Source organism: Marinobacter sp. MMG032 (assembly GCF_040112695.1).
In the GTDB taxonomy this organism is placed as follows: domain Bacteria; phylum Pseudomonadota; class Gammaproteobacteria; order Pseudomonadales; family Oleiphilaceae; genus Marinobacter; species Marinobacter salsuginis.
This window is the reverse complement of sequence record NZ_CP157802.1, coordinates 2,692,353-2,807,309: the sequence shown is the minus strand read 5'-3', so window position 1 is coordinate 2,807,309 and position 114,957 is coordinate 2,692,353. Positions and strand designations below refer to the sequence as shown.

The 114,957-nt window shown below is 59.2% G+C and carries 107 protein-coding genes (2 of these 107 running past the window's edge); 56 read left to right on the top strand and 51 right to left on the bottom strand.

The window, feature by feature from the left end; translation table 11 throughout:
* Positions 1-995, bottom strand: the 5' portion of a protein-coding gene (locus ABNF92_RS12825) for an EAL domain-containing protein (RefSeq protein ID WP_349342349.1). 685 nt of this gene lie to the left of the window's left edge; the window shows 995 of its 1,680 coding nt (coding positions 1-995); the start codon lies at positions 993-995; its stop codon lies beyond the left edge, outside the window.
* A gap of 326 nt (positions 996-1,321) precedes the next feature.
* On the opposite strand from ABNF92_RS12825, the gene ABNF92_RS12820 reads away from it, so the two are divergent.
* The 6 genes from ABNF92_RS12820 (at position 1,322) to ABNF92_RS12795 (ending at position 8,086) form a co-directional block, all read left to right on the top strand.
* The gene (locus ABNF92_RS12820; RefSeq protein WP_349342348.1) at positions 1,322-2,575 is read left to right on the top strand and encodes an ISL3 family transposase; all 1,254 of its coding nucleotides are present in this window, start codon (positions 1,322-1,324) and stop codon (positions 2,573-2,575) included.
* Between the two features lie 36 nt (positions 2,576-2,611).
* Positions 2,612-4,093: a methyl-accepting chemotaxis protein gene (locus ABNF92_RS12815; protein ID WP_349342347.1), complete on the top strand. Its 1,482-nt coding sequence runs from the start codon at positions 2,612-2,614 to the stop codon at positions 4,091-4,093.
* A gap of 50 nt (positions 4,094-4,143) precedes the next feature.
* Complete coding sequence (locus ABNF92_RS12810; protein WP_349342346.1) at positions 4,144-4,458, top strand: DUF3301 domain-containing protein; 315 nt, start codon at positions 4,144-4,146, stop codon at positions 4,456-4,458.
* Between the two features lie 129 nt (positions 4,459-4,587).
* Entirely contained in the window at positions 4,588-5,514 is a 927-nt protein-coding gene (locus ABNF92_RS12805; RefSeq protein WP_349342345.1) for an alpha/beta fold hydrolase, read from the top strand.
* Between the two features lie 7 nt (positions 5,515-5,521).
* Entirely contained in the window at positions 5,522-6,625 is a 1,104-nt protein-coding gene (locus ABNF92_RS12800; protein ID WP_349342344.1) for a lipase secretion chaperone, read from the top strand.
* A gap of 27 nt (positions 6,626-6,652) precedes the next feature.
* Entirely contained in the window at positions 6,653-8,086 is a 1,434-nt protein-coding gene (locus ABNF92_RS12795; protein ID WP_349342343.1) for a HAMP domain-containing sensor histidine kinase, read from the top strand.
* On the opposite strand, the gene ABNF92_RS12790 is transcribed toward ABNF92_RS12795, so the two are convergent.
* Positions 8,019-8,678: a response regulator transcription factor gene (locus tag ABNF92_RS12790; RefSeq protein WP_349342342.1), complete on the bottom strand. Its 660-nt coding sequence runs from the start codon at positions 8,676-8,678 to the stop codon at positions 8,019-8,021. The two genes, ABNF92_RS12795 and ABNF92_RS12790, sit on opposite strands and share 68 nt — an antisense overlap.
* A gap of 228 nt (positions 8,679-8,906) precedes the next feature.
* On the opposite strand from ABNF92_RS12790, the gene ABNF92_RS12785 reads away from it, so the two are divergent.
* From ABNF92_RS12785 to ABNF92_RS12775, 3 genes are all read left to right on the top strand, one after another.
* A complete protein-coding gene (locus tag ABNF92_RS12785) occupies positions 8,907-10,205 on the top strand; it encodes a substrate-binding domain-containing protein (RefSeq protein WP_349342341.1) in 1,299 nt (432 codons plus the stop codon).
* A gap of 113 nt (positions 10,206-10,318) precedes the next feature.
* A complete protein-coding gene (locus ABNF92_RS12780) occupies positions 10,319-11,614 on the top strand; it encodes an aminotransferase class I/II-fold pyridoxal phosphate-dependent enzyme (RefSeq protein WP_209399811.1) in 1,296 nt (431 codons plus the stop codon).
* Between the two features lie 54 nt (positions 11,615-11,668).
* A complete protein-coding gene (locus ABNF92_RS12775; protein ID WP_349342340.1) occupies positions 11,669-12,493 on the top strand; it encodes an inositol monophosphatase family protein in 825 nt (274 codons plus the stop codon).
* Positions 12,494-12,901: 408 nt separating this feature from the next.
* On the opposite strand, the gene slmA is transcribed toward ABNF92_RS12775, so the two are convergent.
* The 9 genes from slmA to ABNF92_RS12730 form a co-directional block, all read right to left on the bottom strand.
* The gene (slmA, locus tag ABNF92_RS12770; protein WP_349342339.1) at positions 12,902-13,489 is read right to left on the bottom strand and encodes a nucleoid occlusion factor SlmA; all 588 of its coding nucleotides are present in this window, start codon (positions 13,487-13,489) and stop codon (positions 12,902-12,904) included.
* 90 nt (positions 13,490-13,579) lie between these two features.
* Positions 13,580-14,389: a thiazole synthase gene (locus tag ABNF92_RS12765; RefSeq protein WP_069182068.1), complete on the bottom strand. Its 810-nt coding sequence runs from the start codon at positions 14,387-14,389 to the stop codon at positions 13,580-13,582.
* 72 nt (positions 14,390-14,461) lie between these two features.
* A complete protein-coding gene (thiS, locus tag ABNF92_RS12760) occupies positions 14,462-14,662 on the bottom strand; it encodes a sulfur carrier protein ThiS (protein WP_069182069.1) in 201 nt (66 codons plus the stop codon).
* 25 nt (positions 14,663-14,687) lie between these two features.
* The gene (locus tag ABNF92_RS12755; protein WP_136630063.1) at positions 14,688-15,014 is read right to left on the bottom strand and encodes a DUF423 domain-containing protein; all 327 of its coding nucleotides are present in this window, start codon (positions 15,012-15,014) and stop codon (positions 14,688-14,690) included.
* 76 nt (positions 15,015-15,090) lie between these two features.
* Positions 15,091-15,891 carry a symmetrical bis(5'-nucleosyl)-tetraphosphatase gene (locus ABNF92_RS12750; RefSeq protein WP_069182071.1) on the bottom strand — a complete coding sequence of 267 codons (801 nt, stop codon included), beginning with the start codon at positions 15,889-15,891 and terminating at the stop codon, positions 15,091-15,093.
* On the bottom strand, positions 15,884-16,714 hold the full coding sequence (gene rsmA / locus ABNF92_RS12745; RefSeq protein ID WP_349342338.1) for a 16S rRNA (adenine(1518)-N(6)/adenine(1519)-N(6))-dimethyltransferase RsmA: 831 nt from the start codon (positions 16,712-16,714) through the stop codon (positions 15,884-15,886). Before rsmA ends, ABNF92_RS12750 begins: the two co-directional genes overlap by 8 nt.
* A complete protein-coding gene (gene pdxA, locus ABNF92_RS12740) occupies positions 16,711-17,721 on the bottom strand; it encodes a 4-hydroxythreonine-4-phosphate dehydrogenase PdxA (protein WP_136630044.1) in 1,011 nt (336 codons plus the stop codon). Before pdxA ends, rsmA begins: the two co-directional genes overlap by 4 nt.
* The gene (locus ABNF92_RS12735; protein ID WP_209399797.1) at positions 17,721-19,061 is read right to left on the bottom strand and encodes a peptidylprolyl isomerase; all 1,341 of its coding nucleotides are present in this window, start codon (positions 19,059-19,061) and stop codon (positions 17,721-17,723) included. The genes pdxA and ABNF92_RS12735 overlap by 1 nt, the downstream gene beginning before the upstream one ends.
* Before the next feature lie 64 nt (positions 19,062-19,125).
* Entirely contained in the window at positions 19,126-21,447 is a 2,322-nt protein-coding gene (locus tag ABNF92_RS12730) for an LPS-assembly protein LptD (RefSeq protein WP_349344088.1), read from the bottom strand.
* Positions 21,448-21,691: 244 nt separating this feature from the next.
* On the opposite strand from ABNF92_RS12730, the gene ABNF92_RS12725 reads away from it, so the two are divergent.
* Genes ABNF92_RS12725 through ABNF92_RS12715 form a run of 3 tightly spaced genes read left to right on the top strand, consistent with a single transcriptional unit; the run spans position 21,692 to position 24,184 of the window.
* Positions 21,692-22,750 carry a phosphotransferase gene (locus ABNF92_RS12725; protein ID WP_349342337.1) on the top strand — a complete coding sequence of 353 codons (1,059 nt, stop codon included), beginning with the start codon at positions 21,692-21,694 and terminating at the stop codon, positions 22,748-22,750.
* Positions 22,747-23,445: an N-acetylmuramate alpha-1-phosphate uridylyltransferase MurU gene (murU, locus tag ABNF92_RS12720; RefSeq protein ID WP_349342336.1), complete on the top strand. Its 699-nt coding sequence runs from the start codon at positions 22,747-22,749 to the stop codon at positions 23,443-23,445. The genes ABNF92_RS12725 and murU overlap by 4 nt, the downstream gene beginning before the upstream one ends.
* Entirely contained in the window at positions 23,432-24,184 is a 753-nt protein-coding gene (locus ABNF92_RS12715) for a DnaJ domain-containing protein (RefSeq protein WP_349342335.1), read from the top strand. The genes murU and ABNF92_RS12715 overlap by 14 nt, the downstream gene beginning before the upstream one ends.
* 7 nt (positions 24,185-24,191) lie before the next feature.
* On the opposite strand, the gene ABNF92_RS12710 is transcribed toward ABNF92_RS12715, so the two are convergent.
* Complete coding sequence (locus tag ABNF92_RS12710; RefSeq protein WP_349342334.1) at positions 24,192-25,145, bottom strand: DUF3530 family protein; 954 nt, start codon at positions 25,143-25,145, stop codon at positions 24,192-24,194.
* A gap of 117 nt (positions 25,146-25,262) precedes the next feature.
* Between ABNF92_RS12710 and rpe the strand changes: the two genes are divergently transcribed.
* The 6 genes from rpe (at position 25,263) to trpC (ending at position 30,981) form a co-directional block, all read left to right on the top strand.
* Positions 25,263-25,949: a ribulose-phosphate 3-epimerase gene (gene rpe / locus ABNF92_RS12705; RefSeq protein WP_153633980.1), complete on the top strand. Its 687-nt coding sequence runs from the start codon at positions 25,263-25,265 to the stop codon at positions 25,947-25,949.
* On the top strand, positions 25,946-26,635 hold the full coding sequence (locus tag ABNF92_RS12700; protein WP_069182080.1) for a phosphoglycolate phosphatase: 690 nt from the start codon (positions 25,946-25,948) through the stop codon (positions 26,633-26,635). Before rpe ends, ABNF92_RS12700 begins: the two co-directional genes overlap by 4 nt.
* A 232-nt stretch (positions 26,636-26,867) precedes the next feature.
* Positions 26,868-28,355: an anthranilate synthase component I gene (gene trpE / locus ABNF92_RS12695; RefSeq protein WP_349342333.1), complete on the top strand. Its 1,488-nt coding sequence runs from the start codon at positions 26,868-26,870 to the stop codon at positions 28,353-28,355.
* Between the two features lie 16 nt (positions 28,356-28,371).
* Positions 28,372-28,953 carry an aminodeoxychorismate/anthranilate synthase component II gene (locus tag ABNF92_RS12690; RefSeq protein WP_136630036.1) on the top strand — a complete coding sequence of 194 codons (582 nt, stop codon included), beginning with the start codon at positions 28,372-28,374 and terminating at the stop codon, positions 28,951-28,953.
* Between the two features lie 11 nt (positions 28,954-28,964).
* A complete protein-coding gene (gene trpD / locus ABNF92_RS12685) occupies positions 28,965-29,993 on the top strand; it encodes an anthranilate phosphoribosyltransferase (RefSeq protein WP_108018454.1) in 1,029 nt (342 codons plus the stop codon).
* Positions 29,994-30,159: 166 nt separating this feature from the next.
* Positions 30,160-30,981 carry an indole-3-glycerol phosphate synthase TrpC gene (gene trpC / locus ABNF92_RS12680; RefSeq protein WP_349342332.1) on the top strand — a complete coding sequence of 274 codons (822 nt, stop codon included), beginning with the start codon at positions 30,160-30,162 and terminating at the stop codon, positions 30,979-30,981.
* A 153-nt stretch (positions 30,982-31,134) separates the two neighbouring features.
* Here the strand turns inward: trpC and ABNF92_RS12675 are convergent, their stop codons facing one another.
* The 4 genes from ABNF92_RS12675 to ABNF92_RS12660 all read right to left on the bottom strand — a co-directional run bounded on the left by ABNF92_RS12675 (position 31,135) and on the right by ABNF92_RS12660 (position 34,357).
* Complete coding sequence (locus tag ABNF92_RS12675; protein WP_349342331.1) at positions 31,135-31,746, bottom strand: DUF4202 domain-containing protein; 612 nt, start codon at positions 31,744-31,746, stop codon at positions 31,135-31,137.
* Positions 31,747-31,771: 25 nt separating this feature from the next.
* Entirely contained in the window at positions 31,772-32,389 is a 618-nt protein-coding gene (locus ABNF92_RS12670) for a glutathione S-transferase family protein (protein ID WP_222465493.1), read from the bottom strand.
* 91 nt (positions 32,390-32,480) lie between these two features.
* Positions 32,481-33,215, bottom strand: coding sequence for an alpha/beta hydrolase (locus tag ABNF92_RS12665; protein WP_349342330.1), 735 nt, complete (start codon positions 33,213-33,215; stop codon positions 32,481-32,483).
* 41 nt (positions 33,216-33,256) lie between these two features.
* Positions 33,257-34,357 (bottom strand): M14 family zinc carboxypeptidase, encoded by a 1,101-nt coding sequence (locus tag ABNF92_RS12660; protein WP_349342329.1) that lies wholly within the window; start codon positions 34,355-34,357, stop codon positions 33,257-33,259.
* A gap of 299 nt (positions 34,358-34,656) precedes the next feature.
* Here ABNF92_RS12660 and ABNF92_RS12655 point away from each other — a divergent pair, with 299 nt between their 5' ends.
* From ABNF92_RS12655 to ABNF92_RS12640, 4 genes are all read left to right on the top strand, one after another.
* Positions 34,657-35,622 (top strand): ABC transporter substrate-binding protein, encoded by a 966-nt coding sequence (locus ABNF92_RS12655; protein WP_136630029.1) that lies wholly within the window; start codon positions 34,657-34,659, stop codon positions 35,620-35,622.
* Between the two features lie 96 nt (positions 35,623-35,718).
* On the top strand, positions 35,719-36,753 hold the full coding sequence (locus tag ABNF92_RS12650) for an ABC transporter permease subunit (protein ID WP_069182102.1): 1,035 nt from the start codon (positions 35,719-35,721) through the stop codon (positions 36,751-36,753).
* Positions 36,754-36,763: 10 nt separating this feature from the next.
* Positions 36,764-37,822, top strand: a complete 1,059-nt coding sequence (locus ABNF92_RS12645; protein WP_349342328.1) for a betaine/proline/choline family ABC transporter ATP-binding protein — start codon at positions 36,764-36,766, stop codon at positions 37,820-37,822.
* Between the two features lie 71 nt (positions 37,823-37,893).
* Positions 37,894-38,736, top strand: coding sequence for a transporter substrate-binding domain-containing protein (locus ABNF92_RS12640; protein ID WP_349342327.1), 843 nt, complete (start codon positions 37,894-37,896; stop codon positions 38,734-38,736).
* Here ABNF92_RS12640 and ABNF92_RS12635 read toward each other — a convergent pair.
* Positions 38,712-39,686 (bottom strand): META domain-containing protein, encoded by a 975-nt coding sequence (locus tag ABNF92_RS12635; protein ID WP_349342326.1) that lies wholly within the window; start codon positions 39,684-39,686, stop codon positions 38,712-38,714. The genes ABNF92_RS12640 and ABNF92_RS12635 overlap by 25 nt on opposite strands.
* A gap of 139 nt (positions 39,687-39,825) precedes the next feature.
* Between ABNF92_RS12635 and ABNF92_RS12630 the strand changes: the two genes are divergently transcribed.
* The 6 genes from ABNF92_RS12630 to modC all read left to right on the top strand — a co-directional run bounded on the left by ABNF92_RS12630 (position 39,826) and on the right by modC (position 45,146).
* A complete protein-coding gene (locus tag ABNF92_RS12630; protein ID WP_349342325.1) occupies positions 39,826-40,572 on the top strand; it encodes a glutathione S-transferase family protein in 747 nt (248 codons plus the stop codon).
* Between the two features lie 108 nt (positions 40,573-40,680).
* Positions 40,681-41,667, top strand: a complete 987-nt coding sequence (locus ABNF92_RS12625) for a sterol desaturase family protein (RefSeq protein ID WP_349342324.1) — start codon at positions 40,681-40,683, stop codon at positions 41,665-41,667.
* Complete coding sequence (locus ABNF92_RS12620) at positions 41,627-42,592, top strand: alpha/beta hydrolase (RefSeq protein WP_324140083.1); 966 nt, start codon at positions 41,627-41,629, stop codon at positions 42,590-42,592. Before ABNF92_RS12625 ends, ABNF92_RS12620 begins: the two co-directional genes overlap by 41 nt.
* 45 nt (positions 42,593-42,637) lie before the next feature.
* Complete coding sequence (gene modA / locus ABNF92_RS12615) at positions 42,638-43,387, top strand: molybdate ABC transporter substrate-binding protein (protein ID WP_349344087.1); 750 nt, start codon at positions 42,638-42,640, stop codon at positions 43,385-43,387.
* Positions 43,387-44,067 carry a molybdate ABC transporter permease subunit gene (modB, locus tag ABNF92_RS12610; RefSeq protein WP_069182108.1) on the top strand — a complete coding sequence of 227 codons (681 nt, stop codon included), beginning with the start codon at positions 43,387-43,389 and terminating at the stop codon, positions 44,065-44,067. The genes modA and modB overlap by 1 nt, the downstream gene beginning before the upstream one ends.
* Positions 44,064-45,146, top strand: a complete 1,083-nt coding sequence (gene modC / locus ABNF92_RS12605) for a molybdenum ABC transporter ATP-binding protein (RefSeq protein ID WP_069182109.1) — start codon at positions 44,064-44,066, stop codon at positions 45,144-45,146. The genes modB and modC overlap by 4 nt, the downstream gene beginning before the upstream one ends.
* 98 nt (positions 45,147-45,244) lie before the next feature.
* Here the strand turns inward: modC and crp are convergent, their stop codons facing one another.
* Positions 45,245-45,886: a cAMP-activated global transcriptional regulator CRP gene (gene crp, locus ABNF92_RS12600; protein WP_007153756.1), complete on the bottom strand. Its 642-nt coding sequence runs from the start codon at positions 45,884-45,886 to the stop codon at positions 45,245-45,247.
* Positions 45,887-46,151: 265 nt separating this feature from the next.
* Between crp and ABNF92_RS12595 the strand changes: the two genes are divergently transcribed.
* The 3 genes from ABNF92_RS12595 to ABNF92_RS12585 all read left to right on the top strand — a co-directional run bounded on the left by ABNF92_RS12595 (position 46,152) and on the right by ABNF92_RS12585 (position 48,601).
* Positions 46,152-46,574 carry an OsmC family protein gene (locus ABNF92_RS12595; protein WP_349342323.1) on the top strand — a complete coding sequence of 141 codons (423 nt, stop codon included), beginning with the start codon at positions 46,152-46,154 and terminating at the stop codon, positions 46,572-46,574.
* Positions 46,575-46,822: 248 nt separating this feature from the next.
* Positions 46,823-47,617 (top strand): adenosylmethionine decarboxylase, encoded by a 795-nt coding sequence (gene speD / locus ABNF92_RS12590; RefSeq protein WP_069182111.1) that lies wholly within the window; start codon positions 46,823-46,825, stop codon positions 47,615-47,617.
* A gap of 135 nt (positions 47,618-47,752) precedes the next feature.
* The gene (locus tag ABNF92_RS12585; protein WP_291904463.1) at positions 47,753-48,601 is read left to right on the top strand and encodes a pirin family protein; all 849 of its coding nucleotides are present in this window, start codon (positions 47,753-47,755) and stop codon (positions 48,599-48,601) included.
* A 4-nt stretch (positions 48,602-48,605) separates the two neighbouring features.
* Here the strand turns inward: ABNF92_RS12585 and ABNF92_RS12580 are convergent, their stop codons facing one another.
* Positions 48,606-49,472, bottom strand: coding sequence for a phosphoribulokinase (locus tag ABNF92_RS12580; protein WP_069182113.1), 867 nt, complete (start codon positions 49,470-49,472; stop codon positions 48,606-48,608).
* Positions 49,473-49,490: 18 nt separating this feature from the next.
* Positions 49,491-53,258 carry a DUF1631 family protein gene (locus tag ABNF92_RS12575; RefSeq protein WP_349342322.1) on the bottom strand — a complete coding sequence of 1,256 codons (3,768 nt, stop codon included), beginning with the start codon at positions 53,256-53,258 and terminating at the stop codon, positions 49,491-49,493.
* Between the two features lie 171 nt (positions 53,259-53,429).
* On the opposite strand from ABNF92_RS12575, the gene ABNF92_RS12570 reads away from it, so the two are divergent.
* Positions 53,430-54,500, top strand: coding sequence for an aminopeptidase (locus ABNF92_RS12570; RefSeq protein ID WP_349342321.1), 1,071 nt, complete (start codon positions 53,430-53,432; stop codon positions 54,498-54,500).
* On the opposite strand, the gene argA is transcribed toward ABNF92_RS12570, so the two are convergent.
* The 7 genes from argA to coaBC all read right to left on the bottom strand — a co-directional run bounded on the left by argA (position 54,474) and on the right by coaBC (position 63,838).
* Entirely contained in the window at positions 54,474-55,781 is a 1,308-nt protein-coding gene (argA, locus tag ABNF92_RS12565) for an amino-acid N-acetyltransferase (protein ID WP_349342320.1), read from the bottom strand. The two genes, ABNF92_RS12570 and argA, sit on opposite strands and share 27 nt — an antisense overlap.
* Positions 55,782-55,969: 188 nt before the next feature.
* Complete coding sequence (gene argE, locus ABNF92_RS12560) at positions 55,970-57,139, bottom strand: acetylornithine deacetylase (protein ID WP_349342319.1); 1,170 nt, start codon at positions 57,137-57,139, stop codon at positions 55,970-55,972.
* A gap of 26 nt (positions 57,140-57,165) precedes the next feature.
* Complete coding sequence (locus ABNF92_RS12555; RefSeq protein ID WP_349342318.1) at positions 57,166-58,416, bottom strand: acetylornithine deacetylase; 1,251 nt, start codon at positions 58,414-58,416, stop codon at positions 57,166-57,168.
* 24 nt (positions 58,417-58,440) lie between these two features.
* Positions 58,441-59,337, bottom strand: a complete 897-nt coding sequence (gene argB / locus ABNF92_RS12550) for an acetylglutamate kinase (RefSeq protein WP_209399722.1) — start codon at positions 59,335-59,337, stop codon at positions 58,441-58,443.
* 60 nt (positions 59,338-59,397) lie between these two features.
* A complete protein-coding gene (locus ABNF92_RS12545) occupies positions 59,398-62,040 on the bottom strand; it encodes a phosphomannomutase/phosphoglucomutase (protein ID WP_349342317.1) in 2,643 nt (880 codons plus the stop codon).
* Positions 62,041-62,135: 95 nt separating this feature from the next.
* A complete protein-coding gene (gene dut, locus ABNF92_RS12540) occupies positions 62,136-62,597 on the bottom strand; it encodes a dUTP diphosphatase (protein WP_069182121.1) in 462 nt (153 codons plus the stop codon).
* Positions 62,598-62,638: 41 nt separating this feature from the next.
* Positions 62,639-63,838: a bifunctional phosphopantothenoylcysteine decarboxylase/phosphopantothenate--cysteine ligase CoaBC gene (coaBC, locus tag ABNF92_RS12535; RefSeq protein ID WP_349342316.1), complete on the bottom strand. Its 1,200-nt coding sequence runs from the start codon at positions 63,836-63,838 to the stop codon at positions 62,639-62,641.
* 187 nt (positions 63,839-64,025) lie between these two features.
* Here coaBC and radC point away from each other — a divergent pair, with 187 nt between their 5' ends.
* The 3 genes from radC (at position 64,026) to rpmG (ending at position 65,332) form a co-directional block, all read left to right on the top strand.
* The gene (gene radC / locus ABNF92_RS12530) at positions 64,026-64,700 is read left to right on the top strand and encodes a DNA repair protein RadC (protein ID WP_349342315.1); all 675 of its coding nucleotides are present in this window, start codon (positions 64,026-64,028) and stop codon (positions 64,698-64,700) included.
* 228 nt (positions 64,701-64,928) lie between these two features.
* Positions 64,929-65,165, top strand: coding sequence for a 50S ribosomal protein L28 (gene rpmB / locus ABNF92_RS12525; protein ID WP_008173462.1), 237 nt, complete (start codon positions 64,929-64,931; stop codon positions 65,163-65,165).
* A gap of 11 nt (positions 65,166-65,176) precedes the next feature.
* A complete protein-coding gene (gene rpmG, locus ABNF92_RS12520; protein WP_008173465.1) occupies positions 65,177-65,332 on the top strand; it encodes a 50S ribosomal protein L33 in 156 nt (51 codons plus the stop codon).
* Positions 65,333-65,398: 66 nt separating this feature from the next.
* Here rpmG and ABNF92_RS12515 read toward each other — a convergent pair whose 3' ends face one another.
* The 3 genes from ABNF92_RS12515 to ABNF92_RS12505 all read right to left on the bottom strand — a co-directional run bounded on the left by ABNF92_RS12515 (position 65,399) and on the right by ABNF92_RS12505 (position 67,707).
* Positions 65,399-66,259 (bottom strand): endonuclease/exonuclease/phosphatase family protein, encoded by an 861-nt coding sequence (locus tag ABNF92_RS12515; protein ID WP_069182124.1) that lies wholly within the window; start codon positions 66,257-66,259, stop codon positions 65,399-65,401.
* 60 nt (positions 66,260-66,319) lie between these two features.
* The gene (locus ABNF92_RS12510) at positions 66,320-66,955 is read right to left on the bottom strand and encodes a thiol:disulfide interchange protein DsbA/DsbL (protein WP_349342314.1); all 636 of its coding nucleotides are present in this window, start codon (positions 66,953-66,955) and stop codon (positions 66,320-66,322) included.
* A gap of 143 nt (positions 66,956-67,098) precedes the next feature.
* A complete protein-coding gene (locus ABNF92_RS12505; protein ID WP_069182126.1) occupies positions 67,099-67,707 on the bottom strand; it encodes a c-type cytochrome in 609 nt (202 codons plus the stop codon).
* A 177-nt stretch (positions 67,708-67,884) separates the two neighbouring features.
* Here ABNF92_RS12505 and yihA point away from each other — a divergent pair, with 177 nt between their 5' ends.
* Entirely contained in the window at positions 67,885-68,508 is a 624-nt protein-coding gene (gene yihA, locus ABNF92_RS12500) for a ribosome biogenesis GTP-binding protein YihA/YsxC (RefSeq protein WP_069182127.1), read from the top strand.
* A 7-nt stretch (positions 68,509-68,515) separates the two neighbouring features.
* Here yihA and gntR read toward each other — a convergent pair whose 3' ends face one another.
* The 6 genes from gntR to ABNF92_RS12470 form a co-directional block, all read right to left on the bottom strand.
* Positions 68,516-69,514 (bottom strand): gluconate operon transcriptional repressor GntR, encoded by a 999-nt coding sequence (gene gntR / locus ABNF92_RS12495; RefSeq protein ID WP_167352682.1) that lies wholly within the window; start codon positions 69,512-69,514, stop codon positions 68,516-68,518.
* Positions 69,515-70,033 (bottom strand): gluconokinase, encoded by a 519-nt coding sequence (locus tag ABNF92_RS12490; RefSeq protein WP_069182128.1) that lies wholly within the window; start codon positions 70,031-70,033, stop codon positions 69,515-69,517.
* Between the two features lies 1 nt (position 70,034).
* Positions 70,035-71,351: a TRAP transporter large permease subunit gene (locus ABNF92_RS12485; RefSeq protein WP_069182129.1), complete on the bottom strand. Its 1,317-nt coding sequence runs from the start codon at positions 71,349-71,351 to the stop codon at positions 70,035-70,037.
* Positions 71,344-71,946 (bottom strand): TRAP transporter small permease subunit, encoded by a 603-nt coding sequence (locus ABNF92_RS12480; protein ID WP_349342313.1) that lies wholly within the window; start codon positions 71,944-71,946, stop codon positions 71,344-71,346. Before ABNF92_RS12480 ends, ABNF92_RS12485 begins: the two co-directional genes overlap by 8 nt.
* A 61-nt stretch (positions 71,947-72,007) precedes the next feature.
* A complete protein-coding gene (locus ABNF92_RS12475) occupies positions 72,008-73,018 on the bottom strand; it encodes a TRAP transporter substrate-binding protein (RefSeq protein WP_069182130.1) in 1,011 nt (336 codons plus the stop codon).
* A gap of 320 nt (positions 73,019-73,338) precedes the next feature.
* Entirely contained in the window at positions 73,339-73,989 is a 651-nt protein-coding gene (locus ABNF92_RS12470; protein WP_069182131.1) for a TetR/AcrR family transcriptional regulator, read from the bottom strand.
* 192 nt (positions 73,990-74,181) lie between these two features.
* Between ABNF92_RS12470 and ABNF92_RS12465 the strand changes: the two genes are divergently transcribed.
* The 4 genes from ABNF92_RS12465 to coaD all read left to right on the top strand — a co-directional run bounded on the left by ABNF92_RS12465 (position 74,182) and on the right by coaD (position 78,786).
* Positions 74,182-75,627 carry a coniferyl aldehyde dehydrogenase gene (locus ABNF92_RS12465; RefSeq protein ID WP_069182132.1) on the top strand — a complete coding sequence of 482 codons (1,446 nt, stop codon included), beginning with the start codon at positions 74,182-74,184 and terminating at the stop codon, positions 75,625-75,627.
* Positions 75,628-75,803: 176 nt separating this feature from the next.
* Entirely contained in the window at positions 75,804-76,442 is a 639-nt protein-coding gene (locus ABNF92_RS12460; RefSeq protein WP_349342312.1) for a hypothetical protein, read from the top strand.
* Positions 76,443-76,470: 28 nt separating this feature from the next.
* Complete coding sequence (locus ABNF92_RS12455) at positions 76,471-78,066, top strand: GMC family oxidoreductase (protein WP_349342311.1); 1,596 nt, start codon at positions 76,471-76,473, stop codon at positions 78,064-78,066.
* Between the two features lie 243 nt (positions 78,067-78,309).
* On the top strand, positions 78,310-78,786 hold the full coding sequence (gene coaD, locus ABNF92_RS12450; RefSeq protein WP_349342310.1) for a pantetheine-phosphate adenylyltransferase: 477 nt from the start codon (positions 78,310-78,312) through the stop codon (positions 78,784-78,786).
* 59 nt (positions 78,787-78,845) lie between these two features.
* Here coaD and ABNF92_RS12445 read toward each other — a convergent pair whose 3' ends face one another.
* The 5 genes from ABNF92_RS12445 to ABNF92_RS12425 form a co-directional block, all read right to left on the bottom strand.
* Complete coding sequence (locus ABNF92_RS12445; RefSeq protein ID WP_349342309.1) at positions 78,846-80,141, bottom strand: DUF945 family protein; 1,296 nt, start codon at positions 80,139-80,141, stop codon at positions 78,846-78,848.
* A gap of 15 nt (positions 80,142-80,156) precedes the next feature.
* Positions 80,157-82,298 (bottom strand): polyphosphate kinase 1, encoded by a 2,142-nt coding sequence (gene ppk1, locus ABNF92_RS12440; protein WP_349342308.1) that lies wholly within the window; start codon positions 82,296-82,298, stop codon positions 80,157-80,159.
* A gap of 51 nt (positions 82,299-82,349) precedes the next feature.
* Positions 82,350-83,369, bottom strand: coding sequence for a porphobilinogen synthase (hemB, locus tag ABNF92_RS12435; protein ID WP_349342307.1), 1,020 nt, complete (start codon positions 83,367-83,369; stop codon positions 82,350-82,352).
* Between the two features lie 141 nt (positions 83,370-83,510).
* Positions 83,511-84,464, bottom strand: coding sequence for a lipase secretion chaperone (locus tag ABNF92_RS12430; RefSeq protein WP_349342306.1), 954 nt, complete (start codon positions 84,462-84,464; stop codon positions 83,511-83,513).
* A 226-nt stretch (positions 84,465-84,690) separates the two neighbouring features.
* Positions 84,691-84,912, bottom strand: a complete 222-nt coding sequence (locus tag ABNF92_RS12425) for a hypothetical protein (RefSeq protein ID WP_064229770.1) — start codon at positions 84,910-84,912, stop codon at positions 84,691-84,693.
* Positions 84,913-85,184: 272 nt separating this feature from the next.
* Here ABNF92_RS12425 and ABNF92_RS12420 point away from each other — a divergent pair, with 272 nt between their 5' ends.
* From ABNF92_RS12420 to panP, 4 genes are all read left to right on the top strand, one after another.
* Entirely contained in the window at positions 85,185-85,817 is a 633-nt protein-coding gene (locus tag ABNF92_RS12420) for a TetR/AcrR family transcriptional regulator (RefSeq protein ID WP_349342305.1), read from the top strand.
* 2 nt (positions 85,818-85,819) lie between these two features.
* Positions 85,820-87,520 (top strand): isovaleryl-CoA dehydrogenase, encoded by a 1,701-nt coding sequence (locus tag ABNF92_RS12415; RefSeq protein WP_222465522.1) that lies wholly within the window; start codon positions 85,820-85,822, stop codon positions 87,518-87,520.
* Positions 87,521-87,671: 151 nt separating this feature from the next.
* Positions 87,672-88,016: a DUF503 domain-containing protein gene (locus ABNF92_RS12410; protein WP_014578525.1), complete on the top strand. Its 345-nt coding sequence runs from the start codon at positions 87,672-87,674 to the stop codon at positions 88,014-88,016.
* A 189-nt stretch (positions 88,017-88,205) separates the two neighbouring features.
* Complete coding sequence (gene panP / locus ABNF92_RS12405; RefSeq protein ID WP_069182142.1) at positions 88,206-89,882, top strand: pyridoxal-dependent aspartate 1-decarboxylase PanP; 1,677 nt, start codon at positions 88,206-88,208, stop codon at positions 89,880-89,882.
* 171 nt (positions 89,883-90,053) lie between these two features.
* Here the strand turns inward: panP and ABNF92_RS12400 are convergent, their stop codons facing one another.
* Together ABNF92_RS12400 and ABNF92_RS12395 are read right to left on the bottom strand one after the other, a co-directional pair.
* Complete coding sequence (locus ABNF92_RS12400; RefSeq protein WP_069182143.1) at positions 90,054-90,320, bottom strand: hypothetical protein; 267 nt, start codon at positions 90,318-90,320, stop codon at positions 90,054-90,056.
* A gap of 89 nt (positions 90,321-90,409) precedes the next feature.
* Positions 90,410-91,969, bottom strand: a complete 1,560-nt coding sequence (locus tag ABNF92_RS12395) for an inorganic phosphate transporter (RefSeq protein ID WP_349342304.1) — start codon at positions 91,967-91,969, stop codon at positions 90,410-90,412.
* A 208-nt stretch (positions 91,970-92,177) separates the two neighbouring features.
* On the opposite strand from ABNF92_RS12395, the gene ABNF92_RS12390 reads away from it, so the two are divergent.
* From ABNF92_RS12390 to ABNF92_RS12380, 3 genes are all read left to right on the top strand, one after another.
* Positions 92,178-93,281 carry a GGDEF domain-containing protein gene (locus ABNF92_RS12390; RefSeq protein ID WP_069182145.1) on the top strand — a complete coding sequence of 368 codons (1,104 nt, stop codon included), beginning with the start codon at positions 92,178-92,180 and terminating at the stop codon, positions 93,279-93,281.
* Between the two features lie 79 nt (positions 93,282-93,360).
* A complete protein-coding gene (locus tag ABNF92_RS12385; RefSeq protein ID WP_069182146.1) occupies positions 93,361-93,807 on the top strand; it encodes a flavodoxin in 447 nt (148 codons plus the stop codon).
* Between the two features lie 102 nt (positions 93,808-93,909).
* The gene (locus ABNF92_RS12380; RefSeq protein ID WP_222465526.1) at positions 93,910-96,468 is read left to right on the top strand and encodes an EAL domain-containing protein; all 2,559 of its coding nucleotides are present in this window, start codon (positions 93,910-93,912) and stop codon (positions 96,466-96,468) included.
* A gap of 4 nt (positions 96,469-96,472) precedes the next feature.
* Here the strand turns inward: ABNF92_RS12380 and ABNF92_RS12375 are convergent, their stop codons facing one another.
* The 3 genes from ABNF92_RS12375 to ABNF92_RS12365 form a co-directional block, all read right to left on the bottom strand.
* On the bottom strand, positions 96,473-97,330 hold the full coding sequence (locus tag ABNF92_RS12375; RefSeq protein WP_349342303.1) for an acyl-CoA thioesterase II: 858 nt from the start codon (positions 97,328-97,330) through the stop codon (positions 96,473-96,475).
* Between the two features lie 133 nt (positions 97,331-97,463).
* A complete protein-coding gene (locus ABNF92_RS12370; protein ID WP_349342302.1) occupies positions 97,464-98,618 on the bottom strand; it encodes an FAD-dependent oxidoreductase in 1,155 nt (384 codons plus the stop codon).
* Positions 98,619-98,678: 60 nt separating this feature from the next.
* Entirely contained in the window at positions 98,679-98,846 is a 168-nt protein-coding gene (locus ABNF92_RS12365) for a rubredoxin (RefSeq protein ID WP_048496576.1), read from the bottom strand.
* Positions 98,847-99,112: 266 nt separating this feature from the next.
* Between ABNF92_RS12365 and ABNF92_RS12360 the strand changes: the two genes are divergently transcribed.
* From ABNF92_RS12360 to phoR, 5 genes are all read left to right on the top strand, one after another.
* The gene (locus ABNF92_RS12360; RefSeq protein ID WP_069182150.1) at positions 99,113-99,670 is read left to right on the top strand and encodes a hypoxanthine-guanine phosphoribosyltransferase; all 558 of its coding nucleotides are present in this window, start codon (positions 99,113-99,115) and stop codon (positions 99,668-99,670) included.
* Positions 99,651-100,214, top strand: coding sequence for a chorismate lyase (locus ABNF92_RS12355; RefSeq protein WP_209399701.1), 564 nt, complete (start codon positions 99,651-99,653; stop codon positions 100,212-100,214). Before ABNF92_RS12360 ends, ABNF92_RS12355 begins: the two co-directional genes overlap by 20 nt.
* Positions 100,215-100,283: 69 nt before the next feature.
* On the top strand, positions 100,284-101,171 hold the full coding sequence (ubiA, locus tag ABNF92_RS12350; protein WP_136629879.1) for a 4-hydroxybenzoate octaprenyltransferase: 888 nt from the start codon (positions 100,284-100,286) through the stop codon (positions 101,169-101,171).
* Between the two features lie 76 nt (positions 101,172-101,247).
* Positions 101,248-101,940, top strand: coding sequence for a phosphate regulon transcriptional regulator PhoB (phoB, locus tag ABNF92_RS12345; protein ID WP_069182153.1), 693 nt, complete (start codon positions 101,248-101,250; stop codon positions 101,938-101,940).
* Positions 101,941-101,993: 53 nt separating this feature from the next.
* Positions 101,994-103,313 (top strand): phosphate regulon sensor histidine kinase PhoR, encoded by a 1,320-nt coding sequence (gene phoR, locus ABNF92_RS12340; RefSeq protein WP_069182154.1) that lies wholly within the window; start codon positions 101,994-101,996, stop codon positions 103,311-103,313.
* Here the strand turns inward: phoR and ABNF92_RS12335 are convergent.
* Positions 103,310-104,188 (bottom strand): response regulator, encoded by an 879-nt coding sequence (locus ABNF92_RS12335; protein ID WP_349342301.1) that lies wholly within the window; start codon positions 104,186-104,188, stop codon positions 103,310-103,312. The two genes, phoR and ABNF92_RS12335, sit on opposite strands and share 4 nt — an antisense overlap.
* 226 nt (positions 104,189-104,414) lie before the next feature.
* On the opposite strand from ABNF92_RS12335, the gene ABNF92_RS12330 reads away from it, so the two are divergent.
* From ABNF92_RS12330 to rsuA, 3 genes are all read left to right on the top strand, one after another.
* Positions 104,415-105,665, top strand: coding sequence for a lytic murein transglycosylase (locus tag ABNF92_RS12330; RefSeq protein ID WP_349342300.1), 1,251 nt, complete (start codon positions 104,415-104,417; stop codon positions 105,663-105,665).
* A gap of 62 nt (positions 105,666-105,727) precedes the next feature.
* Entirely contained in the window at positions 105,728-106,756 is a 1,029-nt protein-coding gene (locus ABNF92_RS12325; RefSeq protein ID WP_349342299.1) for a metal-dependent hydrolase, read from the top strand.
* A gap of 5 nt (positions 106,757-106,761) precedes the next feature.
* Positions 106,762-107,454, top strand: a complete 693-nt coding sequence (gene rsuA, locus ABNF92_RS12320) for a 16S rRNA pseudouridine(516) synthase RsuA (protein WP_349344086.1) — start codon at positions 106,762-106,764, stop codon at positions 107,452-107,454.
* Between the two features lie 3 nt (positions 107,455-107,457).
* Here rsuA and ABNF92_RS12315 read toward each other — a convergent pair whose 3' ends face one another.
* From ABNF92_RS12315 to ilvD, 3 genes are all read right to left on the bottom strand, one after another.
* On the bottom strand, positions 107,458-107,937 hold the full coding sequence (locus ABNF92_RS12315; protein ID WP_136629875.1) for an asparaginase domain-containing protein: 480 nt from the start codon (positions 107,935-107,937) through the stop codon (positions 107,458-107,460).
* Positions 107,938-107,956: 19 nt separating this feature from the next.
* A complete protein-coding gene (pbpG, locus tag ABNF92_RS12310; protein WP_349342298.1) occupies positions 107,957-108,907 on the bottom strand; it encodes a D-alanyl-D-alanine endopeptidase in 951 nt (316 codons plus the stop codon).
* A gap of 89 nt (positions 108,908-108,996) precedes the next feature.
* A complete protein-coding gene (gene ilvD / locus ABNF92_RS12305) occupies positions 108,997-110,685 on the bottom strand; it encodes a dihydroxy-acid dehydratase (protein ID WP_349342297.1) in 1,689 nt (562 codons plus the stop codon).
* A 178-nt stretch (positions 110,686-110,863) separates the two neighbouring features.
* Between ilvD and ABNF92_RS12300 the strand changes: the two genes are divergently transcribed.
* Positions 110,864-113,281, top strand: a complete 2,418-nt coding sequence (locus ABNF92_RS12300; RefSeq protein WP_349342296.1) for a xylulose 5-phosphate 3-epimerase — start codon at positions 110,864-110,866, stop codon at positions 113,279-113,281.
* Here the strand turns inward: ABNF92_RS12300 and ABNF92_RS12295 are convergent.
* Positions 113,262-114,957, bottom strand: partial view of an alkaline phosphatase D family protein gene (locus ABNF92_RS12295; RefSeq protein WP_349342295.1) — the 3' portion only. It continues 38 nt past the right edge of the window; 1,696 of the gene's 1,734 nt are visible here — the last part of the coding sequence; the start codon falls outside the window, past its right edge — the gene reads right to left on this strand; the stop codon is at positions 113,262-113,264. The two genes, ABNF92_RS12300 and ABNF92_RS12295, sit on opposite strands and share 20 nt — an antisense overlap.

The window sequence follows — 114,957 nt, the reverse complement described above, 5'->3', positions numbered from 1 at the left end:
CCAGTCGCGAGGTGGTACTGGGGTTGATAGACCACACTGAATTCCTCTGGGGCGGTCTTCACCGATGCGATCAACGCCTCGGAAAGACGCTGCCTGTACCGCCCCCTTTCGGTATCCACAGCACTGTAAATCCGGTAGCAGGACCGCCCCGCCATCTTGGCCGAGTACATTGCCCGATCTGCATTTTGCAACAGCTCAGCACCGGTTCGGCCATGACCCGGGTAGACGGCAGCGCCAACCGATGCCGACAGAAAGTACTCCCGCGCACCTACGATGATCGGCGCCTGGAAAATCTGCGTCATGCGCTGACATACACTCTCCAGGTCCTCATCATTCTGCAGTTCGATGATAACCGCGAACTCATCGCCGGAAAGCCGTGCAACCACATCGCCCTTTCGCAGAACGCTCTTTATACACTGGGCAGCCTGCTGCAGCACCTGATCGCCACATTCATGTCCGTGCAAGTCGTTAATAGACTTGAAGAAATCGAGGTCGACGTACAGCACCGCAAAACATCCGCCGTCACGCTCCCGCTGAGCCACACGAGCTTTTAGAAACTCCTGGAACAGCGAACGGTTGGGCAGCTCCGTCAGCGGATCGTAATAGGCCAGCGAGGCCAGACGTTCATCGCCGGCAGCAATGTCGCCAACATCGGTAAAGACACCGGCAAAGAACTGTCGCCCCTCCCGGTGCACAGGATAAATCGTCAACCATTGGGGGTAAGTCTCGCCATTCTTGCGACGATTCCAGATCACCCCTTCCCAACGCCCGTAATCACTCAGGCTTTTCCACATGGCCTCATAGAACTCCGGCGAATGAAGCCCGGAGCTGAGCATCGACGGCGCCTGACCAACCACCTCCTCCGCCTGGTACCCGGTTACAGACCGGAACATCCGATTCACATAGGCAATTCTGGGCTCCGTCGTCGACAGCATGATTGCCCTGGGGTGGTTATCCACCAGCGCCCTGAAATCTTGTTGTTGTAATACCTGCATGCACTGCTCACTCCCTTCGTGCAGCCCTGAACCTGGTCAGACCAGTTGCAGTCACCAGCATAATCAGTATCTGTCGCCAACCTAGCCACATATTGCAAAAACACAATTGCTACGACCAAAGCAGGAGAAAACATGAAGAAACGTTCAATTTTTGCAATAACCGGATATCGAACAGACAGAAGGCGGCCGATAGTTAGTCAACGTGACAAGAACCGATACCGAGGCAAGAATACTGGCTCTCTTCCATTTCGTGTGGAATCGGTCGCCAGCTAACGCCTTTTTGAGCCATACTCCCTGATATCTTCTGACCTCCAGCGAACATCTCTATGAATCCGGAACTCTTGTTCACACAAGCCTTGGGTCTGACGTCACCATGGGCTGTCGATGACATCGATTTTGACCCAAAGGCCCAGCGTATCGATTTCCGGGTCTCCTGTGAGGCGAAGCAATTACCGTGTCCTGGTTGTGGGCGAGCTGATCAGCCTATTCACGACCGGAAACCGCGAACTTGGCGGCATTTGGACTTCTTCCAGTTTGCCGCCTATGTCCATGCCGAGGTGCCCCGGGTGCGCTGCGGCGGCTGCAAGAAGACCACTCAGGTGGAAGTACCCTGGGCTCGCCCGGGCAGCCGTTTCACCCTGCTATTCGAAGCCTTTGCGCTCACGTTGGCCAAGGCCATGCCGGTATCGACCACGGCAAGGCAGCTGAGGACTGATGACAGGGCCCTTTGGCGGGTACTGGACCACCATGTCACCCAGGCACAAGCTCGTGAAGACTACAGCACCGTGACCACCATCGGGGTCGATGAGACCGCCTGTCGGCGTGGCCATCACTACATCACGCTGGTGCATGACCTGGCCGAGCGCCGACTCATCTTTGCAACGCCCGGTCGTGACGCCCAGACTCTGAAAGGATTCTCTGAGGATCTTGCAAGCCATCAGGGCAAGGCTGATCAGATCCGGCACGCCAGCATCGATATGTCTAAAGCCTACATCAGCGGCCTGGGGCAGCACCTGCCCAACGCCGAAATCACCTTTGACCGGTTCCATATCATTCAGCTGGCAAATCAGGCTGTGGATGCCGTGCGCAAGTCTGAAGTACGCCACGACGCCCGCCTGAAGCGAACCAAATGGGCCTGGCTCACGGACATGGCCCGCTGGAGCAAAAAGCAGGATGAGGCCGTCTACGACCTGACCCGCTCCAACCTGAAGACCGCTCGTGCCTGGCGCATCAAAGAGGCCTTGCGTGACATCTTCCAGGCCAAGCCTGGTCGTGAACAAGCGGAAGGGTTACTGAAGCGATGGCACTCCTGGGCCAGACGCTGTCGGTTGGAACCGATGAAACAACTAGCTGCCACCCTCAAGCGACACTGGGCCGGAGTCCTACAGGGCTTTGAAAGCGGCTTGAGCAATGGTTATGTCGAAGCCATGAACAGCCTGATCCAGGCGGCCAAGGCCCGTGCGCGCGGCTACGGCACGGCGAGCCACTTCATTGCCATCTGCTTTCTGATTGCCGGCAAGCTCAAGCATCTGCCAGCAAACCCGTTCCAGACGCCATTACAGAGAATGGTTGCAAGCTAATGTTCCACACAAAACGGAAGAGACCCAGAATACTTCATGCGAATCAACGAACCCGTCAGCCAAAAAGAACGGGGATACCCGGACCACTATCACCTGATCACCACCACCGACCTTCGCGGCAAGATCACCGCCGCCAATGAAGAGTTCGCCGAAGTGGCCGGCTACACAGTGGACGCCTTTGTCACCCCCATACGCAAAGATGGCGAAATTGTTGAATTCCAGTCGGTTCGCACCCGTCCCCGGCCAGACCAGGTCGCCCGGGCCGAAAAGCTGTATGCAGCCTGGAACCGGGGCAAGGTGCCACGCCGATACCTGGCGATCAGCCCACCATTGTCACTGAAAATCGGCTGCCTCTATGGACTGCTCGCTTTTGCGCTTGCCTGGTTCGGCCTGTCCGAGCTGACGCTGCCTCACCTGCTGTTGTTGCAGGGGCTCGTGTTGTCGGTATTCATTGTATTTTTCTGGCTGACGCTCCCGATGATGCGCAGCGCCAGAGCCGCCTGCTGCGAAGCGCATCCCGCGATGCCCTGGGTCTATACCGGCCGTCGGGATGAGGGTGCGTGGATCGAATTCGATCGTCAGAAACGGGACGCGGTACTCAGAGCGGTTTCGGCTCGCATGCATGCCAATGTCGGCAAGCTACATGGCCGGAAGCAGCGAACCGTGGAGTGGGTCGCCAACTCGGTGGCCAGCATTCGCAGCCAACAGGATGATATCCAGGACATAACCCGGGCCTTCGAGGAACTGGCAGAGAGCGTTCGTCGGGTCAGTGAGCTGACCGCCCGTACTTACGAGGCAACCGACGATGCCCGCCAGTCAGCGGGCCAGTGTCGTGGTCAGATGACCTCCATGAACCAGTCATTGTCGGATTTGAAGGAGCAGCTCGCCGTTGCCAATGGACGCATGAAGACGCTGTCTGAAAAGAGCGACGCCATCGGCATGGTTCTGGACGTGATCTCGGACATCGCCGAACAGACCAATCTTCTGGCATTGAATGCCGCCATCGAGGCCGCCCGCGCTGGCGAGTCAGGACGCGGCTTTGCCGTCGTTGCCGATGAGGTGCGGGGCCTGGCCCAGAGAACCCACGAATCTACCCGAAAAATCGAAGAGATGATCGGCGCTCTGCAAACCGAAACCCACGAAGTGGTCGAGGTGATCAACAGCGGCACCCACTGCTGCCAGCAGACGGCGGGCATCGCCAGTGAAGCCAGTGAAACCCTGGAGGCAACACTGAAAGATGTCGATGTCATTACCACTTGCACCCACGAAGTGGCAGGTGCCACCGAGCAACAGGCCGCATTGAGTGTCCAGGTGGAACGTCAGGCGGCACGACTGCTGGAGCTGGGTAACCGCTCGGTCGAGAGCAGTGAAAACGCCCGGGAAGAATCCGAACACCTGGGCAATAACGTGGATCAGGCCCAGCTGCTGACCAGCCATTTCCTGCAGATGCTGGTTGATCGACTGTTACCCGCACCCGTATCGGAGAGCGGTAAGCGATTCCCCGAGCCGACACAATAGGGTAGGCTGGCGATCAACCCTCTGAACAACCGTGGAAGATCGCTGAAACCGTGACTCTTGGAACCCTGTTCTGGCTGTTCGTGGCCGGATTCGCTGTCTGGTACTGGTGGCGTGCCAAAGCCATCAAGGATTTCGTGCTCCAGGCGGCGCATCGCTACTGCAAAAGCATGGACGTGATGCTGCTGGATGATGCGGTATTCCTCCGTGGTCTCTGGTTCAAACGCGACGACCAGGGAAAGATCCGCGTGTGGCGCCGTTTCCTGTTCGATTTCACGTCTACCGGCGAGGAACGCTATACCGGGCGTATCATCATGCTGGGCCAACGCATCCAGCATATGGAACTGGAACCCCATAGGATTTCCTGAATACGCAGCCTCCCTGTCCTCACCCATTTGGGCGATTCCTGATCGTTCTTTCCACACCAATAATCGACAACGCATCGACGACCGTCGGCTGCCTGATGCAGCCGTCAACAAAAACAACAGGAGTCACACATGCGTATTCGATTTACCACAGCAGTTCTGCTGGGGCTGGCCTTGCTGTCCGCCTCTTTCTCAAGCTTCGCCGGCTATACCCAGACCCGCCATCCGATCGTTCTGGTTCATGGTGTCACCGGGTTCAACACCATTGGCGGTCTTGTAAACTATTTCCATACCATCCCCTGGAATCTTGAGCGCAGTGGCGCACGGGTCTATTCCGCCAGCGTTTCTTTCGTCAACAGCAGTGAACAGCGGGGCCAGCAACTGGCGAACTACGTGAACAGCCTCGGGCATTCCAAAGTCAACCTGATGGCCCATAGCCAGGGCGCGCCAACCTCCCGGGTAACCGCAGCCCTGATTCCTCACCGCATTGCCTCTATCACCTCCATCGATGGCGTCAACAAGGGCTCCAAAGTAGCCGATGTGGTACGGGGAATCCTTCCACCCGGCAGCTACGTCGAGGGCGGCGCCAATGCCATCGCCAACGCCCTGGGGGACCTGGTGAATGCATTGTCCGGTGCGGACAATCCGCAGAACGGACTGGCAGCCCTGGAGACCCTCACCACACCCGGAACAACCAGCCTCAACGACGCCCTTGGCTGGAAAGGCGTCAACAGGAATAGCTGCGCCGGCACGAGTGAAGATGTCTGGATCAATGGCAACCGCATCAAGTTCTTTTCCTGGACCGGACGGGACGTGTGGACCAATGTGTTCGACATTACCGACCCCTTCCTGGGCGTGACCGCCCTGGCTTTCGGCAGCGAGCCCAACGATGGTCTTGTGGGCGTCTGCTCCACCATGATGGGCCGGGTGATCGGCACCCACTACGACATGAACCATGTGGATGCCATCAACCACCTCCTGGGTGCGCGTTCTCTGTGGACCAACCCGGTCACCCTTTACCGCACCCAGGCCAACCGGCTTAAAAACCGCGGTCTGTGAGGTAACCATGAAACGGACATCCATCGAAGCCCGTCGATGGCTGTTTCCCGGTGCCCTGTCGGCCATTCTGGCCGGCAGTGGTCTCTGGTACGGCCTCAACGATACCGCACCGACACAAGCCAGCGGCGCGGTTTCAAAGCCAACGCAATCTGCCACCCTGGCCGACTCAACAAGACCTTCCCAGGAGTCTGGCGAGCAAGGGGGCCTAGAAAACCTCGGTCAGGAGTCTGAGCCTGCCACGACGCCCGATTCGCTCGGACCGCAACCCTTCGCCGCCTCACTGTCAGGCACGGAAATCGACGGTGCGCTGACCGCCGATGACAACGGTGAGCTTGTCATCAACCTCCAGGTCCGCGACTTCTTTGATTACTTCCTGAGCACAGTCGGCGAAGTCGCTCCGGAGACGGCCATCCAACAGATCGAGGCGATGGCCCGGACCCACCTGCCAGAGCCAGCCTCTTCCCAAGCAATGGCGTTGCTGGACGAATACCTTGCCTATAAGCAGGCATCCCTTCAGGTCATGCAGGCGCGCCTCGATCCTGCCCGGGCAGGCGAGCCGGCCTATCAGCTGGCTGCGCTGGGCGACGCCCTGGCACAGCTCAAGCAGCTGCGGTCTGCCACGTTCAGCTCCGAGGCCCATCGGGCTTTCTTCGGGCTCGAGGAGGCCTACAGCGAATACACCCTGGCGACCCTTGCCATCCAGCAACGCACGGACCTCAGCGATCAGGGCAAACAGGCGCTCGTCCAATGGCACCGCAACCAGCTGCCGGAGCAACTGAGAACGACGGAACAACACCTGCATGCCAGCAGCCGGCAGCAGCAGGCCCGAACTGCAGCCATCGAATCGGCGTCTTCGCCCGAGGAAGCCGGACGGCAACTGGCCGAGCTGGGCGTGAACCAGCAAGGCGTTGAGAGCGTCGTGAATTACCTGAAGCAGCGGGAACACTTTGACCAGCGTTTCGAAGACTTCCGGGAAGCGGTGGACCGGGAAGCCTCGTCAGGACTGGCTGACGCTGATCTGGAGAAACAGCGGGAGGCATTATTGGAGCGACATTTCCCGCAGCCGCAAGACAGAACCTGGGCACGACTGAAAATGCTGGGCAACGGCTGACCAGAATGTGCTCGGGTTCCCGAACACGTGGGCCGTGCCAGATACAATCCGGAGACCTACGCGATACTGGACACGGCCATGACGACCGAGCAGATCGAACAGCAGCAGGCCGCCGGATTCCGCAACCTGCGCTTCACGCCAGACCTCGAAGAGGCCTTCCGGCGATCACGGGCCGGCCTGATCAGGCATCGGGCCAGGCCAGTCTCGATCGCCGGGCTGATCCTGTTTTTGATCTACGCGGTGATGGATGCACTGACCCTCCCTGCCGAGCTGGCCCAGGTCACGGTGTCCATCCGGCTCGCGATTACCTGCCCTGTAATTGCCATTGTGATCTGGCTCGCCTACCGTCCAGTTCCTTCCGACATCAACTTTGAACGCATCTATATCCTCGCCTATCTCATGGGCGGCCTGAGCGTGGTGGCGATCATCGCGGCGGCGCGACAGGCTGGGTACCCCCTGCCCTACGAGGGCATGATCCTCATGCTCATGTTCGGATACTTTGCCATGGGGCTGCCGTTTTTCAGCGCGTCCCTGGTGTCACTGGTGCTGGTGATCGGCTACCTGATGATCGAGCTGTTAAATGGCATGTCCGGCGCCGCCCTCGCCACCAATCTGTTCTTTCTGACCACAGCCAACATCATAGGCATGGTAGGCGCCTGGACCAGCGAGTACCGTCACCGTTCACACTTCCTGGATCGCCAACTGCTGGATCGACTGCACCAGGCAACCAGGGATGAAAGCCGGCGAAAAACCGAACTGATCACCGCGGCCAGCCATGACCTTCGCCAACCCCTGAACGTGATCGACATAACGCTGGAGAACCTTTCACCTGCCCATGACGGCTCCACCACCCGGCAGTTGAAGGATATGGTCCGACATCTTCGCCGCCTTCTCGGCACCGTCTTTGACAGCGCCAGACTGAATGAAGGCATGGTGCAGGCTGATATGCGGCCCACCCCACTGGCGACGATTTTCCGGGATCTGAATGATCTCGTGGCTGATTCATCGGGCAACAGTGACGTGACAGTGAAGATCGACCAGGGCGCTGGCAACCTCAAGGTCATGGCAGATCCGTCCCTGCTGTCCCGGGTGCTCCAGAATCTGCTGTTCAATGCGATGCAACATAGCGGCGGCAATCGTATTAACCTGTCCGCACGAAGGATAGATACTCAAGTTAAGCTGGAGGTCTCGGATAACGGAACCGGAGTGCCCCCCGAGCTGAGCGATTCCCTGTTCTCACCCTACGTCAGGGGCCAGAACCAGACAGACTATCCCGGCCTGGGTCTGGGCCTGACCATCGTAAAGGAGTTCGTTGTCCTGATGCAGGGAACCTGTGGCGTCAACACTGAGCCTGACCGGGGTTCGGTTTTCTGGGTGCGGCTACCGGCGGCCCTCACAGCCACCCGCGGGCACGAGCCAGATTCACGCACTCCGTCCGGTTATGAACACCAAGCTGGGTGAAGATGGCCTTGAGATGGGTTTTCACCGTGTGTTCGGTCAGATTCAGACTCTGGCAGATGCGTTTATTGGGGAAGCCCTGCGCCAGGAGGAGAAGCACCTCCATTTGCCGCGGTGTTAACGCCAGATCCTGCGCCACGGGTTCCAGGCCGCCCGGGAAATAACCCTCACCACGACTCACAGACCGAACCATACTCACAAGAGCCGACCGACCGGCAGATTTCGCCAGAAAACCACTGGCACCGGCCGCCCTTGCTGCCCGCACCGTCGCCTCATCTTCACTGCTTGAAATGATCACCACCGGAGGTGGGTCCCGGTGGACTGCCAGTCTCGGTAACAAGGCCAGCCCCGTCTCGCCCTGGAGTGCAATATCGAGCAGGATAAGCTGAAAATCGTCCTTGCGGGCCAGGAGACCTGAGGCAACCTCAACCGAGCTGGCCGTTATAACAGATTCGGCCAGCCCCTCCTGCCGGATTAAACCGGCCAACCCCTGGGCAAACAGGGCATGATCATCAACCAGCAACACCTTGTTCAGAGGAAGCGGCTGAGTGGGGCAGGCAACAGACTGCCCCGTTTCTGATGTGATGGCATCCATGGATGAGCCTCTGCCCGCTGTGTTTATTTTTGTTACGGCGGATGACTCACTATAGGCCAGCGCGCCCTTGCTCTCCGCGTACTGCTTAACATTTTTTTACAACCCCCGCCCGGGCACCTCCATTGTGTGGGACCGATGAAACACAACTGTCATATTCCTGAAGCATCCTTCTCGGCTCCAACCAACTGACTGGTAAAGGCTTTTATCAAAATGCCGCGATTTCCACGGATGACCTCAAAACTGCCGGGGCTGCTACTGCCAACGATAATGGCGTTCCAGGCCCAGGCCTATGATCTGGAAATTCATGGTTCCAATACCGTCGGCGCTACCCTGGCACCCATGCTGGTCACCGGCTACCTGGAAGAGCACGGCGGCGGGCAGGTTACGTCCAGGGGCACGGGCGTGGAGAACGAAAAAGTTCTACGCGCACCGGTGAACAACCGGGCGACGGAGGTGCTGGTGGCAGCGCACGGTTCAAGCACCGGCTTCAAGACCCTGGCCGCCGGCAAAGCCAACATCTGGGCCTCTTCCCGGCCGGTAAAACCACAGGAAGCCGAGCAATTTCGTGCCAGGGCCGACCTCAATGCGCCAGAGAGCGAGCACGTCATTGCCATCGATGGACTGGCGATTCTGGTTCATCCGTCCAATCCCATCAGTAAAATGAGTATCGAGACCCTGGGCCGGGTATTCTCCGGACAGATCCGGAACTGGTCAGAGCTGGGCGGCCCGGATCGCCCCATTCAACTCTATGCCAGGGACGACCGTTCCGGGACCTGGGACACCTTCAAATCCCTGGTACTGGGGAAAGAGTTCGAACTGGACAACACCGCCAGGCGCTACGAATCCAACGACCAGCTATCCGATGACGTTAGCCGGGATCCCTCCGGCATCGGCTTCTCCGGCCTGGCCTCTGTTCGAGACAGCAAACTGCTGGCCATCTCGGAAGGCAATGCGCCAGCTCTGCGCCCCAATCAGCTCACCGTCGCCAGTGAGGACTACCCGCTGTCACGTCGATTGTTCATGTACACGCCGGGAAGTGATGTCCCGCCGCTCTCCGCCGGCCTGATCGGATTCGCCCTCGGCCAGCAGGGGCAGGCACTGGTGGCCGAATCCGGGTTCATTTCACAGAACCCCATCGCGGTGAAGCCGGAGTTCGACGACTCGACGCCCGAGAGCTTTCGCCGACTGACCGGTAACTACCATCGTCTGACCGTCAATTTCCGCTTCTCCGAAGGTCGAACCAAGCTCGATAACAAGGCGCGCCGCGACCTGCTGCGGGTTCAGCAGTACCTGCTCCAGAACGGTCGATCCGCTGATGACCTGTTATTGATCGGGTTTGCCGACACCCAGAGCCACGAACTGCGAGCCCAGATGATCTCCGAGCTTCGGGCCCTGTCGGTCCGCAAGGCCCTGCAGGAAGTGAACGTGCCGGATGTTGCCTACACGGGTTATGGCCAGTACATGCCAGTGGGCGGCAGCGGTAACTCTCGCAACGGGCGCGTGGAAGTCTGGATCAAATCCCGTTAGCCGCGACCAAAGTCTGATGCCAAACTGCGGCAATCACCTATCCGCTGCGGCATCACACCTATGTTTGGGTTTTCTATACTAACGAGGTCATTTCCAACCAACAGACAGGGACAATGGACATCCAAAACGACCACCGTTACGCGATCAACCTGAACGTTCGGGGCATTCAGCCCTCAGCCACCCTTCGCATCAATGAGCTGAGCAATCACCTCAAATCCGAAGGCAAGGACATTATCAAACTCGGGCTGGGGCAATCCCCCTTCCCGGTGCCCGATCGCGTGGTGGAGGCGCTGAAAGAGCACGCCCACGAAAAGGACTACCTGCCGGTCAAGGGCCTCAAAGGCCTGCGTGAGGCCATCGCCGGTTACATCCGCCGGAGCGAACGCATGCACTGTACCTGGGAGGACGTGCTCATCGGCCCGGGTTCCAAGGAGCTGCTGTTCATGCTTCAACTGGCCTACTACGGGGACCTCCTGATCCCCCGCCCGAGCTGGGTTTCCTATGCGCCGCAAGCCCGGATCATCGGGCGCTCCGTACACTGGCTTCCGACCCATGCCGAAAACAACTGGCAACTGACCGCCGAAGAGCTGGATATCATCTGTCGCGATGATCCCTCGCGGCCCCGGATCCTGATCCTGAACTACCCGTCCAACCCCACGGGTTGCACCTACACCGACGACCAGCTGCTGGCCATCGCCAACGTGGCCCGCAAATACAAGCTGATTCTGCTGTCGGACGAAATCTACGGCGAAGTGCATTTCGAGGGCAAGCACAAATCCATCGCCCGCTATTACCCCGAAGGCACCATCATCAGTACGGGTCTGAGCAAGTGGGCCGGTGCCGGTGGCTGGCGCCTGGGCACATTTATTTTCCCCCGGGAATTGAGGCCGCTGCAGGACGCCATGGCGATCATCGCCAGCGAGACCTATACCGCCACCAGCGCACCAATCCAGCACGCAGCGATAGCGGCGTTCAACGGCGGTGAGGACATTGATGAATACCTGAAACAGTCCCGCCGTGTGTTGAAGGTTGTGGGCGAGTACATGCATCGCCGCCTGACCGAGATGGGCGCCGTGGTCCAGAAACCGGAAGGTGCGTTCTACCTGTTCCCCGACTTCTCCGGGTTCCGGGAGCAACTGGCCAGGAAAGACATCAAAACCAGCCAGGCCTTCTGCCAGGCTCTGCTGGAAAACACCGGCGTTGCCATCCTGCCCGCCAGCGACTTCGGCTTTGTGCCGGATCATCTTGGGGCCCGACTGGCCTTTGTTGACTTCGATGGAACCGAATCCCTGCACCTCGCCGGCACTGACTATGCCGAACAGGAGCTGGGCGACGACTTTGTCAAGCAGGCGTGTCCAAGACTGGTTCTGGCCATGGACAAGATGGAGCAGTGGCTGAACAGCCTCTGATTCTGCCGTGTTAGACTGGCGTCCTCATTCCTAGGGGATATCAACGGGGGCGCCATGTCTGATTCTGTTTCTCTGCTCGAGATTACCGACTTTGCCGAAAACCTGGCCCGCGAGGCCGGAGAGCTGATTCGCCGCGAGCGGGACAACAACGCCCTGCGCACCGACTACAAACACCAGACCGAACTGGTCACCCACGCCGACGTGATGGCCGACGAATTCATCACCGGCGCCATCCGCAAGCGTTTCCCCGACCATCGAATCCTCTCAGAAGAAACCATGCCGGACCTGAGCCAGGCGGAAGAACTGGACACTCCTCTCTGGATCGTGGACCCCATCGACGGCACCGTGAACTATGCCTACGGCCACCCGCAGGTGGCGGTGTCCATTGCCTATGCCGAAAAAGGTCGGGTCCAGGCCGGCGTGGTCCACGCGCCGTTCCCCGGCGAAACCTTCCGGGCAACCCGCTCAGAAGGCGCCACGCTGAACGGCCGCCCCATCCGGCACAGCGGGGCGACCGTTCCGCGTGACTCCCTGTTCGCCACCGGCTTTCCCTACACCAAGGACGCCCTCGAGCCGTTGGTCAAACGCCTGGATGCGATGATTCACCAGTGCCGCGACCTGCGCCGTATTGGCTCGGCGGCTCTGGATATCTGCTGGGTAGCCTGTGGCCGACTGGATATCTACTACGAGAACGTCAGCCCCTGGGACTTCGCCGCCGCTCGCCTGATCGCCCTGGAAGCCGGAGCTACAGCAGGCCACTTCAGCGAAGTACCTGAGGGTTATCCTGCCGACCTCTGGGGCCGCGATATTCTGATATCGGCGCCGGCTGTTTGGGAGCCTGTTCGTTCTATTCTCCGGTCTGCCTCTGGGTACAACTGATCAGACCTGTGCTCGCCCGCAGATTTTTGGCCCTAGCCTTCCAGCTTTGGGGCTGGCACAGGATGGGAACCGTCTTCCCGGAACCGCTACGGGCACATCCATGTGCGCTTGACCCCGGCCATCCATGGCCGGCGACATTCCGGGAAGACGGTTCCCATCCTGTGCCGGCGTTGCTGTGGTGATAGCTCGAAAATGCAGAAGGCAATTCATCAGGTAAGAAAAAGGCGGTATATCTCAAAAGTCTGAGAGGCGGGGGCAGGAAGGGCTTTCCCGAAATGTTGGCGGCCATGGATGGCCGACGCCAAGCGCACATGGACGTGCTCGTAGCGGTTTCGGGAAAGCCCTTCCTGCCCTCGCCTCAACTCCAGACCAAGCAGGCTAGGAATCTTTAAGTGGCGAACGAAAAACTCAGCCCCAAACACCTTCAGCAACCAGCCCCCAACTCTCTTCGAAGTCAGTGGAGGGTAACCGCGAGAACGAAGACCGGATAAACCGCTGAATCCGCCCTTCAACGAACACCAAAACAAAATCCGCACCGCGGGCAGAAGTGGTTCTGGGGCGAAGCCCCTGGCGGACCTCACCCTCCTTGAGGGTTTGGCGCACCTGGGTTTCCAGGCGCTCAAAGAACTGGGAGGCACGCTTGCGCAGGGTGTCGTTTTCGCCCATCAGGGCGTCTCCGGTCAGCACGCAGCACAGGCCAGGGTTACGCTCCGCGAACACCAGCACCAGATGCACCAGTTGCTGAAGTCGAACCCGCACATCCTCCTGCTCCTGCAGAATCACCTGACAACGGGAGAACACGGCTTCTTCAGCAAATTCAATGAGCGCCTCGAACATCTTCCGCTTGCTCGGAAAATGCCGATACAAGGCCGCCTCGGTGACCCCAACGGATTTGGCCAGGCCGGCGGTGGTGATGCGAGCCCCCGGATCGGTCTCCAGGAGTTCCACAAGAGCATGAAGAATCGCCTCACGGCGACTGGGTTTCTGATCAGTCATGGCAGGACAGCAGCGCTCTGATTTATCGTTGTCGGGGCCGGTCGTTCAGCGCCGGCCCTCGGTTATCGTTAGTCAGGATTGTGCCCGAGATCAGAAGAAGGTGCCATCAATGGGCGAGGACGCACTGGCATAGAGTTTCTTCGGCATCCGGCCTGCCAGGTAGGCTTCCCGGCCAGCCTCGATGGCGAGGCGCATGGCATTGGCCATCTTGATCGGGTCTTTGGCCTGGGCAATGGCGGTATTCATCAATACGCCGTCGCAACCCAGCTCCATGGCGATGGTAGCGTCTGACGCAGTGCCGACGCCGGCGTCAACCAGTACGGGTACCTTCGCGTTTTCCACGATCAACCGGATGTTGTACCGGTTCTGGATACCGAGCCCGGAACCGATAGGCGCGCCCAGCGGCATGATGGCCACACAGCCCATGTCTTCCAGGCGCTTGGCCAGCAGCGGGTCGTCCGAGCAGTAGACCATCACCTTGAAGCCATCCTTGATCAGCTCCTCAGCGGCCACCAGCGTTTCGGTCATGTTCGGGTAGAGGGTCTTCTCCTCGCCGAGGACTTCCAGTTTCACCAGATCATGGCCATCCAGGAGCTCCCGGGCCAGCTTACAGGTGCGCACCGCATCCTTGGCGGTGTAGCAACCGGCGGTGTTCGGCAAAATGGTGTAGTGATCCGGGGAAACTACGTCCAGCAGGTTCGGCTCATCCGGATTCTGGCCGAGATTGGTGCGGCGAACTGCAACGGTAACAATTTCTGCACCGCTCGACTCGATGGCATGACCGGTTTCCATCATGTCACGGTATTTGCCGGTGCCAACGAGCAGACGGGACTGGTAAACCCGCCCGGCAATTTCTAGCGGTCTGTCTTCTGGAAGCTGGATTTCGGATGTCTCTGTCATAAAGTTCCTGAATAATTTGAATACGGGAGGATGGAAACCGCTGTGGTTGCCGGGCCGGGCGGACCGGCCAGTTTAACCGCCGCCAATCGCGTGAACGACTTCCACACGGTCGCCATCGCTCAGGGTAAATTCCGGGTGTTGGCTGCGTGGCACGATGTCCTCGTTTACCTCGACCGCCAGCCGCTTGCCCGCGAGAGCCATCTTTTCAATCAGCGTGGCAACGGTTGCGCCTTTCGGCAGCTCCATTGCATCGCCATTCACCTGAACCTGCATCGTGACTCTTGCACCTCTGTATTCATCAATTGTTCCGGCGGAGACCGGAGGTTATTAACAGCGCCCAGCCCACCATGAAAGACATGCCGCCCAGAGGCGTAATCGGGCCGATCCAGCGGATGTCCGTAAGCACCAACAGGTAAAGACTGCCGCTGAACAGCAGAATGCCGGCAAGGAAAAAGCCTGCCGACCAACCAAGCCATTTCCGGGGAAGCCCCTGCCCGCTGAGCAAAGCCAACAGAACCAGCGCAATGGAATGATACATCTGGTATGTGACGGCGGTCTGGAAAACTTCAAGCCCCCGGTCACTGACCAGGCCGCGCAGGCCGTGGGCGCCGAAGGCGCCTGCCATTACCGCCAGAAGCGCCAGGAAAGCTCCCGCGACCAGAGGCCATACGAGGACCCGCCCCGGGGGTTGATGTACGGACTCAGCAGTCACAGTGGATCTTTTCTCCGGTATCCAGATTCATCATGGTCAAGGCACCGCCCCAGACACAGCCGGTATCCAGGCCGATAAACCGGTCGCTGCCGGTTTTTCCTTCCAGGGCTGCCCAGTGGCCAAACACCACTCGGACATCGTCATTGCGCGGAAAATAAAACCAGGGCTCGAAGCCTTCCGGGGCACTGTCAACGGTTTCCTTGGCCGCCAGCTCGAGGGTGCCGTCCTCGGCAATGAAGCGCATGCGGGTAAAATAGTTGGTAATAACACGCCAGCGATCCATACCCTGCAACCTATCGTCCCAGCGCTCGGGTTGGTTGCCGTACATATGGGTGAAGTATTCCTCGGCGGCATCGCCCTGGATCACAGCTTCCACTTCACGGGCGCAGTCCATGGCCTGACTGACCGACCAGACATGGGGCAAACCGGCGTGGGTCATCACCAGATTCCGGGCCGCATCGTGAACACAGAGTTTCTGTTGCCTTAGCCAATACACAAGCCGGTCGTGATCGGGCGCGTCGAGGATATCCGACAGGGTGTCTTTGCGACGGGTCTGGTGGCCGCCCATCGACACCGCAAGCAGATGCAAATCGTGGTTGCCAAGGACCACAACCGCAGAATCCCCGAGGCTCTCGATATACCTGAGAGTTGCCAGTGAGGACGGGCCACGGTTGATCAGGTCGCCGGCCACCCACAAACGGTCTCGGGAGGGGGAGAAATCCACCTTGTCCAGGACGTCTCTCAGGCGTTCGTAACAGCCCTGAATATCGCCAATGGCGTAATCAGTCATCACTTACCTCGTTTGCGGTGCTGGCTGCACCCTTCTCTTCGAAAAGCAGATCCGCGATGGCCACGTAATCGGCCAACCCCAGATTCTCCGGGCGCAGACCGTCATTGATTCCCAGGCTCTGGAGCTGTCCAATCGGGATCATACCGCCCAGGGCCTTGCGCAGGGTTTTACGGCGCGCGTTAAAGGCCGTGCGAACCACTGCCTGGAGCGTCGCCAGATCCTTCGCGGGGTGGGGCAATGTTTTATGAGGCACCAGCCGGACGATGGCAGAATCCACTTTCGGCGCCGGGCGGAACGCGCCGGGTCCCACCTCGAACAGCGGCTGCACCCTGCAAAAATACTGGGTCATGATACCAAGGCGACCGTAATTGTTGTCGCCGGGCACCGCGGCCATCCTCTGAACCACTTCTTTTTGCAGCATGAAGTGCATGTCCTGCACCACGCCGGCCTGGGACAGCAGGTGGAAAATCAGGGGCGTGGATATATTGTACGGCAGGTTACCGATGATCCGCAGGGGACGATCCACCATGAGCTGGCTGAAATCGAACTTGAGCGCGTCCGCTTCATGAATCCGGAACTCTGGATAGTTGAAGAACTTGGTGCGCAGCACCGGAATCAGGTCGCGATCCAGCTCCACTACCTGCAGCCTTGGATTCACGGCCAGTATCTCTTCGGTCAGCGCGCCCAGACCGGGACCAATTTCCACGATTGCGTCATCGGGCTTCGGATTGATCGCACGGATGATCCGCTCGATGGTCCCTGGATCATGGAGGAAATTCTGGCCAAACCGTTTTCTGGCCTGGTGGCCGGCTTTGTTGCTCACGAACGGGTCTCTTCAATTGCAGATTTACGACAACGAGCCATTTGCTCGCCCACCTTCAAGGCCGTATGCAGGCTGCCGGCATCAGCCCGGCCGGTGCCAGCGAGATCCAGGGCCGTGCCATGGTCCACCGAGGTTCGGACAATGGGCAGGCCCAGGGTAATGTTTACGGCGCGCCCGAAGCCCTGAAACTTCAGTACCGGCAGTCCCTGATCATGGTACATGGCCAGAACCGCGTCGGCCTGGTCCAGCCAGTGCGGCGTGAAAAGGGTGTCGGCCGGCAGCGGTCCGGTCAGCGAAAGGCCTTCCGTGCGCAGACTCTCCAGTGTAGGCTCGATGGTGTCGATCTCTTCCCTGCCAAGGTGGCCGCCTTCCCCGGCATGGGGGTTCAGGCCGGCGACCAGAATTCGGGGCCGGGCAATGCCAAAGAACTTTTTCAGATCGGTATCGAGAATCCGCGTCACCTGAGTCAGGCGCTCGGGGGTAATGGCGGCGGAAACATCCTTGAGCGGTAAGTGGGTGGTTACCAGCGCAACGCGCAGCTCTTCAGTCGCCAGCATCATAACCACTCGCTCCACGCCGCAGAGCTCCTGCAGGAATTCGGTGTGGCCGCTGAACAAAATGCCGGCATCATTGATCACGCCTTTGTGGACAGGCGCCGTTACCATGCCATCAAACTCGCCGTCCAGGCAGCCATTAGCGGCAACCTCCAGCGTCCTGACCACATAGGCACTGCTGCCAGTATCCAGCGAGCCAGGCTGGTCATTGGCGCAACCCTCCACGTGCAGCACCGACAGCAGGCCCGCCTTCATTTCCGGCGCCTCACCGGGCTGCCAGGGACGCAGTTCAACCGCCAGATTCATTTGCTTCGCGCGGGCCTCCAGCAGCGGCCTGCTGGCAACCACCACGACACCACAGGTTCTGGACTCCAGCGCCAGCTGCAGGCACAACTCCGGACCAATTCCGGCAGGCTCGCCGGCGGTGAGCGCCAGAACCACAGGATTACTCATCAGGAGACCGGCTCTTGTTCTGCAGGTTCGTCCTTGGCGTACTCGCCCTTGAACTCGATAAAGGCCTCGTCGCGGATCTCCTGAAGCCAGTTTTGCAGTTCGGTCTCGAACTTGCGCCGGTAGATGGCCTGGCGCGCCTCGGCGTCGCGCACATCACCGCTGATGTCTTTCTGACGGCGCTCCTGAACCTGCAGGATGTGCCAGCCAAACTGGGAGCGGAACGGCCCTTGGAACTCGCCGATATCAGCATTCAGCATGGCCTGCTCGAACGCGGGCACCATCTGACCGGGACTCACCCAACCCAGATTGCCGCCATCGGAACCGGACACCGGGTCATCCGAATACTCCTTGGCCAGGGCACTGAAGCTGGCACCGTTCTGCAGTTGCTGATACAGATCCCGGATCATGGTTTCCGCCTGGCTGTCGGTGGTTGCTTCGGAAGGCCGCACCAGGATATGGCGAACGCGATGCTGCCGGATCAATTGCTGCTGCTCGCCCCCGCGTTTATCCATGACCATAACCAGGTGGAAGCCGCTGTTGTTTTCAAGAACTTCCGACGGTTGACCCACCGGCAGCTCCGGCACCACCGGGGCAACGAGAGACGGCAGCTGGCCTTCGGCACGCCAGCCCATATCGCCGCCTTCCAGGGCATTACTGGCATCGGACTCGGCAACAGCCACCTCGCGGAAATCACGGCCGCTGGCAATCTCATTGCGCAGACGCTGGGCCTTTTCCCGGGCCGCATCGACCTCCGCCTCGTCGGACGGATCATCAACGCTGACAAAAATATACGCCAGCCGGTACTGGGCGTTATTGCCACCACGGGCCTCCAGGCTCTCCAGATAGTTTTCCACTTCCCTGTCGGTTACCCGCACCCGGTTGCCAACCTGGCGCTGCTGAACGCGACTGGTCAGCATCTCCCTTCGAATCTGCTCGCGGGCCTGGTTGTAGCTCACGCCTTCGGCCGCCAGCTGGTTTTCAAACTGGGCCAGGCTCATGCCGTTGCGCTCGGCAATGTTGGCCATGGTTTCGTTCAGCTCGTTATCGCTGATACGCATACCTGCGCGATCCGCCATCTGCATCTGGATGGATTCGGTGATCAGTTGATCAAGCACCCGCTCTTCCAGGATCTGCCGCGGCGGCAACGCCGTGCCCTGGGCGCTAAGACGACTGGTGATGGTACTGATTCGCGCTTCCAGCTCGGTCTGCAGGATGACATCCTCGTCGACAATGGCCACCACCTGATCCAGCAGCTTGCGCTCGGCCTGAACAGACAGCGGAGCCAGAACGGCAAGAAGAACCAGTAACGCTTGTACACCATGGCGAAGGGTCGCCTTCATAATCACCTCTGCAAATAGAATTTGAGCTTTTCTGGCGTTTTGGGGGCCTTAGTCCGGGATCCACTCAGGGAGTTCCAAAACGACGACGCTCCCTTTCATCGAAACCGTAAATGGCCTCGGAAATACTCGATGAAGCCCCATCACTGCCACCAAGGCCCTTCAGCTGGATCTGGAACAGTATACGGCTATCGAGCTCCCGGTCGTCGGTCAGATAGTTCTGGTGAACAACCTGAACACTCCAGCAGCAGTTATTGTATTCCAGTCCGGCCAGGGATCCGACGGTCCGGTCAAGGTCGGAATCATAGACCCAGCGGCCGATCAGACTAACACGGTCCGATACCGGGAAAACCGCCGCAATGTCCGACTGTTCCAGTTCGTCCCGGCTGTAGGTGTGCCCAACACTGGCCAGGTAGCGATAATCACTGGAGTGGAAGAGCAACTGACTCCGGCCTTCCTCCGTGTTACCGGTATCCGGATCCCACAGCCCGGAAGAACGGATCTCGAGAGTATCCAGTGGGTTAAGCACCACCTCGCCCGCAAGGGGAGAACGACTCCGGGTACCGGCACCCTCACCAAACAAGGTGACCTCGCGATCTTCAAAATACTGCACCTGACCGATACTGAACCGGGCACGCTCGGCGCCGGTGAGCAGATCATTGAAACGGCTGGTCAGGGCCACGGTCAACTGGTTGGCATCGCCTACGCGGTCGCCGCCGGTGAAGCGGTCCGGACGAAACAACTGCTCGAAGCGAAAGGTCTGGAGGTCGGTGTCGAAATCCGGGATGTCGTTCTGGTCCCGATCAGCATCGGCCCAGGCGTAATAGAGGCGGGGCTCAAGGGTCTGGTTATAGGGCACATCGAACAGGCTGCTCTGCCGGTCGAAATACAACCCGTTATCCCATTCGGCAACCGGCACGGTGCGATCGAAGGCGCCATCGCCCAGGGTGTAGTCATCCAGATCGTAGCGAGTGTAATCCACGCTCACCGAGGGCCGGCTGAATCCCCACAAGGCCCGCATCGGCAACGCCAGCTCCGGTCGCGCCCGGAAGCGCTGGCCGTTGGCACGATCGAGACCGGTCAGGGCCTCGTTATCCCGATAGAAGACCGTGTACTGGCTTTCCACACTGGCTTCCACAACGCCGGCATCGGTCTGCCCCGCGTAGATTATTTCAGGCAGCTGGGCATAGGGTTTGTCGACATCGGCGATGCGGTCGCTGATGGTCTGGTAGTCATTGAGGTAGGCGTCAAAGTACTGCTGGTCGCTCCGGAAAGTCACCCCGCCCTTTCTCTGCAGGTGGGTGGCCTGGTTGATCTCCAGGCTGCGGTTAAGGTCGCTCAGATAGTCCTCGTCGCTTACCACGGAAAAATCCCCGTAGCCGCGCCAGCCACCGCCAAAGGCGGCCCGGGTGGTGGCATCCAGGGCCCAGCGCTCTCCGGACTCACCGGGATTCTCCTCCTCGAACGCCGAATCATTACCAATATAACCAAGCTGCAGGGTGGTTTCCCCGAGCGAACTGAGGTACCGACCCTCAACTTCGTTGAAAAGACCCCGGCCATGTATGTACTGGGGCGTCAGCGTCGCATCGTAGTGGGGTGCCAGATTGAAGTAGTAGGGAACAGCGATGAAAGCGCCACTGCCAGCACTGGAGGAGCCGAACTGAGGGTACAGGAAGCCGGATTTGCGGCGATCATCAATGGGGAAGCTGGCCCAGGGCCAGTAAAAAACCGGTACATCCAGGACTTCCAGCCGAACATGCTTGGCAGTGCCAAACCCCTCCGCCCGATCCAGGCGAATGTCCGAGGCGACGATGGCCCAGTCATTCTGTCTGGGGCCGCAGGTGGTGAGCAAGCCGTCTTGAATGATCACCTGCTCCTCGCTGATACGCGACAGGCTGCCGGCATTGCCACGCATTTCCGGCCCATGCAGCAGAAAGGTCGCCGTATTGATGTCGAGGCGACCGGTTTCCACATCATAATTAGCGTCCTCACCAGTCAGTAAAAAGCCTTCACCTCGACTGACCAGTGGCCCCTGGACCGAGACGGCGCCGCGCTCCTGACTGTAACGGGCTTCCGAACCGGTTACCTGGAAGCCGCCCTGGCGAATCCGGACGTCGCCCTGGAGAAACAGCTCGCGATCGATCTCATACCGCGCATTCAGGCCACTGGCTTCCAGCGGTTGTTCGGCATCGCTGCCATTGGCAAACGCACCGCCAACGCCGTCGGCACCACCAGAAGGCATATAGCCTCCCTCGCAAAACAAAGGCAACGAAGACCGAACCTCAGAGGGCAGTTCCGCCCTGGGGCGCCAGTCAATTTCCGCGGCCGACGGCGCTGCCTGGGCATAACCTGCGGAACTTCCGCCCCCCAGAAACGCGGCCAGCAGCAAATGACCATACCGGCTCTGCCACCGGCTTTGCGGTGATTGCAGTGGGCGTTCGGGACATGGCACGGTGGCTGGATCCTGTTCCGGGTGAATTGGAGGACGGGCGATAATAACCGCCGACTAGTTTACACGTGCCCTCCGGGGTTGTTAACGGAAACTCCGCTGCAAAACCGATTTACCCTCTTTATACTCCTCTGCTAACTTTCGCTGTCAGCGACAACTTATTTTCAGGATCGCAACCCGAGTTATGGATACCCGCCTGCAGTTGCTGACCAACTGGGTCAGACAGTTCCCCGGCTTCGAACAGAGCGAAGCCGAACCGGTCTCCGGCGATGCCAGTTTTCGCCGCTATTTTCGGGTCTGGCAGCACGCCGGTCAGGCGAAAACTAACGGTGGCGATGTTCCGTTTATCGTTATGGATGCGCCCCCGGAACACGAAGACTGCGAACCCTTCGTGGCCATCGCACGGCACTGGCATCAGCAGGGAATTGCCGTGCCCGAAATCGTCCAGGCTGATCTGGAACACGGCTTCCTGTTGCTGGAAGATTTTGGCGACCAGCTGATGCTTGGCCAACTGAACGAGGAGTCCGCCGACCGGCTGTACCGGAATGCCCTTGAGGAACTCACTCTCATTGCCCGCCAGCCCTCTCCCGAGGAGTACCCACTGCCTCCCTACGACGCCACCCTCCTGGAGCAAGAGATGGCGCTGTTTCCGGACTGGCTACTGGAACAGCATCTGGGCATGCAGCTGGAGAACTGTGAGCGGGCTTTGCTGGACACCACGTTCTCCATGCTTCGGGAAAGCGCCCTGGCGCAACCGGAAGTAACGGTTCACCGGGACTACCACTCCCGCAACCTGCTGGTCCGCCCCTACGAAGCACGCCCCGGTGTCATTGATTTCCAGGATGCGGTCACCGGGCCAGTCACCTACGATGTCGTGTCGCTGCTGAAGGATTGCTACATCCAGTGGCCGGAGAAACGGATCTGCGACTGGCTGGAGGTGTTTCGACAGGGCAGCCGGGACGCAGGGCTGCATCGGGCCGATCCGGAAACCTTCCGTCAGTGGTTTGAACTTATGGGCATGCAGCGCCACCTGAAGGCCGCCGGGATTTTCGCCCGGCTGTCGATCCGCGACGGCAAACACGGTTACCTCAATGACATTCCGCGAACCGTGCAGTACCTGATCGTTGCCAGCAGCCGGCAGCCGGCTCTGCGCCATTTCCACGAATGGCTCTGCGATACGGTTATGCCGCGCATCGAGGCGAGCATTGGCCCGGCCCCCGGCCAGGAGCATTCGCACCAGTGAAAGCCATGATTCTCGCCGCCGGCAAAGGTGAACGCATGCGGCCGCTGACCCTGGCCACACCAAAGCCCCTGCTCAAGGCCGCCGGAAAGCCTCTGATCAGCCATCACCTGGACCACCTGCGGCGAGCGGGATTCCGCGAGGTGGTCATCAACCACGCGTGGCTGGGCGACCAGATTGAGGAAACGCTGGGCAATGGCGATCAGTTCGGCCTGTCAATTCAATACTCCCGCGAGGGCGAGCCCCTGGAGACCGCCGGCGGCATAGTGCGCGCCCTGCCCCTGCTGGCCGATGATGAAACCGACTGGTTCCTGGTGATCAATGGCGACATTTGGAGCGATTTCGACCTGGCCCAACTGATACCGCCGGCCGACGCCGACGCGCTGCTGGTGGTCACCCACAACCCGCCACACCATCCCGAGGGAGACTTTCACCTGACGGACCAGGGATTGCTCATGGACGACGGGCCGGACAAGTTGACCTTCACCGGCATCAGCCTGTTGCGCCGGTGCCTGTTCGACGGCCTGACAGACCGGGCGGGAAAGCTCGGGCCGGTGCTGCGCAACGCCATGAGCGATGGCCGTGTGAGAGGCCTTTACTATCCGGGACAATGGGTAGACGTGGGCACCCCGGAACGCCTGCAAGCGCTGGACAGCCAACTGGGCAGAACGGAATCCGAAAGCCATGGCAGGCAGTAACAGACAACCGGTGTTGCCGGCCCGGATGGAAGCCGAGTTTTCCAGCCTGATGCGGGAACTCTCGGCGTGCGGCCACCAGGCTCCAGCGCTGATCGAACGCGCCCGCCTGCCCCGCTGGTGCAGGCGCCCCCTGTTTTTCTTTCTGGGCTACATCGCCAAATCAGAGGGTCGTGTGACCGAAGCCGACATCGGTTATGCCGAATCCCTGATAAAGGCCATGAAGCTGTCGAAGCGTCAACGACGACGCGCCATTGGCTGGTTCCAGGACGGCAAGTCAGCCGGGCAACTGCCCTTCATCCGCGGCCTGGCCATGCGCCTGTCCCGCCGCCTGTGGCCAGCACCGGCCCTGAAAACCGCCATCTGCCTGTGCCACGCCAGTCAGCTTAACGGTCGGCCCGGCAAGCCCAGACGCTACCGCTGCGAAGATGCTATTGATCAGATTGGTCTGCCGGTCAGCGTCACCGAGGACATCTTTGACAGCTATGCCAGCAAAGTCTGGACCCGGCACAGCGAGAATCTCTCCAGACCTAACAGTTATCAGCAAGCCTGTGAGATTCTAGGGGTTACCCGACGGGATTCTCTGGAGGTGATAAAACGGGCCTACCGCAAGAAGGTATCCGAGTGCCATCCGGACAAACTGGCCCAGCAGCAGATAAGCGCCCGTGACCAGAACCTCGCCAAAGAACGTCTGCTCTACTATCAGCAGGCCTGGGAGCTGATCAAGCGTCACAACACCTAGGCCACGCCTAGCGGGACTCAAGCCAGGCGGCAACGCGGCTGGCGACCGTATCGCCCAGAGTTCCGGGTGCGGGTGTGAGCCAGGGCACCGGCTGTCGCTCAAAGCCACTCATCCCGGCCCGACGCAACCTCATGCCAACACTCCAACCTGATCGATCATCAACGTCTCCGGAGGGATACAGCTCCAGCAATTCCGTGCCCAGCGACTCGAGACGTTCCGGCAGATCTGGCCTGTCGACCGGGTAAAACTGCGGAGCCACCCAGACAAGCGCAGAAGCATTGCCACCCTCCAACACCTGGTTGGTCACGTGTATGCTGGCCCGCCCGACTCCCAGAACAGCCGGAGCCTCATAGCCCCGCTCCACCAGAAGAGCCAGTCCGGCCGCGAGCATCTGGTTGATTCGACTTCTGTAGCGCGCCTCGAGATCGTCGGCGCTCTCTGAGGCCATGACGTCAATCATGACCGATTCTGATGCTTGCTGCTCCTCTGCATCCGCTTCAGCCGCCGGTTTCTCTGACACCGGCCGCATCAGGATCTCACTCAGTACCGGTGAAGGCGATTCCAGGCCCAGCGTGAGCACGGCCCATCCCCGCGAAGCCAGCCCCGCCGCCAGCGCTCCGGTCACGCCGGAGGCGGCGGTTTCGCCCTCGTCCGACAGAGCCAGCACGGCACCACGGGCCGGCAGCCGGGCTTCCGGATAGAACAGCCCCAGCGCCCGGTCCCCCTCCTCAAGTTCCAGCCATACCGCCGCCTCGGGAAAGCTCTGGTTAAGGGAGCGCTCCCCGGTGCCCGTCCAGACCAGGGCCCGGCTTGCAGAATCGGTAGCCGGCGCCGCCGAATCTCCAGGCTCGGCGGCCTGATCACCCTCTTCCTGGCCGAAGACAGCCGAGGGCACGGCAAACATCAGGGCCAGGATGACAGACCGGAACACGACCGGCCGGTAAAACTCGAATCTCTGCACAGATACTGATCCTTTGACTGCGAAAAAACGCGACTGAGCTGTTAGACTAGCAGCCATCCTGAATGTGCGGCAGGGACCGCTGACCACGCCATTATCCATTGTTGTGAGAGAGCCGTCATGAACCCTTACCTGATTGCCCCATCCATCCTGTCCGCCGATTTTGCCCGCCTTGGCGAGGAAGTCGACAACGTGCTGGCCGCTGGCGCAGATGTCGTGCACTTCGATGTCATGGACAATCACTACGTGCCCAATCTCACCATTGGCCCCATGGTCTGCGAGGCCCTGCGCAAGCATGGCGTGACCGCCCCCATCGATGTCCATCTGATGGTATCGCCGGTGGACGACCTGATCCGTATGTTTATCGACGCCGGCGCCAGTTACATTACTTTCCACCCGGAAGCGACCAATCACATTGACCGGTCACTGCAACTGATCCGCGATGGTGGCTGCCAGGCCGGCCTGGTGTTCAACCCGGCCACGCCCCTGCATTACATGGATCATGTGATGGACAAGCTGGACATGGTACTGCTGATGTCCGTGAACCCCGGTTTCGGCGGCCAGAAGTTTATACCGGGCACCCTCGACAAGCTCCGGGAAGCCCGCAAACGCATCGATGCCAGCAACTACAACATCCGCCTGGAAATCGACGGCGGCGTGAAGACCGAGAACATTCGGGAAATCGCCGAGGCCGGTGCCGACACCTTCGTGGCCGGTTCCGCCATCTTCAATACGGACGACTACAAGGCCACCATCGACGCCATGCGCGAAGAGCTGGAGCAGGCCCGCAGGGTGATCAGCCAATGAGCCTGGCGGGTTTGTTCAACGCCCGCTGGCCAGGGGTTGCCCTGTTCGATCTGGACGGCACCCTGGTGGACAGCGCGCCGGATCTTGCGGCAGCGATTGATCAGATGCTCGAGCATCTTGGCCGCTCCCCCGCCGGGATTGACCGGGTGCGGAATTGGGTCGGCAACGGCGCCAGTGTGCTTGTGCGCCGGGCCCTGGCAGGCCAGGTGGACTGGGAACCGGCGCGGCCGAAAGACGATGCCCTGTTCAACGATGCCCTGGCAATCTTCTATCACGCCTATGGCACCATCAATGGCCGGCATTCGGTGGTATATGCCGGCGTCGAGGCCTGTCTCACACATCTGAAAAACCAGGGCTGCCGGCTGGGCATTGTCACGAACAAGCCGGAACAGTTTGTGGCGCCGCTGCTTGAACAGATGGGGCTGGACCACTGGTTTGATCTGACCGTGGGTGGTGACACCCTGCCGGTCAAGAAACCGGACCCGACGCCCCTGCTTCATGCCATGGAGACGCTGGGGGGAACCCGGGGAACCACGGTAATGGTGGGCGACTCCGGGGCGGATATTAACGCCGCACTGGCAGCGGGCATTCCCTGCGTGGCGGTCCGCTACGGCTACAATTATGGGCCAGCCGTAGATACCCTGGGCGCGGATGCGGTTGTTGATTCGCTGGCCGAGCTTTTGTAATCTCACAAGGAACTTACATTGAGCACTTCTTTACGGGAGATTCCTGCCGTGCAGGGACTGAATCTGACTGCAGCGCGAGGCATCCTGACAACCCGCGCAACACGATGGTGGCGATGGCGCACCGGCTGAGCAAGCCCGGCGGCCGACCGGCTCCTGCCCGTCGAGCCCGCAGCACCTGATGGAAGCACTGGCTTCCGTCCACAATGCAGATCAGATTTCAGGAAACCGTACCATGACACCCGAGCAATTCTCCGAGCTCGCCAACGCCGGCTTTAACCGCATCCCTGTGTACCGCGAGGTTCTGGCCGACCTCGATACGCCTCTGAGCACCTACCTCAAGCTCGCCAGCGGGCCGTATTCCTATCTGTTCGAGTCCGTTCAGGGCGGCGAGAAATGGGGCCGTTATTCCATCATCGGCCTGCCCAGTCATGAAGTGCTAAAGGTTTTTGACCACCGGGTGGAGATCAGCCGCGGCGGCGAGATCGTCGAAACCGAAGAAGTCGACGACCCTCTGGCGTTTGTCGAGGCCTACCAGAAGCGCTTCCACGCGCCCGACCTGGGCGAGCTACCCAGGTTCAACGGTGGCCTGGTAGGCTACTTCGGCTACGACACCGTGCGCTACATCGAAAAGCGCCTGCGCCAAAGTTGTCCACCGGACAAGATCGGCACGCCGGACATTCTGCTGATGGTGTCCAACGAGATCGTCGTGTTCGACAACCTGCGTGGCAAACTGCACCTGATTGTCCATGCTGACCCGGCCGTTGAGGGCGCCTTCGAGAAGGCACACAGCCGCATTGATGAGTTGGAGAAGCACCTGCATCGGCAAACCGCCGACGCGCCGCGCACGCCTCAACACCTTCGCGGCAAAGCCGTGGACGAGAGCGACTTCGTCTCCGGCTTTACCCAGGACAAATTCGAAGCGGCCGTGGACAAGATCAAGGGCTACGTGCTCGACGGCGATGTCATGCAGACGGTGATTTCCCAGCGCATGTCGATTCCCTTCGAAGCACCGCCGCTCAACCTGTACCGCTCACTTCGGGTGCTGAACCCGTCACCGTACATGTACTTCCTGGATCTGGAGGACTTCCACATCGTTGGCTCCTCCCCGGAAATCCTGGCCCGGGTGGAGGACGAGGAAGTCACCGTTCGCCCCATCGCCGGTACCCGCAAGCGCGGCGCCACCGATGCCGAGGACAAGGCCCTGGAAGCGGAACTGCTTGCCGACCCGAAAGAGATTGCCGAGCACCTGATGCTGATCGACCTGGGCCGCAACGACGCCGGCCGGGTATCGGAAACCGGCACGGTCCGGCTCACCGATAAAATGATTGTCGAGCGCTACTCTCACGTGATGCACATTGTTTCGAACGTCACCGGCCGGCTGAAAGACAACACCAGCTGCCTGGACGTGCTTCGGGCCACCCTGCCCGCCGGCACCCTCAGTGGCGCGCCCAAGATCCGGGCCATGGAAATCATCGATGAACTGGAGCCGGTGAAGCGTGGGGTCTACGGTGGCGCCGTGGGCTATCTGTCGTTCAACGGCAACATGGACACGGCTATCGCCATCCGTACCGCCGTAATCAAGGACAACACCCTGCACATCCAGGCCGGCGCCGGCGTGGTGGCCGATTCGGTGCCCCGCCTCGAGTGGAAGGAAACCATGAACAAGGGCCGCGCCATTTTCCGGGCAGTGGCCATGACTTACAACGATTTCGACCACTGAGGCGGAGGAACGGATTATGTTGCTGATGATCGATAACTACGATTCCTTCACCTACAACGTGGTGCAGTATCTGGCCGAGTTGGGCGCCGATGTGCAGGTGTACCGGAACGATGAAATTACCATAGAACAGATCGAGGAACTGAACCCGGAACGGCTGGTGATTTCCCCTGGCCCCTGTACTCCGAACGAGGCCGGCATCTCCATGGAGGCCATCCGGCACTTTGCCGGCAAGCTGCCGATCCTGGGGATCTGCCTGGGGCACCAGGCCATAGGCCAGGTCTACGGCGGTGACGTTATCCGGGCCGGCCGGGTCATGCACGGGAAGGTGTCCCCGGTCTTCCACAAGGACACCGGCGTATTTCGGGGCTTGAGCAACCCGCTGCAGGCCACCCGCTACCACAGCCTGGTCATCGACAAGACCACCCTGCCGGACTGCCTGGAAGTGACCGCCTGGACCCGCAACGACGACGGCTCCATCGAGGAAATCATGGGGGTTCGCCACAAGACGCTGCCCATTGAGGGCGTGCAGTTCCATCCGGAGTCTATTATGACGGAACAGGGCCACGAACTGCTGCGCAACTTTCTGAGATCACAATAAGAGGCCGACACATGGACATGAAAGAAGCTCTCAACCGCATTGCCTCCAACCTGGACCTGTCCCGGGAAGAGATGAAGGACGTGATGCGTATTGTCATGAATGGCGAGGCCACGGACGCCCAGATTGGCGCGTTTCTCATGGGGTTGCGTCTCAAGAGCGAAACCATCGATGAAATTACCGGCGCCACCGAGGTCATGCGCGAACTGGCCACCAAGGTAACGGTCAAGGCCGAACCTCTGGTGGACATCGTTGGCACCGGCGGCGATGGTGCCAACCTCTTCAACGTGTCTTCCGCTGCCTCGTTTGTGGTAGCCGCTGCCGGCGGCTTTGTGGCCAAGCATGGTAACCGGGCGGTCTCGTCCAAGAGCGGCAGTGCCGACTTGCTGGAAAAGCTGGGTATCAACCTGAGCATGAAACCGGAGGAAGTGGCCCGCTGCGTCGAGGAAATCGGTGTCGGCTTCATGTTCGCTCCCGCTCACCACGGCGCCATGAAACACGCCATCGGCCCCCGCAAAGAGTTGGGTTGCCGGACCATTTTCAACATCCTGGGACCCATGACCAACCCGGCGGGCGTCAAGCGCCAACTGGTGGGCGTGTTCAACCGGGAACTCTGCCGCCCCATGGCGGAGGTGCTGCATCGCCTTGGGGCCGAGCACATCATGGTGGTTTGCTCCAAAGACGGCCTGGATGAGATCAGCCTGGCCAGCGCCACCCACGTGGCGGAACTGAAAGACGGCAAGGTCACCGAATACGACATCACCCCGGAGGATCTTGGCATCAAGAGCCAGGCTCTGGTGGGCCTGACCGTGGACACCGCCGACGATTCCTTAAAGCTGATAAAGGCAGCTTTCGGTCGTGGTCACGACGAAATGGCCGAGAAAGCCCGGGACCTGATTGCCCTGAACGCCGGCGCAGCCATCTACGTCGCTGGTTTGGCCAAGACGCCGAAAGAAGGTGTGGATATGGCCCTGGACGCCATGGGCTCCGGCCTCGCTGCCGGCAAGATGTCGGAGCTGGCTGATTTTTCACAGTGCTTTTGATCGGATAAGACTGCCGGATTTCGGCAGGACGACCCGGTGGGGCAGGGCTTGCCAAAACACGCCCGTGAATACGTCCCTGTAGGGCTTGGCGTCAGCCATCCATGGCTGACGACAGTTTTGGCAAGCCCTGCCCCACCGGCTCTCGCTAACTACTTGCAGGCCGCTAATGACTGAACGACATCTGGATAAGACGCCTACGATTCTTCGCAGGATTGTTGATCGGAAGTGGGAAGAGATCGACGAGCGGAAACCGAGGTTTTCCATTGCAGACCTGAAAGCCATGGCCGGGGATCAACCTGCAGCCAGAGGCTTTGCCAACGCTCTGCGCCGCCGGATTGAACAGCAGACTCCCGCTGTTATCGCCGAGATCAAGAAAGCGTCACCCAGCAAGGGCATTCTGCGGGATCCGTTCGAGCCGGCCGTTATTGCCGAGAGCTACGAAATCGGCGGCGCCGCTTGTCTGTCGGTACTCACCGACCGCGACTTCTTCCAGGGCCACGAGGACTATCTGGTCGCCGCCCGCAATGCCTGCAGCCTGCCGGTAATTCGCAAGGATTTCATGGTGGCGCCCTACCAGGTCTATGAAAGCCGGGCCATTGGCGCCGACTGCATCCTGCTGATTGCCGCCTGTCTGACCAAAGACCAGATGCAGGAACTCGAAGGCATTGCCCATGAGATCGGCCTGGATGTATTAGTTGAAGTGCACGATGGTGAGGAATTGGACGATGCGTTGACGCTGACGACGCCTCTGGTCGGCATCAACAACCGGAACCTGCATACCTTTGATGTGTCGTTGGACACCACGTTTGATCTGCATGAGCGGATCTCCCAGGACCGGCTTACCATTACGGAAAGTGGCATCATGAGCCGCAATGACGTCGAGGCCATGACCAACCGTGGGATCTACGGTTTCCTTGTGGGCGAATCGTTTATGCGTGCCGAGGAGCCTGGCTCAAAACTGCGAGAAATGTTTTTTTCTCAAGGCTAACTCCCAATTATAAACAGGCCGGCGGGAGGGACCTGCCAAAATCGTGCGGAGCCATGGATGGCGGAGCCGAGCGTACATGGACGTATTTACAGCGTATTTTGGCAGGTCGTACCCGCTGGACTGTGCACAAAAGTACGCAGCAGGCAATTGATACTAGGCTTCGGCCAAAGCCTCCTGCAAAAGTTCCAGAAGATGCGCCGGCATGCCCTCGGCCAGCTTGAGTGCTGCCTCGTGCCCACGGGGCGACATCTTGCCCCAGGTCCGGCGGACAATGCGTAACCACTTTTCCCGGTCGTAGTCCGCCTTTTCCTCATAGAAATCCGCGAAGTACTTCTCCAGGAACACCATGCAGGCCACGTCCTCCAGGAGTTGCGTATCGGCATCCTGCCTTAGCTCCCGCTTGGTAAGAATGGTCTCCACCCGCTCACACTCCTCCTGCGGATAACCGCACTCCGCCATGATCTCCGCCGCCCGCCGGCCATGCATCCGGCCACAGGCCTGGCGCCATTGATAATAGGCTTTACGGCCTTCCGGATAGTCCTTCCGGGGCATGGTCCAGCGCTCAATGTGCTGGGCCCGGCAGGCGATCTGCATGCGTTCGGAAGGGTCGGATTCAAGCTCGAACAGCCAGCGGGTCATGTGCAGGCTGTAAGCGTATTCCTTCGGCAGGTGTTCGTCGCTAAAGGGTTCCAGCTTGGGATCGGCCTGGTTTGCTGTGTCGATCGCCGCCAGCGCGCACTGGAGTCTTGAATCCATTGTGGTCATTTACGTCTCTCTTTCGCTTACGACCTCAGGCCTGGGCCGAGGGGCGGGCCTTGATTCGGTCGTACCAGGCCTGCAGATTGGTCTGCTCCGGCTGGATCCGGATACCTACTACTCGGGCAAAGGCCACTGTTGTGAAGGCGTTGATATCAGCAGCTGTAAATCGATCGCAGCAGATGTATTCCTTGCCAGCCAGTTGCTTGTCGAGGAAATGCATGAACTTCTCGACACTCTTGCCGCACTCTTCTCCCCACTCCTTGATCGGGTTCATCCGGTCCTTGAAGTAGCCGGTGGTGTGCTGGAAGCACATGCCGGTAGGCATGAAGAAGAACAGCTCAATCCACCGCAGCCATTGCTCAAGCTGCGCCTTTTCGAGCGGAGTATCACCGAGAAGGCTCGGTGTATCCGGGTAGCTTTCCTCGAAATAACGGCAGATGGCCATGGTCTCGGCGATGCAGGTGCCGTCATCGAGCTCCATTACCGGCACTTTCTTCATCGGGTTTCGAGCAACAAATTCGGGGGTCAGGTTTTCACCCTTCTGCAGGTCGATTTCGATGAATTCGGCCTTGTCCAGCAACCCCTTCTCAGCCATGAACATACGGACACGACGCGGGTTGGGGGCGGTTTTGGTTTCGAAGATTTTCATTATTATGGGCTCCGTTCCTTATCAATGACGGCTTTGGTGGTTCAAAACGAGAAGACTGACGGGAAAGAAGAGTTGCGTCAAGCAACCGGCGTTACCGGGGCAGCCAGTTTCGGAGCTGCTGGATAATCCACTCCGGGTCGTCCAGCGGGAGATCATGCCCGGCATCAGGATGCAGTTTCATGGTCCATTGCCAGCGTTCTTCCAGCGCGGCACTGCAGCGCCAGTGAACAATGCGATCACCCCGACTGGCCAGCAAAAGAGCGTCTGGCATCGGTCGTTTTTCATCAGGCTTGTAGCGGGCGGCCGCCGTCAACTGGTTGAGGGCGTTCCGGGGATTGACAGGGCGTCGTCGCTGAATGCTGTACCACTGCTTTGCCAGTGACAAGGGGACCTCTCGATTGGAAGTAAGTCTGAGGATGTCCCGCTCGCGATCAAACAGCTCTCTGCGCCCCATGAGTCGTAGCACCCGAGGCCAGGCGCCCGGCCGCATGCGCTGCCAGGGTGGACTGAAACCCGAACTGGTATTGATCAGCACCAGGTTCTGAATCTGACCCTCGGGGACATGCTGGGCCCAATCAAGGGCCACCATGCCGCCCATCGAGAGTGCCAGGACGCTGAAGGGACCGGGAATATGGCTGACCTGCCTGGAGACCTTCTGCCGGATAGCGGCCACGGTTGACGGGCTGTTTTCCAGATAGTGCACTCCCGTTCCGGGCAGATCGACCGTATGGAAAAGTTGATCGGGAAACGCCTCACGCAGACGGGACGGAAAGTTTCCCCAGTGCGCGTGTTCCCGCGTCAGCCCCCGCAACAGAATCCAGTGCATACAAGTGTTCCGTTTGATGAGTGCCCGGGCCCACCGAATCGCTAATTCGAATCGCGATACCAGTGCATGATCGCGGCTTCCCTCAGCATGGACTCCTCTTCGCGAACCGGCAACCAGTTCTCATGGCTGGCCGCGGCGTTAACCAGAAAATCCATCCAGGCCAGGTGGCTGCGTAAAACCCGCTTGTGGCGATGGGGAACCAGGGGGTTGAAAAAGCCATCCAGTCGAAGCAACTGGCGCGGGCGCTTGCGGATCCATCGCCAGGACCCCATTTCCAGGGTGAGAGGCAGAAAAACCCCGGCATTTTCACGATTGACCTGCTTGTAGAAGTAGTCCCATAAATCACCGTGTGTCAGGTAATGCCGGGACTGGGGCTCAAACCGGTAATCGTGGTTGGGATAAGCCTGCTCCCAGATCAGTTTCAGCGCCATGACCGAAGCAATCCGGCGCATCGGTCGCCGCCGGTAGGCATAAGGAAACCAGATCTGGTCCTGCATACCGAAACCGGAATGACAGTCCAGCGCCACGCTAAACGGTCGGCCGGGCAATAATTCCTCTATCACGGCCTCCAGCGCCTGGTTTTCAGGCTCCATGCCCTGCTCCGGATCGCCGGTGTACCACGGCAGGCGGGGGGAGATGCGCTGCCCCCCGAGCAGGAACACACTGCGGTCCTGGGCAGTAATCGGCGCGTTGCGCATCAGATCCACACCATTGGGATTACTGCGCTGGTTCAGGTACATGCCGCCCGGATTGAGAATCGGCAAAAGGGTAATGCGTACTTTCTGCAGCAATCCGGCCAGATGCTCGTCCCAGGTTACCCGGGCGAGCAGCGACTTCAGCCACGCCATCACCACCTGACTGCCAATTCGCTCCAGCCCATGCACGCCCCCCACAATCAATACCGCCGGCACATCCGCTCGGGATGAGCCGATGTCGACTCGGTAGATGGGTAGCGATAAATCCTTCAGGGCAATGCAATCAAGCACTTGCGTGGTTACGAGTTCCGGTGCCTCTGCCAGCAGACGTTCAAGGCCGATCAGCTCCGGGAGAAAGGTTCGTAACAGTCTCCGCTGGCGACCATCACGGCTGCCCTGCTCCTGGGTAATCGACGTGTGAGGCGTCAGGTCGCGCAGCTCTGTCATGGCAATCTCCGGTATCAGATCCGCGGAGTGTAGCCGCTGATTGCTACAGCTTATTGACAGCTATCGGAGCGCATAATCTGTCTGTTTTATAGATACATTTGGAATACGCCCTTGTAACTAAGCTGAGGTTCGTTATCCTAATATTAGGTATTAACCGAGATATTCTGATTTGTTCGACCATAACAGCGACCATAAAACGGCTGTTCTCCCGATCCGTCCGGATCGCGGCACCCCTGTATCGGAACTAACACCGACCACACCCTTCAAAAATCACAAACCCTGAAGAAGGAGAAGTGACTATGCGAAAGCTAAAGTCTGCTGCACTGCTTTGCGCGCTATCCGTACCCGTCGCCGCCCAGGCTGATTGCGGCGAAGTATCCATCACCGAAATGGGCTGGGCATCCAATACGGTCGTCACCAACGTGGCCACCTTTATCATGGAGCAGGGTTACGGCTGTGACGTCACCATTGTCCCTTCCGATACCGTCCCGGCTGTCACCTCGGTTGCCGAGAATGGCGAGCCCGACATCGTCACCGAGCTGTGGCTCAACTCCGCGGGCGAGGCCTACCTGCGCCTTGAAGAGCAGGGCAAGGTCGAACGCCTCGGCAAAGTTCTGGATCCGGGCGGCGTTGAAGGCTGGTGGATTCCGACTTACCTTGCGGAAGAGCACCCGGAACTGAAAACCATCGAAGGCGTGATGGCCAACCCCGAGCTCGTTGGCGGCCGTTTCAACAACTGCCCGGACGGCTGGGGCTGCCGTGTTGTCAGCGACAACCTGATTCGTGCCCTGGATCTGGAAGAATCCGGCATTGACGTCTTCAACCATGGTTCCGGTGAGACTCTGGCCTCATCAATGGCGTCTGCCGTCCAGAACGAAGAACCCTGGTTCGGCTACTACTGGGGTCCCACGGTCCCACTCGGCAAGTACGACATGACCCGGGTTGACCTGGGCGAAGTCAAGCCGGACGTTCACCAGAAAAACCAGACACCGGATGCTGAAAACCCGGGTGTTTCCGACTTCCCCGCGGCCACGATCCTGACGTCGGTAACCACTGACTTCAAAGACCGCGAGCCGGAAGTTGCCGAGATGCTCAGCAAGCTGACCTTCAAAACCGAGACCATGAGCGGCATTCTGGCCTGGATGGACGCGAACAACGCCTCCGGCGAAGAAGCTGCAGTTTACTACCTCACCAATAACAGCGACGAGTGGTCAACCTGGCTCAACGACTCTGCGAGAGAGCGGTTGGCCAACGTTCTTAACTGATCGACCTGCCCCGCCCGGGACACCCGCTGGGATGTCCCGGGCCGTTTCCCGACAACCGTTCTGATTTCAGACGCGCGCAGGAGAGACTGACTGCCCATGGCAACCTACGATTCACTTTTTTCATCACTGGGCCTCGAGCAGTGGTGTTCGGAAGGCCAGAGCAGCGGCCCTATGTCGATGGCCGATTTGCTGAATAAAAACAAGGGAGAGAGCGCCGAGCCGGCCTCAATATGGGAACTCCCGTTTCCATCCATGGACGCACTGAACGAATCCTGTGCCGCTTTTCCCCAGTCCCGGGAACTCACCAAGGGTCTGGAGCAGGGATTTCTGGCCGTAAAGGACAGTCTGAGCCTGGTTCTAGATCCAATAACCCAGCCACTCAGCTGGTTCCTGGACGGGGCGCTTTACGCCATGCTGAACACGCCCTGGTGGATCGTGATTCCACTGTTACTGGCGGTTGTTTACCTGGTCACAAAATCCTGGAAATTGATGCTCTTCGTCGGCGGCAGTATCGTGTTGCTGGCGTTTATCGACCATTATGATTACGCCATGCAAACCCTCGCGATCATCTTTGTATGCGCCTTCCTGTGCGTGTTACTGGGGGTTCCCATAGGCATCGCCATGGCACGAAGCAACACCTTGCAGCGCATGATCGTGCCGATTCTGGACATGCTGCAGACACTGCCACCTTTCGTGTACCTGATCCCGCTTATCTTCCTGTTCAGTGTCACCGAATCGAAGCTGTACGGTATCGCCATCATCCTCTACGCCATAGTTCCGGTAATCCGGCTGACGAATCTGGGCATCCGCCTGGTGGACAAAGACGTGATTGAGGCTGCAGACGCCTTTGGCATGACGCCCCGACAGAAACTCTACAAGGTACAGATCCCGCTGGCGCTGCCCAACATCATGGCCGGGGTCAACCAGACCATCATGATGAGTCTTGCCATGGTCGTCATCGCATCCCTGGTATCGGCGCCCGGGCTTGGCGTTCTGGTACTTCGGGGTATCCGCAACCTGGAACTGGGTGTTGGCCTGGTATCCGGCCTTGGCATCGTTATCCTGGCGGTTATTCTCGACCGGGTAACCAAGGCGTCCCTGGCACGAATCAACGTCTCTCAGAAGCAGTGAGGAACGCCCCATGGCAAAAGACATCAAGATTTCGATCCGAAACCTTTACAAGATCTTCGGCCCGACCCCGGATGTTGCCCTGGAGCACGTTCGCAAGGGCATGGGCAAAGCCGAGTTGCTGGAACAGCAGCGACACGTCCTCGGCCTTCGGGATATCAACGTCGATATGCACGATGGCGAGATCACCGTCATCATGGGCCTGTCCGGCTCCGGAAAATCCACTCTGATCCGCCACCTGAACCGGCTGATCGACCCCACCGCTGGCGAAATCCATGTCGACGGTGAAGACATCATGAGCTACACCGAGGAGCAGCTTCGAAAGCTGCGTCGTGAGCGGATGTCGATGGTATTCCAGAAGTTTGCACTGCTGCCCCACAAAACCGTGCTCGAGAACGCCGGCATGGCCAAGGACATTCGCGGCTACACAACCGCGGACTTTGAGGCCGATGCCCGGAAATGGCTCGCGCGGGTTGGCCTGGAAGGCAATGAATACCAGTATCCGCACCAGTTGTCAGGTGGCATGCAGCAGCGCGTGGGTATCGCCCGAGCCCTGGTGTCCGATGCCCCGATCATGCTGATGGACGAAGCCTTCTCGGCACTGGACCCGCTGATTCGCTCCGACATGCAGGATCTGTTACTGGAGCTGCAGGAAGAGTTGCAGAAAACCATCGTATTTATCACCCACGATCTGGATGAAGCCCTGAAGCTGGCGGACCACCTGGTCATTCTGAAAGACGGTGAGGTGGTACAACAGGGCGATCCCCAGGAGATTCTGCTCAATCCCGGCGACCCCTACATTGTCGACTTCATCAGCGATATCAACCGGGCGCGGGTGCTCAGGGTTCGTTCTGTGATGAGCCCGCCGGACGACGCTGACTCAGAGTTTGCCGGCGATATCTCGGAAAAAGACAATCTTGAGTCGATTCTGCTGAAATCGGATGGTGACATGTCCCTGAATTTCCGGGTTGTGCGGGACGGGCAGCACGTTGGCACCCTGCACATGGAGGATCTGGCCAAGGCGCTCGTGCCAACCGCGGCATCTGCCGAACGGGACAAAACCGCGGCCTAGCATTACAAAACGACATCCAGGGTCTATGCTTCAGGGAAAGCCGACGGTATCGGCATCCCGGTTTTATTACCATGGCAAAAACCCTGGCTCTTTTCATTGCGTTCTTTCTTGTCGCCTGCTCGCAGCCAGAGGACCCGCCACCACTGGTTCCTGAAACAGCAGCAAAGGCAACGAAGACCGCTCCCGCGGCACCGGCACCCTCAAATCCGCGCCAGCGCGTTGTCATCGCCGCCGATCCGTGGTGCCCCCATAATTGTGAGGCCGGTTCCGAGCACGAAGGCTACATGATCGATATCGCCAGGGAAGCGTTCAGCCTGGCAGGTATCGATGTGGAGTATGTCAACATGAGTTGGGCTCGGGCCCTGCAACAGGCCCGGGACGGCTATATTGATGCTGTTGTCGGGGCCCTTCCGGGGGACGCACCGGACTTTGTATTCCCCGACGCCGCAACCGGCTACTCAACGATTGCGCTTTACACTCACCCGGACAACGATTGGCAGTACGGTGGCATAGAGTCGCTCAGCGAGCTCACACTGCTTGCAATCAATGGCTATGCCTATTCGCCGGTATTGGACCGATATATCGAGCGCCACCAGGATGACCCCGAACGGGTCTGGGTACTGTCGGGCCCGGCACCACTCAGCAGGGCAATAGAACTCCTGCATCAGCAGCGGTCTGACGTATTCCCGGAGGATCGGTACGTGATGAACTGGCAGTTGCAGCAGGTAGGCGACACCGAGAGCCTGAGAATGGCTGCGGTAATCCACGAGTCACCGATCTACGTGGCGTTTTCACCGGTCGGCCGTGATTCCACCCAGCTCGCAGCACTCCTGTCTGAAGGTGCAAGAGCACTGCAAAGGAGCGGGCGGGTATCAGAGATCCTGGCTCGCTACGGCGTATCGTGGTCGGACTGAAACGCCTTGATTGTCTTGCCGTCGGCCGTCGACAGAAGCAGCTCACCATGTTTCCCGATACGCACTGAACTCACCTGATCCAGCAGGCTGAGGAACCGATCCTCCTGGTTCATCAGCGCGGGCGCGCAGGCCATGCGGGTCGATGCGACGGGTCCGATTGCGATGCCCTCGCCCCTGAGCTGGTAGCTGCCGGTGTAACGGTTGCACGAGGCTCGACCGGCCATCCGGTTGTCCTCAAGAAACTCAATGGTGATCCGCGACCGATCGATGATGCCGGCGCCGGCAAGATCCTCGACAACCCAGACCGCACCGCGCAAGAGCCGTTGCCGATCCCCGCCACACCCGGTGTATTCATCATTGCCGACCGTCAGGCGCACCTGTGCCGGGTATTGCGCTCCGGACATACTGTCTTCGCAAAGCTGCCGGGCCACCGTGAGCGTGATGGGCAGGTCATCCAGTGTTGCCGTAAATTCCCGCCCGTGGCGGTTGGCTGTTTTCACTTCAACCGGAACACGGCGGGTGCCCTGTTCCTCGAAAGGACGTGTTAACAAAAGCTCGCCGCCCTCAATCGTCGCGTGCCAGAAAGGCTCATTGCCCCTCGCCTCGAATGGCATTTCCAGATCACCTGGCTGCAGGCACTCCGGGTAAGTCTGCCCACGTATGGTCAGGGTCGCTTTCTCACCTTTGTTCCAGAAACGGGTCTGGTTATCACCCGGGGCAACATACAAAGCCCCCGACGCGCTCACTTCCGGCTTGAGCAAAATCCGCCGATCCAGATAGTCCACACTGATCAGATCGCTGTCCTCGCTCCCGGATACGGCAATATCAAGTTGCCCGCAGGCATAGCTTCCGGAAACCGGCTGACTGGTTTCAGGTAGAGCGGAGCAGGCGGAAAGAGCAAGGCCCGAGGCCGTAACGACGGACAACATCAATACTCGTCGTGAGTGCATGGTCAGTTCCCTTGTAGGCATGTTTTCGGACTACATTCTAGAACCCAACGACTGGAGAGGCCACCGCGAGTATTCGACGAGGCTTCTTCTCGCGCCTAACCGACAGTATGCTAGAACGCTGAACCGAGGAGACAAGCCCATGGCACTGAAACTGTACCAATTTGCCATTTCCCACTACTGCGAGAAAATTCGCTGGGCCCTGGAATACAAGGGGCTGAACTACGAAACGGTAAACCTGCTGCCCGGACAGCATGTAAAGACCATCCGGAAGCTGACCGGCCAGGCTTCTTCGGTCCCGGTGCTGGAGCACGATGGTCAGGTGGTCCAGGGCTCGGCGGCCATCCTGGATTACCTGGATCAGGCCTTTCCCGAGCATTCCCTGACACCGGAGGATCCGGACCTTCGCGAGCAGGCGCTGGTCTGGGAACGGCGACTGGACGAAGAAGCGGGGCCCGCCATTCGCTGCTACTCCTACCACCACTTCCTGCAGCGACCCAAAATCGTAGTGCCCATGCTGGCTGCCGGCACGCCCTTCTACAACAGGATTCTGCTCAGCCTGGCGTTCAGCCGAGTTGATGAAGTGATGCGTCAGTGGATGAAGATCAACGAGAAAACTTCAGAAAAATCCAGGCAGGTCATGGAGGATCTTCTCACCGAGCTGGCAGCGATCTATGCCGAGCGCCCGTTCCTGGTAGGCAATCAATTCACCCGCGCCGACCTCACGGCCGCCGCCCTGTTTGCACCCATGTTCCAGCCAGCGCAGTACCCGGTTCCCTGGCCGAAACCTGCCCGGATTCCCAAAGACATCAAGACCTGGCTGGACCAGTGGCAACCGCAGATCCGGGCTCTGGAAAAAGTCTACAGTGATAATCGCCGGCCAGACTGAATCGGATCCTGTCGGAAATCGCCAGCCAATCTGGCGTGAACCGACATTCCGTTGGCCCAGCTGCGTGCGAGAATGGTCCTGTTACCAATGGAACCCGGCAGGAATTCGATGGCTCTGACCGACATGATGCTGGCCGTACTGGAAGAAAGCGGCCTGCTTGCCCTCTGGAAGGCGGCCTCTCCCTGGCTGGCGCTGGATGAACGGCAGCTGATCTTTGTGATCGCCACCCCCGTCTTCGTGGCCGTCACACTTTGGGAATACCTGAAGATTCGCCACGATCCGCGGCTGATGGATACCCGTGAAGCGATCCGCAACTTCGCCCTGGGTGCCGGCTATCAGGTTACAGAGCTGCTCTTCGCCGGGCTGATTGCGTTTCCTGTCTACGCCCTGTGCTATCACTATCGGCTATTTGACCTGGAGCTGAACGGGTTCACGGTCCTGCTGACCTTTGTGGGCGTGGATTTCTGTTTCTACTGGATGCACCGGGCCAGTCACAGGGTACGCTGGTTCTGGGCCGCCCATGTGGTGCACCATTCCTCCGAGCGGATGAACTTCTCCACCGCCATGCGCCAGAATGCCACCAACATTTTCAACGGCATGTGGATTTTCTATCTGCCCCTGGCACTGCTGGGGCTCAACCCTGTCTGGATCGGTGTGGCCTATGCACTGTCACTGGTGTACCAGTTCTTCATTCACACCACACTGGTCGGGAAGCTGCCCCGCTGGCTTGAACTTGTTTTCAACACCCCGAGTCACCACCGGGTTCATCATGGCCGCAATCCCGGCTACATCGACCGTAATTATGGCGGAACCCTGATCCTTTGGGATCGGCTGTTCGGCACGTTTGTTGACGAAGACGCCCAGCATCCGCCCGAGTATGGCATCACTCGGCCCATCCGCTCCAACAACCTGATTGTGCTCTGGACCCACGAATACGTGGACCTGTTCCGCGACATGGCACAGCCAGGCGGATTATTGTCTCGCCTCACCCACCTATGGAAACCGCCGGAGTGGCAACGCCCGGCCACAGTGAAAAATAACAAGGAAACGGGCCGTGACAATCAACGAACATCCCCTGACGCTGAACGCCGGTGATGACCACACGATAACCGGGACAGTCTTTACCCCGGCGACACCAAGCGCCATTCTCATCATCAGCCATGGCATGGCCGAACACGGCGACCGTTACCAACCACTGGCCCACTGGCTTGGCGAAAACGGCATTGCGGTCATCACCTACCACCACCGCGGCCATGGTCGGAGTTGCCCTCCCGAGAGCCTGGGACACTATTCCGACCAGGGTGGCTGGGCCTGTGTGCTTGCCGACCTGCACCTGGTTGTTCAACACGCCCGCGCGCAATTCCCGCGGCTGCCAGTCAACCTGCTGGGCCACAGCATGGGTTCCTTTATCGCCCAGGCCTATGCCCAGACCCATGGCGACCAGCTGGACGCCCTGATTCTCAGCGCCACCAACCGGATTGACCGGGGCCACCTCCTGGCGTCCAGGACCCTGATCGGCCTGATTCGTCTGGTTCGTGGCAAGCGGCACCGCAGCGGCCTGGTGGCCCGAATGACCTTCGAGCAGTTCAACCGCAAGTTCCGCCCGAACCGAACCGGGGCCGACTGGCTCAGCCGCGATCCGGACCAGGTGGACCGCTACGTTGCCGACCCCCTGTGCGGTTTCGATTGCACGGTTGGCCTCTGGTGGGACTTTATTGGTGGTATGCTAGCGCTTGCGCCGTCTGCCTTCCGGAAAGATCTTCCCGTGCACCTGTTTTCCGGCACCGCAGATGCGGTTGGTGAGATGGGACGTGGCGTACGCCGACATTTCCAGACAATCCGCGAAGCGGGGGTGGAGCATGTGACCCTGCGATTGTTTGAAGGCGGGCGTCATGAGATGCTCAACGAAACCAACCGGGAGGAGGTCTGGGAGTATCTCCGGTCCCTGTGCCTGACCTCGGAGTCGCCGTGGACGTCAGAGCAACCAGGGATGTCACTCCCGGACACTTGCCATCAATGATTGAACGAATAAGGATGTTGTGTGGGTTATCCTCGAGGCCGCAGGATCTTCCGTACCCTAATACTGTTTGTGCTGTCCGGCTCCGCGATTGCCGGAGCAGTGGCGGGCGAGGTCAGTCTCGGCGTCGCCGCCAACTTTACCGACACCACCCGGGAACTGGCCAAGCGCTTTGAAACCGAAACCGGTCATACCGTTTCAGCAAGCTACGGCTCCACGGGCAAGCTTTACGCCCAGATCAAAAATGGCGCCCCGTTTGATGTTTTCATGGCCGCAGACGCTCTGCGACCGGCACTGATTGAGGAAGAACAGGCGGGCGTTCCTGGCACCCGCTTCACCTACGCCCGGGGCAAACTGGCGCTGTGGAGCCCCACGGTCGCCGCCTTTGGCAATGCCGAAGACTATCTTGCCCGCCAGCCGTTTTCGCGGCTGGCCATTGCCAACCCGAAAACCGCTCCCTACGGTCTTGCTGCACAACAGGTTCTGGAGCACCTGAATCACTGGGAGGCCCTGCAACACAAACTGGTCCGGGGGGACTCCATCGCCCAGACTTTCCAGTTTGTGGTCAGCCGCAACGCCCAGGCAGGCTTCGTGGCCCTGTCCCAAATCAAGGCCTGGCACGAAGATGATGGCACACTGTGGCACATACCCGAGGCCTATTATCAGCCCATTGACCAACAGGCCATCCTGTTGCAACACGGTGCAGACAAAGCCGCGGCCAAGGCCTGGATGGATTTCCTGAAATCAGACACCGCAACCACCATCATCCGAAACTACGGGTACGACACGGCCAACTGATGCTTGAAACCTACTGGGACCCGGTCTGGCTGACACTCAGGCTGGCCACGACGACAACCCTGCTGCTTTTACTGATCGGCACCCCCATTGCCTGGTGGCTGGCGCGAACCCGACACTGGCTTCGTCAACCGATTGCGGCCGTCGTAGCACTGCCCCTGGTTCTTCCGCCCACTGTGCTGGGGTTCTATCTGTTACTGGTCATGGGGCCGGAAGGCTGGGTTGGCCAACTGACCCAGTCGTTGGGTATCGGTCTGCTGCCGTTTACCTTCGAGGGTCTGGTGGTCGCGTCGGTCATCTATTCCCTGCCCTTCACCGTCCAGCCCCTTCAGAACGCGTTCGAGGCCGTCGGGGAAGGTTTCCTGGAGGTTGCTTCCACTCTCCGCGCAGCGCCCTGGGACCGGTTTCTGTTCGTTGCCGTGCCCCTGGCCCGGAACGGCTTCCTGACCGCAGCCGTATTAACCTTCGCCCATACCATTGGCGAGTTCGGGGTGATCCTGATGATCGGCGGCAACATTCCGGGTGAAACCAAGGTACTGTCGGTTGCCATCTACGACCATGTGGAGTCGCTGGAATACACCGAGGCCCATTGGCTGTCCGCCGGCATGGTGGTGTTTTCATTCGTGGTTCTGGTAACGCTCTATGCGCTGAACGGCAAAGCCCGCTCCGGAGCGATCAGATGACCGCCTCCAGCACCATCGACGCCCGCTTCCAATGCACGTTCCCCGGCTTCAGCCTGGACGTTGACATAACCCTGCCAGGCACAGGCATCTCCGCGCTGTTCGGGCACTCCGGGTGTGGCAAAACCACCCTGCTACGGTGCATGGCGGGCCTGCAAAGTGCCCCGGGTTCCATGACCGTTCTCGGCGAACCCTGGCAAACCGAGACGTTCGTTCGACCAGTCCATAAACGGCCTCTGGCTTATGTATTCCAGGAAACCCACCTGTTCCCTCACCTGAACGTGCGCAGGAACCTGGAATTCGGGTACCGGCGCATCCCGGCTGGCGACCGGCAGATCGGGTTCGACGAGGCAGTACGTTGGCTTGGCCTGGAATCACACCTGGACCGCATGCCTGTCGGCCTCTCTGGAGGTGAACGCCAGCGGGTGGCAATCGCCAGGGCTCTGCTGACCAGTCCCCGGCTGTTGCTGATGGATGAGCCGTTGTCCGCCCTGGACCTCAACAGCAAACAGGAAATTCTCCCGTATCTTGAACGACTGCACGATACGCTGGCCATTCCGATCATCTACGTTTCCCATTCAACCGAAGAAGTTGCCCGGTTGGCGGATCATATTGTGATGCTGGAGGAAGGTCGTGTGGTTGCCCAGGGGCCACTGCGGGAAACACTGGCAGGCATCGATAATCCTTTTCGCGTTCAGGACGACGCTGGTGCCTTGCTGGAAGGCCAGATTATCGAACTTGACGATCACTGGCACCTGGCACTGTTCCGGTTCGAGGGCGGCCAGCTCTGGTTACGGTGTGAGCATCGCGTAAAGCCCGGAGACCGCGTTCGGGTTCGAGTGTTGGCCCGGGACGTCAGTCTGGCCCTGAGCGAAAATTCCGACCAGAGCATCCAGAACCTGGTGCCTGCGGTCATCGACCAGATCGACCCGGATATTGCTCCTGGCATCAGCCTGGTGCGACTTCTGGCAGGACCGACGCCAATATTGTCAAGACTGACCTCCAGGGCCGTCGCCCAGCTCGGCCTTGAGCCAGGCATGAACGTCTGGTTGCAGATCAAATCCGTTGCCGTGATAGGGTAGCGCTGGCGGTCACAGCCGGCCAGGATGGTGGCTGCCAAACGCAAAAAGACCGCAGTTGATAGCGGTCTTTTCAAATACAGGATGAACGGTAATAACGCTCAGCGCGTGCCGTAGACCACCATGGTCTTGCCCTTGACGCGCACCAGCCCCTGATCCTCCAGCGTTTTCAGCACCCGACCAACCATCTCCCGGGAACAGCCGACGATCCGCCCGATTTCCTGGCGCGTGATCTTGATCTGCATACCATCGGGGTGAGTCATGGCATCCGGTTCCTTACACAGGTCGAGCAGCGTACGGGCAACACGGCCGGTGACATCCAGAAACGCGAGGTCGCCGACCTTACGGGTAGTCTGGCGCAGGCGCGAGGCCATCTGTTCGCCAATGAAGTACAGGACCCTTGGATCCTGCTGGGCGATTTCCCGGAATTTGGTGTAGCTGATTTCCGCCACCTCGCACTCGGTTTTGGCCTTCACCCAGGCACTGCGGGAATCCATGTTGTCGAACAGGCCCATCTCACCGAAGAAGTCGCCGGCGTTCAGATAGGCCATGATCATCTCGCGACCATCATCATCCTCAATGATGACGGTTACTGATCCCTTGACGATGTAGAACAGTGAATCGCTCTTGTCACCGGCATAGATAATCGTGCTCTTGGCTGGGTAACGACGACGATGACACTGCGAAAGGAAATAGTCGAGATGCTTGGTTTTCTGCTCAACCGGCTTGACGATAGTGGCCATAATGCGAGTCGTGCCTCCTCAGATACTGGCGGGTCCCAATGTTTTTTATGCACCCGGCTTTCCTTGCGGGTTCGTTCTTTTTTACTGCAAAACTGCGCAACTTATAACAAGAAGGTCTGTTGCGGGCAACCGGAAAGAGTATACAACATGTATCCGGGATCAGCCTGCCTGGCGAGGCCGGTTGTGCTAGCATCCCGTCACAGATCATTTTCACCCGGGCCACCGCAAGTGTTGGTCCCGTCTTATTACAACGGAGAGTCGTCCCATGAAAGCAACCATTGACTGGACCGGCAACGCCAGTTTTAAAGCCACTAGCGGCAGCGGCCACAGTGTCCAGCTGGATGGTCCACCGGACCATGGCGGCCAGAACCTGGGTCCGCGCCCGATGGAAATGCTGCTGATGGGTCTGGGAGGCTGCTCTGCGTTTGATGTCATGAGCATCCTGAAGAAAAGCCGCCAGGACGTGACCACCTGCCATGCCGAACTTGTGGCAGAGCGCGCCGACGCGGTGCCCGCCGTGTTTACCCGCATTCACCTGCATTTCGTGGTAACCGGCAAAAACCTCAAGGAGAACCTGGTCAAACGGGCCGTCAGCCTGTCGGCAGAAAAATATTGCTCAGCTTCCATCATGCTGGAAAAGGCGGGCGTTGAGATCAGTCACACCTATGAGGTGCATGAGGCGGAATAGCAGGCCTGACAAGGCGCTTCGACACCATCCATGGGCCAGATTACGTGGGTCGAATGCAGCGGAAATCACGGATGCTAAAATGTCATTGCAAATACTATTCAACGTCACTTGCGGTGTGCATAATACGCACCCTCTCCGCCGGTCTGCGCAAAAGGTGAACAACCCGGTCAGTAGTCGGTGGCGGCCTCGGCAGAGCGCAGCAATGCAGCTCTGCAGTCATTCATCTCCACGATCCGGAGGGGCTGAGCATGGAATCAAAACTCCAGCTGCATGGTTTTAACAACCTGACCAAATCCCTGAGCTTTAACATCTACGACATCTGTTATGCGCAGACCGAAGAGCAACGCAAGGCCTACATTGACTACATCGATGAGATGTACAACGCCGAGCGTCTCACCCAGATTCTGACCGACGTGGTCAAAATCATTGGCGCCAACGTCCTGAACATTGCGCGCCAGGATTACGAGCCACACGGCGCTTCGGTCACCATGCTGATTGCCGAGCATGAACTGACCAATGGCGAAGAACCGGACAACGAGGAATCCCCGGGGCCGCTGCCGGATACCATCGTTGCGCACCTGGACAAGAGCCACGTCACCGTGCACACCTACCCGGAAAGCCACCCCCATGATGGCGTAAGCACCTTCCGGGCTGACATCGATGTCTCCACCTGTGGTCTGATCTCACCGCTGAAAGTGCTGAACTACCTGATCCACAGCTTCGATTCTGATGTCGTCACTGTGGACTACCGGGTTCGCGGCTTTACCCGCGATGTGGACGGTACCAAACACTACATTGATCACGACATCAATTCGATCCAGAACTATCTGACCGAGGATACCCAGAACGCGTATCAGATGATCGATGTGAACGTGTACCAGGAAAACCTGTTCCACACCAAGATGATGCTGAAAAACTTCAATCTCGATAACTATGTCTTCGGGGTAAACGCCAGTGATCTCGACCCGGCGGAAGCACAGTCCATCGAAGACCGCCTGCGCCGTGAGATGCTTGAGATTTTCTATTCCCGCAACGTCGAATGATCGCCTCCCGTGACGCTCCGCCCGGGGCGTCACGGGTCCTTCAGTTTTTTTGATGTCACCCGCCAGAATTCTACGTTTTATTCTCCCCTCGTCTGCCGTTTTAATGGAGTCATGAGCTAACGAGAGGAGGACACCATGACCCTGCGCTCCCTGAAACAGATTATTCCAGCCCTGGAAACTTCCGACGGTGCCGGCGTGCGCATCAAGCGCTCCATCGGCCAGCAACAGAATATCCGCCTGGATCCGTTCCTGATGCTGGACGAGTTCGGCTCCGCCGAGGCCGCCGACTATATCGCCGGTTTTCCATCGCACCCTCACCGGGGTTTCGAGACGGTGACCTATATGATCGAGGGGCACATGCTGCACGAGGATCACCTGGGGAACCGCGGCGACCTGCGCAATGGCGGCGTTCAGTGGATGACCGCCGGCCGTGGGATCATTCACTCGGAAATGCCGCAGCAGGAAGAAGGCGTGATGCGGGGTTTCCAGCTCTGGCTGAATCTGCCCGCGGCAGAGAAAATGACAGAAGCGGGTTACCGCGATATCCAGCCGGAAGAGATCCCTGAGATCGTCTTTGAAGGCGGCAAGGTGAAGCTCATCGCCGGCAACATGGAGATCGAGGGCCAGCTTCACGAGGGCTCAGTAGCGGATCGAAGCACCCAGCCAATCTACGCTGACATCCACCTCGAATCGGGTGCAAGTGTGACGCTGCCGGTTCCGGAGGGTCACAATGCCATGCTGTACCTGTACGAGGGCACCGCCAACCTGGCCGATCGCGCACTTCAACGCAGCGCTGCCAACATTCTGGGTGACAACGGAGACCGGATTGCTCTCACTGCCGGAGAATCTGGGGCGCGCCTGCTGCTGATCGCCGGCAAGCCCATTGGTGAGCCTGTGGTCCAGTACGGCCCGTTCGTGATGAATACCCGGGAGGAAATTGAGCAGACGCTTCGGGATTACCGGGACGGCCGACTGACGGCCTGACGGATCAGGCGAATGGCTTTCTTGCCATCAGCCGCTGCACCATGGGCCTGACAATCAGGTCCATGGCCAGCGGCATTTTTGTGCCCGGAATCACGAGGGTGTCGTGTCGGGAAAGGCTGCTGCCAGAGATCACCTGCAGCAGGTAAGGAAAATCCACTTCAGATTGATCGCGGAACCGGATAACCAGCATGCTCTCGTCCTCGGTCGGAACGTCCCGGACAACAAAGGGATTGGACGTGTCCACCAGTGGAATGCGCTGGAAGTTGATGTGGGTATGAGAAAACTGGGGAACGATATCGTGAACATAGTCATCCATGCGGTTGATGATGGTTTCCACCACCGCTTCCTGGCTGTATCCCCGCTTGTGGGTGTCCCGGTGGATCTTCTGGATCCATTCGAGGTTCACAATGGGCACCACTCCGATCAACAGGTCCACGTACTGGGCAATATTGCAGGTTTCGCTGACGACGCCGCCATGCAGCCCCTCGTAAAACAGCAAATCCGTGTCCGGGGGTAAGGGCCCCCAGGGCGTGAAGGTTCCGGGCTTGTGTCCGGCTTCCACCAGCCGTCGGTCCTCGTCGTGGACATATTGCCGGTAACGGCCGTTACCGGTGTGACCGTAATCGTAGAAAAGGGCTTCGAGCTTGTCGATGTGATTGGCCGCCAGCGCAAAGTGGTTACGCTCACCGAACTGGCCCTTCGCAGCGAGCCTGGCCATCTGTTCACGGTTGTAACGGTGGAAGCTGTCCCCGCTGACCATGGCAGCGTTCAGCCCTTCACTGGCGAACATCCGGCTGAAAATCTGGCCGGTGGTGGTGGTTCCCGCACCGGATGAACCGGTTACCGCTATGATCGGATGGCGTTTTGACATAGGGGCAGATTGCCGGAATCAGGTGAGACTGTCGAGTAAACGGGGCTTCTCGACCACGAAGCCCTGGGCATAGTCGACACCCAGCTGCCTGAGCATGTCCAGAACGTCCCGGGACTCAACCTGGGAAGCAATCACTTCCCGACGCATGTAATGGGCCATATCCACCATAGAGCGCACCATTGCCCGATCGGTCTCGCTGGTTGCCAGCTGGCCGGTAAAGGCACTGTCAATCTTGATCAGATCCACGGGCAGGGAGCGCATGAACTCGAACGAACTTGGGCCACTACCGAAGTTGCCCAGACAGAACCGGCATCCGAGTTCTTTCATCTCGATAATGAAATCGGCGACTGACTGGACGTCGTTGATCGCCGAGGCTTCGGTCAGCTCGAACCACAACCGCTCTATGGGCGCGTCCTTCTCACTCAGCTTCTCGTAGATGAACTCCAGCAGCGATTGATCGTTCATGGAGTAACCGGACAGGTTGATGCAGACACCGCCAAAATGCCGCGGGTCCGGTGCCTGCTCCCTGAGCCAGTCCAGCATGTGGCCGACCACCCAGCGATCCACCGCCTGCATACGGTCATAACGCTCGGCCATCCGAACAAAGTCCCGACCGGTAATGAGGTTGCCGTCGTCATCGTACATGCTGATCAGCACCTCGTACTGCGCCGCCATGGAGGCTTTGGCGTGCAGAGGTATGATTTTCTGGCAACGCAGCAACATGCGTTCCTCATTCAAATCACTGAGACTGGCAACCTTGGCGGCAATCTGTTCCTGGCGGGCCTGATCCCCGGCATCCAGCGCATACTCCGACACTTTCCCATGACCCTGCTGCCGGGAAGCTGCCAGGGCCTCTTCAGAAGCCCGCAACCAGCGTTCGGCACTGACCAGTGCCGGCAAGGTGGGAACGACGCCGGCGCTGGCAGAAAGCCGGTAATCCCTGCCACCAAATCTGAACTCGGCGGCTTCCACTGCCTTGACCAGATCCCTGGCGGCATCACTGGCACTCTCGGAGGGCACCAGCATGGCAAACTCATTGCCCGCCAGCCTGGCCACAGGCATACCATCCCCCACGTGACTGCGCAGAATATCCGCCACCCGTTTGAGGGTCTCATCGCCGGCCTGGTAGCCGGCAGTATCGTTCAGCAGGCGGAAACGGCGGAGATCCAGACGCACCACGGAGCGCTCGTCTTCCCGGCGGGCCAGTTGCTGATCCAGCATCCGTTCGAACTCCCGGCGCCCCAGAAGTCCCGTCAGCTCATCATGGGTGGAAGCCCAGGACAGCTGGTCGTAGACCTTGCGAACCATGCGGTCGATGCTCTCATCCACCAGTGGTCGCTCGTACTGACTATCGGGGACGATAATCCCCTTGCGCATCTGACGGGCCAGGGCCTCAAGCTCGAGCTCCACCACCCGCATGCCCTGATGGTTCACAAACACGAACCGGCTGAACCCGCGGGCAATCCAGACCAGACGGATATACTGGGGCTCCTTGGGGTTTTCCTGGTCCCGCAGCCAGTCACCGGTGCGCAGTTGCTGGGCCCGATTGATCCAGCGCTGAAGGCTGCGCTGTTCACGATCGGACAGTTTTTTCGTGTCCGGCTGCTCCGGCTTGGCCGGCGGCACCTCAACCAGCTCGGGGCTTTTTTCCGGGCTGCGAACCAGGAACTGCTTGAGCTCGTCACGGATCTGGGATGAGGGCATATGGTTACTGGAAATGGAAGCCAGGCCATCCTGAATGACCCGCAGCAATTCAGGCAGGTTAATCGTGCTGTTGGGGTCGTCGGCGAACGACAGCAGGGAATCAATCACCGCCAGGTAATCCTGCCAGAGCTGGCTGTCAGGCCCCTGTCGGATCCAGGTCAGCGAGAGCAGATCACGCCATCCGCCGTCCAACAGGCTCAGCACCGCCCTGGGAACCTTGCGCCCGCCCAGTTTCTGGTCCAGCACGTCGGCCACGGCCTTCTTGGATTCCGCTACCTTCTGGGCGCCTTCTGCTGCGGCCGTCACACGCTCCACATTCCTGCGATAGACAAGGTTCTGGCGATCGATCAGGGTGTCCAGCTCTTGGACCGTATGCTCAAATACTCCGGTATCCTGCTCAAAATCCGTGGTGATCCGCTGCACCAGCTCATCAACCCGACGCTGGACCACCGGATTGATCCGGCCACCCTTGACACCCAATTGAGCCAGGCGGTTCATCACCCCACGAACCGGGCTGTCCTGGTCATCAAAAAACGCAGGGTCCCTCATGACCACTTTCAGAACGGGCACTTCCAGCTGCCGCATGCGCTGCTGGGCATATTCACTGAGTTTGGGGCTTTCCACCACCGACTTGAAAAAGCGGTCGACCACATCAACCGTTTCCTGCTGTTCTTCATCCAGCCTGTTGTCACCGCTCGCCTTGACCTTCTCTACCACCCGGTCTTTTAAGGGCGCGAGCTCTTCCCCGGCTTCGACGGTCTGTGACTGCAACTGCTGGAGTTCTCTCTGGAGCTCTCCGGGCGACAGTGGTCTGGCGTTTGGCTGGAACGGCATGGGTTCCGGATCGCCGCGGGCCACACGGCTGGCACTCAGGGTATTGAGAAGATTGCGTACAGTTGCAAATGCAGTCTGCGCGGCCTGGGCATAGCCCCGGAATTCGCCACCCAGCATTCCGGGTTTGCGGCGAGGTTGCGCCGATCTGGCGCTGTCCTGTTCCGCCTTTGGGGCTGGTTCCGATGCGTCAGGGGCACTCTCCGCCGATACCGGCTCTGGCTGAACCGTCTCCTTCTTTTGCTCCGGCTTCGCCCCGGCCTGCTCGCTCAGATACTTGCTGAGATCCAGGTCCGGCAAAACGCCGTGTCGAATCAGGATATCGTTGAGTTCCTTGTAAAGAGGCCCCAACTGCTGCAGCACGGTCTGCTCGAAGACCCGCAGGCAGACTTTCTCCACCTCCCGGGAAGCCTTGAGCTGATTGAGTCCATTGTGGAAGGCTTCACAGACCAGGGATGGTCCGAGAGGGTTGTGGTGGCCGGTGGCATTGGCGATGCCAAGCTTGTCCAGCCGGAGCTTGAGCTGCAGAAGGTCGCCGCGGTACTGGGTATCCGCTTTGGTCACCATCACCCGGATGGTCAGCCAGTCCTCGAACTCGCCCTTGTCCACCACCGAGAGCTCGGAGCCGGGAAAGCCTTTTGGGGCAGGCTTCAACGGCGATTCCAGGCTTCTCGCCATCTGGTGCCAGATGACCCGTTGCCGGGCCTGGATCTGCCCCGAGGCGTCCATGTATTCATTCGCCTGTTGATCATTTGAGGCTTTCTGGGCCGCCTGTTTCAGGCCCTCCACCATCTGCACAAAACAGGCATCCATCAACGGCTCGATGAACTGGATCACCGCCTTGGCGGACTGATGCAGAACAAACTGGATCCGGTCGCTGGGGGCCCGGAGAGAGGAGCGATCCTGTCGGCGGGAGCCACCGCACTGCTGCAGCATGGCATCAACCGCTTCGGGGTTCGGGCGGCTGAAATTGACCCCCATGGCGCCATCAATCCGCCGGACAATACTGACGTGCAGTTCATGGCGGCGGGCGCCATCCAGGCCACGAAAACGAACCACCAGTTCCGGCGGCGTGCCGGATGCAAACGCCCGATCCAACTTCTTCGAGGTTTCACTCGAATAGCGAACGAAAAGGCCCTCTGCACAAAAATCGGCGATCTGGCACGGCCACGCCTCACCGGTTCCCAAATCAATCTGAGCGGCAAGCTTGATAGGTTGGCGGGGGCTGCTACGACGTTCTCTCGGATCCATGAACTACCTGATATCTCGCAAAGCCGGAACAGTCACCGGGGACACTGCCCGGTACCGACTCACGTCCCTGAAACGATGGCGGATGCCACCGGCTGCTACTATAGAGACCATGATTGTACTATAGCGGCCTGGCCCCCACAGGCAAACCAATCCACTATAACATCCTGACCCATGAAACAGCTTAGTCAGATCTATCTACTTTTGCTACTGGTAACATTACTGAACGGCTGTTCGACCTTTGGCTACTATTCGCAAGCCGTCAGTGGGCATCTATCCCTGATGATGTCGGGGGAGCCGGTGGAAAAGGTCTTCTCAGACGACACAACACCGGTGGAACTGCGGGAAAAACTTGCATTGGCTCAAAAGGCCCGGGAATTCGCCGCTCAAAAACTGGCCCTGCCGGTGGGAGACGCCTTCAGCGAATACGTGGAGCTCGACAGACCCTGGGTGGTGGTAAACCTGGTGGCCGTACCGGAGTTCTCGCTGGAGCCACACCGTTGGTGCTACCCGGTTCTCGGCTGCCAGGCCTACCGGGGGTACTTCAGCCTGGAAGATGCCCATGCCGAGGAAAGGCTGTTTCTCAATAACGGTTTCGACACGTTCATTGGTGGCGTAACGGCCTATTCCACCCTCGGCTGGTTTGCCGACCCACTGCACACCGGCTTTACCCGACTGTCGGAGGATCGCATGGTCGCCCTGATGTTCCACGAACTGGCCCACCGTGTGGTCTACATCGCCGATGACACCGCATTCAACGAGAGCTTCGCCACCGCTGTGGAGCTTGAGGGGCTCAGACTGTGGTTATCGGAACAGGGCGAGCACGGACAGTTCGAGGAGGCTTTGGGCCGTCTTGCCCGCCGCAACCAGACCCTTGCCCTGGTTGAAGACTTCAGCGCCCGACTGGAGGCTCTGTACGCACAGGCAGACAGCTTGCCAGAGCAGCATCTGCGAACCCGCAAGGCCGCCATCCTCGAGGACCTGGCTCTCGCCTATCAGGAAATTTCCGCAGATTGGCCTGAGCCGGGACCATTCGGGCCGGCACCGATCAGCCTGAACAATGCCAATCTGGCGCTGTTTCGCCAGTACAACCAGCACGTACCCGCGTTCCGGCAGATGCTCCGGGACACCGGCTACGATTTCCCGGCCTTTTACCAGGCAGTGGAGGCGCTCTCCGATAAAACCGAACCCGAGAGGTCCGTGTACCTGGCTGCCCTGTCACAGCGGTTTGAAGAAAACCTTTGAATTCCGCTGGGTGTTATAGGAGGCCAGCTTCGGCCCGGGCAGGGCCTGCACGGTGGAAGGCTGGAAGCCCCGCTCCCGGAACCAGTGCTCCGTCTGGGTGGTCAGCACAAACAGCTTTTGGATGCCCTGCCCCCTGGCCAGCTTCTCCACCATCGCCAGAATCTCGTCACCCCGCCCGGCGCGGCGATAGTTTGGATCCACGGCAAAACAGGACAGCTCGCCGGCACCTTCCTCGGGGTAACTGTAAAGAGCGGCACAGCCCACGATGGTCCCGTCTCGCTCTGCCACGACAAACCGGTCAATTTCGGTTTCCAGCATCTCCCGGGAACGGCGCACAAGAATGCCCTGCTCCTCCAATGGCTGAATCAGTTCCAGAATCCCGCCAATATCCTCAACCCTGGCCTGGCGGAACTGTTCGTAGTGATCGCCGCTCACCAGCGTGCCGGCACCGTCCCGAGTGAACAGTTCTTTCAGCAACGCCCCGTCGTCCACATAGCTAATGATGTGAGCACGCCGTACGCCCTTCACACAGGCATCACAGGCCGCCCTGAGCAGATCCGCATCGTGACCGGTTACCGCACCGGAAGCCAGACGTTCGGACGCCTGACGCGCTGACAGCTCCCTGATCAGGCTGCTGTCCTCTTCCTGCAAGCCGGGATCATCGATAAACACCATCAGCTTTTCGGCCTGCAGCGCCGCCGCTACCTGACTACCAACATCCTCGTAGGAGAGATTAAAGGCGTCCCCGGTGGGCGAATAACCCATCGGCGGTAATAGAACAATGTGCCCCAACTCCAGCAGTTTCTCGATGCCGGCCACATCCACCCGGCGCACCTTGCCGGTGTGGCCAAAATCAATACCATCCAGCACACCCACCGGCTTGGCGGCCACATAATTACCCCCACTCACCCGAATACGGGCATTGTGCATCGGCGAATTCACCAGCCCCATGGAAAGGTGGCTTTCCAGGTAAGCTCTCAGGCCACCGATGGCCTCCATCACCATGCCAAGGTGCTCTTGCGATGTAATCCGCAGCCCTTTGGCAAACGACGATTCCACCCCGGCGCCATCCAGCCGCGCCTGGATTTGCGGGCGGGCACCGAAGGCAACGACCAGCCGCACGCCAAGGCTGCTCAGCAGCGCGATGTCATGGATGATGTTGATAAAATTCCCGTGTTCAATCGCATCCCCCGGTATGGTCAGCACAACCGTACGCCCGCGGTGGGCGTTGATGTAAGGGGATGAATGGCGGAATCCATGCAGCCAGTCGTTTGATTTCAATTCGAATACTCCAAGCTTTTTTCTTTACGCGGCCTGCAATTCAGTTTGACGAACACTGTCGGAAGCCCTCTCCAAAACCGTGGAGCGCCAGGGATGGCGCGACCGAGCCCTACAGGGACGTATTTACGGGCGTGTTTTGGAGAGGGCTCCCGACAGTGTTCAGCCCCCTATTTGACCCGGACTCCGTCTTAAAGGCAAAACTGTCGGATAAGCCCTCGCAGTACTTTAACGGTTGGCTCCAGCTGGGACAGCTCTATAAATTCATCCGGTTGGTGCGCCTGATCGATGGATCCGGGGCCCATGACCAGGGTTTCCAGGCCGAGTTTCTGTAACCAGGGCGCTTCTGTGGCGAAAGCGACTGCGTGGGCCGTGTGACCGGTGAGCTTTTCACAGGCTTTGACCAGGGCCGCATCGGCCGGGGTTTCGAAGGGTGGCACGCCGTCGAAGAGTGGCTCGAATTCCAGCGACAGCTCCCGACGCTCCGCAATCGGCTGGACCTTGCTCAGGATGGTCTGGCGCAGCGTTTCCATGTTCATGCCCGGCAGTGGACGCAAGTCAAAGTGCAGCTCGCACTGGGCGCAGATGCGGTTGGGGTTGTCACCGCCGTGGATGCAGCCCAGGTTCAGGGTTGGAAACTGCACTTCAAAGTTCGGGTTCCGGTATTTTTCCTGCCAGCCTGACCGGAGTGCCAGCAATTCTGTGAGCGCTTCGTGCATTCCTTCCATGGCATTGCGGCCGAGGGCCGGGTTGGAGGAGTGGCCGGACTGGCCCTCGAATTTCAGGCGCTCCATCATGATGCCCTTGTGCATGCGCACCGGTTTCAGGCTAGTGGGCTCGCCGATGACCGCGTAGCGGGCCTTGGGCTTGCCGGCTTCGGCCAGGGCCCGGGCGCCATCCATCGAACTCTCTTCGTCGGCCGTGGCCAGTATGATCAAGGGCTGCTTGAGATCTTCGTTCACAAAGGCCCTGGCCGCCTCGATGGCCAACGGAAAAAAACCTTTCATGTCACAGGTGCCCAGCCCGTACCAGCGGTTGTCCCGCTCGGTCAGGGTAAAGGGATCGCTCTGCCAGCGTTTGTCATCAAAGGGCACTGTGTCGGTGTGGCCGGACAGCACCAGACCACCCGGGCCGCTGCCGAGGGTTCCGATCAGATTGTACTTTCCGGGCATCCCCGGCACTTCCAGGATTTCCACAGAAAACCCGAGAGCCTCGAGCCATTCGGCCAGCGTTCGCACCAAGGGCTCATTGCTGTGATCCCACTTCGCCGACGCGCTGCTGATGGAAGGCAGCGATATCAGGCGGGCAAGCATGTCACGAATGCCCGGCACCGTTGCGGATTTGCTATCGGACTGCGACATAGTTTCCTCTCAGATTCCCACTGGAATCATTGTGCACGGCCACGACGCCAGACTTCAAAGTTGACGATCGCCCTGGTCAACATCGGATAGGCGACTTCACCACCGGCAACCACGCGGGCCACTTCCAGCTCACGCTCGCTGACGCTCACCAGACGACCCTCCACAACATTATCGTTGGACAGGGTTACCCGAACCTGCCGGTCAATCCATTGTTCGGCGCTCTCCAGTTCCGCCGGGTACCAGCTTTCGGTCTCAGGATCTTCTCTTGGCACCACTGGCTCAACCGCCACTTCTGGTGTTTCCTGAACAACAGGCTCGGCCTCGGTCAGAAAGACGTCCGGTACGCCGGCACCATTGTAGCGAACTTGCCAGCTTGGGCCCTGCCCACCGTTGTCATCCACTCTGACAGGAACACCAAACATGGACTGATCCGGTTGCAGGTTCACGGTAAGCTCACCGCCCTCAAGCAGCCACTGCCGGTAAAGCGCCTTCAGCTGATCGCTGGCGGCCAACCCCCGGGCTTCGAGTCCAGCAACCAGCGCGGCCACCGCCCGCCCGGCCCATTCGCCGGTTTCAATGCCGGCTTCGCGGGCACAGTAGGCGGCGATTCGGCGCATCAGGCCGCCATCGCGCAGGGTCAAACGCATAGGCTCGTCACCGTCCAAAACGGACAGTTCGGAATCCTGAACCCGGATTCGGGCATCAGTCCAGTCCAGTTCGAGACTACCGGTGCTGATGGTATTCAGCTCCGCGTGGAGATTGCCTTGGGTCTGGCGCACGAAACCATCGCCGGCCAACGCGGTGATGCCCATGCGGATCAGATCGCCGCTCCCCAGTTGCTGCCGCGGATCTGGCGCACATGACAGGACAAACAGCGCCGGATCTCCCTCACTGTTAACGCCCTCTGCGGTGACCCAGTTCCGGAGCATGGTCGGGTCCAGAGTCAGGCCAAGGCCATCTAGTCTCAGGGTCCACTGGGCCGGCAGACTGGTCGGATCGGCGAGAGCAGACAGCAGGTCAACGGGTGAACCAGTATCAAACTCCGCCCGGGCCATATCCAGCGGCTGGGTAAGCTCGAAATCCTGCCAACTGGCATTGTTGAGAACCAGTCGGCCCTCAATACCGGAGCTGATGCTGCCTCGATGCAGCACACCGTAGGATTCCAGCGCCTGTCTTGCTTCAGCCATGCGCTGGTCTGCCAGCCACCAGACACCTGCCTTGAACGCGGCAAAGCCGATCAGAACCAGTACTACCAGCGTCGCAAGCAGGCGCTTCATCCGGAGACTCCTTGTCGGGTGCCGTCAGTTACGTGAAATCAGGGTGCCGACACCCTCATCGGTGAAGATCTCCAGCAAGCACGCATGAGCGACCCTGCCGTCGATGATATGGGACGTGCGTACACCATTCTCCACCGCACTGAGGGCGCACCGGATCTTGGGCAGCATGCCGCCATGAATCGTACCGTCTTCGATAAGCTCGTTAACCTGCTTGGCCGTGAGCCCGGTAAGCACCTTGTCGTCCTTGCTCTTGAGTCCGGCCACATTGGTCAGCAGGATCAGCTTTTCGGCTTTCATGGCCTCGGCCACCTTGCCTGCCACCAGGTCAGCGTTGATGTTGTAGGAAGCGCCATCGGGCCCCACGCCAATTGGTGCGATCACGGGAATCAGGTTGCTGCGAGTAAGCATGTCGATAACATCCACGTTCACACTGGCAACCTCACCAACATGGCCGATGTCGATGATTTCGGGCCGCTCCAGTTCGGGAGAACGGTTGACCACCTCCAGCTTGCGGGCCCGGATCAGGTTCGCATCCTTCCCGGTGAGCCCCACCGCCATGCCACCGTGGGAATTGATCAGGGAAACAATTTCCTTGTTGACCTGGCCACCGAGCACCATCTCCACCACGTCCATGGTTTCAGAATCGGTGACCCGCATGCCATTGACGAACCGGGACTGGATATTCAATCGTTCCAGCAACTCTCCGATCTGGGGCCCACCGCCGTGGACAACGATCGGGTTAATCCCTACCAGTTTCATCAACACCACATCACGGGCAAAACTGCTCTTCAGGTCTTCGTTTTCCATGGCGTTACCGCCATATTTGATGACCACGGTCTTGCCGGTAAATCTTTGAATATAGGGCAGCCCCCGGCTCAGTACCGAAGCCACCTGCATTGCTGTTTCACGATCCAGCGCCATGTTTTTGCCTTGTTAATCCTGAGTTGTTATCGATCTGCAAATCGTCAGTGGGCTTTCAAATCAAAACTCTGCCACCAGATCCGGCGCTGCCTTCTGCAGCTGGTCCCGGAACACAGACTTGATTCGCTCCAGTGCGTCCTCGGTCTCCGCCTCGAAGCGTAGTACCAGCACTGGCGTGGTATTGGATGCCCGACACAGCCCCCAGCCGTCGGCGTAGTCCACACGGATGCCATCAATGGTGCTTATGTTGCCGTCACCAAAGTCACCGGCCTCGCCGAGCCGTTTTATGATGTCGAACTTGGAGCTTTCGGTCACTTCGACATTCAGCTCCGGGGTGCTGATATCGTCCGGGAAATCCTCGAACACCTCATCACTGTGCCGGTCTTCAATACCCAGGATTTCCAGCAGGCGGGCGGCGGAATAGAGCCCGTCATCAAAACCGTACCAGCGCTCGCCAAAGAAGATATGACCGCTCATTTCCCCGGCCAGGAGCGCGCCAGTCTCTTTCATTTTTGCTTTCATCAGTGAATGTCCGGTTTTCCACATGATGGGCCGGCCGCCCGCTTCGGATATCACACCGGCCAGCCTGCGGCTGCACTTCACGTCATAGAGAACGTCAGCACCCGGATTGCGGGACACCACATCCCGGGCGAACAACATCATCAGGCGATCTGGCCAGATGATCTTGCCGGAATTGGTGACCACGCCGAGTCGATCGCCATCGCCGTCGAAAGCCAGCCCGATGTCAGCACCTTCCGATTCGACACGGGCAATCAGATCCGCAAGGTTTGCCGGTTTGCCGGGATCCGGATGATGGTTCGGGAAGTCACCATCCACCTCGCAGTACAACGGAATCACCTCACAGCCCAACTCTTCAATGAGCATGGGTGCGAGTTCGCCGGCAATGCCATTGCCGGCATCAACGACGACCTTGAGCGGTGCCGCTACCGCAATATCGCCAACAATCCGGTCCAGATAGGCACGGCGGACATCCTCGGTGCTCTGACTGCCCCGACCGCTGGCAAAATCGCCGGTCTGAATTCGCTGATACAGTTTCTGGATGGCTTCCCCCGAGAGGGTTTCCCCGCCCAGCATGATTTTCAGACCGTTATAATTGGAGGGGTTGTGACTGCCGGTGACCATGACGCCAGAACCAGTCTGGAGTTCGTGGGTGGCAAAATAGAGTACCGGTGTGGGCACGGCGCCCACATGAATCACGTTGCACCCGGTGGCCATCACTCCACGAGCAAGGGCATCCGCAAAATCCGGGCTCGAATGGCGACCGTCATAACCAATGCAGAGGCTGTCGACACCACGCTCCAGGGCTTCGGAACCAATGGCCCGGCCGATCACCTCAACGCCCTCGGCAGTCAGGGTTTCGCCGACAATGCCTCGAATGTCATAGGCCCGGAAAATATCCTGGGACAGCTCTACCTGAGGCAGTGCCACCTCTTCTACATCCGGGGTGTCGCCCGAACCAAAGACGGTATCTTCGCCACTGCCAAAACCGAGAACGTCCTCATCGCCATCAAGCATGTCGATATCGAGCATGTCCTTTTCCTGGAACAGAGGTTCATCGCTGCCCTTGGCGGTACCTGCACCGGCCTTCCCGGCAGCAGCCTGCTTTGGCTTCGCCGCTTCGCCAGCCTTGGCGACCCGCTTATCGACAACCTGCGACAACCGGTACAGCACCTCACCGGTTGACGCCACCATATCCCAGCGGAAGGTCGGCAACTTCACCCGCTCTCCGCCAAAAACCTTGTGAGCCCACTGGATCAGAGCGGTCACATCCTGGCGCAGACCTTTCTGGGCTCCGCCCAGCAGGACCCAGACAATAATGGCTGCGATCAGCGCGGGAACCCCAACCAGAATAGCGATCATAAACGTATCCACCGGCGCTGCGGAGGATCTGGCGGGGGTATAGGTTACCGTCCAGTCAGGATTGCCGAGCTTCCGGGATTCGGCGCTTCCGGATCCGTTGCCATTGCTGACTACGGTGCGGGACGAACCTGACACCGTCTGGACCAGCGCCAACTGGCCGCCGAGGCTGGAATTGACCACTTGCAGCAACGGCTGGATCTGGGCGGAGTCGAAGATGATCAGCAGGCTTCCGATGACCGCATTGCTTGTCGGGTTCCGCACCGGGGTGGCCATCTGGAAAAACCAGCGATCATCCCTTGGGAAGGCGTCCGGGAAGAGCCGCTGGCCGGTTTCAGCGCGCCGGGCCAGTTCAAGGCCCGAGAACCCCAACAGTCCCTCATTGCTTGAGGTACGGGGAATGTCACGGTAGGGAAACAGATGGACTGCCTCTATGCCGGGCAGTGAATCCGCCAGCTCCACTTCGGTTGGCGGTATCTCGTTCGGGCTGCTCAGCGCCTGAACCACATGCGGCTGGGTGGCAAGACCATTGACGCTTTTCTGGACCTGGTCGAAATACTGGTTCAGTCGAAGCGCTGCGGCATCGGCCTCCAGCGCTTTCAACGAGCCAAATCGTTCCGTTGCCGAAGGCTGGACCACCAGAAAATGAAGCAATGCAACGGCAATTACGCTCGCCAGAACCACGACCAGTGACTGGTTTACTGCCACGGTATTCAGCCGCTTGAGCTTGGGGCCCGAGGCACTGGCCTTTTCCTTTTTTACCGCCTTCTTCGACGGTTTTTCATCAACGGACGCGTCGGCATCTTTCTTTTTACCCAGCTTCATAGTCCATCCTGCAGTTGTAATTTTATCGTCCTGGACAAGCAGTTACCCGCAAAGTATAGACGCCGGCGCGTGGTTCTGCGTGGCCGGCCTCCTGGTCACCGCGTGCCGGTGGAGCCAAAGCCGCCGTCACCACGGACACTGGCGTCAAATTCCGAAACCACCTCAAAATCCGCCTGGACGACCGGCACCAGTACCAACTGGGCCAGGCGTTCGCCTACATCCACGGTAAAGCTGGTGCGCCCACGGTTCCAGCAGGACACCATCAACTCGCCCTGGTAATCCGAATCGATCAACCCCACCAGATTGCCAAGGACAATGCCGTGTTTGTGTCCGAGCCCGCTTCTGGGCAGGATCATGGCGGCCAGGGAAGGATCTGCAATGTGGATCGACAAGCCGGTCCGGATCAGTTGGGTATCGCCCGGTTCCAGGGTCAGCGGCTCATCCAGGCAGGCTCTCAGATCAAGGCCGGCGGAGCCTTCGGTGGCATATTCGGGAAAGGGAATCTGGTTACCGATACGGTCATCCAGAATACGTACCTGAAGATTTTTCCTGCTCATGAGGTGTCCTGTCGATTGTGGTACCGGTACGCTTCGCTGAATTAGCGGGCGGCCTGGTCGAGATGTTCGCTTATCATTGCCACCAGTTCCCGGGCAATGTTCGTTTTTCTGTTCGGGCCGATAGACGTCTGACCACCTGGCCAGAACACGGTTACCGCATTATTGTCGCTGTTGAAACCAAGGCCCGGCGCCGAAACGTCGTTCGCCACGATCATGTTCAGCTTCTTGCGCTGCATTTTGTCGATGGCATAGCTGGCCACGTCAGTGGTCTCCGCTGCGAACCCCACGGTAAAGGGCGCGTCGTCACGCCCGGCAATGGTTGCCAGCGTATCCGGGTTGCGCACCAGCGAGAGTGCCATGGCCTCACTGGATTTCTTGATCTTGTCTCCGGCGCAGGTTTCCGGACGGTAATCCGCCACCGCCGCCGTCGCAATAAAAAGATCGCAACCCTCATCCACGGCATTCGAGGCTTCTCGCAACATGTCCTCGGCCGTCAGAACCTGGCGCACTTCAACACCGATCGGAGGCGCCAGGGCCACCGGTCCGCTGACAAGAATCACCCGGGCGCCCGCCTTGCTCGCTGCACTGGCCAGGGCGTAGCCCATTTTCCCGGAACTGTGGTTACTGATATAGCGAACCGGGTCGATGGGCTCTCGGGTCGGCCCTGCCGTAATCACCACGGTCTTACCGGAGAGCACCCCCTCGCTACCCCGATCAATAAGACCGAAAATGGCCTCTGGCTCCAGCATTCTCCCGGGACCGGTATCACCACAGGCCTGGGCGCCCTGGTCGGGCCCCCACAATTCGATTTGGGGATCTTCTTCCAAAAGCCGGATATTTCTCTGGGTACGGGCGTTGCTCCACATGGCCTGATTCATGGCCGGCACCACGGCGATGGGCGCCTCGGTTGCACAGCAGACAGTGGTTAGCAGATCGTCTGCCATCCCCTGGGCCAGACGGGCGATGAAATCCGCCGACGCCGGCGCTATCACCACCTGATCGGCCCATTTGGCCAACTCGATATGCCCCATGCCCGCTTCCGCCTCCGGGTCCAGCAAGGAGGTCCGAACTGGCTCGCCACTCAGAGCCTGAAAGGTCAGTGGTGCCACAAAAGCTTCTGCTCCTCGGGTCATCACAACCCGCACCTCATGGCCGGCCTTTTTCAGCTGACGCACAAGTTCGGCGCTTTTATAGGCTGCAATACCACCGGTCACTCCCAACAGGATTCGTCTGGCGGCCATAGGGGCTCCGTTTCCGCATAAAATGAAAGGCTTATAAGATAGCATGCTCAGGCCACAGCGACAGCCTGCCAGGCCAGGCATACGTTTACCGATTGTTACTTTTTGAAGTAACCTTTGTAACCCTGACAGGCCCGTCGCGGCGCAGGAAGCGCCCGGGGCCGGACTTGACCATCGCAAGGAAGCCAAGATGACAGATTCCACCTGGCCCACGGACGAACGTCCGCGGGAACGCCTGCTCGCCCACGGGGCGCCAACCCTCTCCGACGCCGAACTGCTCGCCATATTCCTGCGCACGGGCACCACTGGCATGCCGGTGATGGCACTGGCGCGCCACCTGATTGAGGAATTTTCGGGGCTCCGGGGGCTACTGACCGCCTCCCAGCGCCAGTTCTGCAATGTCAAAGGCCTGGGAACCGCCAAATACGCCCAGGTTCAGGCGGCCATGGAAATGGCACGCCGGGTCATGGAGGAACCACTACGCCCGGGGGACCCCCTGCGATCTCCCGAGGATACCCGGCGCTTCCTCACCAGCCGGCTGGGCACCTATCCCCACGAGGTGTTCGCAGGCCTGTTCCTGGACAATCGTCATCGCGTCATCCAGTACCGTGAGTTGTTCCGGGGCACCATTGACGGCGCGGCCGTCTACCCAAGAGAAGTGGTGCGACAGGCCCTGGAAGACAATGCCGCGGCAGTGATCTTCGCACATAACCATCCCTCGGGCGTGGCAGAGCCCAGCCAGGCCGACATTTCACTGACCCGTCGGCTGAAAGAGGCGCTGGGTCTGGTGGATATCAGGGTTCTTGACCATATGGTTGTTGGCCATGGTGAGGTAATATCCCTCGCTGAACGGGGTCTGCTGTAAAACCGTCTTTACGATGGTGAACGTCAATGCCGGAAAACTGGCCAAATTCCCAACAATTTTTTGCGTTGGGGTGCGAGTTCTGGTATAAAAGCGTCCCTTTCTGGCGGCGTCTGGCGAGCAGCGTTCAGTTTAGAGGCGCGAACGGGGGCGTGATGGCTCCTTTGCAACCAGAGACGCATTAAAAACGAATTCGTATTATTAAGACCATTGCTCAGGTCGGAGGCAAGTATGTCCAGAGTTTGTCAGGTTACCGGTAAGCGTCCGGTATCCGGTAACAACGTTTCCCACGCGATGAACCACACTCGTCGTCGTTTTCTGCCGAATCTGCAGAACCACCGTTTCTGGGTTGAGTCCGAGAAGCGTTTCGTGAAGCTGCGCGTTTCCACCAAGGGCATGCGCATCATCGATAAAAAAGGCATTGACGCTGTGCTGGCCGATCTTCGTGCCCGCGGCGAGAAATTTTAAGGAGCCGCATCATGCGCGAGAAAATCAAGCTGGTTTCATCAGCAGGTACTGGTCACTTCTACACGACCAAGAAGAACAAGCGTAACACGCCGGAAAAAATCGAGATCAAAAAGTACGATCCGGTTGTCCGCAAGCACGTTGCGTACAAGGAAGCCAAGATCAAGTAATTCCTGATCCGGCATCCACATAAAAGCCCGGCCAATGCGCCGGGCTTTTTTGTGGCTCTCTGACACTCAGAACTTCTCCAGGTAACCCTCGGGTAACGCCACGTCCATGGCAATAGGAAGGTGATCTGACATCGGATAGCTGACCACTTCTGAACGTCGGATCTCCAATGAGGGACTCACCAGAATATGGTCGAGGGCCTTCTCGGGCCGCCAGCTTGGAAAACTGTGGGCTGTGTCTGGCAAGGGCACCAGATCGGTTTCCTTGAGGGGTGTCTGGGTAAGCAGCTGCTCCGCATGAGCGTTCATGTCTCCCATCAGAACCACATGCTGGTAATCAGCGATCAACTCCCGGATGTAGCCTAACTGGCGTTGCTGGGCCGTCTTGCTCAGAGACAGATGCATCAGCACCAGCACCAGAGGGTCATGCTCGGTGCCATAGCGGGCGATGATCGCCCCCCTGCCCGGGATCAGCCCCGGTAACTTATGCTCGGTAACGTCGAGGGGCCGGTACCGGCTCAACAGACCATTGCTGTGCTGAGCGATCTGGCCAAGATTCCGGTTCAGCTGCTGGTACCAATAGGGAATGCCGGCCGCTTCGGCCAGGTATTGCACCTGGTTGATGTAGCCGCTGCGCAAACTGCCGCCGTCGCACTCCTGCAAGGCCACCACGTCGTAGCTGCGCAGCAGAGAGGCAATCCGGTCCAGATTCTCGATTCGATTGCGATGGGGCAGTATGTGCTGCCAGCTTCGCGTGAGATAGTGACGGTAGGAAGAGGTATTGATACCCACCTGAATGTTGAAGGTGAGCAGGCGAATGTGTCGTTGCGGCTCAAACTCGGGGACATGCTCGGTCCCGGAGCAGGCACCCCTCGGCCCGCCGGCCGGCTTCAGGATGCCATTCAACTGCTTTCTTATATGCTTGTACATAGTGGCGGTCTCAACCGGCCGGCTGCTTGTTGAACTCGGTTCTGGCTCTTTGGCGCTCCCTTACTCCACCTCGCCCCGCTCTTTGGCGACAAGGTAGTCCACCACTTCCAGAACGGCCTCGTGGCTACCGGCCATGGATGCACTGACAGTGTACTTGCCATTAACCAGCATAGTCGGAGTTCCGGTGATCCGCGCGCCACGGATTTTCGACTGGGCTTTCTGCATGCGGGCATTCACACCGAAGCTTTTATAGGTGCTGACAAATTCATCCGGATCCACGCCATAATCTGCAACGAAGTCCGCCAGGGCTTCCGGCGAATTCAGGGGGCGGCGCTCGCCAGCAAGCGCATCGAACAGCGCATCATGGACCTTGTCCAGCTCACCCATGGCTTCCAGGGCGTAAAAGGCGTAGGCATGGGGCTCCCAGTTTCTGCCGAGCGCCGCAGGAATCTTCACATAGTTGACGTAATCCGGTGCATCGGCCGCCCAGGCCTCAACCAGGGGCTTGAAGTTGTAGCAATGGGGACAGCCATACCAGAAGACTTCGGCTACTTCGATACCAGAATCGCTATCGGTTCTTACCGGGTTATCCAGACGATTGTAATGAGTCCCTTCTTTCCACTCTGCGGCGTTGGCCTGGCCAGAAACCGACAGTGCCAACAGGAGCAGGAAAACCATTCTGAAGGATCGAAACATGAAACATCTCCGGTTATTTGAATATCGTTTTGGGAGGATTATGACCCAGCGTACCTGAAAAGTTCCACAGGTCGGCAGTTACAGAAACGAAAGGCAACAAAAAACCCCGCACCAGGCGGGGTTTTCGGTACAGTCCGGCGATTTCAGTTCAGGCCGGAGATGTAGCTGGAAACCGCTTCGATCTCGGCATCGGTCAGCTTCGAGGCGACATCCATCATGATCGATGCGTTCGTGCCGGCATCCCGGGAACCATCGCGATAGGCATTCAGCTGCTTGATCAGATACTCTGCGTTCTGACCACCGAGAGCCGGGTAACCGGCCGGCTCGTTGCCAACACCTTGCGGGTTATGACAGCCGGCACAGGCCGGTACGCCCGTTGCCATGTTGCCGCCACGGTAAAGTGCCGCACCCTGATCGACCAGATCCGGATCAGCCTGACCAACCACCATGTCCTGGGCGTTGAAGTAGGCAGCCAGGTCCTGCAGATCCTGGTCGTTCATGTTGTCCAGAATACCGGTCATTTCCGCGATATTCCGCTCTTTGTCCTTGATCAACACCAGTTGGCGATACAGGTATTTTTCGCCCAGACCGGACAGCTTGGGATAAGACCCCATAATGGGCTTGGCACCATTCTGGCCGTGACAACCGGCACATACCGCTGCGTTCTGTTCGCCTGCTTGAGGATCTCCCGCCCCGTGCGCCATCGCCGTGAGGCCAACACCGAGAACTACTCCTGCGATCAGTTTTTTCATGCTCGCTCCGCTTCTCTCATCTTTTAAGGGTATTCTTCGCTATGCAGCCGGTAGGCGCTGACCAGTTCAGGCTCAAAACCGGGGCTGACAGCGGTCGCGCGCAGCGCGCCGCCCGGAATTGGTGTAGCATTATACATTAATCCCTGATAACTGAAATCCAAAGGAAAGCCAACCGCTGTGGACCCTGATCTGACTCAAAAAAGCCTCTCTTTCAACAGCGCCCGATTTCTCATCAGCGCTTCCCGTCTGGATGAGTGCCCGCCGGATTTCGGTGCCGAAGTCGCCTTCGCCGGCCGCTCCAACGCCGGAAAATCCAGCGCCCTGAACGCAATCACGGCCAACGGCAAGCTGGCCCGGACCAGTAAGACTCCCGGGCGTACCCGGCTCATCAACTTCTTCTCTCTCAACCGAGAGAACTGCCGAATGGTCGATCTTCCCGGATACGGCTACGCCAAAGTATCCAGGGACATGAAAGACGACTGGCAGCAACACCTCGGTCACTACCTGAATGACCGGCGCTGTCTGCGTGGCCTGGTTCTGGTGATGGACATTCGTCATCCGCTGACCGATTTCGACCAAATGATGGTGGAATGGTGCGAGCATAACAACCTGCCGCTGATGATTCTGGCCACCAAAGCCGACAAGCTGAAGTTCGGCCAGGCCAAAACGGCCATGCTCGGCATCGCAAAGGATCTGAAAGCGTACACCTGCGTGGAACACCTGATCATGTTCTCTGCAACGTCAAAACGGGGCGTGGAGGAGTGCCGGGAGGCGTTGATCGACTGGCTGGAAGCGGAGTAACACGGAATTACAGGGTGCCACCACACTCGATCCGGTAACCAAGGTCAATCACCCGTTGGTCCATGGTCGCGCCGGAAAGGCGAGCAATAAGGGCCTCAGCGGCCCTCTGGCCCACCTGCTCACGTGGCGTAATAACACTGGCCAGTGTCGGTACCATGACCTGGCCAACATCGTGGCCATGGAAGCCGGCTATCGCCATCTGACCCGGCACTTCGATACCCTGCCGCTGGCACTCGTAGAACGCGCCTATAGCCACGTCGTCGTTGGTGCAAAATATCGCGTCAGTGTCCGGCGCTTCAATGAGTATGCGCTGAAGCAATGTGGCGCCGACACTGAATGATGAGCGCTGTTCACTGCGCAGGGTGACGGGAGTCAGCCCCTGCTCCTCCATGGCGCGGGTGTAACCTTGCTGTCGCTGCAACGTGCGGGCATCCAGCCGAACCGCCAGGTACACCACATGGCGGCGACCGCGACGAATCATCTCACGCACCATGTCATAGGCCGCACGCACATTGTCAAAGCCCACCGCCTGCTCGAAGGGCGTCGTGTGGGTGTCCATGATTTCCACCGTGGGCACGCCCGCAGTCCCCAGCATTCGCAGGGTGCGGTCAGTGTGCTGGCTTTCCGACAGGATCACGCCATCGACGTTATAGGACAGCAGCGAGGCCAGACTGCGCTCTTCCACCTCGCGGCTGTAACCGTAGTGGGCCAGCATCAGGTGATAGCCCGCCGGCTCGGTGACAGATTCGATCCCCTTGATGACATCGGCGAAGACCTGGTTAGTCAGCGATGGCAGCAGCACCCCGATTGCATGACTGGTGGATTTGGACAGCAAGTCCGGCGCCCTGTTCGGGATGTAGCCCAGAGCCTCTGCCTCGGCGAAAATACGCTCGCGCATGTGTTCAGACACATTATCGCCGCCCCGCAGGCAACGGCTCACGGTCATTTTCGTGGCACCGACCCGATCGGCAATATCCTGCAGTGTTGGGCGCTTCTTCTTCACCATTCAGTTTTCCTGCCCCTGGTCAGATGTACCCAGCGCTGACAGGCAGCGCTCAACAATCCGGTCGGGCGGTTCGCGCACGTCCACGACAATGACCCCTTCCTCGGGTTCCGGCTCCTCCAGTGTGCGAAACTGGCTTTCGAGCATGATCCGACCGTTGAAATAGTGATCCTCCCGACTGGAATGCCGGGACCAAATGGTTTCCATGTCGCCCTTGAGATAGACAAACTGCAGTGACGGATTACCCGACCTCAGCCGTCCACGGTACGCCCGCTTGAGGGCAGAACATGCCAGCACCAGACCGCCTTGCTCACCCTCGACCAGCCCCGCCAGATCATCCAGCCAACCGCTGCGATCGGAATCGGTCAGCGGCACACCGCTGGCCATTTTGGCTACGTTGGCTGGGCTGTGGAAGTCGTCGGCGTCGAAAAACGGCACCTGAAGACGTTCCGCCAGCCGGGTACCAATCAGGCTTTTGCCACACCCGGACACACCCATGACGATGATTTTGGAAACACTCATATCACTGCCACCACAAAGCCAGTTGCGGGAATGCAATCAACAGGGCCAGCGCAACAATCTGCAAGGCAATAAACGGCAGCAGTGACCGGAAGATCTCGCCGAGGGTGATGTCTTTGGGGGTTACCGTTTTCAGATAGAACGCGGCCGGGCCAAAGGGCGGCGACAGGAAGGATACCTGCATATTCATACAGAACACCACACCGAACCAGATCGGGCTGTAGCCCAGCTCCGTAACAATGGGCACGAAAATCGGCATGGTCAGCAGAGCCACCCCGACCCAGTCCAGGAACATGCCCAGAATCAGCAGAATAAACATCATGAACAGGATGGTCGTCAGCCTATCGCCGCCACTGACCGCAAACACCATCTCGCGGACAAACTCGATACCGCCCATCAGGTTGTAGACACCCACAAGAGCGGTGGCGCCGATGCCGATCCAGATGATCATGCCACACACCCTCAGGGTACTGATCGTGGCTTTGCGCACCATGGCCAGAGACAGTTCGCCCCGGATCCAGGTACTGATGGCAATACCCAGCACACCCAGGGCCGACGCCTCGGTAACCGACGCCACGCCGCCGTAGATGCTGCCCAACACGACCACTACCGACAGAATCGGGAACAGCAGGGCCTTGAAGAAGTTCGGCGCCGGGTTGTCCGGCTGATCCTCGTCGGAGGGAATGGGGGCCATCTCCGGCTTCAGCCAGACCCTGACCAGCACGTAGCCCATGTAGAGTAGCGCCAGGATCAGCGCGGGCAGGAACGCGCCCTTGAACAGGTCACCAATGGAGACGTTTGCGGTCAGGCCATAAATGATCAGGACAATGCTCGGCGGCAACATGGTCCCCAGCGCACCCCCGGCACAGGTGGTGCCAATGGCCAGCTTGCGATCGTAACCCAGGCGCAACATCTGCGGCAGTGCCAGAATACCAAGCAACACGGTTTCGCCACCGATCACCCCCGACATGGAAGCGAGAATCACCGCCACCACCAGGGTCTGGAGGGCGACACCACCGCGCAGCTTGCGGCCAAAACGGGCCATGGCATCAAACAGGTCCCGGGCAATGCCGGAATGGTCCAGTAGCGATGCCATCAACACGAACATGGGCACTGCCAGGAAAACGTAGTTGCCGATAAAGCTGTACAGACGGCTGCTGACGATCGGCAGCGCGTCCGGGCCAAACCAGCCCAGGGCAAAGACGAGGGCTACCAGGCCGGTGGCAAAGGCCAGCTGCATGCCGGTCAGCAACAGCACGATCAGCATCACCAGCATCAGCAGGCTGCCGTAGCCAATTCCAAGGGAAGCCAGCTCAAACATTGTCTTTCTCCCCGGACGGTGCCGGACCACGCAGATCACGGAGCAGGTGCAGGATGAACTGAAGGGTCATGACAGCAATGGCTACCAGAATGATCACCTTCAGTAAGGCGGGAAACGGCGGATTCCAGGCCGACCCGGAAGTCTCCAGACGCCAGCCACCCCAGGGGGCCCATACAGCGCCTTTGGCCATGAACCAGCTGGCATAGAGCATCATCAGGCAGAACGCCAGCCCGAACAGATGGTGAACCACCCGCAGCCAGCGCTGGACGGCCGGGGACACTGCGTCGTAGATCAGTACGATACGCACATGGCGATCAGTCGCCAGTGCATAGAGCCCACCCAGCACGAATAGAGTGGCACCGGCGAAGGTCACCGTTTCATGCACCCAAAGCGTTGGCGATCCGAATACATATCGGCGGACAATCTCGTAGAAAGACACCAGAACAATCAACGCGAACACCAGGCTCAGCTTTTTCCCCAGCCAGACAATGGCACGGTCAAGGCGGGTAAAGCCGATATCCTCGTCGGTTTCGGGCAGTAGATCACCCTGGCCCGGAGTGCTTTCCGGCCCGGAGGAAAAGTTTGCAGCAGACATAATCAACTCCGCGCACTGGGCAGGCCTTGCCCGTCCAGTGACTGGTTACGGGGCATCGCCTTCAGAGCAGGCCCTGGGATTCCAGATAGCTTGTTACCGATTGATAGACTTTCTCGGCATTGGGGGATTGCTCAGCGTATTTCTTCCACTGATCCCGGGCAATGGTGCGGAACTTCCGACGCTCTTCCGCCGACCAGTCATGAACGGTTATATCAGGATTGTCGCGGGCTTCCCTGACGGCCTTCTTGTCAGCCATGGCCAGCTGGGTGCTGATATCCTGGGCGAAGTCCCGGGCCGAGACGGTCATGATTGTCTGAATGTCCTCGGGAAGCTTTTCCCAATCCTCCAGGTTCATGGCAATTTCGATCAGCGGCAGGGAGTGGAAGCCCGGGTACACCGGATGCGGGGCAATCTCGTGCAGGCCGGCTTCGTGGTTGGTAGAAAACACCGTGTAGTCGGCGGCATCAATAACACCCTTGCTCAGTGCCGTGTATACCTCGGAACCTGGCAGATTCACCGGCGCTGCCCCGGCGGCGGCAAACACCGACTGCACCAGACCTTCCGGTGCACGCATCTTGAGGCCTTTCAGGTCCTCCACACCGTCTAGAGGCTTCTTCGAAACAAACGACTCCAGGCCAGTGCCACCACCGCCAACAAACTTCACGCCATAGGGCGCGTAGAGCTCGTTCATCAGCTCATAGCCACCGCCATAATTGATGTAATCGATGAGCTGGTCCGGGCTGGACCAGGCGCCCACGGTATTGCCAATTAGCCCGAACGCAGGATCCTTGCCGGAAAAATAACCGGTAACCGATACATGGCCATCCAGAACGCCCATATTCATGGCACCGAGAGTCTCGGTATGGCTTACCACACTACCCACGGGCAGCAGATCAATCGCAACACGGCCACCTGTCATTTCTTCGACGCGGTCAGCCCATTGTTGCTGAATCTCGAAGTTCTTGACGCCTGAGGGATCGGAGGACTGGAACTTGAAGGTGTAGTCCGCCGCGAAGGCGTTAAAGGCAAGTGCAGCTGACAGTACGCCAGTTGCGAATCGGGTTGGGAACATAATCGCGTCTCCTGATTGTTTTTGTGCCGGCATATGTTACCGGTAACATATGCAGCGTATCTAATTCGGAAACCACTTACAAGGGTGTTTTTTGAGCAGGAAACAGCAGGGAATAAAAAAACCGGCCTACCAAAAGCAGACCGGTGAAACGTCAGGGTTTGCGACGTGCTAAAACCTGAGATCGCACTCAGGAGACGCAAGGAATGTCCGAATTCCCAACGTCACCCTTGTGACTCTAATCTTCGCGCAAAGTTCCAGGTTAGATCATTTTTTGACCAGATTTTCGGGTTTCACTTACACACCGCGGAACCTGGAACATCTCAGTCGTGCAATGCCGGGCGGTATTTTTCTCTCAGGGCCATCACGCGCTCCCGATACGCCGGTGTCAGATAGGGAATTTCGAGTGTCAGCACCTGATAGATGCCCTGCTTCAACTCGGTGAGGGTAAGGCAGGCCGATTCCTCGGCTGCATGGGCTGTTTTCAGGAACGCCATCCAGTTGGTAATCACCAGCCACACATTGAGCGACATCGCCGACCGCAGGTCCTCCTCCTGGGGCTCAATAATGCCGGCTTCCGCCAGTTTCTCGAAGATCCGACTGATGGATGCCAGGCAGCGATTGGTGAAATCGCGATAGTCCTGCCGCAACCTTTGATCGCTGTCCAGAAGGTATTCCAGATCCCGGTGGAAGAATCGGTAACTCCAGAGACCGTCAAAGACCGATTCCAGATAAAAGGTCATGTCGTCCAGGGTCATGGCCCGGTCTTCCGGAATATCCAGGTAGAAATCCACCAGCTTTTCGTATTCCAGGAAGATCTCGTAAATGATGTCCGACTTGTTGCGAAAGTGGTAATAGAGGTTGCCCGGCGAAATGGCCAGGTGCGCTGCAATGTGATTGGTGGTGACGTTGCGCTCGCCCCGTTCGTTGAACAGCTCCAGGCTGGAGAGCAGTATTTTGTCTCTTGTCTTCATAGACCCGTCGGCGTTTGTTGTTGTACAGCTCACAGATGGCCTGATTCGCCATCCGGCCCCGCTTGACTCACTAGAGTATATACTCTAATAATACCCCCAGACGCAAACTGAACACTTTTTCGCCAATTGTTCAGTATCCGAAATGCCAGGCCGCGAACCAACTCTGGTCGCGGCCACAGAGGAGCAAGCATCATGGGAGCCACTGTCGTTCAGCTCACCGAGAGCAAGAAACAGATCCAGCACACCCACCGGGTGTTCGAAGATCAGAAAAAGGCGTTCCGTAACAACCCCATGCCTTCCCTGGCGGAGCGGCAGGAGAACCTGAAGCGCCTTAAACGGGTACTGCTGAGCAACCAGGACCGGCTACTGGATGCCATTGACCGGGATTTCAGTTGCCGTTCGAAGGACGAATCCCTGATTGCCGAGGTCATGCCGTCAATCCAGGGCATCAACTACACGCTCAGGAACCTCAGTGGCTGGATGAAGCCATCCAAACGCCACGTATCCGTGCTGTTCCAGCCTGCCAGCAACAAGGTCCACTACCAGCCCAAGGGCGTGGTAGGTGTGATCGTGCCCTGGAACTATCCCCTGTATCTGGCGGTGGGTCCTCTGGTCGCATCCCTGGCCGCAGGTAACCGGACCATGATCAAGATGTCGGAATACACACCCCATACCTCGGCCCTGTTCAAGGAACTGATCGAAGCCAGCTTCCCGGAAGACCTGGTCTCGGTGATTACCGGGGAGGCTGACGTGGCTGCGGACTTCTCGGCGCGCCCGTTTGACCATCTGCTGTTCACCGGCTCTACGTCAGTAGGCAAGCTGGTCATGAAGGCAGCGGCTGAGAACCTGACGCCGGTCACCCTGGAGCTGGGTGGCAAATCCCCGGCCGTGGTCTCGCCGGATGTACCGATGGAAGACGCTGCGCAGCGGATTGCCTTTGGCAAGGCGTTCAACGCAGGGCAGACCTGCGTGGCGCCAGACTACGTGCTTTGTCCCGCCGACCGGGTGCAGTCGTTTGTCGACGAATTCCGGGCCCGCTTTTCCGAGATGTACCCGAGCCTGCGGGACAACGACGATTTCACCGCCATCATCAATGAGCGGCAGTACGATCGCCTGCAAAGCTACCTGGAGGACGCCCGGGAGAAGGGCGCCGAGCTGGTGGAAATCAATCCGGCCCGGGAAAATCTCAAGGATGGCACCCGCAAAATTCCTCTGACACTGGTCCTGAAAACCACGCCGGACATGAAGGTGATGCAGGATGAGATCTTTGGTCCGATTCTGCCGGTCGTCAGCTATGGTGGGCTGGATGAAGCCATCCATTACATCAATGACCGCCCGCGGCCCCTTGCCCTGTACTTCTTCGGATACGACAAGACCCAGCAGCAGCATGTGGTAGACAACACCCACTCCGGTGGCATGTGCATCAACGACTCACTGATGCACGTTGCCCAGGACGATCTGCCGTTTGGTGGCATCGGCGATTCCGGTATGGGGCACTACCATGGCCGCGAAGGGTTCCTGACCTTCTCCCATCACCGCGCCATTTTCACCAAGCAGAAATTCAACAGCGGCAAGTTTGTCTATGCGCCCCACGGGACTGCGGCGCACAAGATGGTTTACAAGTTCTTTATCCGCTAGGGCCCATTTGTGGGAGTCTGTCGAGGGCCGGTTCTGCCTTCCGAAACACGCCGTTAATACGTCCGTGTAGGCTTGAGCAAAACATCCCTGTTTTGCACAGTTTCGGAAGGCAGAACCGGCCCCCGACGATCAGACAACGTCAGTGCCTTCAATAGAACAATAACGAGAATACACCCATGCAGAAACAGCCCCCTGATCCGTCAGGACACCCTCAATTTAACGATCTCAACCGCCGAAGCTTTCTCAAAACCGGACTGGGCGGCGCTCTTTTTCTTGGTACCGTCAGTGTCACCGCCGGGCTGAGCGGTTGCGCGACGCAACCAGCGGGCAGACTCAGTGCCGTTGGCACCCGTATGGATGCCAGTTACCAGTTCCGGTTTTTGACCGAGGATGACATAGCGCTGTTCGAGGCCCTGCTGCCCGCCATGGTTGGTCCGGGTTTGCCAGAGCAGCCCCAGGCCAGAAACATGGCAATTGCCGGGACGATCGAGCGAATTGACGCCGGCATCCACAAGTTCGGACCGGCCAACCAGAAGGAACTGCGGCGACTGTTTGATCTGTTGAACTTCGGGCTCACCCGCGTGACCGTTGCCCGGGTCTGGTCCAGTTGGCCGAATGTAACCACAGAGGAAGCGGATGCGTTTCTGGAACGCTGGCGCACCAGCCGTATCGGGCTGTTCAACAATGGCTACATAGCGCTGACCAAGATCAGTAACGTGGCGTTTTATGGCTATCGCGATTTCTGGCACCTGTCCGGCTACCCCGGACCGCCCCAGTATGCTGTCGACGCACTACCACAATTCCAAAACGCCTGATTGCCAGCTGATCTGACGGAGCAAAAGCATGTCATTAACCGATCGTATTGCCCGGGGCCTGGAATCGGGCTGGAAAGTCACCGATGGTGCTCGACTGACGGAAAGCCTGACCACGGAAGCCGACGTTGTTGTTATCGGAACCGGCGCCGGTGGTGGGACCACTGCAGAGATTCTCGCTCGCAGCGGATTGTCCGTCATCCTCGTTGAAGAAGGCCGGCTGTATTACCAGAAAGACTTCAAGATGGACGAGCAGACCTCCTATGCCAACCTCTATCAGGAAGGCATGAGCCGGGTTACCCGGGACGGAGCGATCGCCATTCTTCAGGGCCGCTGTGTTGGCGGTTCCACCACGGTGAACTGGACCAGCAGTTTCCGTACACCAGAGCCGACCCTGAACTATTGGGCCGACCAGTTTGGACTGGAAGACCTCCGCCCGAAGGCCATGGCGCCCTGGTTCGACGGCCGGGAAGAACGGCATTCCATGTCGCCCTGGCAGGTAGACCCCAACGTCAACAATGACATCCTGCGCCAGGGCTGTGAGAAACTGGGCTACAGCTGGCAGATCATTCCTCGCAACGTCAAAGGTTGCTGGAACCTGGGTTATTGCGGCGTCGGCTGCCCGACCAACGCCAAGCAGGGCGCCCTCATGACCACCATCCCCGGTGCACTCGACAACAACGCCCGCCTGTTCCACAGCCTGCGCGCCGACCGCCTGGTCATGAACCAGGACAAGATCGACCACCTGGAAGCCTCTGCCTTTGCGGATGATGGCGTCACCCCAACCGGGATCAAGGTCACGCTCAAAGCCCGACACTTCGTGGTCGCCGCCAGCGCCATCGGCAGCCCCGGCCTGCTGCTCCGCTCCGACATCCCGGACCCGAACCAGCGCATCGGCAAGCGCTCATTCATCCATCCGGTCAACGCCACCGTCGCCCAGATGCCTCAGCGCGTCGATCCGTTCTACGGCGCGCCCCAATCCATCTACTCCGACGAATTCAACTTCCGCGACGGCGTCGACGGCCCGGTTGGCTACAAGCTCGAAGTACCGCCCTTGCATCCTGGCATGTCCAGCGGCGTCATCCCCGGCCACGGCGAAACCCAGATCAACAACATGGCCGGTCTGCCCCACATGCAGTCCGTCATCGCCCTGCTCCGGGACGGCTTCCACCCCGAAAGCCCCGGCGGCACAGTATCCCTACGCGACGACGGCAGCCCGGTACTGGATTACCCGGTCACCGACTACCTCTGGGAGGGCCTCCGCAAGGCCTTCCACACCATGGCCGAAATCCAGTTCGCCGCCGGCGCCGAAAAAGTCCGCCTGATGCACCTGGATTCCGACTGGTACACCAACTGGACCGACGCCAAAGCCGCCATCGACCAACTCCCCATGGCACCCCACCGCGTCCGCCTGTTCACCGCCCACCAGATGGGCGGCTGCGCCATGGGCGCGGACCCGGCAACCTCGGTTGTCAACGGCTTCGGCGAGCACCACCACGTCAGCAACCTCAGCGTGCACGATGCCTCGATTTTCCCGACCAGCATTGGGGCAAACCCGCAGCTGTCGGTCTATGCGCTGGCAGCGAGGAACAGTACGAGGTTGGCGCAAAAACTGAGTGAGACTTAATGAAGCTGACGGGGAGGTAAAACCCATGGTCAGCTCGCGCCTGTGGCTGACCTCCTCCCGGGAATGTCGAAGGCCAGGGATGGCCTGAGCCAAGCGCACATGGATGTGCTCGGAGCGTTTCCCGGGAGGAGGCCAGCCACAGGCGCATGGCACGAGCCCTGGAACGCATGCACAGGGATGCCCGGACTACAGCACCAAAGGTGATCCTGATATCCTGTTAGCCTCAAACAAAAGGAGCTGTGCATGTCCAAAGTCATCTACCCGGGCACCTTCGATCCCATCACCAACGGCCACACCGACCTGATCGAACGTGCCGGCCGAATGTTTGATGAAATCGTCGTCGCCATTGCCTACAACCCCAAGAAACAGCCACTTCTCGACCTCGCAGAACGCTGCGAACTGGTCCGCCAGGCAACTGCGCATCTCCCCAATGTCAGCGTCACCGGCTTCAGCAACCTGCTGGCCGATTTTGTCCGTGAACAGGGCGCCACCGTGATCCTCCGGGGACTCCGGGCGGTATCGGATTTCGAATACGAATTCCAGCTGGCCGACATGAACCGCCGTCTGGCTCCGGAAGTGGAAAGCGTTTTCCTGACACCCGCCAATCACCTGTCCTACATCTCCTCCACCCTGATCCGGGAAATCGCATCCCTGGGCGGCGATGTATCGGAATTTGTCGATCCGGCGGTAGAGGCTGCACTCAAAAAGAAATTCAGCTGAATTTGAAGCCGTAAAAAAGCCCCGGTCAACGGGGCTTTTTTACGACAGGGAACCAGGCCTCAGAGCAACGGCGGCAAAGGGATCTCCACCCCGTTCACCTCGAGCATGAGGTCTCTCATACTGGCATCAAGCACCAGTCGATCGTCTTGCTGGACCAGCAACCCTTGTTTGATCAGGGGTGCCAGCTGCAACCGGAACTCCGGATATTCCTCCGCGAGCGCAACCGGCAGACTCAGATCCATTTCACCGGTCAGTTGCTGCATCACCATCAACATCTCGCCTTTCTTATCGGCTGTCAGCTCCGGATGGGAAATACTGGCGCTGCCCTCCACCACACCTTCCGGCGTGGTTACGGTCAGTTCCGGAAAACCAACGGAGAAGCCGGCAGCTGCAAGGTCACGCAGGGCTGTGTTTACCTGCTGCATGGCAGTCATCTGCTGCTCGAACTGCTGAGGACCACCGGAAGCCTGGTTGAGCGCAAGGGCCTGCAGTGATGACAGGCTTTCCGTCAGCCCACTCCAGGCCGCCACGTCCAGCCCTGACAGTTCGAACACCAGCCGCTGGGGGCCATACGTCTCATCGGCCGTTGCAACTCTGGCAACCTCGAAAGCCATGCGCGAATCCAGGCGCTCGCCATCACTGACCGGCTCACTGCTGCTGCGAATCGAGATTTCCTGGAGCGTGAAGGGAGTCTCCGCAACCGGAGTCACCGCCAACGAGTCCACCACAATTTCCCCGGAGCCGGTCCAGACCTCGCCCGTCAGATGGCTCATGGTCTGCTCCAGGCGCAGGTCACTGACTCGAACATCCAGATCCGGACCAGACAGAGTCAGGGCCGGCCAGACCATCAGGGCATCGGCCTGTGATCCGGAGTCACTGATCTCGATTCTTGCCAGACCGCCACTCGAGGCCAGAGTCTCTCCGGTATCCGCGTCAGTAACGCGCATCTCGGGCGCTTCGAGTTCAAGCACTGCGGTGCCCCAGAGTCGGGTTTCCAGGGTCAGCCTTGGCTCCTCGCCGGAAAACCAGTCCGTATCCCCTGCAGACCAGCCGCCCTCGGGCTCGAAATCCATGAGGCTGCCGGTCACCCCATGGGTCACTGTGGCACGATAGGCAAACTGTTGGGTTTCTCCGGTTTCCGGGTTTCTGAGGTTGACCGAACCATTGAAACGGGCATTGAGAATGCCCCTCTGGTAGTTTTCGGTTTCCATGCGGAGGAACGGTTGCGCACTGTTCACCTCCTCCGTTGCCTGCTGCCACTGCTGTTCAGTCACGTACCCCACGATCCAGGGCAGACCACCGGCTACAGCCAGTACACCGGCACCAGCAATCATCCATTTGGCATTCAAACGCATTCTCCAGTTCGGGACTCAGGTTTTTCCGGTCAGCCGTTCCAGCAGCACCAGTTGGGAGGCCAGGCGTTCTTCGTCTTCGCCAGGCTGGTTCTGGATATAGCTGCCGTCCGGTTGCAGCACCCAGGACTGGCAATTATCCGCCAGGTAGGTATCCAGATCCTCCCTTACCCGGGAAATCAGCTCAGGGTCATCCAGCGGAAAAGCGGTTTCCACACGGCTGAGCAGGTTCCGCTCCATGCCGTCGGCGCTGGAACAATACACATCCGGGCGGCCGTTGTTGCCGAAGTAGTATACCCGGGTATGCTCAAGGAAACGTCCGATGATGGACCTTACGCGAATATTCTCCGAGAGGCCCGGCACTTCCGGCCGCAGACAACAGATACCGCGGATAATCAGATCGATTTTCACGCCCGCCTGGGAGGCCCGGTAAAGCGCCTTGATCAACTGGAGCTCGGTGAGCGCATTGAATTTGAAGATAATCCGGCCTTTCTCGCCATAGCCGGCTTCACGCTCAATAAGGCTGAGCAGGCGCGAATGGAGGGTAAATGGCGAATGAAACAGCTTCTTGATCTTCAGGGCCTTGCCCATGCCCGTGAGCTGCTGGAACAGCTTGTTGACGTCGTCACCGATGGACTCATCGCAGGTCATGAAGCTGTAATCGGTGTACAGGCGGGCATTACCGGCGTGATAGTTACCGGTACCCAGGTGGACATAACGACGCAGTCGGCCCTCCTCGCGACGGACAATCAGGATCATCTTGGCGTGGGTCTTGTAGCCGACCACACCGTAAACCACGATCACCCCGGCCTCCTGCAGGCGGCTGGCCAATTCCAGGTTCTCCGCCTCGCTGAAACGGGCCCGCAGCTCGATGACCGCAGTAACTTCCTTGCCACGACGCGCGGCATCCGCCAGGGCTTCAACAATTTCCGAATCGGCGCCAGTGCGGTAAAGGGTCTGTCGAATGGCCAGAACCTGGGGATCCTTCGCGGCCTGGCGCAGCAGATCCACCACCGGACTGAAATTCTCATAGGGGTGCAGAAGCAGGATCGGACGCTTGCGAATGGCGTCGAACATCGATTCCTTGTTGCGGATCTGCCGGGGAATTGATGGCGAAAAGCCGGAATAGGTCAGATCCTGCCGGTCTACCAGCCCACCAACCGCCATCAGCCGGGTCAGGTTGACCGGGCCGTGTACCTGGTAAAGATCCCGCTCGGTCAGGCCGAACTCCTTCAGCAGGAACTGGACCAGCTCCTCCGGGCAGTTGTCGGCAACCTCAAGGCGCACGCCATCACCGAACCGGCGACTGAGCAACTCACCACGGAGCGCCGAGGCCAGGTCTTCAAGGTCATCCTCCAGCTCCAGATCCGCATTGCGGGTCAGCCGGAACTGATAGCAGCCTTTCACCTCCATGCCGGGAAAGAGCTCATCGGCGTGGGCGTGGATCATGGACGACAGAAACACCAGGTTGTCGCCACCGTTGCAGACATCATCAGGCAGCCGGACCAGACGCGGCAGAGAGCGAGGAGCCGGAACGATCGCCATGCCGGTTTCCCGTCCAAAGGCATCCTTGCCGTCCAGCTCAACAATAAAGTTCAGGCTTTTGTTGACCAGGCGGGGAAACGGGTGGGACGGATCCAGCCCGATGGGGCTGACCACCGGCAGGATCTCCTCTTCGAAATAGGTCCGCACCCACTCCGCCTGCTCCGGCGTCCATTCCCGACGGCGGACAAAATGGATGTTCTCCTGTTCCATCTCGGGAATCAGGACATTATTGAGTATGTCGTACTGTTCGCGAATGTATTCGTGAGCCACACGACTGATTTCGGCCAGGGCCTGGTCCGGCATCATGCCGTCGGCACCGACGGTTTCACGGCCGTATTTCATCTGCTGGCGCAGACCGGCGACACGAATCTCGAAGAATTCATCCATGTTGCTGCTGAAGATGCAGCAGAAAATCAGGCGATTGATCAACGGGTGGGTCGTATCCAATGCCTGCTTGAGTACCCGATAATTGAACTGCAGCTGGCTCAGTTCCCGGTTAAAGTAGTTTTCATTGGCGTCCAGGTTGATTTCCTCACCAACCGGCGGCACGTCCACCGGCGCAGGCACACTCCGCTCATCCCCTGCCGTCTGATTCTTCGCCGTATCCGTTGTCATGATTCCTCGATTCCAGTGTGTTCGCCGCCAGTGGCGAATGACTTGCTTGGCTTACCCGTATTTTCGATCCCGCATCAGGCGGGCGGCGCGCACGGCAAAGTAGGTCAGGATTCCGTCGGCCCCGGCCCTGCGCATGGCCATCAGGCTCTCCATCATTACCGCATCACCGTCCAGCCAACCGTTCTGGGCCGCGGCCATATGCATGGCGTACTCGCCGCTGACCTGGTAGACAAATGTTGGTACCCGCAATTCAGTCTTGACCCGGTGCACGATATCGAGATACGGCATGCCGGGTTTGATCATCACCATATCCGCACCTTCAGACAGGTCCATGGCGACTTCATGCAACGCCTCATCGCCGTTGGCCGGATCCATCTGGTAGGTTGCCTTGTTGCCCTTACCAAGATTGCCCGCCGAGCCCACCGCATCCCGGAAAGGCCCGTAATAACTCGAGGCGTACTTGGCAGAATAGGCCAGGATCCGCGTATTCACATGACCGCCGTTTTCCAGGGCTTCGCGAATAGCGCCAATTCGCCCATCCATCATGTCTGACGGTGCCACCACATCGGCACCGGCGTCGGCATGGGAAAGCGCCTGATTGACCAGCGCCTCAATGGTGACGTCGTTGAGAACATAACCGTCGTTGTCGATGATGCCGTCCTGGCCATGGGTGGTGAATGGGTCCAGCGCCACGTCCGTAATGACACCCAACTCCGGATGGGCGGCTTTCAGGGCGCGAACCGCTCTCTGGGCCAGACCGTCCGAATCCCAGGACCCGGAGCCGGAGAGATTTTTCTTCTCAGACGGAACCACAGGAAACAGGGCTATGGCCGGGATACCCAGGTCAACCAACTCCGCCGCCTGCTCCACCAGGAGATCAACGCTCAGACGCTCCACGCCCGGCATGGAGGGCACCTGTTCCCTTTGCCCCTCCCCCTCCAGCACGAACACCGGATAGATCAGGTTATCCGGTGTCAGCTGGTTTTCCCGAACCAGGCGACGGGAAAAGTCGCTGGCCCGGTTACGGCGCAGGCGGGTGGCGGGAAACGCACGGGGAGTCGAAATCGGCACTGACAACCTCCTGAATGGCTGAACAAAAAGTCTGATGGACCGTCACGGCATTCGCCGGGCGCCCTTTGCGCCATCATACACGGCCAACGCCGCCGGTTGCAGACTCCCTCAGCAGGATAAGGCGATTACATGACAGGCGGATTACCGAATCGAATCCAGCGCCTCGGCACGGATCCGTTCGGTTTCATTGAAGTGGCTGGCTCTGAGTCGCTCCAGCGCCTCCTGGCGTTCCGGCTCGGCCAGCCCCGAGGACAACAACCGGTCCCGCTCATCGGCGTAGGCCTGCCAGCGGCGATCCCAAGCCTTTTGCTCCAGCTCAAGCCGGGCGAGCCTGTCCGCCGCGGCCTCACCGAAAACCTCCTGACGCCAGGCCGCAAGCGCCTGAGGATCATCCGCCAGCTCCCGGCGCGCCTGTTCATAATCGGCAAACCGGCGGGTTTCCTCCCTGGCCTTGCGGAGGGGCTCCGGCAGGGAGGACTCGGCCTGGCGCAGTGCCTCGGCCTTCTGCTCGTCGGTCAGACTGTCGTCGCTTGTAATCCTGAGCTTTTCAATCTGGAAACGGTCCACCGCCTCGTCGTCGGCAAAGAACGCGTCGGCAGTGTCAGCATCCAGCCAGGTACGGCGCAGGGCCTGGATCTCTGCCATCCTCCGTTGCATTTCCCCGGCGCCGAGTCCGGACACCTCTCCGTAGCTCTGCTCCAGTTCCGAAACAGCCAGCTTGTATTCCAGGTAGTTGCCAAGGGTTGCCCGGGCCTGGGATCTGGCCGGCTCATCCAGGACCGACAAAGCCGACTCAATGCGCGCCACCAGCTGTTGCAGCGATTCCTCGCCCAGGGCGGAAAGAAAATACTCGAACAGTTGCCGCAGATGCGGAGTAGGGATGAGATTGCCAAGTCGGTCTGTCCGGGCCCACCCATCCGGGATTGATGTACCGGCCAGCGAGTCAGGCAATTGGTCAGGGACAGGTATCGAGGAGGCCCTGTTTACCAGGTCCGACGGTGCAGCCGCACCGTCCTCCTGAGTTACTGATATAGATGGTTTTTCAACAGGTACCGAAGTGACGGGTTCGCCAACTCCGATCGGATCTGCTCTCATCAGCCAGAAGCTGCTGACAGCTGCTATTATCAGTAGCAAAACAAGCAAAAGACGGGAATGAGACTTCATTACCAAAGGCGTTCCGCATCATCGGGTGACTGGCGATTTGCCCGGTCTAACGGCGCAAAACGATAATGAATGAGGATAAACGACGCTGACAGGTCATACCGAGACAGGGATCAAAAACGGAGCCGGGGCGGAACGCCCCGGACTGCCGTCTGAACGCTCAGAGGGAACGGTTGTTAAAACCCACTTCCACCTTGCGCGGCGTGTCAGAGCGGAAGGAGGTATCCACTTCCTGAATTTTTCCGCCCTGGCTCAGGAACGCTTCAATGTCTGCCTGCAACTGTGCGCGAACTCGGGCACGGCCGGCTATGGAATGGTTGTCATCACTGTCGCTGGTCCAGCTTCCGGACTGCTCCAGGTTGCTTTCGTCGAATTCACTCATAATCTTTTCTCCATCAACGAAAACAGATGGTCGAGTGCTGCGACCCCGCGGGGAACCTCACTCCGTATCGACGATCGACCGCCTACGGCCTCGCCTTGGCGTCTTTATAATCTGCTTTTTGCGACCACGCTATTTACTGGCAACGCCTTTTTTGTAATTTTTTGTAACCAATAACAAGCGATTGAATTTGATGCGAAAATTTTATATCCGTCAGTGACTTCAAAAATTGACACAAAGAATGAATAATGATTCACTACTTATAGGGAGCCGGAATGGCTTATCGAGAGACTGAGAAAATGCGCCAGCGCAAAGCCGAGGCGCGGAAACGGATCGTGAACTGCACCTATCAGTGCGTAACTGAAGGCGGCTTCCGAAGCGCCCGGGTGACCCGTATCGCCGGCCTGGCCGGCGTTGCCACAGGAACTATTTACCGGCATTTCGAGTCCAGAGAAGACCTGTTCGCCGAAATTTTCCGACTGGCGACCCAGCGAGAAGTGGACAAGGTCGCCGAAGCACTCGCATCCGGGGGGAACGGCGCCGAGCGGCTGGAACGGGCACTCAGACAGTTTGCCGAACGGGCACTGAAAGGCCCGCAAATGGCCTGGTCGCTGATCGCCGAGCCGGTGGACCCGAAAGTTGAAGAGGAAAGGTTGGCGTATCGCAAGGCCTACGCCAACCTGTTTGAGAAAGCGATCCGCGAAGGCATTGAAGAAGGATGCATCCCGGATCAGGACGCTCTCCAGAGCAGTACATGCCTGGTCGGCGCCATCGCGGAAAGCCTGGTTGGCCCACTGTCACCCACACAGACCAGCCAGGCGAACAGCGCAAAAGAAGACAACAATGACCCGCTGGTCAATTCCATCATTCGCTTTTGTATGCAGGGGTTGACCGGCACCAGGAGGTAGCTATGAACGCGCGGCAGCCCCAGCCAGAGATGCCATTAAAAGACCAGGAAGATCGCTATCTGGCCAGCACCCACGAGGTCTTCAACCAGCCTCCGGCTCTGGAGAACTACAACTTGTTCGAGCAGGATATCGCCCTGCAGGAAGCAGCCCTCCGTGAAGGGGCCGGCAAGGCAGCCGAGGATCTCAAGGCATTCGGGGCTCTGGCCGGAGCAGCGGAAACCATCGACCTGGGGTTTCGCGCCAACGCCAACAAACCGGTGTTCAATACCCACGACCGCTACGGCCACCGCATTGATGAAGTGGACTTCCATCCGGCCTACCACGAGCTGATGCGCATCGCCTTCGACAACGGCCTGCACAGCAGCCCCTGGAGCCATCCAGGACAGGGTGCACATGTTGCCCGCGCTGCCAAGTACTACATGCACTCCCAGGTAGAGGCCGCCCACTGCTGCCCCGTGACCATGACCTTTGCCGCCATTCCGTCGATCCGGAAACAACCGGAGCTGGCGGCGGACTGGGAAGCTCGGATACTGGCCGACAGCTACGATCCCCGCAACCGGCCGGACAGCCAGAAAACCTCGGTTACCATCGGCATGGCCATGACCGAGAAACAGGGTGGCAGCGACGTTCGTGCCAACAGCACCAGAGCCTACCCGATCGGCACTGGCGGCCCCGGCCAGGCCTATGAGCTGGTGGGCCACAAATGGTTCGTTTCTGCCCCGATGTGCGACGCCTTTCTGGTGCTGGCCCAGACACAGGGAGGCCTGTCCTGCTTCCTGATGCCCCGCTGGCGCCCGGACGGCACCAAGAATCCCTGGCAGGTCCAGCGTCTGAAGAACAAGATGGGCAACGTCGCCAACGCCTCCAGCGAAGCCGAACTGCGGGGCGCACTGGCCTGGATGGTTGGCGAGGAAGGCCGTGGTGTCCCCACCATCATTGAAATGGTTGCCATGACCCGCTTCGACTGCATGATCGGCAGCTCCGCCGGCATGCGCCAGGCCATCGCCCAGGCCAGCCACCACTGCCGACACCGCAGCGCCTTTGGCGCCCGCCTGGTCGACCAGCCCCTGATGCAGAACGTCCTGGCCGACCTGGCCCTGGAAAGCGAAGCGGCGCTGGCCTACACCATGCGCATCGCCCGCGCCCTGGACAACCAGGATAAGGAACACGAACGTCTGCTGGCACGCCTGGCCACCCCCGTCGGCAAATACTGGATCTGCAAGCGCACACCGAACCATGCCTACGAGGCCATGGAATGCATCGGCGGCAGCGGCGTGATGGAAGACTGCATCATGCCCCGGCTGTTCCGGGAATCGCCGGTCAACGCCATCTGGGAAGGCAGCGGCAACGTCCAGTGCCTCGACACCCTGCGCGCCCTGCAAAAAGAGCCCGACACCCTCGACGCCTTCTTCAAGGAAGCCGCCGAAGCCAAAGGCGCCGACCGCCGCTTCGACCAGTTCCTGGCCCAGCTACAACACGACTTCGCCGACATCAGCGATTTCCAGTACCGCGCCCGAAACCTCGTCGACCGCATGGCCCTGGCCCTGCAGGGCTCCCTGCTGCTGCGACACTCGGATGCCGCCGTCGCCGACGCCTTCTGCGCCTCTCGCCTGCAGTCCAATGGCGGGATGAACTACGGCAACCTGCCCTCGGGCACCGATCCGGCAGCCATTATCAAACGGGCGACGCCTGTAGTAGGCTAGACACAACAGAATCCAACTGAGAGATCGAGAACCGGCGGGGAACTCCTTTCCAAAACCTTGCGGAGCCATGGATGGCGGAGCAGAGCGTACAAGGACGTATTCACAGCGTGTTTTGGAAAGGAGTTCCCCGCCGGTTCCTGCACCCAAGTCTATGTCTGAAGCACTCAGAAAACTCCTGCGGGAAGGCCACGCTCCCCAGCAGCCAGTCATCACCCCCCACGTGGGCGTGCTGACCCTGCACTTCCAGCTTTACGGCTGCGACGACCTCAAAGCCAAGCGCAAAGTCTTCACCGCCCTGAAGGCCGTCTGGGGCAAAGAACCCGACCTGGCCGTCGCCGAAACCGCCGACCAGGAGGCCCTCGACTGCGCCACCTGGACCATTGCGGCCCTTGGCACCTCATCCCAGCAGATCACCCAACGCCTCGACCAGATCGAAAAAGCCATCGAAGAACGCGTGGATGCTGCCATACTGGATATACACCGGGAGATACTCTGACCGGAAAATCCCGGGCAGCAGCCGTGTGGCGTAACCCGTTGTCAGGCCGTATACTACGCCCCCTCAGGGATGCCAGTGCGCCTGCCAGCGGCGGGTGACCAGAAACCAATGCCGGACATGAATGCCGGCCGTATCCGCAGGGCATCCGGAACCGGCCCTTCGGATGACCACTGAGTGTGAGTGGCACCTATGACCGGAAAGAAAAAATCCGCCCAGGCTTCGGTAGAGGCCATGTATCGCGTATTCACGGTGCCTGAGGCGCCGGAATCGACGCTGAGCCGGATTGACCAGAACATCTCCAGCAATCTTGCAGGCTTTCTGCAGGAGCACATCGTAGCGGTTGAACGGGATCTCTCGGATGTGGAGAAAGACTTCTCCGATTACAGCATCCCCGAGAAGCCTGTCTTCGTGTCTGAACAGGCCCAGTTCCTGCTCGACAAACTGGTGGCCAACTCCGTTCACACTGCGTCGCCGGCCTTTATCGGGCACATGACCTCAGCGCTGCCGTACTTCATGCTGCCGCTGTCAAAGATCATGATTGCCCTGAACCAGAACCTGGTCAAAACCGAAACCTCCAAGGCCTTCACGCCCATGGAACGCCAGGTACTGGGCATGATCCACCGCCTGGTATACCAGGAAGACGGCGCCTTCTACCGCAAGTGGATGCACGACCCCCGTTACGCCCTGGGGGCCATGTGCTCCGGCGGCACGGTCGCAAACCTCACCGCCCTGTGGGTTGCCCGCAACCGGGCGTTCCCCGCGGAAGGCAGCTTCCGGGGTCTGCACCAGGAAGGCCTGTTCCGCGCGCTGAAATACTACGGCTACGAAGGCGCCGCCATCGTTGTCTCGCGCCGCGGCCATTATTCCCTTCGCAAAGCCGCCGACGTACTCGGCCTGGGCCGCGAGTCCCTGATACCGGTGGATACCGACGACGAAAACCGCATCAATACCGATGCCCTGCGGGACAAATGCCTGGAACTGCAGCGTCAGAAGATCAAAGTCATGGCCATCTGCGGCGTGGCCGGCACCACCGAAACCGGCAACGTCGACCCCCTGGATGCCATGGCCGACATCGCCCGGGAATTCGGCGCCCACTTCCACGTGGACGCCGCCTGGGGCGGGCCGACCCTGTTCTCCCGCACCTACAAACACCTGCTGCGCGGTATCGAGAAGGCAGACTCCGTCACTTTCGACGCCCACAAACAGCTCTACGTCCCCATGGGCGTTGGCTTGGTGGTATTCCGCGACCCGAGCCTCGCCAGTGCCGTTGAACACCACGCCCAGTACATCATCCGGAAAGGCTCCCGAGATCTCGGCAGCACCACCCTTGAGGGCTCGCGGCCGGGCATGTCCATGCTGATCCACTCCGGCCTGAAAATCCTGGCCCGGGAAGGCTACGAGATCCTGATCGACCAGGGCATCGACAAAGCCAAGACCTTCGCGGACATGATCGAAGCCGAATCGGATTTCGAACTGGTCACCAGGCCCGAACTGAACATCCTGACCTACCGCTACTGCCCGGAAAACGTCCAGGAAGCCTTGGCCATTGCCGACCCCCTACAGGCGGAAAAGCTCAACACCTGCCTGAACCGGATCACCAAGTTCATTCAGAAAACCCAGCGGGAACGGGGCAAGGCATTCGTGTCACGGACGCGCCTGGAACCGGCCCGTTACTTCAACTTCCCGTGCATCGTGTTCCGGGTGGTACTGGCCAACCCGCTGACCACCAAAGAAATCCTGGCGGACATCCTTTCGGAACAGAGAGAGTTGTCCCGGGATGAGGGTATCGAGGATGAGATCAGCATCCTGCACCAGATGGCGGATGCGGTATTGAAGCAGGCAACGCCAAACGCCAAACAGGCTTGAGTACGGCGGGAAACACTGGAGCCTGAAGAGGCGGCTGGGGGGACGTTTCAAAAACTGTGCGGAGCCAGGGATGGCGGAGCCAAGCGTACAGGGACGTATTCACAGCGTGTTTTTGAAACGTCCCGCCAGCCGACTCCTCCCCGAGCTTTCAGGCCAAGAGCCTGGATTAGATCAGTAAAGCGCCTCTTCATCATCCAGCACATCGTGGATGATATCCAGGAACATCTTGTCCGCTTCACTCCAGTTCTCCGGAATCCGGATGTTGGTGCTGGCACTGATCTCCTGCGCAATCAGCTCCTCGGCATTCGGCTGACCGCGATGCTTGCGAGCGATTTCCATGGATTTTACGGCAATAGTCGGATCGCTCAGAACCTTCTTGATAAAGGTCCTCAGCTCATCAATCATCTTCGCCTGACGGCTCTCAACGGATGAACTCATACTTCACTCCATGGACAAATAGGCTTGCGGGGTGAAACACCCCTTTTTAAAGATAGTATGACCAAACTCGGTTTATACAACCAGCCCGGTCAGATCAACAAGCCCCGGAGCGTAAAGAACAGCGTCGCCGCCATGATGGCAGATGCAGGCACCGTAATGATCCAGGCTGCAGCAATTCGCACAAGGTGCGAACGCTTGACCATCTCTTCGCGGTAAATCTTCTTCAGGCGCTTGCGCTCCGACTTGGACAGGGGTACCTGCTTTTTCTTCTTCGCCTGTTTCAGCAGATTCTCCATCTCCTCCACCGAGGCATTGCGGAAATCATCCAGGAAAGGCTTGAGACGCTCCTGCTCTGCCGGATCATGGTGCTCCATGATCTTGTGCAACTGGGTTGCATAGTTGGACTTCAGGTACTCGCGAAGGAAGCCAACGCCGAACACGCCACCGATTGCGATATGGGTGGAGCTGACCGGCAGGCCCAACTGGGACGCAAGAATCACCGTGAGTGCTGCCGACAGGGCAATACAGAAGGCCCGGGTCTTATCCAATTCGGTGATCTCACTGCCAACAGTCTTGATCAGTCGCGGCCCAAACAGCATCAGGCCAACGGCCAGACCCAGGGCGCCTACCATCATCACCCACATCGGGATACTGGCGGAAGTCACCACAGAATTCGCGGACAGGGCATCGTTGATCGCCGCCAGCGGACCAATGGCATTGGCAACGTCGTTGGCGCCATGGGCAAAACTCAGCAATGCCGCAGCAAAAATCAAAGGCCAAGTGAAGAGGGTATTCACGCCTGCTGAACTGTTCTCCATGGTCGATGCCATGCGCCCCACCAGGGTACGCATGATGAAAAAGACCACGGCAGCCGCGGCAAGGCCGATGAGCGTAGCCTCAAGAAAATCGACTTTCACGATCTTCTTGACGCCCTTGATCATCAGATAGGTGCCAAAAGCCCACGCCATAATTGCGACCAGCCAGGGCACGAACGTGCGGGCAGCCGGAATGACTTCCTTGCGATAAAGCACGGTCTTCTTGATCGCGAACAGGAAGAGGGCCGCCAGCGCACCACCAAGAACCGGGGAAATCACCCAGCTGGCGGCAATCTTGCCCATCACCGCCCAATCAGCAATGCCCCAGCCGCCAGCAGCGATACCAGCACCCAGAACGCCACCAACAATGGAATGGGTTGTAGACACGGGCGCGCCCATCCAGGTAGCCAGATTCAGCCATAGGGCGCCAGCCAGGAGGGCGGCGGTCATTAGCCAAACGAACGCTCTGCTCTCTTCCAGATTGGAAGGATCAATGATGCCGCCCTTGATGGTGGACACCACGTCACCGCCGGCGATAATCGCACCACCGGCTTCAAAAATTGCGGCGATAACGACAGCCGCGCCCAGGGACAAGGCCCCGGAGCCCACGGCAGGGCCCACGTTATTGGCAACGTCATTGGCGCCGATATTGATAGCCATGTATCCACCAATGACCGCAGCGGCCATCAGCAGCATACTGCTGGGCATTCCCTGACTGAATGATCCGACAGTCAACCATACGCCAAGTAAAAAAAGCAGGCTGATGCCGACCCTGTATCGTTCCGTGGTAGGGCTGGTAAGAAGGGTATCCAGGTATCCGCTCGAACGGGCCATAACAGATCAGGTCTCGTTTAGTCTGTGAGGATTGGGGGCGACCTCAGTCGCGCGGCAACTATAAAATTTTTGACATGAAAATGAAATAAAACGGTCACAATTCGCACAGACTAAACACATCACAGACTGGAGTGCAAAAACCCATTAAATTGACTCATAATTTCAAAAATAAGCGTCAAAATTACAAAAACAGCAAAATAAGGTCCCCATGCCCCATTCACCCTCCTCCGGACAGCTGGCTGCCGGCGAGCGGGAAGACGGCCAGGTTTCGCGACTGCTTACCTGGCTCTCGGCAACCGCTATCGTTTTTCTTATTGGCATCGGAACCAAGGCCTGGTTTGCCGGGCACTTGACCCATGCCTGGGTGCTCTGGTCATTCATCGGCCTGATCGCGCTGAATATGCTGTACTTCGCCAGCACCGGAAACCGTGCGCGCCAGAAAGCCGGGATGATCGTGATTGTGGGGCTGCTGTTCACCTACCTGATCGCCTCCGGCGGTGAGAGCAACACCGGGCCACTCTGGTTTTATGTCTTCCCCCCTCTGCTGTTTTATCTGACCGATCTCAAAACCGGCACGGCCGTTCTGCTGTTCTGTTACCTGATTGCCGTCGTGGTCTTCCAGTTTCCGGGGTTGCCCCTGGTCTCCGCGGAATACAGTATGGATTTCAAGATCCGTTTTTTTGCAGCCCTGACCTTCGAATCGATTTTCTGTTTCGTCCTTGAGGCCAGCCGACTGAAAGCACGTAACGAACTTCTGATCCTTGCCGAAACCCACGAGCACGCCGCCCGCACCGATGAGCTCACCGGGCTGGCCAATCGCCGTGAAATGCAGAACCGCCTCAACATGGAGTTTTCCCGTTACCAGCGTTCCGGCCACCATTTTTCCATTGCCCTGATCGATCTGGACCTTTTCAAACAGATCAACGACCGATTCGGACACGACGCTGGCGACCATGTCCTGCGGGAGTTCGCCGCATTGATGCGAACCGTGATTCGCCAGGCGGATGTCGCGGCCCGATGGGGAGGTGAAGAGTTTCTGGTCTTGTTGCCGGACACTTCCCTGCTCCAGGCCCTCACGCTGGCTGAGCGATTACGGTCCCAGGTTGCCCGCCATCCGTTCCGGTTCAGTGATCAGGCCTTGCCGGTGACCATCAGTGCCGGTGTCTGCTCCATTGCCAAGGCCCGCTCCCTCGACGATCTGCTCAAGCAGGCCGACCTGAACCTCTATAACGCCAAGGAAGCCGGGCGCAACCAGATAGCACCGCGGGTTCGAAGCCAGGAAAGCGGGACCTCCGCCAGTCTCTCGCCTTGAGGCAGCAAATTACTACCGCTATGATCGTGCGCCACTGAACAACCGTAACGTCATTTCCATGGCAGCGAACAGGTAACCTATGACATCACTCAGAATCCTGGTAGGCAGCGTCTACGGTGGCGCACTCCTGACGGCCAGAACCATCAAAAAGGAGCTGGAAAAAGAGGGGCACCACGTGACCGTGCTGGAAAATCCGGCGCTGGATGACATCACCTCGAACGATGATCCACTTCTGGTGTGCACCTCCACAACCGGGCAGGGCGAACTGCCGGCGAACCTGTTGCCCTTCTACCTGGACCTTCGGGATCAACTGCCCCAGCAGCCAGGCCGGCCGTTTGGCATTATCGTGCTGGGCGACAGCTCTTACGGTGATACCTTCTGTGGCGCCGGCGACCTGATTGAGGAAGCTCTGTACGAGACTGCCGCCCGCAAGGTTGGAGACACGCTTCGGATTGATGCACTCGAAACCATGGAACCGGAAACCGAAGCACTGCCCTGGGTCCGGTCATGGCTGGAGCAGGTATGAGCCACAGCTACAAAAATTTGCCAAACAGGACCCGCCGGTGACTTGAGCCGCCAAAGGCGACACGCCATACTCGTCTGGACAACGACAATTAAACGGTACGACGTGGCATCCATTTACTGGCTTCGTTTACTGATAACGCTTCTGCTGTTATCGGGTCTGGCCGCCCCATCCCTCGGGGCTGAGGTTTCCTATGTTCCGCAGATCGAGTATCTGCGCACCGCCACCGATAACAAGCTCACAGCCAGTGAAGCCCTGGCTTCCGACGACTGGCAAACGCTCGAGGAAGAAAGCCCGAATTTTGGCTATATCCAGGACATCGTCTGGCTCCGGTTTCCGGTGGGCCACCCTGCGACGATCAATCTGCTGGAAGTTCGTTACTCACAACTGGACGAGCTGACCTTTTTCCTGCTTGAGAACGATCGGATCGCACAGCGCGTGGAAACCGGCGATCACGTTCCCTTTGACCAGCGCCCGATACTGCACCGTCATTTCCTGTTCCCTTTTGAACAGAGCATTGCCAGCGAGTATGAGATATTGCTTGAGGTGCGCACAGACGGTGCCATGCAGATTCCGGTGCGACTCTGGAACGCCCAGGCGTTTTTCGAGCACTCATCCACGGAAGACCAGATGCATGCGGTCTATTACGGCATCCTGATCACCGTCATTTTCTTCAATCTGTTTATTTTTGCCGCTCTACGAGAGCCGGTATACCTTCTCTACGTTCTTTCAACACTGGGCTACCTCCTGCTGATTGGCAGCCTGAACGGGACTACCTTTCAGTTTCTCTGGCCCCACAGCCCCGCCCTACAGAATCAGATCATGTTGCTGGCGGTGCCCTTCTCTCTGCTGTTCACGCTCATTTTTTCCCGTTCGTTCCTGAAGCTTGAAGCCACCGGCCCCGTTCTGAACCGGCTCGTAGTGTTCATGGTTTCCGTGAATGCAGTAGTTGGGCTTATGACATTCTTCCTGGACTACAGCACCGGCAGTCGCCTGACCGTAGCCCTGGCAATACCCAGTTGTCTGCTGCTCACTGTGCTGGGGCCGGTGCAATGGTGGAAGGGCAACCCGCAGGCCGGCTATTACACCGTGGCCTGGGCCGCATTGACTCTGGGCAGCGCGATTACGGCGGCTAACAAATACGGTTTGCTGCCCAACAATTTTGTGACCACTTACGGTATGCAGATCGGATCGGCACTGGAAGCCATTCTGCTAACCCTGGCCCTGGCGGCACGGCTTTATCAGGAACGGCAGGACAAGGTCGAGGCGCGGGAAGCGGAACTGAAGGCTCTGGCGGCACGTCGGTCAGCAGAGCTGAAGCTGATGGATCATGCATTGCACAACCCCCTCACAGGCCTTCCCAACCGGGGCAGTCTGGAGATGATGCTGAATGATCTGATGATTCGCAGCCCGGAGCGACGCTATGGCATTGCGGTCATCCACCTGAACAACTTGCAGTCGGTTACCAAAACCCTGGGGCATCGCAACAGTGACCGGATTCTGGAACTGGCATCCAAGCATTACAATGCCGTGGCGCGGGAGCTTCCGGGCACCCTGCCGGTGGAACAGAGTGACCAGCGCAATTTTTACCTGGCATCACTGGATCCTCAGACCTTTGCGTTCATTGTCGACGCCGATGCCACAGGCGCCGTGCCCAGGGCCATTCTCAAGGCTCTGGAAGGCATACGCTACCCGATAGACTATCTGGGCATGCAGATTCCCCTGGACCCAAGGCTTGGGGTGGCCATCTTTCCTGAACACGGCACGGATGCCAACACCCTGATACGCCGTGCCGTCATCGCCGAAGGCTCGGATTCCGCGTTAGAGCGCGGTATTGCCTATTACAAGTCCAAAAAAGACTCTTACAGTGCCGACCGGCTGACCATGGTGTCGGAGCTGCGACACGCCCTGAACACCAACGAGCTTGTCCTGTTCATGCAGCCCAAGCAGAGCCTGAAGACAGGTCGGATTGTCGGAGTTGAAGTTCTGATTCGCTGGCCTGGCCGGGCGAAACCGATCCGCGCCGATGAGATAATTACCCTTGCGGAACAGACGGGCCTGATCAAACCGCTGACCCGGTGGGTACTCGAGCAATCACTGGAGCTGCGTTCACGGTTGCTGGATCGTGGCTGGCCTATGAACATATCCATCAACATCTCGCCCAACAACCTGCGAGAACCGGACTTTCCCATTTTCGTTCAACGTTTGATGAACAGCTATCACAGCCATCAGGGCGCCATTATTTTCGAGGTAACCGAAACCTCCATGATGCAGGACCCGGGCAACTCCCTGAAAGCCCTCAACTCTCTGAGCGCCACGGGTATCCCGGTATCAATCGATGATTTCGGCTCCGGGTATTCCTCCCTGTCCTATATCAAGCAGTTGCCCGCAAGCGAGATCAAGATCGATCGCTCACTGGTTACCGAGCTCACCACCGAGGCGGAAGACCGTGTGATTGTCCAGACCACCATCGAAATGTGCCACAGCCTGGGCTACCAGGTGGTGGCAGAAGGCGTGGAGGATGACGTCACAGCCAATCTGCTCCGGGACATGGGCTGCGACATGATCCAGGGCTACCTGCTGACGCCGCCGCTGCCGTTTGATGAACTGTTGGAGTGGCTGGAGCGCAGTCAACAACAGCCCGAGCGGCGCAAGCTGGGGTGACTGGCTAGGACCTCTGCCGGATCAGTGCTTCCTGGGTGGTGGATGCCACCAGCACCCCCTCCTGATTGAAGAAATTACCGCGATTGAAACCCCGCCCGGCCGACGCGCTGGGGCTGTCCTTGTCGTACAGCAGCCATTCGTCCATGCGGAAATCCCGGTGGAACCAGATGGCGTGATCCAGGCTGGCCACCTGCAGTCCCTTACTCATGAAGGTCAGGCCGTGTGGGTTCAGTGAAGTGCCGAGAAACTGGAAATCCGATGCATAGGTCAGCAGGCAGCGGTGCAGCACGGGATCGTCGGGAAGATACCCCTGTGCGCGGAACCAGCTCTGTTTATGGGGCGGGCGCTTCTCCGGCTTCAGGGGGTTGACCGGGTTCACCGGCCGAATCTCGATCGGGCGGTCGCGGGTCAGGATCGGCCGCATTTTTTCCGGCACCTGGGGGGCCAGCAGTTCGCCCCACTCCTGTTCCGAGCGCAGTGTTTCCGGGTCCGGCGCATCCGGCATGGTCAGCTGATGCTCGAAACCCTCCTCGGCCACCTGAAAGGACATCGACCCGGTCAGGATTTCCTTGCCATCCTGACGGGCAATCACCCGACGTACCGAGAAACTGCCACCATCGCGGACGCGCTGGACCTCGTAGTCGATGGGCATGCTCTGGTTACCAGGGCGCAGAAAATAGGCATGGAGGGAGTGACACAGGCGACCTTCGACCGTCCGGCTGGCCGCCATCAACGCCTGGCCAAGCACCTGGCCGCCAAACACGTTGGGAAAGCCCAGATCCTCACTGTCACCCTGGAAATGATCGTCACCGATGGGCGAGAGATCCAGCAACTCCACCAGTCTCTTGGTTACCTCAAGCATGCCTGCTCCTGTGATTTCGTTAGCACACGAAGGAGTTTTCTACCGCAAGCGGCGAAATTTCGCAACGGAAAGCCGTGATCGGTCATTATAAAACAGCCCCGTGGGAGCGGGGCTGTCGCATGGAACGGGAGAGTCAGCCGTGTATCGGTGGCACTTCCTTCGAGAGGGCCTGCTTTTCCATGGCAAAGCTGCCGGTCACCGCAAATCCAAGGACATCGCCACCGGGGCTCTTGAACAGTGCCTTGACGCTGGTGCCATCCTGCTCCACCTCCCAGCTGCCCTCGGCCTCCGAGGGTGGCGGGCAAACCGCCGTGGGACAACAGGGGGTTTTGATCATCACCGGCATGGTGCCGTAGCTCACTTCAGTGCGCTCACCCAGCAGCGTTTTGGCAAGCGCCCGGGAACAGGCCATCAGCGGCAACACATACAGCAGGACGTGTCCGTCCACTTCGGCGCAGTCACCGAGTGCGTAGACATCCGGTGCCGAGGTCTCCAGAGCGCGATTAACGACGATGCCACGGGACGTCTCGAGCCCGGCAGCCCGGGCCAGATCGGTCCTGGGACGCAGGCCGACGGCGGACAGTACCAGATCTGCCTCGAGAACTTCGCCATTGGCCAGGGTAAGACTGACACCATTACCCTGGCGGTCCACCCGTTCAACCACGGTACCCAGGTGAAAGCCAACCCCCAGATTCTCCAGCTCCTGCTGGACAGCGCTGGCCGCAGCCTCCGGTAGCAATCCGGGCATCACCTCCTCGGAGGGTGCAATTACCTCAACGTCATAACCGCCGTTGCGAAGGTCGTTGGCAAACTCACAACCGATCAGACCGGCCCCCATGATCGCCACCCGCTTACCCTCGCCCAGGGCTTCCCGGAAGGCGCGATAATCCATCAGGTCATTGATAGAGAACACATGCTCCTGAGCATCCCCGTCGAGGCTAAGCCGGATTACATCGGCACCCCAGGCGAGGACCAGCTTGCGGTAGGCAAGGCGTTCATCACCGAGAATCAGTTCGTGGGCGTCGGTATCAATGCCGGTAACCGTGGCAAAGGTGCGGATCCGGACGTTCAACTGCTCTGCCATGGCGTCGGTCGCGCCCTGGGCCAGCCCGTCAGCATCCTTCCCCTTGGTAAAGCCGGTGGACAACATGGGCTTTGAATAACTCACGCCATCGTCGGCGGTCACCATCAGAACCGGTGACTCCTTGTCCTGCTTGCGGATTTCCCGTGCCAGCGAATAGCCGGACAACCCGGTACCAACGATGATGATGGGGGCCTGTTCAGTCATAACCGCATTCCTGTATTTAACGAACCCTGGCAGATTTCACCTGCCGCGCGCCGGTCAAGATCAGCTGATCTCGATCATCTCGAAGTCTTCCTTACCGACACCGCAATCGGGACAGACCCAGTCTTCCGGTACATCTTCCCACTTGGTACCAGGCTCAATGCCGTCCTCGGGCCAGCCCTCGGCCTCATCGTAAATCAGGCCACAAACCACGCACTGCCACTTCTTCATAGGTTTTCTCCAAAAAATCAGTCGGGCGCAATAATAATTGTCGGACAATCATGCACGCAAGTGTTTAGTTCGCATAACAGATACGAACAACTGTCGAATCAGGCCATCATACCCATCGCTCCGGAATTGACCAATGCCAATACCGACGGCCCCGCCGGGGGTTTTCTGCCAATAGCCACAATTACAGATCTGACAACAGAAGCCGCCCCTCCCTTCTGCCGCCCCTCTCCGGTATAATCGCCGGTTTTACGACAGGACCGACCGATATGACCGATACCGTCGCCGAAATGAACCAGGTAATGGCCGAGGCCGACTGCCTGGTCGATGAACAGCAGGTACAGACTGCAATCGGCAACCTGGCCGACGATATTACCGCCCGCCTGAAAGACAGCAACCCCCTGCTATTCTGTGTGATGAATGGCGGACTTATCCTTACCGGACAACTGCTTCCCAGACTCCGGTTTCCGGTCCAGGCCGAATACCTGCACGCCACCCGTTATCGTCAGGAAACCACAGGCGGCATCCTTGAGTGGAAGTTACAGCCCGAGGCCGACATGAACGGCCGTACCATCCTGATTGTCGATGACATTCTTGATGAGGGCACCACCCTGTGCGCCATCGCCGACTACTGCCGCGCCCACGGCGCCCGTGAAGTACTCACGGCGGTTCTTGTCGACAAGCAACACGACCGCAAAGCCCGCCCGGATCTGAAAGCCGATTTCACCGGCCTGGAAGTGGAAGACCGCTTCCTGTTCGGCTACGGCATGGACTACAAGGGCTACTGGCGTAACGCGCCCGGCATCTATGCTGTCAAGGGACTCTGACATCGACAGCCGCCTGACCATACCTCCGACGGACTGGTACCAATCGCTGACGGCTGCCGGCCTCCGAAACCCGAAAGTTCATGGGCCCGCCCGGTACTGGCTGCAGGTGGAGGGCTCATTTACCCGGGCCCTGCAAAAACAATGCAGCCGCTCCTTTCACGTTGAGGTCCGCCGCGAGGGTTTTGCAACGCCCACACAGGAAGAGGCCCGACATCTTGGCATTCCACACCGGCAGTTCGCGTGGATACGGGAAGTCAGCCTGTGTGGTGATAACCAGCCCTGGGTTTTGGCCAGAACGGTCATTCCCCTGAACTGCCTGGAAGGTGAGGGCCGACGACTGCTGCACCTGGGAAACCGGCCGTTGGGCGCCTACCTGTTCACAAGCCCCCATTGGCAACGGGGACCACTGGAAACCGGGCTCTGCAACCCGGCACTGCCCGGCCAGCCGGAACTGGCCCGTCGCTCCCTGTTCAGCGGCCACAACAGCTCCCTGCTGGTTGGTGAATACCTGCTGCCAGCCCTGTTTCAGCGGAGCACGCTTTAACCTGCCTCCTGCGACTGGCTATAATCGCTGTTCTCATTCAATTCCCAGAACACCAGACGGACGCCCGCCATGCTGCCTGATGTTGTGCCAGAACCTATCCAGCGCCGGTTGGCCGATTATGCCAGCCTGCTGAGAATCGACCGCCCGATCGGCACCCTGCTCCTGCTGTGGCCAACCTACTGGGCGCTCTGGCTGGCCGGTGATGGTAGCCCTGGGCTTGGCAACGTTATTGTGTTCACCCTGGGCGTCTTCTTCATGCGTGCGGCCGGCTGCGCCATCAACGATTTCGCCGACCGGGACTGGGACAAGCACGTCAAACGCACCAAGGATCGCCCCCTGACCGCCGGCCGGGTCAAACCCTGGGAAGCGGTAGCGCTGTTCGCCGGCTTGTGCCTGGTTTCCTTCCTGATGGTGGTTCTGTTCACCAACCCGCTGACTCTGTATCTCTCCTTCGGCGGTGCGCTGCTGGCGTTTATCTACCCGTTCATGAAGCGCTACACCCATTTACCCCAGCTATTCCTCGGCGCAGCTTTTTCCTGGGCCATTCCCATGGCCTGGGCGGCGGAAGCGGGGGAGCTGAGCCAGCTCACCTGGCTCCTGTTCACGGCCAACGTGCTCTGGACCGTTGCCTACGACACCCTGTATGCCATGGTGGACCGGGACGACGACCTGAAAGTGGGCATCAAATCCACGGCCATCCTGTTTGGCGATGCCGATAAAGCGATCATTGCCATGCTGCAGGGCATGGTGGTGCTGATACTGATCATGGTAGGCCACCGCGCTGAACTGGGCACTTTCTATTACCTGGGTGTTGTGGCCATGGCCTGCCTGTTCGTGTACCACCAGTACCTGGCGCGGGAACGGGAACGTGAGGGCTGTTTCAAGGCGTTTCTCAATAATAACTGGGCCGGCTTTGCGGTTTTTGTGGGCCTGGTGATTGATCTCATGGTCAACTGAACCTGTCATATACTTGTAACACTTGAGCGTTGTAATGAGGCAGCAACAAATCAAGGTCTGACACAGGTTAACGCCCATGAATGGAAAAACTGTCCTGATCGTCGATGACGAGGCACCGATTCGCGAGATGATCGCCGTGGCCCTCGAAATGGCAGATTATGACTATCTGGAGGCAGAGGATGCCCGGGAAGCCCATGCCCTGATTGTCGACAAACAACCGGATCTCGTGCTCCTCGACTGGATGCTACCCGGCACCAGTGGCGTGGAACTGGCACGTCGCCTGAAGAAAGAGGAAGCGACGGCCGATATTCCCATTATCATGCTCACCGCCAAGGTTGAGGAAGACAACAAGATCCAGGGTCTGGAGGTGGGTGCCGACGATTACATCACCAAACCCTTCAGCCCCCGGGAACTGGTTGCCCGTCTGAAAGCGGTCCTGCGTCGTGCAACGCCACCGGGCGTAGACAGCCCGATTGAAGTGGAGGGCCTGACCCTGGACCCGGTCGGTCATCGCGTCACCACCCAGGAGGGTGCCCTTACCATGGGCCCCACCGAATACAGACTGCTACAGTTCTTCATGACCCACCAGGAACGGGTATATACTCGCTCCCAGCTACTGGACCAGGTCTGGGGTGGCAACGTCTACGTTGAGGAACGGACAGTCGATGTTCACATCCGCCGGCTCCGCAAGGCGCTTGGCGACAAGTACGACCACCTGATCCAGACGGTACGGGGAACCGGCTATCGTTTCTCGACCAGAGCCGCGTAAGTAACTCCGGCCAGCTGAGCATCGGCCCCGGAACGGACACAAGGCAGTTTTTGATGCAGCACAACTGGTCGCGATACCTGCGCTACATTATCGGGGGCCTGATTGGCTCCACCCTGGTTGGCCTTTACTTCGGAGAGCCTGTCTACGGCCTGACCTTTGGTCTGATTGTCTACCTGTGGTGGACGCTGCTTCAGGCCCGGCGCCTTTACCAGTGGCTGACCAACCCCAGCGCCACCGACGAAGCACCCCAGAGTATCGGGCTCTGGGGCGACATCTTCGACAATCTCCACAAACTGCATCAGACCCACCTGAGAACCCAGGACCGGTTGAGAGCCCAGATAAACCGGGTGCAGGAGTCCACCAACGCCATGCGCGATGGTGTGATCATGACTGACTCCCGGGGAGCCATGGAATGGTGGAACGGCTCCGCGGAATACCTGCTGGGCTTTAGGCGAAATACCGACCAGGGGCAGTACATCCATAATCTGATCCGCACGCCAGCGTTCAAGACCTACTTCGATTCGCGCGATTACCGGGACCCCCTGGAAATACATTCGCCGGCCAAGCCTCACATCCACCTGCAAATTCAGATCAGCCTGTTCGGTGATGACGATCGCCTGATCGTCGCCAAGGATGTAACCCGCCTGTACCAGCTCGAACAGATGCGCCGGGACTTCGTCGGTAACGTTTCCCACGAGATGCGCACGCCTCTGACCGTCATCAGTGGTTACCTGGAAACCCTGGTGGACAACGCTGAAGACCTGCCCCCGAAGTGGCGCCGCGCCATCAACACCATGGCCGCCCAGTCATCCCGAATGGAAGCCCTGATAACTGACCTGATCCTGCTATCGCGGATCGAAACCGGGGAACAGACGGTGAACGACACGCTCACGGACGTGGACCAACTGCTGACTCAGATCTGCCATGACGCCCGGGCACTCAGTGGCGAAAAACAGCACGAGATTTCCGTGCATATCGGCGACCACCGGTTGCTCAAAGGCGATGAAAGCCAGCTACGCAGTGCGTTTTCGAATCTGATTTTCAATGCCGTGAAGTACACACCTGCAAACGGCCAGATCAGCGTATCCTGGTCGACAAACCGGGAAGGCGCTCACCTGTCCGTGAAGGACACCGGCATCGGCATTGATCCGGTTCACATACCTCGCCTGACGGAACGCTTCTACCGGGCCGATCCCAGCCGTCATAAGGATACCGGCGGCACTGGCCTTGGCCTGGCAATCGTCAAACACGTATTGCTCAACCACGATGGCAACCTGGAAATTCGCAGCCGGATTGGCGAGGGCAGTGAATTTATCTGCCATTTCCCCCGGGAACGACTGGTCGAACGCATCCCGGAGAGTGCGGAAGGCTAGCGCATACCCGCACGGAAACGGGCGACAAACCTCGATAAGTCCTCAAGCTTTTTCGGGTCTTCATCGACAAAACGGATGGTGACGCTGACAAAATCCGTGTCCTGGCGTTTATCCACCGCCTGCAACTGGTGCACGTAACCATTGAGGCGGGCCATCTGGCCTTCGCCGGTATCGATATCGACCACCGCCTGATCGAGAATGCCCGGAAACACCTGATCCCGCTTGGCAATCACCCGCACCTCGGTCAGGTTGATATCCTTGACCACCGATTTCAGGGTGCTTTCCGCAAAGCGTACCGAAGCCATGCTCATGGAACCGCGGGACGGGGTCTGTTTGGGCGTTGCGGCAGGGGCTGCCTGCGCAGGTGACGAAGAAGATGCAGCAGCTTGGCTATCCGCCACGGTGTCCGGCTTGCGCGTGAGCAGATTGGCCGACTCCTTGAACGCATCGGCCGGACTGGCCATGGACTTGCCACTGCGATCCATGGCGTCTTTCAGTTTGCGGCCCATCACCTTGATGATCTTTTTGCTCAAGCCCTCGGGACTGAACGGCTTGCCCAGGTATTCGGAAACGCCCCCCTTGACCGCTTCAATTACGTGATCCTTGTCGCCGCGACTGGTGATCATGATAAACGGGACGTTTTCGTATTGCGGCTGCTGGCGCATCCACTGCAACAACTCCAGTCCCGACATTTCCGGCATCTCCCAATCGCACAGGATCAGGTCAAACGCCGTCCGCGACATCAGCGACTGGGCCCGACGGCCATTCTGGGCATCGGTTGTCTCAATCACCGGAAAACGCTGGCGCACGGTTCGTTTAACCAGATCACGTACAAAGCTGGCATCATCAACGACCAGCGCTTTCAGCATTGCCATGGTTCAGACCTTCCCCTAGCTACAACCCGAATCTATGGTCCAACTATAGAACAAAGACTCGCGCCAGAAACCTGCCGGCAACAAAAAGACGACAATCAACAGAGTCCGGGAACCCGCAGGTTAAAGAATTGTCACTCCACCGGGCCCCGGACAGTGTTTCTCCGGCTGGAAAACGCGCTAACATGGGCTCAGGATCATTCCACCATCAGCCTGATAGAGGTTTTGTGTGCTGACCAGACCTGCAAGGATTCTTCGCCAGGGCTGCCTGACCCGCGGCTTGTTGTTTTCCGGTTTTCTCTCTTTCCTGTCACTGCCCGTTCTCGCCCAGGACGGCGCTTATTCCGTGCCGGCAGGCTTTGCTGAATGCAAAGCACGGCTTCAGGAGCAGGCCATTACTGCCGGCGTCAGCAGCAAGACCGCCAGAGAGGTGATGTCCGAGGTCAAGCACCTGGCCCGGGTGATCGAGCTGGATCGGCGTCAACCGGAGTTCACCACCACATTTGCTGATTACCTGAACCGGCGCGTGAACGACGCCCGGGTCAGCAAGGGCCGTGAGCTTCTGCAGGAACACCAGGAGCTTCTGACCAGAGTCACCCGGGAAACCGGCGTGCCTGCGCCGTATCTGGTAGCCTTCTGGGGCCTGGAAACCAACTTCGGCAGCTATTTCGGCAAGATGCCGGTGCCCAGCTCCCTGACAACACTGGCCTGCGATCCGCGCCGCAGCACCTTCTTCACCGAGCAGCTGATCGCCGCCCTGCGCATTATCGACGAGGGCGCCATTCCGGCCGACCAGATGGAAGGCTCCTGGGCCGGCGCCATGGGCCATGTCCAGTTCATGCCCACCGTCTTCCTGAAACACGCGGTGGATGCCGACGGCGATGGCCGGAGGGATCTCTGGAACAGCCTTCCGGATGCGATGATGTCGGCCGGCAGATTCCTGGAATCGATGAACTGGAATGGCGACTATCGCTGGGGGCGTGAGGTGTTGCTGCCAGAGAACTTCGACTATTCCCTGGCAGATGGGCGTCGCCTGCCACTGAACGAATGGCGGGAAATGGGGATCACCGATGCCTTTGGCAATGCGCTGGCCCGCGAACCGATTGATGCCGCCCTGGTGGTACCCGCAGGACACCGCGGCCCGGCGTTCCTTGCCTATGACAACTTTCGCGTGATCATGGGCTGGAACCGCTCCGAGTTCTACGCCATTGCCGTTGGTCATCTGGCGGACAGGATTGCCGGTGCCGGCAAGTTGCAGAACCCACCGCCCGTGGATGCTCCAGCGCTGTCCCGCGACAATATCATCAGCCTGCAAAAAGCCCTTCAGAAACGTGGCTATGAGCCCGGCAAGCCCGATGGCATCATGGGCCCGGCAACCCGGTCTGCCATTCGTCAGTTTCAGAGTGCCAACGACCTGGTGGCCGATGGCTATCCGGGAGAAGCGGTTCTGGCGCAGCTGGGAATACCGGCAGGCCAGTGATCCACGGGAGCGCCTTGGGCCTACTACTGCAGGTACCTTTCTTGACGCGAGACTGATCTGATATGGACTCCATAACGCAGGCTGCCCTGGGCGCCTCCCTGGCCGGCGCCGTAGCCGGCAAGACCCTTGGCCGCTCGGTGTTGCTGACAGGCGCCGTTCTGGGCACCCTGCCGGATCTGGATGTGGTCATCGACTACGGAACAGCGGTGGCTAATTTTACCCAGCATCGGGGATTCAGCCACTCACTGTTCATTCTCGCCCCTCTGGCGGTGGTGCTTGCCTGGCTGCTCTGGCGCTGGAAACCGCAGCTGAGTTTCCAGCGATGGCTCGCGCTGACTGGCCTGATCCTGATCACGCACCCACTGCTGGACTCCTTTACCACCTACGGCACCCAGCTGTTCTGGCCCATCGGCCCGCCGGTGGCCATCAGCAGCATTTTTATCATCGACCCGCTCTATACCCTGCCCCTGCTGGCAGGCTGCCTGTTTTTCCTGGCCCGGCCGCCGGCCAAATCGGCGGTCATCGCCGGGCTGGCCGTCTCCACCCTCTACCTTGGCTGGAGCTTGATTGCGCAACAGGTCATTACCCAAAGGGTGCAACCCGCGCTCGCGGAAGCCGGGCTGGAAAACCCCGACCTTCTGGTTCAACCGATGCCTTTCAACACCCTGTTGTGGCGCGCCACGGCTCTGCAGGGTGCCCAGCGGGTAGAGATTGTTACCGGCTTTCTGGACGGCGATACCCCTTTGAATCTTGAATATTTTCCGCGCCGCCCGGATCTGCAGGAGGCAGTGTCGGATCTGCCCGAGGCCCAGCGCCTGGAATGGTTCACCCGTGGCTTCCTCGATTACGACCAGGTTGGTGACCGCATCATGGCCACCGACATCCGGCTGGGAATTCCCGGCGCGCACCCCTTTACCTTTGTTCTGGCAACCCGGAATGGCAGCGGTATCGACCCGACGGCAAGCTTCCGGACTCCCCGACCCGATGTGAACACCGAAGCCCTGGGGCTGCTCTGGTCCCGGATGACGGGAGAAACCCCGGTGCTTTGCCTGGCCAGCCTGAGCTCGCCAGCACCGGGACAGCGCTGTTGAATCGCATGCGACTCGACCAGTTTATTGCCACCAGTACCGAACTCTCCCGAAAAGACGCCAAACGGGCTATTAGCCGAGGTGAGGTAACTGTCAATGAACAGATCTGTAAGGGCGCCAATACCCGGTTGGCGGGCCATGAACGGGTCGCATTGTCCGGCAAACTCCTGAACCTGCCGGGAGAGCGCTACCTGATGATGAACAAGCCAGCAGGGGTGGTGAGCGCAACAACCGACAGTGACCACCCAACGGCACTCGACCTGTTGCCTTCAGATATCACCCGGAACCTGCACATCGCCGGCCGCTTGGACGCAGACACCACCGGCTTGCTGCTGCTGACCACTGATGGCAAGTGGTCCCATCGGGTCACCTCACCACGAACCGATTGCCCCAAAACCTACCGGGTAACGCTGAGCGAACCGCTGACCGACGCAGCGGCACAACAACTGGAGCGTGGGGTGGAGTTGCACAACGACCCGAAGCCAACGCGACCGGCCGGGGTAAAGGTTCTGGAAGAACGAATCATCGAGCTCACGATTTCGGAAGGGCGCTACCATCAGGTCAAGCGTATGCTGGCAGCGGTTGGCAACCACGTCGACGCGCTGCATCGACTGAGGATCGGGAAGGTTGAACTGGATACAGCGTTAGGACCGGGTGAATACCGGGAACTGACCCCAGAGGAAAAAGACAGCCTGGCGTGACATTCAGGTGCGCTCGAAACGCTGCGCCTTCAGGTTCTTGCGCACGGCTCCGGCCTCGAACACCTCGCCATTCATCGCGATATAGACTCCCGGTGGCAACAACTGCACTGCGGCCCAGGCAAACCCGATATTGAATACGGCATCGGTTCGACGCATGCGGGCCGGCTGCATGGCGCCGGTCAATACAATGGTCTTGTCCTTGAGGCGGGCCAACACTGCGGCCGTATCGGCCATGGTATCAGTGCCGTGGGTGATCACGATCCGGTCACAGTCACATTCCGTCGCCGCCGCCAGCACCAGTTGGCGGTCCTCATCGGTCATTTCCAGGCTGTCCTTGCGCAGCAGTTCCCGCAGGCGATAGCCCTCGTGGATGTTGGATTCCGACAGCAGCTCCGGCAGCATGCTGTGCCCCACCTCGAACTCGCTGTTGGCATCGAAGTACACCTTGTCGATGGTGCCACCGGTCGTGAAGATCTGGATCATGGCGGAGTTCCTTTCAGGATCAGTTCACACTGACCGTGCTGTTACCTGCGGTCGCATAGGCCGCGTTCTTTTCCTGTTCATAGCGTCTGGCCGCCGCAGCCACCGAACCCCGGGCTCCGGTATCGAGCCAGCGCTTGATGCGCCCGGCATCGCCCATGGGCGAGCGCGTACCCAACGAATCCAGCAAAACGGTCACAACCTCTTTCCCGTTCATCTTCGAGATCATGACCAGACAACGCCCGGCCTCGGAGAGGTAGCCAGTCTTGCTCAATCCCACACCCCAGCTGTCGCGATGAACCAGGGCGTTGGTGTTACCAAACGACAGGCTGTAACGGGGCTGGCGGAACTGGCCACGGAAGTAACCGGTGGTGGAGTATTCCCGGATTTCCGGATATTCAGCCGCGGCGTTTACCAGCTTCACAAGGTCCGCAGCGGTTGAAAGATTCTCGGACGACAGTCCGGTCGGATCGACAAACCGGGTGCCGGTCATGCCCAGGGCCAAGGCCTTGGCGTTCATCGCCTCGATAAAGGCATCGAATCCACCGGGGTGGCTGCGGGCCAGGGTGTAGGCGGCAAAATTTTCAGAGGACATCAGTGCTATGCGCAATACATCTTTACGACGCATCTCCGAGTCGATACGGATCCGACTGTAAGCATTCGCGGCGGCGGGCGTGTGCCGCTCCCGGAAAACCAGCCACTCATCCAGCGGCTCTCCGGATTCCAGGACAACCAGGGCGGTCATGACCTTGGTGACCGAGGCAATGGGTACGGATCGGTCCGCATTCTTGCCGAAAATGAGTTCGTTATCGCCGGCCACCGCGACCGCCGCATTCACCGATGCCAGGTTAGGGCCAGCGTCCGGCGACGATGCTGGTGGGTTGACCGATGTCTCCTGCTGATGCGCCTGGGACACTCCGGGCAGCAGCGCAAGCAAAAACAACCAGCCAATGGTCAAACTCCGGATACCCATGCCTCAACGCCTCTTCTCTTATTTCCTGTCCGGGCACTTACTGCCTCGCCAGCAGCGGATTATAGCAGCGATTGCCGGTTACCATCGCATCATGGCAGATCGGTAATGGCCCCATTGGATGCGGAACCCACGGTGCGCGAATATTTTGCCAGTACACCGCGAATGAAGCGGGGCTTGGGCGCCTCCCATGCCTTGCGCCGACGCTCCAGCTCTTCATTCGAGACATCCAGTTCAATCCGGTTGCTGACGGCATCAATGGTAATGGTGTCGCCATCCTCAACCAGCGCGATGGGGCCGCCCTCGGCCGCTTCCGGCGTAATATGACCAACCACGAACCCGTGGCTGCCGCCGGAAAAGCGGCCATCGGTTATCAACGCCACGTCGCTACCCAGGCCCTTGCCCATGATGGCGGAGGTTGGGCTCAGCATCTCCCGCATGCCCGGTCCACCTTTGGGGCCTTCATAACGGATAACCAACACATCGCCGGCCACCACCGTGCCGTCGAGAATCCGCTCCTGGGCCTCTTCTTCCGAATGGAATACCCGGGCACGGCCGGTAAAGTGAGTACCTTCCTTGCCGGTAATCTTCGCCACTGCCCCGGTTGGCGCCAGGTTCCCGAACAGGATCCGTAAATGACTGTCCGCCTTGATCGGATTATCAAAGGCATGAATGATGTCCTGTCCCTCCGGATAGGGCGCCACGTCGGCCAGGTTTTCCGCAATGGTCTGGCCGGTTACAGTCAGGCAGTCCCCATGCAGCAGCCCATGATCGAGCAGCATCTTCATAAGCGGCTGAATGCCGCCAATGGCCACCAGCTCCGACATCATGTAGTGGCCACTCGGGCGAAGATCCGCCAGCACCGGCACCCGCTTGCCAATCTCGACAAAATCCTCCAGTTCCAGATCCACACCGATCGTACTGGCCATGGCCAGCAGGTGCAGTACCGCATTGGTGGAACCGCCCAGGGCAATCACCACGGTGATGGCGTTTTCGAAGGCTTTGCGGGTCATGATGTCACTGGGTTTAATGTCTTTCTCCAGCAGATTCAGCACTGCGGCACCGGCACCACGACAATCCGCGGCCTTTGTATCTGATACGGCATTCTGCGCCGAACTTCCCGGCAGGCTCATGCCCATGGCTTCGATGGCCGATGCCATGGTGTTGGCTGTGTACATGCCACCACAGGAGCCTGGCCCCGGTATCGCGGTTTCCTCGATCTGCTTGACCTCGATCAGATCCAGGTCGCCACGGGCATGGGCACCCACGGCCTCAAACACGGAGATGATATCGGTATGGTTCTCGCCGGGCATGATCGTGCCGCCGTAGACAAACACTGATGGCCGGTTCAGGCGCGCCAACCCCATCATGCAACCGGGCATGTTCTTGTCACAGCCACCGATAGCCACCAGGCCATCGAAGCCCTCGCAACCTGCCACCGTCTCGATGGAATCGGCGATCACCTCCCGGGACACCAGGGAATACTTCATACCCTCGGTACCGTTGGCAATGCCGTCCGATATCGTGATGGTATTGAAGATCAGCGACTTGCCGCCTGCCTCATCGGCGCCGGCAGCAGACTCTTCCGCCAGCTGATTGATGTGCATGTTGCAGGGCGTAAGGTTACTCCACGTAGACGCAATACCGATCTGGGGCTTTTTGAAATCCTCATCGGTAAACCCGACGGCCCGAAGCATGGCGCGGCTGGCGGATTTGCCAATGCCATCAACCACCGGAGCCGAATATTTACGGCGCTTGTCCTGGTTCTTGTCTTGCGTCATGGGAGTCTCCTTTTCAGATGCCTTGTCCGACCAGACTCTCAGAAACCATCGCATTCGGCAACGGGCGGGCGAGCAAGCCTGCCCGCAGAAAGATGCAGTTTCGACTGACCTGCATCAATGGCAGTTAACAGCGGTGGTTTTAAAATCCACTGACATACTGACGCCATGGAGGCATCTCATGCCATCGCCAATTCATTCAGCACCGGCGGATCACACCGCTACCGACTGCCCGGATTACCGGCGCTGGTGCGATGGCTATGGCGTCATCGAGCACAACGAAACCACGCGACATCAGGTCAGGTTGCTGGCAGAGCATCTGGTCGCCGCCGGCCACCAGCCGGACGCCGCCACCGTTTATCGCAGGCTTGGCGATCTGGACCGGCTGACCAGTGCCGGGCTGTGGCTGGTGGTGCATATGACCTATGCCCGCCGGGTCGATGTCTCCGGTCAACCCCTGGCACCCCAGGACTTCAAAACCAATCCGGAAGGCCACACTGGCGGTGCACTGAATATGGTACCGGCCTATGCCGGCTATCTCGCCCTGAACAACCTGACCGGACGGACGCGGAGCTGGTTGATGGGCCAGGGACATTGCGTGGCCGCGGTGGATGCCCTGAATGTCCTCACCGGAAACCTGCATCCGGAACAGGCAGAACGTTATCGCGGGCCCGACGGGCTTTCCACCCTGGTGGCCGATTTCTACAGCTACCGGCAGAAGCCGGATGGCAGCATGGCAGCCCCTCTTGGCAGCCATGTCAATCCGCACACCGCGGGTGGCATTCTCGAAGGTGGTTACCTGGGTTTTGCCGAACTCCAGTATGCCCACATGCCCTTGCCGGGAGAGTCCCTGGTGGCCTTCCTGTCGGACGGCGCTGCCGAGGAACAGCGCGGTAGTGACTGGATCCCCCGCTGGTGGCGCGCCGAGGACTGTGGCGCCGTGATGCCGGTCATGATTGCCAACGGCCGGCGCATCGAACAGCGCACCGAACTGGGTACCCGCGAAGGCCTCGAACGTTTTGAAGCACATCTTGAGCACCGGGGCTTCGTGCCCTTCCGTTTCGATGGCCGGGATCCTGCCGCGTTTGTCTGTGCCCTGTATGAGATGGAACAGGCACTGGCTACCAATGGCGAGGCCGCTCTGAGGGGCGAAAGCAGCTATCCCGTGCGGGTGCCCCATGGCATAGCGGAAACCAACAAGGGTTACGGGTTTTATGGTGCCAGCAGCAACGCTGCGCACAACCTGCCGTTGCCCGGCAACCCGCGCATGGACGCCCGGGCCAGAGAGCTGTTTAACGAACATGCAGCCAGATTGTGGGTGGCTCCTGACGAACTGCACAGCTGTATTGCTCAGCTGAATCAGCACGCCGGGCAATCACGCGCCCTGGAACGGGACCATGCCCTCGCAGTACGCAATCCACCGGATCCAGTGATCCCGAGACTGCCGTCCAATCCCGCCCCCACCTCGCCCATGAAGGCCGTGGATGAGTTTTTCCGGGCTCTGGTGGCCAACAACCCGGGGCTCAGGGCGCGAGTGGGCAATCCGGACGAACTGGCAAGCAACCGGCTTGAGGGTGTCCTTGAAGATCTGAAACACCGGGTAAATGAACCCGAGAACGATCAGGAATCGGTCCATGGCAAGATCATCACGGCCCTGAACGAAGAAGCCGTGGTATCGGCTTGCCTGGCCAACAAGGCCGGCTTGAACCTGGTGGCCAGCTATGAGGCGTTCTGCGTGAAGATGCTCGGCGCCATCCGCCAGGAGCTGATCTTTGCCCGGCACCAGAAGGAAGTGGGTCGACCGGCACGCTGGCTCGGACTGCCGGTTATTGCCACCTCACATACCTGGGAAAACGGAAAGAACGAGCAATCCCACCAGGACACCACCTTCTGCGAGAGCATGCTCGCTGAGATGAATGACGTGTCCCGGGTCCTGTTTCCGGCAGACTACAACAGCACCCTGGCGACGCTGCCCTCGGTGTTCAGTGAAAGAGGCAGGATCACGTGCATGGTCATCCCGAAACGTGAACGCCCCTGTGTGTTTGACAGACGGGAAGCGGAACTGCTGGCCAGACATGGTGCCCTGGTGGTCGATGAGGACACCGCCGGTGGCGAACCGTTGCTGCTCATGGCCAATGGTGCCTATCAGTTGTCCGAGGCCATCCGGGCGTGTGAACGATTGCGTGAAACCGGCACCCCATTCCGGCTGGTCTATATCCAGGAGCCGGGCAGGTTCCGCCAGCCAAGGGACACGATGGAAGCAGAGGTATGCCTGTCGGAATTCGAGAGGGAGCGCCTGTTCCCCCATCGCATTCACCGGCGGGTAGCCCTGACTCACATGCGCCCTGAGGTGTTCCGGGGCCACCTCTACCCGTTGTTCCCTGACCCGTCCCAATCCCGGGTTCTGGGCTACATCAACCGCGGGGGCACACTGAACGAGGCCGGCATGCTGTTTGCCAACGGCTGCTCCTGGGGCCATGCCCTGGCTGCCTGCGCAGGTGTTATGGACAAGCCACCGGGGGAGTGGCTGTCCAGCGCCGAGTTGGCAGCGGTTGAGGGCCGGGGCGACCCGGCCGTTATTACACGGGGTCTGCCATGAGTGCGCCCTGACCCGCCAATACCCGTCGAGAAGCTGTTCGGCCCGCATCGATCTGGTACTCCCGGGACTTGATGGTGTCCACGAAGTACCAGTCCGCTTTTGCTTCTTCCGGAGTGAAGGTAACCAGCATGAACCCCCGCTGATTCACATTCAGGTAATCCAGATCATCGACCAGCAGACTGATCGCCTGTTCCGCACCCTGAATCATCTCATCCGGAATGCCCAGGTACTCCTCCAGACCGGGTGATGTCACCGAGGCCGTGGCGAATTCCACGCCAATCTGGTCCCCATTGATGTCCTTCAGATTGTTGGCCCAGGCATTGTGGGTATCCCCGGCCAGCACGACCAGATTCTTGTTCAGCGCCTTGGCGGTCCCCAGAACCACCTCCCTCTCATATTGGTAGCCATCCCAGGCGTCCAGATTGTAGGGGGCAACGGTGTTGATGCGGGCCAATTCCTCTTGCGTCAGAGACGGATCCCCCTGGAGAGCGCGACCTTTGAGCTGCGCCAGCTCGGCAAGGTTTTGTGGCAGGCCTTCAAACTGCTCGGTAGCAATCGCTACCAGAAGTTCCGCGGGCAGATTCATACGGCCCATCAGTACCTGTTGCCCCAACACCTGCCACGTGGCCGTGGAATAGTTCAGGGAAGACTGCAGCCACAGCAGCTGCTCCGCGCCCAGCAGGGTGCGGTTCTGACTGCCGACATCCGCAGTAAAACGAGCCGCATCCAGGCCTTCGCCTGTGAAGTAGTCCATATAGTCCAGTTGCTGGTCGCGCCCGATGATGCGGGTATCCAGCATGTGAAGATCCACCAGATTGCCAAACCGGAAGGTCCGGAAGATAGCTTCGTCGCTTCCTTCGATCACCGGCCGGATCGGCATCCACTCGAAATAGGCCTTGAGGGCATTGAGTTTGCGTTCGGTGAAATCCCCTTCTCCGTCATTATGGTTTTCGGCGCCCTCCTCCCAGGTGTCGTTGGCCACTTCATGGTCGTCCCACACCACGATAAACGGCACTCTGGCATGGAGAGACTGAAGATCCGGGTCTGACCGGTACGCAGCGTAACGCCTGCGATAATCCGCCAGTTCAATCAGCTCAAGGTTGTTGTTCTCGGGGAAGGTCCGGCCCAGGTCCTGGGCATCCTGAGCCGCGTAGCTGCTGCTGTCAGAGCTGTATTCGTAGATGTAATCGCCCAGATGCACCACGGCATCCAGATCAGTCTGTTTACTGATTTCCCGGTAGACGTTGAAGTAACCGGCCGGGTAATTCGAACAGGACACCACGGCCAGACGCACCGAGTCGATACTGCCCTCCGGCAATGTCCGGGTCACGCCCACCGGTGACTGACGATCGGTCGTCTGGAAGCGATAATAGTAGGTTTGCCCGGGCGCCAGACCGCGCACATCCACCTTGACGGTGAAATCATGGGCTGCAGCAGCCTCCGCCGTGCCTGAATGCACCAGGTTCTCGAAATCCTCGTCCGTGGATACCTCCCAGGCCACGCCCACCGGGGCGCCGCCATTCGCAGGCGCTGCCCGGGTCCAGAGCATGACACCGTCAGCAAGCGGATCGCCACTGGCCACACCGTGAGTGAAGGTGATTGTGCGCTCATCCGAGCTGTCCAGCACACAGCCTGCCAGGCCGGTAGAGACCACCACGGCGCCCATACCCATGGCT

Bases quoted from the DNA above. Each gene is read 5' to 3' on its own strand.
- ppk1 (WP_349342308.1), bottom strand. From the start codon at position 82,298: ATGACAACGGATACGGCGAAGAATCAGACGGCAGGGGATGAGCGGAGT.
- ABNF92_RS12765 (WP_069182068.1), bottom strand. From the start codon at position 14,389: ATGACAGAGACATCCGAAATCCAGCTTCCAGAAGACAGACCGCTAGAA.
- ABNF92_RS12485 (WP_069182129.1), bottom strand. From the start codon at position 71,351: ATGTTTGAGCTGGCTTCCCTTGGAATTGGCTACGGCAGCCTGCTGATG.
- ABNF92_RS12430 (WP_349342306.1), bottom strand. From the start codon at position 84,464: ATGAGAGCAGATCCGATCGGAGTTGGCGAACCCGTCACTTCGGTACCT.
- argE (WP_349342319.1), bottom strand. From the start codon at position 57,139: ATGTCGCAGTCCGATAGCAAATCCGCAACGGTGCCGGGCATTCGTGAC.
- ABNF92_RS12780 (WP_209399811.1), top strand. From the start codon at position 10,319: ATGGACATCCAAAACGACCACCGTTACGCGATCAACCTGAACGTTCGG.
- ABNF92_RS12735 (WP_209399797.1), bottom strand. From the start codon at position 19,061: ATGAAGGCGACCCTTCGCCATGGTGTACAAGCGTTACTGGTTCTTCTT.
- crp (WP_007153756.1), bottom strand. From the start codon at position 45,886: ATGGCCACTATCGTCAAGCCGGTTGAGCAGAAAACCAAGCATCTCGAC.
- ABNF92_RS12355 (WP_209399701.1), top strand. From the start codon at position 99,651: ATGCTGTCAAGGGACTCTGACATCGACAGCCGCCTGACCATACCTCCG.
- ABNF92_RS12655 (WP_136630029.1), top strand. From the start codon at position 34,657: ATGCGAAAGCTAAAGTCTGCTGCACTGCTTTGCGCGCTATCCGTACCC.
- ABNF92_RS12755 (WP_136630063.1), bottom strand. From the start codon at position 15,014: ATGGCAGGCGCCTTCGGCGCCCACGGCCTGCGCGGCCTGGTCAGTGAC.
- ABNF92_RS12645 (WP_349342328.1), top strand. From the start codon at position 36,764: ATGGCAAAAGACATCAAGATTTCGATCCGAAACCTTTACAAGATCTTC.
- ABNF92_RS12365 (WP_048496576.1), bottom strand. From the start codon at position 98,846: ATGAAGAAGTGGCAGTGCGTGGTTTGTGGCCTGATTTACGATGAGGCC.
- ABNF92_RS12690 (WP_136630036.1), top strand. From the start codon at position 28,372: ATGTTGCTGATGATCGATAACTACGATTCCTTCACCTACAACGTGGTG.
- ABNF92_RS12315 (WP_136629875.1), bottom strand. From the start codon at position 107,937: ATGATCCAGATCTTCACGACCGGTGGCACCATCGACAAGGTGTACTTC.
- ABNF92_RS12425 (WP_064229770.1), bottom strand. From the start codon at position 84,912: ATGAGTGAATTCGACGAAAGCAACCTGGAGCAGTCCGGAAGCTGGACC.
- pdxA (WP_136630044.1), bottom strand. From the start codon at position 17,721: ATGAGTAATCCTGTGGTTCTGGCGCTCACCGCCGGCGAGCCTGCCGGA.
- ABNF92_RS12570 (WP_349342321.1), top strand. From the start codon at position 53,430: ATGAAACAGCTTAGTCAGATCTATCTACTTTTGCTACTGGTAACATTA.
- ABNF92_RS12800 (WP_349342344.1), top strand. From the start codon at position 5,522: ATGAAACGGACATCCATCGAAGCCCGTCGATGGCTGTTTCCCGGTGCC.
- trpE (WP_349342333.1), top strand. From the start codon at position 26,868: ATGACACCCGAGCAATTCTCCGAGCTCGCCAACGCCGGCTTTAACCGC.
- ABNF92_RS12790 (WP_349342342.1), bottom strand. From the start codon at position 8,678: ATGGATGCCATCACATCAGAAACGGGGCAGTCTGTTGCCTGCCCCACT.
- coaD (WP_349342310.1), top strand. From the start codon at position 78,310: ATGTCCAAAGTCATCTACCCGGGCACCTTCGATCCCATCACCAACGGC.
- ABNF92_RS12595 (WP_349342323.1), top strand. From the start codon at position 46,152: ATGAAAGCAACCATTGACTGGACCGGCAACGCCAGTTTTAAAGCCACT.
- thiS (WP_069182069.1), bottom strand. From the start codon at position 14,662: ATGCAGGTTCAGGTGAATGGCGATGCAATGGAGCTGCCGAAAGGCGCA.
- ABNF92_RS12545 (WP_349342317.1), bottom strand. From the start codon at position 62,040: ATGAAGCTGGGTAAAAAGAAAGATGCCGACGCGTCCGTTGATGAAAAA.
- ABNF92_RS12815 (WP_349342347.1), top strand. From the start codon at position 2,612: ATGCGAATCAACGAACCCGTCAGCCAAAAAGAACGGGGATACCCGGAC.
- ABNF92_RS12640 (WP_349342327.1), top strand. From the start codon at position 37,894: ATGGCAAAAACCCTGGCTCTTTTCATTGCGTTCTTTCTTGTCGCCTGC.
- ABNF92_RS12370 (WP_349342302.1), bottom strand. From the start codon at position 98,618: ATGACTGAACAGGCCCCCATCATCATCGTTGGTACCGGGTTGTCCGGC.
- rpmB (WP_008173462.1), top strand. From the start codon at position 64,929: ATGTCCAGAGTTTGTCAGGTTACCGGTAAGCGTCCGGTATCCGGTAAC.
- ABNF92_RS12460 (WP_349342312.1), top strand. From the start codon at position 75,804: ATGCAGAAACAGCCCCCTGATCCGTCAGGACACCCTCAATTTAACGAT.
- ABNF92_RS12445 (WP_349342309.1), bottom strand. From the start codon at position 80,141: ATGCGTTTGAATGCCAAATGGATGATTGCTGGTGCCGGTGTACTGGCT.
- ABNF92_RS12505 (WP_069182126.1), bottom strand. From the start codon at position 67,707: ATGAAAAAACTGATCGCAGGAGTAGTTCTCGGTGTTGGCCTCACGGCG.
- modB (WP_069182108.1), top strand. From the start codon at position 43,387: ATGCTTGAAACCTACTGGGACCCGGTCTGGCTGACACTCAGGCTGGCC.
- ABNF92_RS12555 (WP_349342318.1), bottom strand. From the start codon at position 58,416: ATGAAGCGCCTGCTTGCGACGCTGGTAGTACTGGTTCTGATCGGCTTT.
- rpmG (WP_008173465.1), top strand. From the start codon at position 65,177: ATGCGCGAGAAAATCAAGCTGGTTTCATCAGCAGGTACTGGTCACTTC.
- ABNF92_RS12665 (WP_349342330.1), bottom strand. From the start codon at position 33,215: ATGCACTGGATTCTGTTGCGGGGGCTGACGCGGGAACACGCGCACTGG.
- speD (WP_069182111.1), top strand. From the start codon at position 46,823: ATGGAATCAAAACTCCAGCTGCATGGTTTTAACAACCTGACCAAATCC.
- ABNF92_RS12775 (WP_349342340.1), top strand. From the start codon at position 11,669: ATGTCTGATTCTGTTTCTCTGCTCGAGATTACCGACTTTGCCGAAAAC.
- ubiA (WP_136629879.1), top strand. From the start codon at position 100,284: ATGCTGCCTGATGTTGTGCCAGAACCTATCCAGCGCCGGTTGGCCGAT.
- ABNF92_RS12820 (WP_349342348.1), top strand. From the start codon at position 1,322: ATGAATCCGGAACTCTTGTTCACACAAGCCTTGGGTCTGACGTCACCA.
- ABNF92_RS12585 (WP_291904463.1), top strand. From the start codon at position 47,753: ATGACCCTGCGCTCCCTGAAACAGATTATTCCAGCCCTGGAAACTTCC.
- ABNF92_RS12650 (WP_069182102.1), top strand. From the start codon at position 35,719: ATGGCAACCTACGATTCACTTTTTTCATCACTGGGCCTCGAGCAGTGG.
- phoB (WP_069182153.1), top strand. From the start codon at position 101,248: ATGAATGGAAAAACTGTCCTGATCGTCGATGACGAGGCACCGATTCGC.
- ABNF92_RS12700 (WP_069182080.1), top strand. From the start codon at position 25,946: ATGAGCCTGGCGGGTTTGTTCAACGCCCGCTGGCCAGGGGTTGCCCTG.
- ABNF92_RS12390 (WP_069182145.1), top strand. From the start codon at position 92,178: ATGCCCCATTCACCCTCCTCCGGACAGCTGGCTGCCGGCGAGCGGGAA.
- ABNF92_RS12375 (WP_349342303.1), bottom strand. From the start codon at position 97,330: ATGCTTGAGGTAACCAAGAGACTGGTGGAGTTGCTGGATCTCTCGCCC.
- ABNF92_RS12715 (WP_349342335.1), top strand. From the start codon at position 23,432: ATGGCAGGCAGTAACAGACAACCGGTGTTGCCGGCCCGGATGGAAGCC.
- ABNF92_RS12490 (WP_069182128.1), bottom strand. From the start codon at position 70,033: ATGAGTGTTTCCAAAATCATCGTCATGGGTGTGTCCGGGTGTGGCAAA.
- ABNF92_RS12465 (WP_069182132.1), top strand. From the start codon at position 74,182: ATGGGAGCCACTGTCGTTCAGCTCACCGAGAGCAAGAAACAGATCCAG.
- ABNF92_RS12360 (WP_069182150.1), top strand. From the start codon at position 99,113: ATGACCGATACCGTCGCCGAAATGAACCAGGTAATGGCCGAGGCCGAC.
- trpC (WP_349342332.1), top strand. From the start codon at position 30,160: ATGACTGAACGACATCTGGATAAGACGCCTACGATTCTTCGCAGGATT.
- coaBC (WP_349342316.1), bottom strand. From the start codon at position 63,838: ATGGCCGCCAGACGAATCCTGTTGGGAGTGACCGGTGGTATTGCAGCC.
- argB (WP_209399722.1), bottom strand. From the start codon at position 59,337: ATGGCGCTGGATCGTGAAACAGCAATGCAGGTGGCTTCGGTACTGAGC.
- radC (WP_349342315.1), top strand. From the start codon at position 64,026: ATGACAGATTCCACCTGGCCCACGGACGAACGTCCGCGGGAACGCCTG.
- ABNF92_RS12335 (WP_349342301.1), bottom strand. From the start codon at position 104,188: ATGGCAATGCTGAAAGCGCTGGTCGTTGATGATGCCAGCTTTGTACGT.
- rsuA (WP_349344086.1), top strand. From the start codon at position 106,762: ATGCGACTCGACCAGTTTATTGCCACCAGTACCGAACTCTCCCGAAAA.
- ABNF92_RS12410 (WP_014578525.1), top strand. From the start codon at position 87,672: ATGTCTGAAGCACTCAGAAAACTCCTGCGGGAAGGCCACGCTCCCCAG.
- ilvD (WP_349342297.1), bottom strand. From the start codon at position 110,685: ATGACGCAAGACAAGAACCAGGACAAGCGCCGTAAATATTCGGCTCCG.
- ABNF92_RS12400 (WP_069182143.1), bottom strand. From the start codon at position 90,320: ATGAGTTCATCCGTTGAGAGCCGTCAGGCGAAGATGATTGATGAGCTG.
- ABNF92_RS12635 (WP_349342326.1), bottom strand. From the start codon at position 39,686: ATGCACTCACGACGAGTATTGATGTTGTCCGTCGTTACGGCCTCGGGC.
- gntR (WP_167352682.1), bottom strand. From the start codon at position 69,514: ATGGTGAAGAAGAAGCGCCCAACACTGCAGGATATTGCCGATCGGGTC.
- ABNF92_RS12475 (WP_069182130.1), bottom strand. From the start codon at position 73,018: ATGTTCCCAACCCGATTCGCAACTGGCGTACTGTCAGCTGCACTTGCC.
- ABNF92_RS12625 (WP_349342324.1), top strand. From the start codon at position 40,681: ATGGCTCTGACCGACATGATGCTGGCCGTACTGGAAGAAAGCGGCCTG.
- ABNF92_RS12515 (WP_069182124.1), bottom strand. From the start codon at position 66,259: ATGTACAAGCATATAAGAAAGCAGTTGAATGGCATCCTGAAGCCGGCC.
- ABNF92_RS12580 (WP_069182113.1), bottom strand. From the start codon at position 49,472: ATGTCAAAACGCCATCCGATCATAGCGGTAACCGGTTCATCCGGTGCG.
- ABNF92_RS12630 (WP_349342325.1), top strand. From the start codon at position 39,826: ATGGCACTGAAACTGTACCAATTTGCCATTTCCCACTACTGCGAGAAA.
- ABNF92_RS12420 (WP_349342305.1), top strand. From the start codon at position 85,185: ATGGCTTATCGAGAGACTGAGAAAATGCGCCAGCGCAAAGCCGAGGCG.
- ABNF92_RS12480 (WP_349342313.1), bottom strand. From the start codon at position 71,946: ATGTCTGCTGCAAACTTTTCCTCCGGGCCGGAAAGCACTCCGGGCCAG.
- modC (WP_069182109.1), top strand. From the start codon at position 44,064: ATGACCGCCTCCAGCACCATCGACGCCCGCTTCCAATGCACGTTCCCC.
- ABNF92_RS12660 (WP_349342329.1), bottom strand. From the start codon at position 34,357: ATGACAGAGCTGCGCGACCTGACGCCTCACACGTCGATTACCCAGGAG.
- ABNF92_RS12455 (WP_349342311.1), top strand. From the start codon at position 76,471: ATGTCATTAACCGATCGTATTGCCCGGGGCCTGGAATCGGGCTGGAAA.
- rpe (WP_153633980.1), top strand. From the start codon at position 25,263: ATGAACCCTTACCTGATTGCCCCATCCATCCTGTCCGCCGATTTTGCC.
- ABNF92_RS12385 (WP_069182146.1), top strand. From the start codon at position 93,361: ATGACATCACTCAGAATCCTGGTAGGCAGCGTCTACGGTGGCGCACTC.
- ABNF92_RS12725 (WP_349342337.1), top strand. From the start codon at position 21,692: ATGGATACCCGCCTGCAGTTGCTGACCAACTGGGTCAGACAGTTCCCC.
- trpD (WP_108018454.1), top strand. From the start codon at position 28,965: ATGGACATGAAAGAAGCTCTCAACCGCATTGCCTCCAACCTGGACCTG.
- pbpG (WP_349342298.1), bottom strand. From the start codon at position 108,907: ATGGGTATCCGGAGTTTGACCATTGGCTGGTTGTTTTTGCTTGCGCTG.
- ABNF92_RS12785 (WP_349342341.1), top strand. From the start codon at position 8,907: ATGACCTCAAAACTGCCGGGGCTGCTACTGCCAACGATAATGGCGTTC.
- phoR (WP_069182154.1), top strand. From the start codon at position 101,994: ATGCAGCACAACTGGTCGCGATACCTGCGCTACATTATCGGGGGCCTG.
- ABNF92_RS12325 (WP_349342299.1), top strand. From the start codon at position 105,728: ATGGACTCCATAACGCAGGCTGCCCTGGGCGCCTCCCTGGCCGGCGCC.
- ABNF92_RS12670 (WP_222465493.1), bottom strand. From the start codon at position 32,389: ATGAAAATCTTCGAAACCAAAACCGCCCCCAACCCGCGTCGTGTCCGT.
- ABNF92_RS12575 (WP_349342322.1), bottom strand. From the start codon at position 53,258: ATGGATCCGAGAGAACGTCGTAGCAGCCCCCGCCAACCTATCAAGCTT.
- dut (WP_069182121.1), bottom strand. From the start codon at position 62,597: ATGAGCAGGAAAAATCTTCAGGTACGTATTCTGGATGACCGTATCGGT.
- ABNF92_RS12510 (WP_349342314.1), bottom strand. From the start codon at position 66,955: ATGTTTCGATCCTTCAGAATGGTTTTCCTGCTCCTGTTGGCACTGTCG.
- ABNF92_RS12300 (WP_349342296.1), top strand. From the start codon at position 110,864: ATGCCATCGCCAATTCATTCAGCACCGGCGGATCACACCGCTACCGAC.
- ABNF92_RS12805 (WP_349342345.1), top strand. From the start codon at position 4,588: ATGCGTATTCGATTTACCACAGCAGTTCTGCTGGGGCTGGCCTTGCTG.
- ABNF92_RS12415 (WP_222465522.1), top strand. From the start codon at position 85,820: ATGAACGCGCGGCAGCCCCAGCCAGAGATGCCATTAAAAGACCAGGAA.
- ABNF92_RS12675 (WP_349342331.1), bottom strand. From the start codon at position 31,746: ATGACCACAATGGATTCAAGACTCCAGTGCGCGCTGGCGGCGATCGAC.
- slmA (WP_349342339.1), bottom strand. From the start codon at position 13,489: ATGACTGATCAGAAACCCAGTCGCCGTGAGGCGATTCTTCATGCTCTT.
- ABNF92_RS12750 (WP_069182071.1), bottom strand. From the start codon at position 15,891: ATGACTGATTACGCCATTGGCGATATTCAGGGCTGTTACGAACGCCTG.
- panP (WP_069182142.1), top strand. From the start codon at position 88,206: ATGACCGGAAAGAAAAAATCCGCCCAGGCTTCGGTAGAGGCCATGTAT.
- ABNF92_RS12470 (WP_069182131.1), bottom strand. From the start codon at position 73,989: ATGAAGACAAGAGACAAAATACTGCTCTCCAGCCTGGAGCTGTTCAAC.
- ABNF92_RS12395 (WP_349342304.1), bottom strand. From the start codon at position 91,969: ATGGCCCGTTCGAGCGGATACCTGGATACCCTTCTTACCAGCCCTACC.